This window comes from Enterobacter sp. EC_50, from assembly GCF_019584525.1.
Taxonomy (GTDB): domain Bacteria; phylum Pseudomonadota; class Gammaproteobacteria; order Enterobacterales; family Enterobacteriaceae; genus Enterobacter; species Enterobacter roggenkampii.
The window spans coordinates 1-115343 of record NZ_VDAF01000017.1; the positions used below are offsets into that span (position 1 = coordinate 1).

The window sequence follows — 115343 nt, forward strand, 5'->3', positions numbered from 1 at the left end:
CTGGCACGGCTGGGACGGAAGTCGCTGTCGTTCTCAAAATCGGTGGAGTTGCATGACAAAGTCATCGGGCATTATCTGAACATAAAACACTATCAATAAGTTGGAGTCATTACCTCCGATGAGTATGTGAATAACGGTACGGCGGCAAAAGCGTGTCAGAGCATGGGGTACGCCACGGCCTCAGCCTATGGTCAGCCCATTAAAACCTGCACCCTCATTAGCGGCTCGTTGTGTCTGAACGAGAGCGTGACTATCCAGTATAAATGTATGGGTTATGCCGTGAACCCTAAGTCAAACAATCCGTGGTATTAATCCAGACTGCCAGCGCAGGCTGGCAGTTTATTTCATTACGAACAAAAACAATTCTCATTAATAAATGATAAAATCGCCAATGCGTTTTATTCCCATTCGTATTTTAAATAAATAAAATAAATATTTTACTTTTTGCAAATAATTAAATAACAAATTATAGTGTCGCTCATTGTGAACCAGAAATAATAACCCGGAGCGCCACCATGCTGAAAACTGAAATGATCGACAAGCTCAACGCACAAATGAATCTTGAGCTGTATTCATCCCTTCTCTACCAGCAGATGAGCGCCTGGTGCAGCTATCACAGCTTCGAAGGCGCTGCCGCGTTTCTGCGTCGTCACGCGCAGGAAGAGATGACCCACATGCAGCGTCTGTTTGATTATCTGACGGATACCGGCAGCCTGCCGCGCATTGAAACCGTGGCATCCCCATTTGCTGAATATAATTCTCTCGATGAACTGTTCCGCGCCACCTACGAGCACGAGCAGCTGATCACCCAGAAAATTAACGAACTGGTTCATGCCGCGATGACCAGCCAGGATTATCCAACCTTCAATTTCCTGCAGTGGTATGTCGCCGAACAGCATGAAGAAGAGAAGCTGTTTAAATCCGTGCTGGATAAATTATCTCTGGTGGGGAAATCAGGCGAAGGTCTTTACTTTATTGATAAAGAACTTTCCACGCTGGATACGCAGAATTAATTTCAGCGCGGTGCGGGTTCCCTGCACCGCGTTAATTTACATACACCCAGCGCAGCTGGTGCAGCGCCAGTCGTGAGGATTCACGGCCCGGTAAAAATAGCGGTAGCTGGCCGTCTCCAGCGCAATACCCATCTCGAAAAACATATCCGTCAACCAGTCGACATTCGCTATGATCCACTCATCTTCCTGTAAGCCTTGTGCAAAGGTCTCATCCTCAGGATCAATAACCGAATAGATTCCCCAGGTGCCCATATCTTTTTCGCGGCGGGACTCCGGAAGTATCAGGGGCTGGTTCTGCCAGTGGATTATCCAGTGGCCATGGCACAACAGGTTGCCTCCACGGCTCCATGCCGCGGTAAAAGGATTCTCCCCCGCCATAAAATCCTCACTTTATTTGATAATTTATATTTATTGTTTACGTTACGCCGAAATGTTGCTCAGCAACATTGCCCTCATGTAGTAGGCGTAAGCCTATAAAGGGTCAGAGGAACAATAATGTGTAAAACATTCATTACACTTCTTGTAACGGTGATTTGACGAGTTACGGCTTTTCCCTTACTCTGCGCCGCAGATTTTGTCGCGGTTAAGAGGCGTTGTAGAGGAAAGCGTGAAAAACAGAACTCTGGGAAGTATTTTTATCGTCGCCGGAACGACGATTGGCGCAGGAATGCTGGCAATGCCTCTGGCAGCCGCGGGCGTTGGATTTAGCATGACCCTGCTGCTGCTGGGAACGCTCTGGGCGCTGATGTGCTACACCGCCCTGCTGTTGCTTGAGGTTTACCAGCATGTACCCGCCGATACCGGTCTGGGTTCCCTCGCGGCGCGCTACCTGGGACGCTACGGCCAGTGGATAACCGGCTTCAGCATGATGTTCCTGATGTACGCCCTGACCGCCGCCTACATCAGCGGGGCCGGGGAGCTGATCGCCTCAAGCGTTAACGACTGGTTTGGCTCTGACATTACCCCGGCGACGGGCGCCATCTTCTTTGCGCTCATCGGCGGCGGCGTGGTCTGCGTGGGAACGTCGCTGGTGGATCTGTTTAACCGTTTCCTGTTCAGCGCCAAAATTCTGTTCCTGATTGTCATGCTGGTCCTGCTGGCACCGCACGTGCACAAGGTCAACCTGCTGACGCTGCCGCTGGAAAAAGGGCTGGCGCTTTCCGCCATCCCGGTCATTTTCACCTCGTTTGGCTTCCACGGCAGCGTGCCGAGCATCGTCAGCTATATGAACGGCGATATTCGCAAGCTACGCCGCGTCTTTGTTATCGGCAGCGCGATCCCGCTGATTGCCTACATTTTCTGGCAGCTGGTGACCCTGGGCAGCATCGACTCTTCAACCTTTATTGGCCTGATGGCACAGCACGCAGGCCTGAACGGTTTTCTGCTGGCGCTGCGCGAGGTCGTCACCTCCCCGCACGTGGAGCTGGCGGTACACCTCTTTGCCGACCTGGCGCTGGCAACCTCGTTTCTGGGCGTGGCGCTCGGCCTGTTTGATTATCTGGCCGATCTGTTCCAGCGCCGCAATACCGCGGCCGGACGGTTACAGACGGGCGCAATCACCTTCCTGCCGCCGCTGGCGTTCGCGCTGTTTTATCCGCGCGGATTTGTGATGGCGCTGGGGTACGCAGGGGTGGCGCTGTCGATCCTTGCCCTCCTCCTCCCTTCCCTGCTGGCATGGAAAAGCCGCCAGCAGCATCCGCAGCAAGGGTATCGCGTGGCGGGCGGAAAACCGCTGCTGTGCATTGTGTTTGGCTGTGGGGTGGTGATTATTCTGGTGCAGGTACTGATTGCAGCCGGGATGCTGCCGGAAGTGGGTTAATAAAAAAAGGGGCTGTCATCAGCCCCTTTTTTATCAGTGCAAACAGCAGCTCTTGAACTTCTTCCCGCTGCCGCAAGGACACGGATCGTTACGCCCAACCTTCGTGCCGTTCACCATCGGCTTCTTCACCTCCGGCTGCTGCGGATTGTTCACCCAGTAGTTATACAAGCGCAGCGCCGCAGGCTGAATACGTTCAATGCTGGCGGTATATTCTTCTTCGGTCAATTCATCCAGCTGGTCGCCGATCTCTTCGCTACCGTGCAGCGCAATCACATCCAGATCGGCCTTCAGCTCGTCCGGCAAGGCTGACCAGTCCGTCAGCGCCACGCCGCGCATGTAGCCGTAGCACCACTCTTCCACCACGGTATAGCTCTCACAGTCAATGTCGTTATAGCCAAACATCGGTTCAAACTGGTCCGGATATTCGCTCAGGCGCTCGGCAATATCGTTCATATGCTTAAAGCAAAGATCGATAAAACGGTTCATCTCGCGATCGTTTTTCCAGCGCGGAATGTATTTCTCGCCACCCCACACCGCCACCAGCCAGGTATCTGGCTCAACGACAACAGGACCGGAAAGCACTGCGGTAAACATGCCGTCCAGTTCAGACACGTCAAGCACGGACGCATCGTCATGACCGTAAGAGATTAACGTCTCTTCAAGCCACGCCATTTCGCTTTCATTTAATGGGCCTTCAGTCATCGCTGACACTCCTGATAAAAAGGAAACGATCCTAACACATATCTCACGCCTCTCCGGGCTGAAGTTTAGGTCTTTATTGCTGCAAAAACGTGCAAATCGTGACCTTTGCACAACTTATGGGCTTTATTGTTAACGATATGTGATCTCCGCTGTAATTTCTTCTCCTCCCGCAAGGCGGCATAACGCGGCGCTCTATACTCAAACATGTCACAGGCCCGTCAATGGGTTAACCATTCTGGCAACGTTTTTGCTTAATGTTCTTCGCGCGACGCTGCGCAGGGAAACCTCGCCGTATATGCAGGATGCCGTCTGTATCTTGTTCGTTTAGTGCATTTTGTTCTTGTTCGTGTTTCGGATTGGCTGCGCCGTCGGGCGTTCGGGTTTACGCCGTGGTGCAAAAACCTCTTTGCTAAGGAACATAATAATGTCGCTGAAATTTATCAGAACTCCGCTTTCTCTCGTGTTGGCCGGTTGCCTGGTGACGGCGTTTTCCGCCAGGGCAGATATCGTGATTGGCGTGGCCGGGCCGTTCACGGGTCCTAATGCCACCTATGGCGATCAGTACTGGCACGGCGCAACGCAGGCCGCTGAAGACATTAACGCCGCCGGCGGCATTAACGGCGAGAAGATCAAACTGGTTCAGGGGGATGACGCCTGCGAGCCTAAGCAGGCGGTGGCGGTGGCCAACCGCTTAGTCGACCAGGATAAAGTCAACGCCGTGGTCGGTCATTTCTGCTCCTCTTCCACCATGCCCGCCTCCGAGGTTTACAGCGATGCGGGGATCATCGCTATTACCCCCGGTTCAACCAACCCGCTGATTACCGAACGCGGCATGAGCGACATGTTCCGCATGTGCGGCCGCGATGACCAGCAGGGCCAGGTGGCCAGCGACTTCATCATCGACAAGCTGAAAGCCAAACGGGTGGTGATTATTCACGATAAAGACACCTATGGTCAGGGCCTGGCTGACGCCACCAAAGCGGCGCTGGCGAAACGCGGGGTTCAGGATGTGATGTACGAGGGGTTATCCCGCGGTGAAAAAGACTTTAACGCGCTGGTCACTAAGATCGGCGCGCAAAAACCGGACGTCGTGTTCTTCGGTGGCTGTCATCCGGAAGCCGGCCCGCTGGTTCGCCAGATGCGTGAGCAGGGCGTGCAGGCGAAATTCTTCTCCGGGGACTGTATCGTCAACGAAGAGATGGTGACCGCGGCGGGCGGCCCGCAATATACCAATGGCATTTACATGACCTTCGGTAAAGATCCGCGCCTGATCCCGGACGGCAAAGCGGTAATCGAGAAATTCCGCGCCGGTAAATTCGAGCCGGAAGGTTACACCCTGTACTCCTACGCCTCGGTACAGGCGATTGCCGCCGCCTTCAAGGCCACCGGCGGCAAGGACTCTGCCAAAGCCAGCGAGTGGCTGAAGGCCAATTCCGTCGACACGGTGATGGGCAAAAAAGCCTGGGACAGCAAAGGCGATCTGAAAGTCTCTGACTACGTGGTTTACCAGTGGGACGACAAAGGAAAATATAAGGAAGTGGAATAACGGGACGGAGTCACGCTCAACGTCGATGGGCTCGCCCGTCGGCGCGTAATAAACATCAGGCTGCGCGGCTCGCGCAGCCTATAAAACGAGCGCGCTAAAATGAGTACATTCTTCCTGCAACAGTTAATCAATGGCTTAACGCTGGGTTCCGTCTACGGCCTGATCGCCATCGGCTACACCATGGTGTACGGCATTATCGGCATGATTAATTTCGCCCACGGCGAAGTGTATATGATTTCCGCCTATCTCTGCGCCATTGGCCTGGCGCTGCTCTCATTCTTCGGCCTGCAGTCCTTCCCGCTGCTGATCCTCGGCACGCTGGTGTTCACCATTGTGGTCACCGGGGTGTACGGCTGGACCATCGAGCGTATCGCCTATAAGCCGCTGCGCAACTCCACGCGCCTGGCACCGCTGATCTCCGCCATCGGGATATCGCTTATCCTGCAAAACTACGCGCAGCTGAGCCAGGGCCCGCGCCAGCAAGGGGTGCCAACCATGCTGGACGGCGTGATTCGCCTGCATCTGGGCGAAGGGTTCGTGCAGATAACCTACACCAAAGTGTTTATCCTGGTGGCCTCGTTTGCCGGCATGCTGGTGCTCACCTGGATAATCAACCGTACCCGGCTGGGGCGGATGTGCCGTGCGGTGCAGCAGGATCGCAAAATGGCCTCCATTCTGGGGATTAACACCGACCGGATTATTTCGCTGGTCTTCGTCATCGGCGCGGCGATGGCGGGCCTGGCGGGGGTACTGATCACCATGAATTACGGCACCTTTGATTTCTACGTCGGGTTCGTGATCGGCATTAAAGCCTTCACGGCGGCGGTACTGGGCGGCATCGGTTCCCTCCCCGGCGCCATGCTCGGTGGCCTTATCCTGGGCGTGGCGGAAGCGCAGTTCTCGGGCATGGTGAACTCGGACTATAAAGACGTCTTCTCGTTTGGCCTGCTGGTGATGATCCTGATTTTCCGCCCTCAGGGGCTGCTCGGGCGCCCGATTGTGGCCAAAGTGTGAGGGAGAGAACGATGACATCACACGGTTTTTCACTTAAACGCAGCATTCTGGATTCAATTTTTTCCGGGCTGATTGCGCTGATTATCTTCGGCCCTATCGCGGGCGTGGTGCTGGACGGGTATAGCTTTACCTTCGCCGGGCAGCGCCTGGCCTGGATGGTGGGCATTGTCATGGCGGGGCGTTTTCTGCTGAGCGCTTTTTTAGGTACCGCTGCCGGGGCCCGCTTCCAGGCGCGCTTCGAGGCCGACAGCGCGGGCGTTTATGTCCGGCCACCGGATTACAAAAGCCGCATGCGCTGGATCATTCCCCTGGTGATTACCCTTGCGATTTGCTTTCCGTTTGTCGCCACTAAATATGTGCTGACCGTCGCCATCCTCGGGCTGATCTACGTGCTTCTCGGTCTGGGGCTGAATATCGTCGTGGGCCTGGCCGGTCTGCTGGATCTGGGGTATGTCGCGTTCTATGCGATTGGTGCGTACGGCCTGGCGCTGGGATACCAGTATCTCGGCCTGGGCTTCTGGAGCATGCTGCCGCTCGCGGCAATCATGGCCGCTGCCGCAGGTGCCCTGCTCGGCTTCCCGGTACTGCGCATGCACGGTGACTATCTGGCCATCGTCACCCTCGGCTTCGGGGAGATCATTCGCCTGATACTGAACAACTGGCTGACCTTCACCGGCGGCCCCAACGGCGTGTCTGCCCCTCCCCCCACCTTTTTCGGTCTTGAGTTTGGGCGACGCGCAAAAGAAGGCGGCGTGCCCTTCCACGAGTTTTTCCACCTGACCTACAACCCGAACATGAAATTTATCTTTATCTACGCGGTGCTGTTTCTGGTGGTGATGCTGGTGCTTTATATCAAGCACCGCCTGACGCGCATGCCGATTGGTCGGGCGTGGGAAGCCCTGCGCGAAGACGAAATTGCCTGCCGCTCAATGGGGTTGAATCATGTTCTGGTTAAGCTTTCCGCCTTTACGCTGGGCGCGTCCACCGCAGGCATTGCCGGGGTATTCTTCGCCACCTATCAGGGGTTCGTGAATCCGACCTCCTTTACCTTCTTTGAATCGGCATTGATCCTCGCCATTGTGGTGCTGGGCGGGATGGGCTCGACGCTTGGCGTGGTGCTGGCCGCCTTTGTGCTCACGGTCACGCCGGAGCTGCTGCGCAGTTTTGCCGAGTACCGCGTCCTGCTGTTCGGCATGCTGATGGTGGTGATGATGATCTGGCGTCCACGCGGTTTGATCCGCATTAACCGCAGCGGGTTTGCCGTGCGTAAGGGCGTCGCACCATGAACGAAACGATATTACGCGTTGAGCATCTGATGATGCATTTTGGCGGGATTAAGGCGCTAAACGACGTCAACCTGGACGTGCAGCGCGGCTCCATTACCGCCCTGATTGGCCCCAACGGGGCGGGAAAAACAACCGTGTTTAACTGCCTGACGGGCTTCTACAGAGCATCCGGCGGCAACATTTTGTTTAATACCCGCCATAAAACGACCAACGTGATTCAGGTCCTCGGGCAAAAATTCCAGCCCGGCGACTGGATTAACCCCGCGCAGTTCGGGCAGCGTCTTTTCTACAAAATGTTCGGCGGAACCCACCTGGTCAACCGTGCCGGGCTGGCGCGCACGTTTCAAAATATCCGTCTTTTTCGCGAGATGTCGGTCGTGGAAAACCTGCTGGTCGCGCAGCATATGCGCGTTAACCGTAATCTGCTCGCCGGGATCTTAAATACGCCGGCATACCGGCGGGCGGAAAGCGACGCCCTGGACAGAGCCTTCTACTGGCTGGAAGTGGTGGATCTGGTGGAGTGCGCCAATCGCCTGGCGGGAGAGATGTCATATGGCCAGCAGCGGCGACTGGAAATCGCGCGGGCAATGTGTACCGGGCCGGAAATGATCTGTCTGGATGAACCCGCCGCTGGGCTTAACCCGGTTGAAACGCACAAGCTGAGCGGCATTATTCGCTTTCTGCGGGATCATCACGACATCACGGTATTGCTGATTGAGCATGATATGGGGATGGTGATGGAGATTTCGGACGACATTATCGTGCTCGACCACGGCGATGTGATTGCCAGGGGGAAACCCGAGCAGATCCAGCATGATGAAAAGGTCATTGCCGCCTATCTGGGCACGGATGAAAGCGAGGTCTCCCTATGAGCGAACCGCTGCTGGCTTTTCGCGAGGTGGATGTGTTTTACGGCGTCATTCAGGCGCTGAAGCAGGTCTCTCTTGAGGTGAATAAGGGGGAAACCGTGGCGCTGATTGGCGCAAACGGTGCGGGTAAATCGACATTGCTGATGTCCATCTTCGGCCAGCCCCGTATCCGCAGCGGGCAGATCCTGTTCTGTGGTGAAGACATCAGCCATCAATCCACCCACTATGTTGCGTCCGGCGGCATTGCGCAGGCACCGGAAGGCAGACGTATCTTCCCGGATATGACCGTTGAAGAGAACCTGCTGATGGGGACCATCCCCATCGGCAACCAGTTTGCCGCTGAGGATATGCAAACCATGTTCGACCTTTTCCCTCGCCTTAAAGAGCGACGTAAACAGCGCGCGATGACCATGTCCGGCGGGGAACAGCAGATGCTGGCGATCGCCCGGGCGCTGATGAGCCGTCCAAAGCTGCTGCTGCTGGATGAGCCCAGCCTGGGCTTAGCCCCGATTGTGGTGAAGCAGATCTTCCAGACGCTGCGCGAGCTGGCCCGCAGCGGTATGACCATTTTTCTGGTGGAGCAGAATGCGCACCATGCGTTGAAGCTGTCTGACCGCGGGTATGTGATGGTGAACGGACAGATCCGGCTGAGCGGCAGCGGTGAGGAATTGCTGGGGAATCAGGAGGTGAGGAAGGCGTATTTGGGCGGGGTGTGATGTGACACCTGTCGAATGGGCTTATGCCGTGATGGACCATTTCGGGACATACGGGATAGAAGAACTGGAGGATACGTTAGTCGATATCGCCTCTTTGTTTGGATTGCTTCCGGCAATTCTTACAGGTTTGTTAGTAAGAAAAGCAGTAAAAAGAATGTGATTTATGAGCCTTCAGGCTTAGCCTCGAAGGCTTTTTTGACCCGGAAAAGCAAAACCCCGAAAGTTGGATACCCAACTTTCAGGGTTAACTTCATTTCGATGGTGACACGATAACGTCGTTAAATAAAACTATCGTCGTCATTGCTGTAGTCGTCATCTACATCGTCGTTCTGCCAGACGTCGTTATTACTGCCGAACGGATCGTTCTGGTTGAGGAAACGGGTGTCAGAGACGTTATTAACATCGCCGTATTGATTACCGACAAACGGTTCACCACCGACGGGCATTGTCGGCTCTTCGATGATGTTCACGATCTCTTCCGGCCGCGACTGATGGAACATGCTGGTAAGCATCTCAGCAAGCGCGATGCCACCGGCCACGCCAGCCGCTGTCTGGAGCGCGCCAGCCATAAAACCGCCGCCGCGAGTAGCAGGCGCTGGCGCCCGAGAGTAATCCTGCGCAGGCGGCTGTTGCGGCTGGGCATTCCAGCTGTTGTCAGGCTGCGGGTTACTTTTCCCGCCACCAAACAGGCCGCCGAGGAAGCTGCCGCCCGTCGAGGGTTTGCTTTTTTGCGCGGCTAATTCGCTTTCAAGCTCCTGAACCCGGGCCTGCAGGCGTTTCAGCGCCGCTTCCTGAATCAAAATCGACTGCGCCATATAGTAGGGGGCCGCAGGCTGCTGTCTGACAAATTCAGCGATCTGACGCTCTGCATCTGCATCCCGTTGGCTGTTTTGTTGTTCGGCCTGTTTAAGACGCTCGAAAAGGCCGTTGATAAGCTGCTGTTCTTCATATTGCATGACAATAACCTTCCGCTCTCCAGGGTGGATACCAACCAGTTTATCAGCGGCGGCAACCTGTGTCTGGCGAGTGAAATGTTTGTTTAAGATTGGTTGCAGGTTAGCTGACAATCGCCCTGCTTTCCGGGCTTGATATTAGAGAGTCAGGCTTAACGTTCTGGTATGGCAGCAAATATCCGGGCACAGCACGATCGTGATGACGATGAGATACGCTCACTTCGCGCTAAACTGGAGGCACAAAAAAACCACCTTTCGGTGGTTTCACGACACTGCTTATTGCTTTGATTATTCTTTGTTTCCCATGGTAGCCGGAGTGGGACTTGAACCCACACAGCGCGAACGCCGAGGGATTTTAAATTCTACGCAGGATCAATGAGTTACATAGCAGTGCATTGTGAAACTTTGCTGACGTTGAATGGTCGTCTTTGCAACCACTGGCAGAAAATGGATAGCCGTAGATTGCGTTGAGCACAGAAACAGCACAGGGTAATCGTCTACCTGGTCCTGTAAAGGAGGTTGTTGCCACACAAGCTAAAGCGCTTGACCTGCCCCCAGTATTCGGTACAACTGTCAGTTAGTAATGGACTGACCCCACCCCGGTAGACGATCCTGCCCTATAGTTGGACTGACCCCACCCCGGTAGACGATCCTGCCCTATAGTTTGAGTATAGGGGGAGCATATGGGCACACCACGGTCAATCAACCAATGACTGAGCAAATCAGGCTCAACATTACGGTTGTTAGGACGCGTGTGCCAATCGCCTAGATAACGATAGCCCAATTCCTCAATAAAAAACCTGACTACGCGCTGTTGAGTTGCGCGTTCACGTTGTCCGACAGTTGTCACTGTTCTTATTACCTTTAACTAATTATGCCAATTCAGACTCAAACGCTGCATCATTCGCTTCAGCCTCTGCGCCATCAATTAATGCCAAGACTCGGTCAAGAAAGCGTTGCGCTTCGTATACATCTGTTGCTTGCCGCAGATAATGAGGTATTCGTTCAACAAACTCGGAACGTGATAAAGGCTGATGTTCCAGCAAAGCCTCAAGCATTGCGGGCCGCAACAAACGACGATCAGCATCAACATTAGGAAGCTCAACCTCAATGACATGTGTGGCAAAATACTTAAGTTGCTCCTTAAGCCCCAAATTGGGCATAAGAGAATCAATTGAGTCAGACGCCACTTCAGCGCTTGACTCAATCGTTTCGACATATTCATAGGAAGGTACAACAACGTCTGGAGCCAATGTTTTAAGCTCATGGAGTTTACGGATAATCGGAGATAGAACCTCATCAGGATTACTGAACCAATCAGTGGACCAAATGCGGCTAATTCTCCAACCCAAACGCTCCAGAACCTCTTGACGCAAACGGTCACGATCACGAGCAGATTTAGCTGAGTGATAAGCCGCACCATCACACTCTATGCCCATTAAGTAACGGCCAGGACAACCTGGATCTTTCACAGCTAGATCAATAAAGAATCCTGCAACCCCTACCTGAGGTTCACACTCAAACCCAGCGTGATTGAGTGCTTCCATTACAGCAACCTCAAAGTCACTATCTGGAGCCCTGCCGGTATGCGTTGTGAGGGAATCTAGTTTGCCACTTTCGGCAAACTGTAAAAAACCTTTCAACGAAATAACACCAAGTTTACTGGTTTCACTCGTCAATACATCTTCAGAACGCATTGAACTAAACACATGCATCCGTTTTTTTGATCGAGTGAAAAGCACATTCAAGCGACGCCAGCCAACATCGGAATTGATAGGTCCAAAGCGTTGATAAACCTTTCCACCATGCTCAGAAGGTCCATAGGTAAAGGAAATAAAGATTACATCACGCTCATCCCCTTGAACGTTCTCAAGGTTTTTCACAAAAAGTGGCTCTTCCATGGCATATAAGCCATCGATTGCATCGTTAAATTCAGGGCGATTTCGGCGCAATTCATCGATAGCGCGCTCAATTTGATCGCGTTGCTTGGAACTCATGGCCACTACCCCGAGTGACTCACCCGGCCGGTGTTGCGCATGATGAAGTACGGCCTCAGCAACTGCTTGGGCTTCTTCAATATTGTGTTGATTGGAGAACCGACCTTTTGACACATAGGTAAATTTAATCCCATACTCTGGAGACTCAGCATTTGGGGAAGGGAATATCACCAAATCACTGTTATAAAAATGGCGGTTAGAGTATGCAATCAACTTTTCATGTCGTGAACGATAGTGCCAACGCAAACGTCTCATAGGAAACAGTGGCAAAGCAGCATCCAAAATGCTGTCAGTATCACTTAAAGCCGCGGCATCATCGTCATCTTCTCCGTCGGCACTTCGATCAAAGAAACTGGTTGGTGGTAGCTGTTTCGGGTCACCAACGACCACTAGTTGCTTGCCCCTCGCGATGACACCCAATGCATCCTCTGGCTTCACCTGAGACGCTTCGTCCATCACCACCAGATCAAATTCCATTCGTCCAGGTTCTAGGTAATGAGCTGCTGACATTGGCCCCATCATGAAACAAGGTTTAATTGCAACCAGCGCATTACATGCACGGTTAACCAATTGCCTAATTGGAATATGTCTGGTTTTTTTACCCAACTCATTTTTGATCAAAGCTAGTTCTGTATATTCACTTTTCTTACCACCAGAATTCCCTTCTGGTATATTTCGGCAAGCAATTTTTGCTGCAATCCGCTGACGTTGTAATTCAATCAGTTTTTTGTCGTAATCTTTAAATGACTTCTGCAAAGCATTGCGCTGTGAGCCGGAAACTCTCATCAATTCAGGGTGGATGTGAATAACCTCCCGCGCCAGCTGGTCATGAATTGCTAATGCTAAACCCAATTCAACTTTTTCAATCGGGAGCGAGCCCGCAAGTACAGCACTCCAGATTCGCTGCAATCCATTTTCATGCATCTGCTCGTAACAACGAATAAAGTTAACCCACCCGTTCAACCAACGGGGTTGCTGTATTGCTCTTTCGTTGCGCTCGATTAATGTATTAAGAGAACCATCAGTCGACTTGAGCCACTGACTCCGCTCTAACTTTGTTTCTAGCGCATATAACTCAGCATTTTTAATCTGTTCATTCCATTTCGAAACTATTTCCCCACCATCACGACATAGTAAATCGTAATCACTACCACTAGCCAAATGTCTGATCTGGGTAGCCAAGGATACGCAATTTATCTTATCAACCAGTTGCTCGGCAAAATTCAGCGTGTCGTTAATAGTGTCTAACGTCAGTTGATTATTTTTATACGCACCGCAAGCCAATGGGGTTAATTGTAAAAACGCCCCTAACTGTAACGAGTCATTTTCAAGGGATATCTGAAGATCGTTTATGTTTTGCAAAATCTCGGAGGAATGAGTCATCTGCTCTAATGATATATCTGGATTGATAAACCATCCCTGCAAGGCAATGAGAGTATTCCGCACCTGTCGGTAAGATTGCATCAATACACCTTGCTCACCTAACCAAGATGCATGTTCTTCCAACAAGCTAGAAATACGCGGTAATAACTTAGCCTCGTGCTCGACCCGTTTAACCAAAGTCATTAATCTTGAGCTAATCTGCGATTTCTCGATTAAATGCACACCTTTGATAATCTCACCATCTAGGTTAAATAATCCAGAGCCTATCGCAACTCGCTTTCCAAAACCTATCCCGTAACAAGCTCGGACCTTCTTGTACCAATCACGCAATAACATGAGTTGTTCACAGTCGGTGTCCAACCCTCGGAATGCATTACCAAGTTGATTACCAAAGTCACTTTGTTCAAACCGTTGTAACAGCTCCGAATACTTGAGCAAATCAGCTGAGCAGCGTTTTAACTCAGCAAACTTAGTGTCAGGCTTACGAGATTGCGCCATGAGCAGTGCCTTGGCACTACGCCAATCACTCTTAAACCATGCAAATAATCCCCCTTGCTGGATAACAGCAACGGCATGCGCGAGCATCTCTTGGGAAGGCAACTGGTCCAATTGATACAAAGTAGATAGACCATCTCTTAAAGGACGCAATGTTTCGATTTGACACATTAAGTCGCGCAATACTGCATCGATATCATCATCATCAAAAAGAGGATCTCGAACTCTAATAAGCTCAGTCGGTAAAGCACCCAGAATCGACAACAACTCAGAGCAGAATAGCAATCCAGCTTGCGAATCATCGATATACGAAGCAATACCATCTGGCAAAGCATTTTTGAAATCGTTTAATTGCGCATAAATAGATGATAACTCATCATGAATTGATTGGATGGATTCAAGCCACCTGACCAAATCACGTAAAGTGAAATCCTCTGCTGCACCATATTTTTCCAGCTCTTCACGAGGAAAGTCACACGATTGTCCTTGTTCTAAAAGTCGTAGCTTTTGAGGCTCGATAACCTGGCTCAAGGCCACATAATGACCTTGTAGCAACTCGAACCTATCTAAATAGTGACGCACCCGTGCAATGGCATCGAGTGAATCTAGCTCACTAAGTGCTGGGAAATGCTCTGAACCACACAACACTGGAAGATTCGACTGATCTTCTACCAATTGCTCAATATATTGAAGCGTATTAAGGCTTTCGCCTTCTAACGCCCACTTATCTACATATTCTTGATAGCTATGTTGAAAGTCGATAATTGATGTCTGCCAAGTTTGTAGCAAATCGACTATACGAGCGCTGTCAAACAATTGAATTTGTGTGTTATTCACACCGCTCCAAGGGTGCTCATATATTTCTGCATTAGCCCCCACCTGCTCACGAACCTCTTTGTAGATGCGGCTAAACTCTACTATTTGGTCACGCAGCCGTAATTGGGTCACTTTATCCAACTGCTTCCCGGAAAGGTTTTCGATATGAAGTGCTGTTGCATCAATATCTAATTTGTGACGATAACGGGTTGCACCACTCAAAATCTGATGGATCGTTTTGCCTGTTTGCGCCCATTGGTTATTGATCAATGCGGCATATTCATTGAGCTGCTGCTTAAGATCTTCATAACGCAAAATCTGAGCATCAATCTCTTCCATAGTAAGCATGGTCGCCTGACTCACCAAGCGAGCATTAATATCATCCAGCACCTTGCGCTTATGAGTTTTATGACTGTGCAACTCTAAGCAAAATTGACCTAGCCCCGCACGATCCAAGCGACGTTTGACGACCTCCAGTGCAGCCATCTTCTCTGCCACAAACAGGACTTTCTTACCGTTGAGCAGAGCTGCTGCAATCAAGTTGGTGATCGTTTGTGATTTGCCACTACCAGGAGGGCCCTCAATGACTAAGTTTTGACCACGGATAGCATCGATCAACGCACTGTGCTGCGAGCTATCCGCATCATCGATTAGTGGAACCTTGTCATGAATATCAGGGTAACTATCGATGCAGTACTCATGCTGACCGAAGCCACCAGGTAAGCCGGAAATCTCTTGACCACAGCTCTGACTGGTGAAAAAGCGACGAATTACTTCATGAGACAATATATTGCGCTTGTCACAAGGCCAGCGGGCAGGATCGAGGTCAAGATACATCATCATCTTGCCAAAATTGAGCAAGCTAAGTGCACCATAACGTTTCACAGACCATTTAGGTTTGTGCTGCTCTACAACCTTCTTCACCGAAGCAAAATAAGACTCTGGAGTTTCCTCTTCATTGAACAAAGGAAGAGCGAGGCCAAAGTCAGCCTGAAGTTTTTCCTTCAAAGAGAGATTGGGCAAAATATCTTCACCCGTGTAATAAAGTTGAAACTTGTAAAGACCATCCTTCGGATCTAATTTTCCTCGTTCACATCTCACCGGAATTGTAAATAACGGTGCATAACGTGCCTTTTCAGAGGAATCGCTTTCATACCACTCAAGGAACCCTAACGCCAAATACAAGATGTTGGCGCCACTCTCCTCCAAAGCAGTTTGAGCCTTACCATAGATGGCGCGCAAACAAGCTTCCAGTTCATTTGGATAAAGCAGAGCCTGTATCCGATTATCGTCATGAGAGGGATTGGAAGAAGATATACTAATCTCATTCCCAGCCTTTGCCTGTCGTTCAAAATCCTCAAGCCCTTCATAGCCTGCTAAGCAGCACGCCTCCTTCAACGCTGACAAAGCTATACCTTGATTAACGTATTCAGAACGAATCCCTGTTAATTTTCCATTCTGGCCTTGGGCATATTGCAAGATAAACTGATGGGCTTTTTCCAGCAACTCTCTATCTGAATCAGAAACAACCGTTTTATGGCTATCTGGTAAATCAAAATCTGTACGGATTCCTAAGACGTGCGCCCAATCCTTAGCGCTAGGATGAGCTCTTAACTGTATATCTTTACCATCTGGCCCAACTTTGAGATAGCCATGCTCTAACAGCTGCGCTCTAGTTGGATCGGGCACAGGAGCAAATTCCATCGGGATTTCCGAGCAAAGGGTTTCATAAAGCTGTTCTGGTAATTCATCAACAATACGTAGTGAAGACCCTTTTTGAGTGATAGGGAAATTCAAAAGTCGATTTCGAGACGTAAGGTCCAATAACTTCTTACGCATAGCCTCGAGGGAAGTCAGAATAAAATCTGAGCCTCCTTGATTGAGTTCCTCTGCTGTAGAGGTATCTACAGTCGACATAATGTTCTCCATTTCTTAGGGTCCACAAGTAAAACGTTTTATGCTGATGCATCACAAAAAGACCGCAGTAAACTGCTGCAAAGAAGAGGAGATTTTTAGTCTCCCCTTCTTTATCAATCAGATCATACAATCAACTTAACGCCCATTAGTTGATAGCAGCCAAATTTCATAAACAGATTCAATCCGTTATTGCTGAATTTGATTGGATAGTAAGACCTGCAACATATCTTGTTGATGCTCAGCTATCTCATCTTCCAGCCAACGACCTTTATCTTTCATCAGCCGAATCATAGCAAGCAATTTAAGACTATCAGTCTGGTTATTGGCAAGGCTTGCTTCAAAGTGCTCCTGCTTCTGTTGCGGCTGGAAGTTACTCAAGCGCGAGTTCTTGCTGTGGCTGATAAGGCAAAGGTTGCCAAACGAATGGAGTGCACTCTGCTCAACCGGTTTATAGCCATCCATCGGATGCTGGGGTGAGAAGTGCTCCACCGAGCTGCGGAAAGTGAACTCAAAGGAGCCAGCAACTTTGTCGCTATTCCGATCTCGTACCCACAGCAGATAGTCGAGGAAGTTGAAGACAAAGTTGTTCTCGATATGACCGAAGCGAAGTTTGGATGTAATCACCTTGTGCCAACTCTCATCCACATTGATGGCAGGCAACAGGGCGTTATCAAGGTAGAGCATCTGGTAATAGGAAGCCCCTTCACCAGGCGCCAAAAAGCGCTGGAAGACAAAGCGGCGAGCCTGACTCTCCAGATAGGACAGATAAGCCCCGGCATCCACCGGTTGATCAGGGTGACAATTGTCGAACAGATATCTCAGTGCACCATTCAGCCAATGTTTGTAAACCAGGGTCGGGGTCGACACATGAAACGCCGACAGCAACATCAGGACCCGCCGGTTAACACCAGAGAAACCATTCTCATTTTCATCCTTGTCAAAGGTATTGATGTAACTGACGCTCTTTTCCGAATACCAGTGCAGCCGCTTCAGACTCCAACTATCCTTGCCATCGGCAAACTCGCGCTTGATGATGAACTGATCAAACAGATACTTGCTCTTTAACAGGCCATAGATAAAACGCTGAACTGCCGCTACTGGATCCGGTTGCCTTATCACTCGCAGCTCAAACTGATCGACCAGTTGTTTATCATCAAGCGGCACCCCCTCCGTATCACCCGGGTCGCGGCTCACGAGTCGCAGCACATGGAGCAAGAAGTTGGAGAAGTTGATGACGCTGTTAAAGCGCTCGGAGCCTGCGCTCTCCTCCTCCACCGTCTGCTCACCATCAAGCTTGTCATCCTGCAAAATGGCCAACAAGGTGCGCCCTTGGCTACCGGCAGCTGCACGGCTTTTATCGGCAGCGTCGGCCGTGTTTGGGGATCCTAGCAGATCAAGCAGATGGGCAAAATCACGGGGCACAAACTGACCCCAGTCGCTCTCACCAAACAGACGGTGGCGCTCTTGCGGGGTAAAGCCGTACTGGATATAGCGCTCCATATTGGCGCAGGCATCCCATACCCGGGTCAGGATATGAATACTTTGGCGACGATGCTCTTCCTCGGGTATCTGGTTCAGCGTCTCCATCAGCCGCGCCTTGATCACTTCATGCTTTTCCAACTGCTCGCCGCGATTGTTCATCGCCTCGAAGAAGTGATTGAGATCGGTATCCTTGGGTACTTCGATACGAGAGATCTGCACATGCTTGAAGAGGTAGTCGCAAAAGGCCGTCAGTTTAGCCCCTACCAAACCAAGATCCGCCATTGCCTTGTCAATCAGCTCAAAACCGTTCACCAAACCTTCATTGAAGGTACTCCCCCGCAAATCGTAGGGGGCAACACCCTGCCATAAGCGCTCGAAGGTATGGCTCGATATCGGGCGACTCTCAAAAGCGAGGTTGATGGTCTGATACCAGCTCATATCCACCGAATCTATCGCGTGATGTTTGAGCCAATTGGCCAGCAGAGAGAGGGTAGTAAAGCGCTGCTGGCCATCGATTACCTCGAAACTGCCATCGTCCCGGGCAAACACCACCAGGGTGCCGATATAGTAGGTTTGCGGCCCCTTACCACTGACCAATTTTTGCTGATAATCCAGCACATCCTGCAGCAGCTGGGTGATCTCTCCCTCACCCCAGGCATAGTTGCGCTGGTACATGGGCACCAGATAGCGGGCGCGATCTTCAAGCAGTGCACGAATGGAAAAGGGGCGAACGCCTGCATCATTCATAATATTTCATCTCCCGAAACAGCCCGACCAGCTCATCTTCGGCACCATTGCGATTGTTCTTGTTCTCTCGACTGCTCATGCTAGGCAAAGGGAAGCCGTGCAGATCTCCCGGCAGACGAGCATCACGCATGGCACGGATCAGATTGTGCTCCAGCACATAGTTATCCATGGTTGCCAACTGCACTACCTGCTGGCGGATGCGGCAGCGATAGGCCCAGATAAAGCACTTCTCGATGGCCAGTGACAACCCTTGGCTGCCGAACTTGTCGATATAGAAGATCAGGGCGCAGTCGAACATGGCCCGCACATAACGATCCCCGGTGCGGTGGCGACGCTCGTAGCTGCCCAGGGTCGATAGCACCTTGCTGGCCATCGGTGTCAGCGTTTCGCCGAGCAGGGTGGCAGATTGCGCCTTGCCGGAATCAGACTCCTCGGCCACGATGGCGGCCACCCGCGTCTGGTAGTACTCGGCCATCTCGAAAAAGCGCCGACCATTGATGATCATCTGGTCGAGATGAAAGGGAAACGTCATGTACTGGCCGTCAATCTTGCGCTGGTACTGGCTGTTGTACTCATCGACAAAGTGGTGGGCGATGCGCAGCGACTCCACGTAAGGATAATGCCCTACCCGATCTAGGTTGACCCCCTTGAAGAGATCCACCTCCCCCTTGCCAAAGTAGCGGGCCGACTTGCCCTCGGCCCACTGGCGTACCCGATAGAGATAGAGGGCGAACAGATTGGCCAGCTCGTCGCTTGGCAGGCGCTCCCAATGGGCGACCGCCTCGGCCTTGAGATTGGCCTCATGACCGGCAAACTCGCGCAGGTGAAATGCCTTGAGCAGATCGTGAGGAGCCAGATCGCGCCCCCGGGCATTTTGCGAATCGAAGAACTGGAACGCCTCCGAGATATCCTGCAGTACAAAGCAGACCACCTGACAGCGGTTGAGCAGAAAGTCAATTTGCTGCTCGTCAAACTCAGGGCGGGCCACCAGCCGACGCAACTCCAGATAGTTGCGTCTGAGGTTGAACTCCGAATCCCGGCTGGGGAAGCGCTGGCGCTGCATAAACGCATCGATAGGTCCACGCAAGACCTGCAATTGCTCACGCAGATCCTGACGTTGAAACCGGATACTCTTCTCTTTGCCACTGCGATTTTCGTTATCCAGCACCTCGATCAACGCCTTGACAGTCAACATCAGGGTCAGGGTGCGTTGCTGACCATCGACGATATCAAGCATCTCGCCCTGCTCACTATCGGTGTGCTGATGAAACACCACCGAGCCCAGCCGGTAGGCGCTCTTGTCCTGATGGGTTGCCAAATCGGTAAAGAGATCCGAGATATTCTTGGAGCCCCAGCGGTAAGGTCGCTGATAGCTTGGGATGGCCAGTTGGGGAATGGCCAGCAACTGGCGTACCGACTGCACTTGATTATTAATGCTCTCCATCATGCCTCCTGGGGTATGAAGTGGTCAACAAAAACTGACCACCGCGTTAGAGTTTTTCCAGTATCGGTTTTCTGATTCGTTTGGCGGTAACCCACCATTATATTCGTGCGGTCTTAGTGCGCTGTAATATCCAACGATATAGTCCGTTATTGCGTGAGCTGCATCGCTGAAGCTTACATAGCCCGTCGCCGGCACCCATTCGTTCTTCAGACTCCTGAAGAAGCGCTCCATTGGGCTGTTATCCCAGCAGTTTCCGCGCAGACGATGACGTCACTGCCCGGCTGTATGCGCGAGGTTACCGACTGCGGCCTGAGTTTTTTAAGTGACGTAAAATCGTGTTGAGGCCAACGCCCATAATGCGGGCTGTTGCCCGGCATCCAACGCCATTCATGGCCATATCAATGATTTTCTGGTGCGTACCGGGTTGAGAAGCGGTGTAAGTGAACTGCAGTTGCCATGTTTTACGGCAGTGAGAGCAGAGATAGCGCTGATGTCCGGCAGTGCTTTTGCCGTTACGCACCACCCCGTCAGTAGCTGAACGGGAGGGACAGCTGATAGAAACAGAAGCCACTGGAGCACCTCAAAAACACCATCATACACTAAATCAGTAAGTTGGCAGCATCACCGACAAATGAGCCCATTGGAATAAGTTAGAAACTACATATCTGCCAACAACATCCCAGCCATACCATCCAGTCGCTTCTTAACCTTTTCCCAGCCCGGCATAACCTGCCCCATCAGACGGTAAAACTCCTCGCTGTGGTTGTGCTCAGCCACATGGCATAACTCATGTAGCAAAACATAATCGATACATTCTGAGGATGCCTTAACCAGCCATGGATTCAGGGTCAGACAGCCTTTTGCTGAACAGTTGCCCCATTGCGTTTGCATCGCCCGCAGACGTATCGGAGGACGCTCACTGACCCAAAGGGTCTGCGGAATCAGTAAATCAAGCCTGCGCTGAAAAACATCTCTGGCACGTTCCCGATACCATTCAGCCAGCAAGGCTTTAATCTTTTCTGCCGATTTGTGTCTGACAGTCACTTCCAGACGCCCACGCAACATTTTCACTCGTTGCGGCACAGTAGCGTCTTCTGTCACTTTCAACTGATATTGCTTACCGAGATAATAATGGCTTTCTCCGCTGACATACTGACGCGGAACAATGTGTATCTGTTGCTCCCTGAAATCACGCAGTTGCTGGTATATCCAGCGCCCACGTTTTTTCAGCGCAGACAATACCTCGTGCTCCGGTGTTTCAGGCGGTACAGAGGCCACAACCCGGCAGTCCGGATAAACCTTAATGAGCACCCTGCCCTTTACGACCTGACGCGGAACACACTGTACGACGATGACCTCATCACCATAGACAATGCGTAACGCTTTCATTGATGGCGATTCTTTTTCACTCATGATTTCATCAAACCAACGCGCAGTATCTGGATGATGGTTTCAACAATACGGTTAACCTGATTCATTCCGGCACCAATTTCCCGGCAGGCCGTAAACAGCAGTGGTAGCAGACTTGTCTTAACGACTTTCTCAATGTCCTGGGGGTTCAGGGAGTTTTCTGCCACCGCTTTGACGATAATGTTGTCCACTTCAAAAGCCAGCTTCGTCCACTTATCCTGCACCTGAACGTCGTTTACCGCAAAAACCTCAGGTAGCTCTTTTTTAAATACACCGTAATACGCCTGAGCATGCTTGTTTACCGCCAGTGCATCCGGGATATCGCTGAGCTTACGGGCTTCAACCTGTTCTTCAAATTCACGGAACAAAAGGTACTGTTTCAGCGGATGGTCAAACAGTTTTTCAGCCTCTTCGATAGCCATACGCAGGAGTTTTGAAAATGCCTCCTGAGCATACGGGTCATCACGCAATTCCTGCTCAATCATCTTTGTCACACGGGTTTTAATGATGTCGGTTTCATTGCGGGTTTTATTGTTGTCCCACTCTTCGGGCTTTTCGCTCTTGCCCATTTTACCGACTTCATACACGCCATCCGGTTCACGAACTTCAACGCCGGTGACATGCTTATCCAGCAGTTTTTTCACCTGCTCAGCGTAGTCGTCATAATTGACCTGCTCTCCACTTACCTGCATCGCCCACTGGCGCAGGCTGGACATCTGTTTTACGGTTTCTTTATAGAGATTTCGGTCTTGTTCCGTAAAGCTCTTGTCGGTGAAGAAGGTAGCGGACTGCAGTGCCACTTTCAGGCATCCGGCAAAGGCCGTTAACGCCTCGAAGAAATCATCACGGGTTTTCTGATGGATATCGACCATCTCTCCGTCACGTTCTTCCATTTTAGGCACCAGTACCGCACGTAACTGCTCAGTATCATTTTTGTTTTTAACACCGGCAAATATGGCCCACAGCTGGTTATACAGATGCGGTAGACGCTTGTATTCAGAGCTCATGGCGCTGTACAGCCCGTCAATATCCTTGATGTCGTATCCTCCCTGCGTTCGGGAGGCGAGGTCCTGATATTTGCCGATAGTCGTGTCCAGCTCAGCCAGAATACCGCGATAATCAATCAGCAGACCGAACTTTTTTAGTGGATGCAGTCGGTTCACCCGCGCAATCGCCTGGATAAGGTTGTGGGACTTAAGCGGCTTGTCGATATACAGCACGGTATTCTTCGGCTCATCAAACCCGGTGAGCAGTTTATCGACGACTATCAGCAATTTGAGCTTCTCATCGGTATCGAAACGACTGATGACATTACGGGTATACACAGACTCATCCTGCGTGCCGACATTATCCTTCCACCATTTCGTCACTTCCGGCAGTTTGCTTTCATCCACCTCAGTATTCCCTTCCCGGGTATCCGGCGGGCTGATAACTACAGCTGACTCAAACAACCCGGCTTCATCAAGATACTTTTTATATTTGATGGCGGAAATCTTGCTGTCGCAGGCAAGCTGGCCTTTCAGTCCCTCATCAATATTCTTCGAGAAGTGCGTGGCGATATCGAGTGCGATCAGACGGATGCGATCATCTGCACTATAAACCTCACCTTTACGGGCATATTTACGCTTAAGGTCGGCTTTTTGCGCTTCGCTTAACCCATCGGTAATACGATCAAACCAGGCATCTATTGCCCGATCGTTAACCTCAAGGTCGGGAATACGTTCTTCATACAGCAAAGGTGTAACGGCTTTATCTTCTACCGCTCGCTGCATGGTATAAGCGTGGACAATCGGTCCGAATTTATTGGTGGTCTTATCTTCTTTTAGCAATGGCGTACCAGTAAATGCCACAAAGGCGGCGTTCGGCAGTGCCAGTTTCATTCGCACATGGTTCTCACCACCCTGGCTACGGTGTCCTTCATCAATCAGAACGATGATATCGGGGCTGGTATTGACGCATTCAGGAAGTTTTGTCGCTGAATTAAATTTCTGGATTAGGGTGAAAATGATGCGTTCTTTACCGGAGCCAATCTGTTTCGCCAGCATCTGCCCGGATGTCGCCATTGCATTGGCTTTGTCTTTTTTCCCGGCCAACTCGCCGCCGGATGCAAAGGTACTGCTGAGCTGCCCTTCAAGATCGACACGGTCCGTCACCACCACAATGCGACACCGCTTCAGGCTGTCATGAAGAATCAGCGCCTTACTGAGGAACACCATGGTGTACGATTTACCGGACCCCGTGGTATGCCAGATCACACCACCTTCTCTGCCCCCGTCCGGTCTGCGGGTGCTTATGCGTTCCAGCAGTCTTTTAATCCCGAACACCTGCTGATAGCGGGCGACAATTTTCCCGGTCTTTTTATCAAACAGGGTGAAAAAGCGGGTCATCTCCAGCAGACGTTCCGGTGAAAGCAGGCTGATGAGCAGCTTATCCTGCCCGCTGACGGCCAGTTCACCGGCGGCGATTAACTGCTGGTACCAGTCGAGATCGGCTGAAGGACGATGATCAAACAACGCATGAATTTGTTCAGTCGATAACTTATGGTTGCGCAGCGCATACATCTGCGCGTAAGTAATATCTTCTTCGCGCCATGCCGCCCAGAATTTCATTGGTGTATGACAGGTACCGTAGCGCCCGTCATGCCCGTTAATCGACAGTAATATCTGGCTGTAAGCAAACAGCTGCGGGATTTCGTCGTTGAGCTGATTGCGGATACTCTGGGATATCCCTTCGTCAATGGTTGGCCCTTTCTTGCCGTGACCCGCCGGGCTTTTCGCTTCAATGACGGCCAGCGGGATACCATTCACAAAACACACAATATCCGGTCTGCGGGTTTCGACACCGCCTGACCGCAATACCGTAAATTCTTCGGTAAAATGGAACTGGTTATTTTCCGGATATTCCCAGTCGATCAGCGCAATGGTGGGGTTCACCTTCTTGCCATCGACAAACTCCGTGACGGCGATACCGTAGAGCAGATGGTTATACATCCGCTCATTGGCTTTGAGCAGCCCTTCATTCAGCGCCGGAGAACAGACCTGTGATATCAGGTTATCCAGTGCTTTTTCCGATAACTGGCAGGTTTTGCCACCCGCTATAAAGGAACGCTTCGACAGCTCTTCACGCAGAACCGGACGCAGCACCACCTCATCCTGTTTATAGCCCCGGTAATCCATAATCTGTTTCGGAGATAAAAACGTCCAGCCGAGGCTGGTCAGTAACGTCAGTGCCGGAATTTTGGCGCTGTATTCTTCCTGGAATTTAGGCGTGTACGTCTGGTTCATCATTAATCCTTTTCTTTCTGGCGCTACTCGCTACTGGTCACATGAAGATTCATCAATGCAGACAGCACTTCTTAAATTTTTTACCGCTGCCACACGGACACGGGTCATTTCGCCCGGGCATGTTTTCTGCCCCCTTCACTGGAACAGGCCGGGATGATGCCTCTGACATTCTCACTGACAACCAGTACTGATAAAGTGCCAGTGCAGCAGGCTGAATAAGGGAAATACTTTTCTCAAACTGCTCTCCGGTCATTTTCTCAAGTACAGGAAAATTCTTCTCCACGCCATGAAGAGCGATCACTTCCAGAGAAGGCCGTAACTCACCGGGAAGACCAGACCAGTCATCCAGTGACTTTCCTTTCATATAACCAAAACACCACTCTTCCACAATGGTATATTTTTCCCCCTTTACCTCACGCTCATTGAAAATCGGCTCAAACAGTTCAGGGGCGTCATAAAGGCAACCAGCGATATCGTTCATATGCTGAAAACACAGACTGACAAAACGCTCCATCTCTCTCTCAGATGACCATTTCGGATGATAATCGCCTCTTCCCCAAATAGCACTCAGCCAGATACTGGGTGAAACCATATTTGGACCTGATAAAATCGCCGTCAGCAATCCATCCAGCTCAGAGAAACAGAGTACAGAATCATCCATTCCATACTTCATTAATATTTCTTCCAGCCAGTCGATTTCCCGGTCAGTCAGTGGACCGCTTTTCGTCAGTTTCATACGGCAACCGCCTCATCGACCTTAACACGACGTTTGCCAGTCAGTAGCTGTTGCATCAGGGCTTTTTTCTCATCTCTCAGGCAGGCGAGTTTTTTCTCCAGCGTGGAGATTTCAGCATCGGCTGCGGACAGGACTGTGGCGATTTTTTGTTGTTCTTGGACTGTAGAAGGAAGAACAATATCAATCGATTTTAAATCACCTCCATATAGATGAATAATTGTTATCCCTTGAGCTCTTGACGATATTTCATTTTTTTTCATGTGAGTCAAGAAATATGCTAGAAATGGTGAAGATAACCGTACTTTTGGCCTGAGTATATTGATGTCACCACCTAGTAAAATACCACCTTCAGATAAAGCAGTCGCATTAGCCAAGTCAATACCACTCGTAGTAGTAGATGCAGGAAGCAGTATATCCCCTGGTTCTGATAACTGTCCGTCACTGCTATTTGTTCTACTTATAACCTCATAAGCTATTTCCGCATATTTTGTATATAACTCGCCATACAGTATGCACTTATTGATGCCGCTTTCTGATAAATCACTTTTTGATAACCCCTTGCCTTTCTTAAAGTTAAAGAGATCACCAAGTTTTGAGCTGTTCCAATCTCCACTAAACCTCACCCCATTCTCATCCAGCAAGCGTTTTTTCCCGGTAAGCAATTGCTGCATCAGGGCTTTTTTCTGCTGCTGACTGTTGGTGAGAAGCTTTTCCGTCACCGAAATCGCCTTATCCCAGGTGGACAGGATTTGGGCGATTTTTTTCTGTTCCGCAATAGGGGGAAGTAATAACGAAAACTGCTTAATATCGTTGGGGCTGATATGAGGAACAGCTGTAGCTGTCTGAGTAAGCTTAACGTATCGCTCAAATTTGTATCCTGAGAAATACTGGCGGAGTAACCCTTGCGCCAAGGTTTTTTTTGCTCGAATTCGAGCAACTCGTTGCACAAGCAAGCAAGGCAGATCATCACAAGTTACTTCAGCAACTTTTAAGCCACCTGATATCCATGTACGATCAAGAGCTATAACAAAATCGCCTTCCAAAAGAAAATATTTATCCATATTTTCTTGTACGTTTCGAGGCCAACGTTTAGCATTTATCCATCGAAGCTTACCAGGTTCAATATTGTCTCCCCTTAGCAATCTGATATCGTGTTCTTCAGCCGAATATTCAGTACTAGAAAAAGCATAACCGGTTAAGCAATCAATGTGTTTCTCAAAAGTTGTGTGTGACCAACCCTTAGGCACCATAACCCAACTCCTTTAAATACCCTGCCATCTCTGTTTCCAGCTTCAGCAGTTCCGCTTTCAGTTGCTCGCGCTCTGCTCGCACGGCCAGCAAGTCAATCTCGTCCTCTTCTTCGAAGGTATCGACATAGCGAGGGATGTTGAGATTGTAATCGTTATCCTGAATCTCTTTCAGGCTGGCGAGATAGGCGTATTTCTCGACGTTATCGCCATCACGGTAGGTCTTGACGATTTTCTTAATGTTTTCTTCGCTAAGCTGGTTCTGGTTTTTACCTGCCTTGAATTCACGGCTGGCATCGATAAACAGCACCTTGTCATCAACTTTCTGCTTTTTGAAAATCAGAATCGCTGCCGGAATCCCCGTACCGTAGAACAGTTTTTCCGGCAGACCAATTACCGCATCCAGCAAATTTTCGTCGATCAGTTTCTGGCGAATTTTACCTTCGCTGGAGCCACGGAAAAGCACACCGTGTGGCACAACTACGCCCATACGGCCAGTTCCCGGTTTCAGGGTTTCGATCATATGCGAGATAAAAGCGTAATCTCCTTTAGTCTTCGGCGGTACACCGCGACGAAAACGGCCAAACTTATCGTTCTCGGCCTCGTCATGGCCCCACTTATCGAGGCTGAACGGTGGGTTAGCGGTCACGATATCAAACAGCATCAGGTCGCCATTTTTATCGAGCAGCTTCGGGTTACGAATGGTATCGCCCCACTCGATTTTATGGTTGTCTTCCCCGTGCAGGAACATATTCATTTTCGCCAGCGACCACGTAGAACCGATCGCTTCCTGACCGAACAATGCATAGTTACGACTATCATGCCCGGAGACAATTTTACGCCCACACTTCATCAATAATGAACCGGAACCACAGGCTGGATCGCAGATGGTATCACCCGGTTGCGGATCGAGCAGTTCTGCAATCAGGTCCGAAACTTCCGGCGGGGTATAGAATTCCCCGGCTTTCTGCCCACCGCTGGCAGCAAAGTTTTTGATCAGATATTCGTAGGCATTACCGATAACGTCCAGCGTACCGACACGGCTCGGCTTCAGGTTAAGATCTTGACCGGCAAAGTCTTCCAGCAGCTGACGCAGGATGGTGTTCTTCTGTTTTTCTTCACCTAGGCGATCGGTGTTAAACGAAATATCCTGGAACACGCTTTTCCCGGCGTCTTTCAGTTTGGTGCCATTAGCTTCTTCAATCGCATGCAGAGCCTGGTCGATGCGCTCACCATTGCCCGGTTCATGACGACGTTCATACAGCGCATAGAAACTGGCGCTTTTCGGCAATACGAAACGTTCATTCGCCATCATGGCTTCAATGAGTTCTGGTGCATCACCATACTGTTTTTTATATTCATCGTAATGATCCTGCCAGACATCCGAAATGTACTTAAGGAACAGCATGGTAAGGATAAAGTCTTTATAGGTATCAGCACTGATGGTGCCACGGAACGTATCACACGCGGCCCACAGGGCTTTGTTGATCGTGTCCTGACTGATTTTGTCGTTCATGAATCATCCTGGTCTGAAGAAAAGCCTGCGATGCAGGGCATTGCATCTTAAAAATTGCGGTAAATGATACCGTAAGATGCCTCCCCTGACACGCCAATATCGCAGCATTCAGGTTTGCATCATCCCCGTAATATCGACATGAGACAGACTGACACAACCTGGCTCGTCACTCGCTAAAAACCAATTATCTTAGTAATATAGCATCCATATTAGCCATGGTGTAAAACTGCCGTTGGGGTAATGATGATCCATATATCACCCGTTCTGGTGTGTGAAGCTGACATCATCCATAATCGGCAACGTTGATGCCCTTTGATAGTAATGATGACCGTCAATGTGATTCCCCTGCTGACTGGAGGTCTCCGGATAGAATGAGTATTGCCAACTGCGCTATCGGCCCACTTTATGATGAGCAAATAAAAAAAACACTTATGTATGCTGACCATAAATTCAAGCGGCTAATGAATACACGAATGTCGTTACTCGAACATTTATCACCCCACTATGACTTATCTTCCATGTTCAGCTATGAGTTGGAGGGAAGAGTTTTTCGGATTAAATTGATCAAGCCTGAGATTAAATTATCTCGCCAGCAGTTGATCTTCTCCTCACTCTTTTTAGAGCAAGATTTTCTAAAAGAATATAAAAAACACATCTCAAACACCCTACAAAAAACAATCAAACAGTGCATTAAAAAATACAAACAAAAAATCAAAATCGAGCCTTCTATTTTAGATTACATATCAGCGTCACCCCGCAATACGTCGAGTTATGTATTACATGAGATAGTTTTTGAATCTAAACGTTGCGATGTAATTCGCAATATTAAAAATGATATATTGCTTGATGAACTAACGTTGAATGGGCGAATCACTAACATTTCCAAATACATTAAAAATAGTCGAGATAAAATCGTCGAACATATAGAGTTCTGCACTCATAAATTTGTCAATATAAGTCGTAAGAATCGCCACATTTTCAACACCACCACAATCTCTGGTAGAAAACCTAACATCACTGGTGTTTTACTTTGCCTTTCAGAATTGATAAGCAACCTGCATATTTACCCAACTGAAATTAATAATATAAGCAATGCCATAATATTAAGCATTGCATACTCTGTACTTCAACATCTTCAATCCGGAAGAGAAACAGAAAAAACCAAAACCTCTCCAGCACTGGATTTTATCCCCACCATCATCGCACCTCATGTTTTCTACCTGGCGAAACGCGAAAAATCCTCTCAATATAAATACATTGAAAAAGAATACCTTCTCGGCCAGTTACTTATATTTTTGATGTATAAAACAGTTTACTACTCGATTCATAACATCAGGGTAAGCCATAAGCACTTCTATAACGATATAAAACCAAAATTAATGGCATTAAAAAAAGAAAGCTTATTAAGCACCAATTTCATGAAAAATCGAAGTGAGATTAGAGGTGAAGTCTTTGGTGATGTTGGTAGTATTGAGGCTGATTTGAGGGAAATCAGCACATTGATTCATCGGCGAAAGGCATTATTTATTTCCTTTTAACTTCAAAACGATAAAAACAAATGAGAGACTGAATAAATATCAGCCTCTCACATAGTTAATAAGTTTCAACTTTAATATCTGAGAAATCATTCTATCTGGGCCTTGTGGACATTAATCCTCCTGGCAACATACGACTCAAAGTTTCAGCCTTGTATAGTCATCATCAATAGTACAGGATTGGGTGCTGCTCGCATGTATCATTCTGGTATTAATACTGATCATCAGGGGTAACTTGTATGTAATTTAAAAACCATCATATCTCAAACCTCACAGCGCTCATATTTTAACCATAAAAACTAACCGATTTACACCCGCCACACACCGTCATAACTTATTGTATTTAAATAGCTATAAGCCTCTAACTCACTGATCACACCATTAAATTCAAGCCATATCCTTACGCAGATTCAAGCTTGCCCCTGCTGCCATTCACGTTTTAGGATTACCTCGCTAACACGACATGCTACTTTTTAAATCAGTGTAATAATTCAAACGAGGATAAAATTATGTTCGAGAAAATGAAAAACAATGTAACCCGTATACCGGGGAATTTAACAAAACTTAATCAATACCAAAAAGACATTGATCACCTGTCTAAACTATTTTCTGAACAGCAATTACTGGAACTAATGACGACTACCGAATCCGATCAAATATTGCAAATGAAGCCTGCTGTAGATATTCTTCATGTACTGTCTCCATCAGCATCTACTGCTAAGCATATCAATTTTTTTCAGCACGTCCCAGTGCTCGAACAATGGTTAAAAAAGGAGTGCACTGCCTTTAATTTACTGGCAGTACATTTCTATTCACAGCAATCCCGTAAAAATGTCATTCCGAAAGAAATCTGTATGCTACTGGATGCATTTATTAAAACTGAACTTTCATCTGCGGTTAATGGTAATAATAATGCCGAACTCCTTTCTTGTTTTCAAAACACGCTGGATAAAATGTGCAATACACTAACATTTATAGACCACACAGTTACGGAACAATCAGGTCAAGTAGCAATGCTTGATTTCAGCGCAAAAATGCATGAATATACTGTTGAAATCAGGACCTTTTTGAAGTCTGAATACTGGCTAAACAAACTACCTAAGGATATTAACATTCCAGCCATTGACCTATCCTGGCTTGTGTTTTGTTACTTTTGCTCTGAATATCTTTTTGTATTTATTCAAACAACGCTCAATACAATGAAGGCAGGAAAAATCATTCGTGATAACTACCTTTATCATCCTAAAATGATTGCATTGATCATTTTATCTATGCTGCCTTATGAAGTCATTCATAACGATGGATCACTGAATAAGTTTAAAACGCCTTTAACCAGCCCTGATGAGTTCATAATCAAATCTATTTGCATTAAAGGTAAGCAAAACACTACAGGGCATAAAAAAGATATCGAACAATTGCTTCGTAAGACATATATCTATATTGCATTACTCTTAAACCCTGAGTGGGCACCATCTTCCAAGGAGTTGATTTCCTTTTTATCAGGAAAGTCCACAGTGATAAGTGGTTCAATGAATTTCCAGTCAACGTCCAGTGGTCTGGGTGTTCAAACTAACAATATCACTCTTCTTAAGAATGAGGTTTACTTCGAAAAAATAGCGAACAAGATCATGAAACTGTAGTTTCTTAATATAATGGCGACATGGAATTGTGTTGCCATTATATCCGAATCAGCATTTTTCACCTGATGAACTGTGAAAGCTGTAACTGGCAGACTATAACCTCACATCGTATTTTTCCAGTGTCATTTACAGGAGAAATACGATGCCTATTCTGGATCTGCGTTTCAGCAACAAATCACTTCACCAACTTCCCCATCCCCTCACGGGCTGTCAGGAATACCGTGATATTCACTGCCAAAACCTGCGTGCTCTGGTGTATCCCAATCGGATCACGCTGGCCTTTCGTGCCACTATAAACAATCAGCGTATATATGAAACCCTGGGTCAGTTCCCTCAGCTCTGCGTTGAGGATGCCCGTCAGCATGTGATGAAACTGCTTGCTGATAAAAATCGTCTTGCGGTTCAGTCCCGTCGATTCACTGTGGAACAGGCCATCAATGACCTGTGGCTACCGGATTTGCAGTTGTATAAAAAGAGTCCTCAGTCAGAGTTGTCAAAACTCAACCTCTACGTTCGCCCGTTCTGGGGCAAGCGGCAACTTCGCGACATCACGGCAGGAGAACTAGAACAATATGCTGCTGGCTTACGGGAAAAATTACGTCCGTCAACAGTAAACCGTATCCTCGCAATATTGTCCAAAATATGCTCTCTGGCAGTACGTGCTGGATGGATCACGCATTCCCCGATGACACATGTCCGCTATCTGAAAGAAAATAACATTCGCTATCGCACACTATCAGCGACAGAAATCCCGCGCTTTATTGACGCGGCAACAGCGCTGCAAACACCGGCAGCTGATTCTATATTGCTTGCTCTTTATACGGGGATGCGTATTGGTGAGGTATGTACCCTGAAATGGGAGTACTGGCACCCGGATATGCATCAACTCATACTGCCTGATACAAAGTCCGGACACCCTTTCACCTGCCCACTTGCACCTCCAGCCATTGCAGTTGTCCAGTGCCAGCAGGACCTGATGCTCAGCAAAACTTACATTTTTCCGCGACTAACCGACAATGCCCGCCCTCTGGCATATCCGCGTGCAACCTTTGCCCGTATTTGCCGGGATGCCGACATTGATAACCTGCGGATGCATGACCTGCGCCGTACCTTTGCCACCCGGGTACTACAGGCGACCGGGGATATTGCAATCGCTTCCCATCTGCTCAATCATCACTCACTTACGGCAACCCGTCGCTACGCTTTTCACAATGCAGCGACATCGCACGCAGTGGTTTCTCAGGTCATTGAAAGTTATGACACGAAAAAATGAACCAATGATCTGTGATTCGTGATTGATGCAACACTCGTTTAAGGACGGTATTGTCATTGCGTGCTTCTGCAGGGCCCTGCATTAAGTCATCACAGAATGTGGATTGATATTAAATCCGCGTGGCTTCTTATTCTCTGAAACCGGAGGTTTATGTATTTAACCATTAAGCAGTTCGCCGAAAGATTTAATCTTTCTGCATCCACGGTTGCGTCAGATATATCTCGCAATCCCGGAAAACTCCCGCCCTTCATCAGAATTGGGCGGGCTATACGATTCTCTCTTGACGATATTGTTGAGTGGGAAAATGCACATCGTCAAAACAAACTTAAAGGTGATATAAATGGTTACTAAGAACACGGAAAATAACGCTAATAATGCACTGAACATTCTTCCCGAATCAGCAAGCACAGCTGTAGACAACGATGAAAAATATCTGTCCTTTGCATTAGTTCTCGCTATCACGATTATGGACAACTTAGTAAAGCTCATCGGCACAGATGGCTTCGTTCTTTATACCTACACCCTGCAGGACACGGCTACTGCTCGTGCTGTTTTTAATGAATTAGCCAGGCGTCTCAAAAATTTCAATCGTCAGGAGGAGGTCTACACCACCGATTACCTCACCTTTCGAATGAAATACATTTACGGTGTTACCCTGTTCGAACATGATAGTAAATCTATCCTTAACCTTTTTGATAAGAAGGGTTATTCGGTATTGAGTGAATCAGGAGAACCCGGTTCTCTTGATGATATGTATCTTGACATTCAAGCACGATTACATGGCGGCTACGCCTCAAAAAAGTTTCTTCATTTACATGAACATTGTCTGTTATCTGCACACGTTACCCCGTCTGTGGAAAAGACGCAACGTGGCATCCTGATTAAAGCAGGCAGGAAACTCGTTTCCTTTATCTATGTAGATAATGAATCTCGCAAAAATGATATTTTCAAAGCTGTAGTAGACGTCATTAAATCCTGATTCATTATGCCGGGGGGGGACAAACTCCCGGCGTTTTTTCGGAGTTAACTATGAGCAATAATTTGCAGGACATCCTCGCTGCCGCATCGGGGTATCAGTCCGTGACTTCAGAGCCAGCGCTCAATCGTAAAAGACCTAAAACGCTTGATGATTATCCTGTGATACCACCTGCATCAAAAAAAGTGTCTGTGATTTCAAGTGACCTGACACTCTATATCGGTTTTGATACCGAATATGTTTTCAATCCTGAAACACAACAGAATGATATTCTGTCATATCAGAGTTATGTTGTCTTACCCGATAATACAGGTATATCGAACATTATCTATCCACCTGACTCACAGAAAAAATCCCGGCTGTCTTTTAAGGACTTTCTCTGTCAAACGATTACACCGCTTCTTGAAACGGGTGTGATTACAAAATGGCCCGGTATTATTAATATATATGCGCATTTCATTCGTGCGGATATCGCCTCCTTTGCCAATTTCTGGTCAGACTACAAAATTCTTCTGAAAGGAATACGCGGTACTGTCAGCAGCTTCAAAAATCGTTACGGTATCGATTTTGATGAACAGCAGGAACGTCGCGTAAAGACTGAACAGATAATGTTTGACAAACGAACTTCCCCTCCGCGTTGCAGTAACGTAGCTTTCATCGATACACTGCTTATCACTCCCGGGGGTATGGGTCTGGCTGAATGTGGTGAATTACTGGGTCTTCCCAAACTCACCATTCCTGCCCCTTATTCCATAACCAATATGCGTGAATATCTTCTGGGCGACAGAGCAGGGTTTGAAGCCTATGCTCTGCGGGATGCCGAGATTGCGGTTCGTTATGCTTTACAGGTTCGCAATTTTTGCGCCCGGGAGCTGATGATTGATCGTGTCCCCGCCACCATCGGGGCGATGGCAGTTTCACGGTTCACCAAAACACTTAAAGAAAACAATATGTCTCCTGAAGTCTGCCTTGGGACACACATTAAAACCCGTGAACTCTGGCTCACGGAGAAACAGGCATTCCGGACGATTAAAAACCCCGCCAGTGTTCCTTCAAGAGAGTTGTTTGAAACGTTCCCGATCAACTGTTACCACGGCGGACGCAATGAGTGTTTTATGATGGGGGTTACACCGTCTGATCACTGGTATGACTACGATCTGGCTGGAGCGTATACCACCGGGCTATTAGATATCCTCACACCCGATTACGGGAACATCCGCCTCAGTAAAAATCCGGACGATTACTGTGGGCATGTAATGGGATTTGCGCTTGTCACATTTCGGTTCCCGGAATCAGTTCCCTATCCCAGCCTGCCGGTTCGGACCGATCAATATGGGTTATTCTTTCCATTAAGTGGCGAATCATGGGCAACGGCACCTGAAATCGAACTTGCTCTGTCGCTCGGGGCAGAGATGACGATCCATAATGGGATCATCGTCCCCTGGATCTGTGACACCTCCCCACATAACAGCGAATCAACATCGGTGTTTCTTCCCTTTGTTCAACAGGTCCGTGAGAACCGTAATCGCCATATTAAAGGTTCTCTGGAGGAGAAATTCTGGAAAGAAATTGGCAACTCGCTTTATGGTAAACTTGCTCAGGGCCTTCGCGCCAAAACCGCCTTTGATACAGCCCGTGGATTAAACAGATCCCTCCCACCATCATCGGTTACTCAGCCATTCTTTGCTGCGCATGTGACGGGATTTATCCGCGCCGTTGTCGGGGAACTCATGAATGCTTTGCCTTCTGATTCATCGGTTGTCAGCGTCACAACCGATGGCTTTTTGACAAATTGCCCACTTGACAAGATAAACATGAGCGGTCCACTGTCTTCCCGCTTCCAGTCGCTGTGCGATATTGTTGATCCGGGTTCATCAATGTTGACATGTAAGCATGAGGTCAGCCAGCTTATCGCCATGAAAACCCGGGGGCAGTTAACCTATAGAGCTATTCAGGGAAAACCTGTTGTTCATGCCAGGGCTGGCGTCAAACCTCCTGCCGATATTCCACGCAGTGACTATAACGACTATATGGTAGATCTTTACCTTAATCGTTTACCCGGTCAGACGTTATCCCGAAGTACGTTGATATCAACGCGTGAGATGTGGCTGTCGGAAAGCGATCTGGTATCCCGGGAACAGGATATCCGTCTTAATCTGGAATTCGATTTCAAACGCCAGCCCGTACAGCCCGCCATGAATGAAGGGCATTTACTGATGTTTTCCCGCCCGTGGGATAATATGGAAGAGGCTCTGCAGCAACGCTCTCTTTTCGACGACTGGCGGCAAACGCATACACTGAAGACCCTGGCTGACTGGGATGACTGGTGTGATTTTCTCTATTGCCGGACGGTGTTTTCTGATATGAAACTAAAAGTCGGAAGCAAACGTAGTGATGATATTTTAGTCAGACTATTTCTCCGGGCGCTGACTCAGTGCCAATGGGGGCTGATGCTGAAAGATAAAAAAAGTTATTCCTGTAAAGAGGTTGCTGAATGGCTGACGTCAGAAGGCTATTCAGTAACGGTGACTGATGTAAAAAATGCGGTAAGAGCAAAAATACCCCAAATGAAATTTAGTTCTGTAACACCGCGAATGAAGTCACTGATGGATATCATAGCCCGTAAATATCCGACATTCTGTCTTCCAGTCTGATAACCGTTAAATCTCCCCCAACTCCTTTAACAGAAGTTGGGGGCTTAATCACAGGCAATCGGCATCAAAACAGTGAAATAACTGCCGCGCGTCAGGATGGCCATTTACATGATAGATCCGCATGGCATGACAGGTGATACTCTGGAGATTAGCCGCCAGCCTTTTCCCCATATTCACCAGTATGCCGTGTGGTATTTTACTGCTTGTACTGTTTACTGTCAGAGTAAAACAATTTGTTTCAACTCTGACCTCAATAAAATCATTTCCAAATAATGTACTCACAACCTGCTTGATTGTTTCTTCATAATCCGTCAAATCAATGATATCACGCCATCTCGCATTTACGAGTTGATACTTTCTGATATGTAAATACATAGAACCGCCTTTATGTTATTTCAACTAAAATGATGTTCTCCGACATTATGTAAATATTAGTGACCATTGTAATTGCTGATAACCTCTCATCACAGGCAGCAACCTTCGTCTCTTACGGTGCCCCTGTCTCTCTGACTTGATGGCAAAAGTGCATGGCCAAATATGCAGCAAAAACAGGTAATGACTCCAACTTACTGATAGTGTTTTATGTTCAGATAATGCCCGATGACCTTGTCATGCAGCTCCACCGATTTTGAGAACGACAGTGACTTCCGTCCCAGCCTTGCCAGATGTTGTCTCAGATTCAGATTATGTCGCTCAATGCGCTGAGTGTAACGCTTGCTGATAACGTGCAGCTTTCCCTTCAGGCGGGATTCATACAGCGGCCAGCCATCCGTCATCCATACCACGACCTCAAAGGCCGACAGCAGGCTCAGAAGACGCTCCAGTGTGGCCAGAGTGCGTTCACCAAAGACGTGCGCCACAACCGTCCTCCGTATCCTGTCATAAGCGTAAAACAGCCAGCGCTGACGTGATTTAGCACCGACGTAGCCCCACTGTTCGTCCATTTCAGCGCAGACAATCACATCACTGCCCGGTTGTATGCGCGAGGTTACCGACTGCGGCCTGAGTTTTTTAAGTGACGTAAAACCGTGTTGAGGCCAACGCCCATAATGCGTGCACTGGCGCGACATCCGACGCCATTCATGGCCATATCAATGATTTTCTGGTGCGTACCGGGCTGAGAGGCGGTGTAAGTGAACTGTAGTTGCCATGTTTTACGGCAATGAGAGCAGAGATAGCGCTGATGTCCGGCAGTGCTTTTGCCGTTACGCACCACGCCTTCAGTAGCGGAGCAGGAAGGACATCTGATGGAAATGGAAGCCACGCAAGCACCTTAAAATCACCATCATACACTAAATCAGTAAGTTGGCAGCATTACCCGGAGCCACCCCAATAACAAGTTATACAGAGAATATAATGAAAATGGCTTACGGTTCAAAAATGGGGCATTTAAATATCTACAGTGAACATGATAAAGTACTTAACACGATATACCCTCTCGTTGAGTCAGTAACACCAATTGGGGTTCGGGAGGTGAGATTCAGACCTGCTCGGGTGATCAACTGGAAGTGGGATATTGGTCACACTGAATATATTACTTCAAACAGGATTGATTCATTAACACACTGGTTAAATGTTACCTGTGCCGATTTAGCTGATCCAGACGTAAAGCTCACTGACGACGACATAAAATTGTTTCATGATATTATTGATCTTGCGAATTTAACATGTCATAAAAACACTGTCGCACCTAAATTAATATCATTTGAGTAGTTAAAAAAAGGTTGCATTATAACGGGAGTGTATATTTACTCCCGTTAAGTTTCATATTTTATAGAATTGATATGGATTCGATTAAAAATTTCGTCTAACTCGTTCCCTTATCAAATTTGCCAGCCTTACCCTTCCAGGTGAAATAGTTTCCGTTACAGTTTCAACTCTCAACAAATCACGCTGTCCGGTTCGGCGACTGACCGCGAAACGCTGACATATATCATTAACCGATACCGTATTACCGGTATACAGTTGAAGTAATATCCAGCACAGCCTTTCTGCGATCCTTTCACCGCGAGTTTTATACATCTGTAAAACCTTCAGTTATCGTCAACGATGACATAGCCCACCTCAAAACCCACATAACTAACTGTATTCATGAACATTTATTACCGGTGTAATACTGTCGTTGGGGTAATGGATTAACCGTTATCACCCTGCTACTGGAGAATGCACCATAGGGGGCAAAAATCACGAGGGATCTGAGATCCCCCGTGTCTGCACTTGTATATGCGAACAGCCAGGAAAAAGAGACATCATCTCCATGCTGTTATGCACGCCACATGCAGTAGATTACAAAGCCGCCCGCTTTCTTCCTGTTCATAACGGGTCAACAACTTTCCACAGTTACCGTTACCCGGTAAATCCCCATAGAGAGATACTCCATAAAATTACGCTCCCACAGGGACCAGAGTTCATTCCTCTCTGCTGCCAGTGAAATATCCCCAATCAGATAATGGAAGACATAATTCCCCGACCAGCAAAAATCAATTTCTTTTTCCAGCTCAGGGTAGACACGCCCCATATAACTAAAATCTGTGACATAATCAAAATACCATTCATTATTCTTACGGATAAACCGTATTTCAACGGGATGAAAGCCCCCGGATTCTGCACTGTAGTCCGGATCACGGAAATTAATAACCACTGCCTCAGTTATTTTTTGTAAAACCTGATTTGCCAGAAGAGTAGTAATATGCTGCTGAAATTCTTTAGTAACAGGCAGAGTTAATCCTGCCTGTTTTAAGGCATATTGGGTTTGCATAATAAATTTTCCTTTAGAAAGTAAATAGCGGTGTGTGGTGATTTCTGGTTGTATAACAGTGCAGGAAATAAATTAATCCTCTGTAATCTTTTCCTGGCTACTGATCGTATTAAGTTTATTCAACCGCTCCCTCCAGTCCGGGTATAATACATGAGTAAATAACTTCTCTGGATGTGCCTCCAGCAGACATATATCCGGGGAGCGTAAAACAGCAGCCAGAAAACCTGCATTGTTGGCGCTTGCCCCTTTGAATAACGGCCTGAATACTCCGGATGAGAAGCCGGTAGCAGGTTGTGTTTCCAGAACGGTTGCAATCTTTGAAAGTGAGATCCAGTCCTTAGAGAACAACCCTCCACAGCCATTTGCCACCAGACGAAGATAAAGTTCATTGTCCACCTCTGATATCGCCAGTTGCCATGTCAGCATACCACTTGCCTTAGGACTGATTTTTTCTGCCTGGCCTGTTTCAATGAGCAACTGATAGTCTTTTACATCAGATAATGTTTGTTCATCTGCACTGAGATTTTCATGAATAACCTCTGCCTCATTTTTAATCTCCTTCGAAACTGACTCAACATTATTTTTAACTAATTTTGATTTACTCATTTTGCGTTCCTGGTTTTGCTTGTGTTTAATAGCGTGATTCGGCCATAGAAATTAATAAATCAATACCCTTCAGAGGGCAATCGGGGTGAAATAACAGATAAATACCGTTCCCGTTATCTTCCGTAACAGAAAGCATCAGGTAATAGTCATCTGTCAGACGGACTACAAATTCTGGATTTGCAATTAACTGATGAATCACATTTAACACCTGAGCTTTAATATCTTCAGGTACATCATCGGGCTCGACATATATTAATGTCACCCCGACTTCATCCCAGAAACTCATTGCAGAGTATTCATCTTCAAATGGGAGTACCAGCTCTGTTTTCAACAGACTCATTACTGACTCCGGAAGAAGGAGCGACGGCAGGTCTTGCCAGTTCGAGACAAATTTCATTGAATAATCCTCATAAACAAAAAACCCGATACGATTAACGTATCGGGGTTTTTATACATCCGCATAACTATTATTTACAGTTATTGGTTTTCTATTTAAATTCTTTCATGATACCCACAGTCCATACAGATAAGCACTGGCGCATTATTCCTTTCACACTGTTCAAGGAATCCAAATAGTTTTTTAATAGCCTTAATAATTTCTTTCAGTATTTCAGGTAAAAACTCCAGGCTAATATACCCAGAGCGTTTATTATCGGTTATTGATGGCAGTTTTCCTGCTGAACTTATCAATGTATTACAACTGCCACACTGTGGGCATTTTAAATGCATCCTCATTCTCCATATTTATAGTTTGCTAAAAAGTAGTCACATCTGCTTCGTAGCCGCAGTATTCAGAAGCAGGTCAGTCACTCCCTGCCCTGTCTGACGCATACGTTCCGGTGTTAATTTCGCGTAACGTTCTGTACTCTGAATACTGGCATGCGCCAGTTGGGCTTTAACGTCATACAGGCTGAATTGACCACTCGAAACCAGTAAAGAGGCAACAGAATGACGTGTGGTGTGGAAACAGACTTCATTCTTGTCTATACCGCACTGTGCCAGTATTTTTTCATATGCCCATCGGGGTTCCGATATCGGTTTTCCATTATCCTTAATGGCGAACAGATACGGATTACTGCCAACTCGTGGGATAGCATCAATAATCGATAATGCGGCATCGCTTAGATATACCGTCCGACTGCGACCATTTTTTGTATAAGGAATGAACAGAGTACGATTGGCCCGGTCGATATGTTCATGCCTGACATTAAGCATTTCTGATTTGCGTGTACCGGTTAACAACAACATGGCTATCAATCCCCCGGCAGCTTTGTTGGGATATTGGGTAGCAGCGTCAAGAATGCGCCTGATCTCATCAGCGTCAAAAAAGCGCGTCCGCTGATTATTCTCCTTCAGCAAAGGGATCTTATCGGCTTCATTCTTCTCCAGGACATCCTGTCGTAGCGCATAACGCCCCATAGTTTTCAGAATAGCCAGTGCCCTGTTACAGGTAGACGGTGCATACTGCTGGCCGTGAATACGACCCTCAAGCATGTCGAAAAGCACCTGCTGGATTTCCCGGGCCCGAAGGTCGCAGTAACGTATCTTCCCCAGACGAGGTTCAATGTATTGCGTGAAACGCTGAACATCCTTATCCCAGGACTTTTTATGGCGCTTGATGAACGGAACATAGGTCAGGTGAAAAAACTCACTAAGCGTTGGCATCGCACGATAATTATCGCGCTCTGCCTTGGGGTCATTTCCCAGTGCAATCGCCTCCTTATGACGGCGAGCTATCTGGCGAGCTGTCCCCACATCAATTTCAGGGAATCTGCCAATACTGATACTTTTTTTGGTACCGTGGAATGTGTAGCGCAGGAGGAAACGTTTGTTACCTGTTCGGCCTGAGAGACACTTAAGGCCGATGACTTCGGTATCAGATACCTCAAGCTCTGTAGATCGGGTATCTGTGTTTGCCGGAAGGGCTTTGATGGATGAATTGGTGAATCGGAAGGATTTCTGCATGATTATCCTCATGTATCTTACTGATATCATGAAAATAATATATATCTGAAGGTGTATTTATTACGGGGCGTGATTGGAGAATGGAAAAGCTATTAGACGCGTACAAACGGATATTACAGGAGGTTGACGCCCGGTAATTTAACCTGAGTGAGGATAAATACTCAGGCGTCTTTTTACCTGTACCCTTTGAAGAATACTTGCATTCACCGGTAAAAATCATGCTGGTTGGACGTGAAACCGCTGGCTGGAATACGCTGAATGGTAAGAATACGATGTCACGGGTGCTGGGACTTATACCTGACGTCACCATCGGGCAAGTGGTTGAAGAGGCTGTAGATCGTTACAGGAAACATCTTCCGGTACAAAATTATGGCACCACCAACCTCAAATCACGTAGCCGCTTCACGCAATATCATTTCAGGCTGGCCCGGGAGCTTAATATTCCTCCCCAGGCAATCGTGTATGCCAATCTACTGGCGTGGGATTACGACGGACTGACCCCTCTCAATCGCCCTCAAAATGAAGTGCAGGAAGTCATATTAGCCTCGCTGAAGCTGCTGGCGGTACAAATTAAACACCTTGAGCCTGATTTCATCATCTTTGCATCCGGAGCCCGGAGAACAGACTACATCATAAAACAGGTGCTTACTGAGCCAGGCGGCTATGAGACTTCTTCAGTTATTCCGGGGAAGCTGTGGGAGTTCAAAACAGGTAATACAATCTGTTTCAGAATTGCCCATCCAAGGGCTATGCGCGGACACCAGAAGTACAGAGATGAGGTGATTGCACGAATTAAGCAACTCTGTACCAAGGGCGGCTAGAGCATTACAGCTTGCTCAGCAGGCCCCCCTTCCCGGAAGAGTACCGGAAAACAGGCAAAGCGGCCTGGTTCTCTATGCTGTAGGCGACACGTTCGATTCGGCATTGCCAGGCTGGAGATTGCAGCTCATTGCACTCCGTGAGCACAGGATATGCACAGGGCGTGAATTTCAGGCACAAAAAAACCACCCGTAGGTGGTTTCACGACACTGCTTATTGCTTTGATTATTCTGCTTTTTCCCATGGTAGCCGGAGTGGGACTTGAACCCACACAGCGCGAACGCCGAGGGATTTTAAATCCCTTGTGTCTACCGATTCCACCATCCGGCCAGGGAAGAAAGTGGAGGCGCGTTCCGGAGTCGAACCGGACTAGACGGATTTGCAATCCGCTACATAACCGCTTTGCTAACGCGCCGTAAAACTTTTCAAACTGACACCCGCTACTGCGCATGTCTTTAATCTGGAGCGGGAAACGAGACTCGAACTCGCGACCCCGACCTTGGCAAGGTCGTGCTCTACCAACTGAGCTATTCCCGCATGTCATCAAGTAAATGTCTAACCGCTTGATTTCATTATCGTCCGGCTTGCTGTGCCGCCGTTCGATGCGTTGCATTCTACTGATATGACGTTATGAGTCAACGTTATTTTTTGCATCCCCGGATCGTTTGCTGAAAATTACGGCGAAACGATCACTGATCAAGCAAATCCCCGCGCGCAGCGTTCAAATATTGCAGCATTGACCACAGCGTCAGCACTGCCGCCACCCACAGGAGACCAATCCCCGCCCACTCAACCCAGGCGTTCGGACGCCACAGCATCCAGACCAGCGCCGCCATCTGCGCCGTCGTTTTCACTTTTCCAATCCAGGAGACCGCCACGCTGCTGCGTTTCCCCAGTTCCGCCATCCATTCGCGCAGCGCAGAGATAATAATCTCACGGCCGATCATGGTTGCCGCAGGCAGCGTCACCCACCAGGTATGATAGTGCTCAGCCACCAGCACCATCGCAATCGCGACCATCACTTTATCCGCCACCGGATCGAGGAAGGCACCGAAACGGGTGCTTTGATTCCAGCGGCGCGCCAGATAGCCATCAAACCAGTCTGTTACCGCTGCAATAAGGAAGATCAATGCGCAGGCAAAGGGTGCCCAGACAACCGGCAGGTAAAACGCCAGCACAAAGAACGGGATGAGCACGACACGAAAAAGAGTGAGCAACGTAGGGATGTTATATTGCATAGTGACGGTAACTATTTGTTGTCAGTAAAATTTAGCTCTATGTTGCTACAGAGCCCTCAATGTTTCAACGAGTAGTAGATCTTTTCTGCCAGCCCTTGCGAAATACCCGGCACTTTTGCAATTTCCTCCATGCTGGCGTTGAGTAATCCTTGCAATCCGCCCATATACTTCAGCAGCATCTGGCGACGTTTTGGCCCCACGCCTTCGATCGTCTCGAGTGAGCTGGTGTTTTTCACCTTCGCCCGTTTTTTGCGGTGACCGCTGATGGCGTGATCGTGCGATTCATCGCGAATATGCTGGATGACGTGCAGCGCCGGAGAGTCCGGCGGCAGGCTGAAGCCCTCACCTTCCGGCTCGAAGAACAGTGTCTCCAGACCGGCCTTACGATCGGCCCCTTTTGCGACGCCCAGCAGCAGCGGATGGTTTTTATCCCAGCTGACATCAAGCGATTCAAATACCGCTTTCGCCTGGCCGAGCTGCCCTTTCCCGCCGTCAATCAGGATCACATCGGGGATCTTGCTCTCTTCTATGGCTTTACCATAGCGACGACGCAGCACCTGATTCATCGCCGCATAGTCATCGCCCGGCGTGATGCCGGTGATGTTATAGCGGCGATACTCGGCGCGCAGCGGACCGTTAGCATCAAACACCACGCAGGACGCGACCGTCTGTTCACCCATCGTATGGCTGATGTCGAAACACTCCATCCGTTTCACTTCCGGCAGCTTCAGCAGCGCTGCCAGGGCCGTTAAACGCTGGTTCACCGTCGACTGCTGCGACAGCTTCGTGCTCAGCGCCGTTGCCGCGTTGGTTCGCGCCAGCTTCAGATAGCGCGCGCGATCGCCGCGCGGTTTGGTTTGAACATTGACCCGGCGCCCCGCCAGTTCAGAGAGCGAATCGGCCAGCAGGGTTTTATCGTCAAGATTAAAATCGAGCAGGATCTCAGAAGGCAGCGTGCGCATCTGGCTCCCCTGCAGATAGAACTGGCCGACAAAGGTTTCCACCACTTCACCCAGTTCGGTACCGCCAGGGACCTTCGGAAAATAGCTGCGGCTGCCGAGCACTTTGCCCTGGCGAATAAACAGCACGTGCACGCAGGCCATTCCGGCGTCAAAGGCCACGCCGATGACGTCGAGATCGTCACCGGTATTTGAGACAAACTGTTTCTCCGTGACTCTGCGCACCGCCTGGATTTGGTCGCGGATACGCGCGGCCTCTTCGAACTCGAGTGCGGCGCTGGCTTTTTCCATCCGCGCAATCAGCTGGGTTAAGACCTGATCGTCCTTGCCGGCTAAGAACAGGCGCACATAATCTACCTGCTGGGCATACTCTTCTTCACTCACCAGCCCGGCCACGCACGGTCCCAGGCAGCGGCCAATCTGGTACTGCAGGCACGGGCGCGAACGGTTACGGTAAACGCTGTTTTCACACTGGCGGATCGGGAAGATTTTTTGCAGCAGCGCCAGCGTTTCTCGCACGGCATAGCCGTTGGGGAACGGCCCGAAATATTCACCCTTCGCATGTTTTGCACCACGGTGCATGGCGAGGCGCGGATGGGTGTCGCCGCTCAGAAAGATAAACGGGTAGGATTTATCATCCCGCAGCAGGACGTTATAGCGCGGCTGGTAGAGCTTAATATAGTTGTGCTCAAGCAGCAGCGCTTCTGTCTCCGTGTGCGTGACGGTAACATCAATATTCTGAATGAGTGAGACCAGCGCTTCGGTCTTACGGGAGGCCAGGTTACTGCGAAAATAGCTGGAGAGACGTTTTTTAAGATCTTTAGCCTTCCCCACATAGATAACCGTACCGCCAGCGTCATACATGCGATAGACGCCAGGCTGGCTGGTTACGGTTTTCAGAAATGCTTTTGAATCGAACACATCACTCACTGACTTAACAACGTCTCCGCATTACACAAACCATGTCGGATGGCCAGATGCGTCAGTTCGACGTCACCATGAATGTTCAGTTTACTGAACATCCGATAACGATAGCTGTTTACCGTTTTCGGGCTGAGATTCAGCTGTTCCGAGATCTCATTCACCTTCTGACCTTTGGTGATCATCAGCATAATCTGCAATTCACGCTCGGACAAACTGGCAAAGGGTGATTCGGTTTTCTCGGGCTCGATCTGACTCAGCGCCATCTGCTGAGCGATGTCGGACGCAATATAACGCTGTCCGGCAAACACGGAACGGATAGCATTGACGACTTCCTGCGGTGCAGCACCTTTACTCAGGTAACCCGCGGCCCCCGCCTGCATCACTTTCGCGGGCAGTGGATTTTCGGTATGCACCGTCAGCATGATGACTTTGGTGTCTACAAAGGTACGCGCGATTTTGCGTGTTGCTTCAAGACCACCGATACCGGGCATGTTCATATCCATCAGCACCACATCGGCGGAGTGGGTACGGCACCATTTTACCGCATCTTCGCCACAGCATGCCTCACCGGCAACTTTAATACCTTTAATATCTTCAAGAATGCGTCGTATCCCTGCGCGCACCAGTTCGTGGTCATCAACAAGAAGGACGTTGATCAAAGGAAATGTCTCCAGAATAGGGATAACGCTACTGTGTGATAATTTGGTTTATATTAACGGTTTTCCTGACAAGATTAAAACGTTAAAAAACCGGCTATTCGATTTTGCTCTCGTTTTTGGAAATTAGGCTGTACAGGCGGTGGAAAGAGAGCCCGTGCATTCTGGGCTCTTGCAGCTTTTTTTAACCATCTGTATTCAAAAAGTTACAAAAAACGGGCTGGCTTAACCTGCGCAAAAACAGGGTTCAACTTTTTGTAACAATAATTAACGGCAAGCGAACCCGACCTAAACAATTAATAATCATTAAGCGGGTTGAGTTTACCGGTACGATCTGTTTACGCAATTAAACATCAGCGTAAAAGTACGAAAAACAACCGCTGCATTTTTTGCTTCAGCTTGTGGTATACTCCGCCGCCTTGACTTTCGTCGTCGCGCTTTAGCGCCGTTTAATAATGAGGAAAATAAATGAGCACACCTGAATTTGCCACTGCGGAGAATAACCAGGAACTGGCACAGGAAGTAAACTGCCTGAAAGCGCTGCTAACGCTGATGCTGCAGGCGATGGGCCAGGCTGATGCCGGTCGTGTGATCATTAAAATGGAAAAACAAATCGCGGAGATGGAAGACCAGGCTGAATCAGCGGTATTTGCTAACACCGTTAAGCAAATCAAGCAAGCGTACCGTCAGTAACAAAAAACGGCTGGATGCAGTGCATTCAGCCGTTCGCTCGTCTGTCACGCAGAACGTTTTACTGCGTCAAATCAGTCCCGTTGCCGCCGCATAGCACGCGATCTGCGTCTTGTTGGGCGCGTTGAATTTCTTCTGCATATTCTTCTGATGGAAGTTAACGGTATTCTCTGAGATCGAGAGAATGATCGCTATTTCCGCTGACGTCTTCCCTTCCGCAGTCCATTTCAGAATTTCACGCTCGCGCTTGCTGAATTTCATTTCCGGCGGCATGACCATCTCATCGTCAAAACGCATCAGCGAGGTTAAGGCCATTTGCACCAGCATTTGCAACCGCAGCTCTATTTCTTCATGGGCTAATGGCCCTTCCTGTACACGCGTACGAGACACTGACAGGAAACCAAGCGCATGATTTGGCAGCATCAGGCACTGCGTTATTCCCGAGCGTAAACCGTGATCCTGGGCGCTGTGCCATAATTCCTGCGCCTCGGCGAATAATGCATCTGTCCAGGGGAGATGGCCCTGAATGAAATTCTCCGGTTTTAAAACCGGATCAATCGCGAAATAGTTCGCGGATTGATATTGCGCCATCCACAACTTTGGGTAAGTGGTTTGCAGGGAGATTTTAGGGCGGGTAAATGGCACGGGATGGCGCACGCAGAGCGCGTAATAATCGAATTCCAGCGCCTGAGTTTGTCGCTCCAGCTCCTGATATACCTCGGCGGCACAGGTCAATTCCTGAAACCGGAGGGAGCAATCCCGTCGCCAGGTGAAAAAGTCTAAATCCTTCATACTTACTAAATGAAGCCTCTGAACAGATAATCATTATTATGGTGAATATAAGCTAACACATAAAACTTTTTTCTAGCCACAAAATATCGGCAATAGCACAATTAACTTTACTATCGATAAGGTTTATCCGATCTGGATGGAATAAAAAAACAGAAGCCCTCGCGCAGAGGGAGAATAATTTGCTCCAGAGTCAATTTCTGGAGCAAAAGCGTGCAAAAATGCTACTGCATAAGGAATTTTTCAAGGAATTGACGGGTTCGCGGCTGTTGAGGGTTAGCGAACAGGCTTTTCGCTGGCCCCTGCTCCACAATCCGTCCCTGATCCATAAAGATGGCTCTGTCAGCGACATCGCGCGCAAAGCTCATTTCATGGGTCACGATCACCATCGTACGCTTCTCCTGTGCCAGCTGGCGAATGGTGTTCAGCACTTCGCCCACCAGTTCCGGATCGAGCGCAGAGGTCGGTTCATCAAACAGGATCACATCCGGGCGCATCGCCAGCGCGCGCGCAATCGCCACGCGCTGCTGCTGCCCGCCCGACAGGCGACGCGGATAGCTGGTCTCTTTCCCCGCCAGCCCGACTTTGGCGAGCAGTTCGCGAGCCCGCGCGGTCGCTTCCTCTTTAGGCTCACCTTTGACGATCACCGGCCCTTCGATGATGTTCTCCAGCACCGTACGATGCGGGAAAAGGTTGAAGTTCTGGAAAACAAAGCCGACATGCTGGCGCAGGCGGCGAATCAACCCTTTCTGTTGGCTGATGGATTTCCCGGTATCAATCGTGATCTCCCCGACGCGGATGGTACCGCCTTCCGGCTGTTCAAGCAGGTTAATGCTGCGCAGCAGCGTCGTCTTTCCCGAACCGCTCGGTCCAATAATCGCCACCACTTCGCCCTGCTCGACCTCCAGATCGATCCCGTGGAGCACCGTTTGACCGTGGAATTTCTTCACCAGGTTTTTGACGTCAATTGCACTCATTTTGGATCACGCTCCTGGCGGTTAAGCTGGTTTTCGAAGTAGTTTTGCAGAGCAGACAGCACCGTCGCCATCACCCAGTAAATCAGCGAGGCGGCCAGATACATGGTAAAGACCTCAAGCGTACGGGAGGTAATGAGCTGTGCCTGACGGAAAAGCTCCGGAACCTGAATCGTTGCCGCCAGCGAGGTATCTTTCACCAGGCTGATAAAGCTGTTGCTGAGCGGCGGAAGCGCCACGCGTGCCGCCTGCGGCAGGATGGCCCGGCGCAGCGTCTGCCAGTGCGTCATACCGATACTGGCCGCCGCTTCCCACTGCCCTTTGTCAATGGAGGAGATGGCCGCACGCAGGGTTTCGGAGGTGTACGCCGCGGTATTGAGCGACAGGCCAATCATCGCCGCCGGAATCGGATCCAGCTCGATTCCGAACTGCGGTAAGCCGTAGTAGATCATAAAGAGCTGGGCGATAAGCGGCGTACCGCGAAACACGGAGATATAAAAGCGCGCCAGCCAGCGCACCGGCAGGACAGGCGACAAGCGCATTAAGGCCAGTATAAATCCCAGTACCAGCCCAAAGAACATCCCGCCGATACTGAGCTGCAACGTAAATACCGCACCTTTCAGCAGATACGGCAGAGAATCAATAACCAGTTGAATACTTTCTTGCATTATTATTTTTCGACCTGATTTTTAAACGTGAGGATGGTAGGCAAACAGCGCAGGCGCTCCGCCGGTATGGACAAATAAAATCGGCCCTTCATCCTTAAAGCGTTTTTGCGCAATGCCGTCGATCAGTCCGGCCATCGCTTTGCCGGTATAGACCGGATCGAGCAGTATGCCCTCGAGGCGCGCCAGCAGTTTCACCGCTTCCATTCCCTCTTCGTTCGGCGTGCCGTAACCCGGCGCAAAATAGTCATCCCAGAGCAGAATATCGGCCGTGGCTTTCAGCTCCAGCTGCTCTGCGACCGCCTGCTGTAGCGTAACCACTTTCGGCTTCTGATCCGCCACGCTGCGGGACACCGTCACGCCAATCAGTTCGACCTCCGGAAGCAGTTGCTCCAGCCCCACCGCCAGCCCGGCATGGGTGCCCGCACTGCCGGACGCGACCACGACGGAGGAGAGACTCACCGCCCCCTCGCACTGCTGCGCGATTTCCAGCGCGCTTTCCACATACCCCAGCGCGCCCAGCGCATTCGACCCGCCGACGGGAATAACGTAGGGGCGAAAACCCTGCGCTTCCAGACGCGTCGCCAGCTCATCGAGCTGGGCGGTCGGGTCGGTCAGCGCGTCAACCATCTCAACCTGCACGTTAAACAGGTCTAACAGCAGGCGGTTACCGTTGGTGAGATAGTTTTCAGCCCGCGTGCCAATCGGGTTTTCCAGCAATGCCACGCAGTGAAGCCCAAGTTTTGCCGCCACGGCCGCCGTCTGGCGAACGTGGTTGGACTGGATGGCCCCGGCAGTGATGAGCGTATCCGCGCCTTCGCGCAGGGCGTCCGCCGCCAGAAACTCCAGCTTGCGCAGCTTGTTGCCCCCCATCGCCATGGGCGTCACGTCATCACGCTTAATAAAAATATCGCGCCCTAAATAATCAGAAAATCGCGGGAGATACTCCAGCGGCGTCGGCGCGCCGATGAACTCCAGGCGGGGAAAGCGCGTTAAATTCTGTAGTGACATGGATGCTCCGGTAACTCAGACAAAATGTGATATTTTTCATTATGCACGCAGACGCGTAAGAAATAAAAAAGGCGCTTTTAAAAGCGCCTTTTTTTACGTCAGAAACTTATTTCGTGACGTCTGCCCCGAACCACTTCTCGGAAAGCGCCTTCAGGCTACCGTCTTTTTGCATGTCAGCAATCGCGGAATCAATCGCTTTCACCAGGTCTTCGTTACCTTTACGAACGGCCACGCCGGATTCCTGACGAGAGAACGCATCACCCGCTACCGCCAGGGTGTTGTTGGTTTTCTTCACCAGATCCAGTGCTGCCAGGCGGTCAACCAGAATGGCGTCGGTGCGGCCCACGCGCAGATCCTGGTATTTCGTCGGGTCATCATCATAGGTGCGGATATCCACGCCCTGAACGTTCTGGCGCAGCCACTCTTCGTAGTTGGTTCCCAGACCGACACCGACTTTCTTCCCTTTCAGGTCCGCAGCCGTTTTGATGGTGCCTTCGTTGCCTTTCTTCACCAGCGCCTGAATACCGGACACGGTATACGGGGTGGAGAAGTCATACTTTTTCTTACGCTCGTCAGAGATGGTGACCTGGTTGATGACCACGTCAATGCGTTTCGAATCCAGCGACGCCAGCATACCGTCCCATTTGGTCGGTTTCAGGGACGCTTTCACGCCGAGGTGTTTCGCCAGCTCTTCAGCAAACTCCACTTCAAAACCAGTCAGCTTGCCGTCATCGCCCTGGAAGCTGAACGGAGGATAGGTTCCTTCCAGCCCGACCAGCAGCGTACCGCGCTCTTTTACTTTATTCAGCAGGTTTTCTGCGGCGAACGTTTTCACGCTCATGCCCGCAACCAGCGCAACAGCCATAACACCCATCAGCGCCTGACGACCCAGAAGTGCAAATTTCATAAATACCCCGATATAGTGGAATTTTTACGTAGTGTAGAGAAATCGCCTGCAACGTCAAAGGCGACTGCGCTACATCTTATTCTTTTTTAATATATATCAGAAGTTGTTCCGGCGTGGGCTTTCTGCTTTATGGCACCCGGCATTTGTACCTTATATTGTGCGTACTTGCGCAGCGCAATCCGATAGTTGTTGGTGCTGGTCGCAGGCAGCCACGGCTCCAGGTTCTCGTCGAGATAACCGGTTTTGAGCAGATCGCGGGAAATGTTGTTCACGGTCAGATGCTGCCCGAGGCGGCGCAGGCGAACCACGTATTCGCGAACGGTGCCGTGGCTCATCTCCGTTTGTTCAAACAGGAACTGCTTGAAGCCGATAATATCGAAGAAGTCGCTTTGCTCTTTGCAATGGAGATCGCCACAGAAACGGCAAAGCGCCACCCACTCTTTTTGCTCTTCGAGCCATGCTGCTTCGTCCATCAACGTGTCGAGGCGAGAAATCGCGATCTTATTGACGATTTCGCCGCGGCGAACCAGCGTGATACGATCGAGTAACTTGTTACAGTGGGCGCAATGCGTCTGGCTGTGTTTAAAGTCTTTCAGGTAGCGGCTTAAAGGCCGTCTTTTAGATTGCTGCACCGTCATGATAACTCCTGGTTGTCAATACGTTGTGCGGCATTTTTAAGGTGAATCAATCACCTATAACTTACCCAGCTTGGTTCGTAAGCGTTTAATGGCCTGGCTGTGCAGCTGGCTCACCCGCGACTCTCCCACCTCCAGAACAGCGCCAATCTCTTTGAGGTTAAGCTCTTCCTGGTAATAAAGGGTCAATACCAGCTGTTCGCGTTCAGGCAGAGCTTCAATAGCTTCCATGACGCGCTGGCGTAAATTCCCTTCCATTAAATGGTGTAACGGGTTTTCTTGCTGGTGCTCATCCGTCACCAGCTCGATGCTATCGCCATGCTCTTCTCGCCACTCGTCATAAGAGAAGAGTTGGCTATTATTGGTATCGAGCAACATCTGACGATACTCTTCAACAGCAATGCCAAGACGATCCGCCACTTCGGTTTCCGTTGCGTTGCGTCCCAGTTCCTGTTCCAGCTGCCCCATCGCATGCGCCACTTCGCGTGCGTTGCGGCGAACACTGCGCGGTACCCAGTCACGGCTGCGCAGCTCGTCCAGCATCGCACCACGAATACGCTGAACTGCGTAAGTCGTAAATGCCGTTCCTTGCAGAGCGTCGTATCGGTCAACTGCATTCAATAACCCGATACCGCCCGCCTGTAGCAGATCGTCGAGTTCCACGCTCGCCGGCAAGCGCACCTGGAGGCGCAATGCTTCGTGACGCACCAGCGGGACATAACGCTGCCACAGCGAGTGTTTATCCATTACACCTTCAGCGGTATAGAGTGAATTCACGATAAACAGCCCTGCGTTAGTTGAGTTATCGGCATGATTATCCGATTCTGGAGGGGTTTTAATCGGGAGAATAGTGGGTGAAATGGGGGGTTATTTCTGCCTTACTCTTTCCCTGGACCAAATTAAAGGGGTTGGGACGGACCTGACATTCTACTTTTTCGCATCATCATGAGCGTATCCTGTTCTGCAGAAAAAATGATAAAGCCATGTTTTGAATACAATCTAATAGCCTTTTCTCTGATGCTAAGCACTTCAAGGTTGATGTGTTCAACACCCGCCTCTTCAAGATAGCGAATACTGTTTCGCAACAATTGATTCCCGATGCCACATGATTGCCAACCGGGTAGTACAGAGACGTTAGTAATAAATCCGGTCCGATTTTCCTTATTCAGATATGCCGCGACAAGACCAATCAACTGGTTATCGCTCCACGCTTCAAAGGTGCAGCCATATTTTTTAATTTTAGACGCATAGTTTTCAATATTAACCTGCTTCATGAGATGATCGACAAAATCAGATTCGCCAACGCGAAGATGCCCTGCAATTTGTATGGCAGTGGCGGTGTTAACGCGTAATATCATCGCATACTCCTTAACCACTCATAGCCCAGCGATGCTGACAAAAATTGATTACCTCATTTTTACTATTAAACATCAGGACATCAATAATTGAGAGCCAGGGGACAAACTCAGCGCCAAACTGCCGATAACAAACGTATTCTGGTTGGATAAACTGTAAATTGATATCCTGCCGCTGGAAGCTTTCACTATCATAAAGTTCGCGACCGCCAGGCAAGTTGATATAAGTATGCGCCCCCAGAGTAGAGCAAATGGACAATATTTTGTCCTGAGCACGCAATTTATGATCAATGGCAACATCAGACGAGAGCATAATTTCACACTCCAGAGATAGCATCTGACGCAATATCATCAGAGAGTGACATATATAGGCTGACAAATTCTCATGAGAACAATTGATGATCTCTTCAACAACCGGAAATATCGAATGAAAGTAAGGCGCATTACGGTAGGCATCAATAAATTGATTGAGCAAATTCTCACGAATAAAATTATCTGACAAGTGACGATCGTTGATAGCGAGAAAGCGGGAATCCTTCGCTAATGGAAGAGTAATAACGCCAGGTTGGTTGTGTTGCAAAATACGATTGCGATTGATCCAGCCTTGCCTGACGTACTGCACATTGTCAAACAGAACAAAGCGGTCAACCGCTGACATCAGTTGAAAGTAACCAATATAGGGCAGAAAGTAAGGTTGCATTACTGCGATTTTCACAACTGCTAATCCTTATTTATGACTCACTATGTGCGACGCATTGTGGATTTTTATAAAGCGAAAACGTGTTTCTAATAATTTCCACAATCTGGATCTGTTTTTCATATGTCAGGCCGGGATAGATAGGCAGACAGAGAATGCCTCGCGAAATCAACCACGCTACAGGAAGATGTCGGGCATCAGCTGTAGCAAACTGACGATACATCTGAAACTCACTGATCAGAGGATAGAAATAACGTCGTGCAAAAATATTCTGCTGTCGTAAGGTGCTATAAATTTCATCGCGCGCGCTTATAATGCTAGCATCAAAGAGGACCGGGAAATAGGCGAAATTCCATTCAATCGAGTTAGCTGGGGTTATATAGCGAAGTTCCGGCAGCCATTCATCAAGCAGCTGTACATACTTCAGATAGATCGCTTTGCGTTCTGCAAGAGCCGCGTCAATATGCTGCAACTGGAGCAAGCCCATTGCCGCCTGGATCTCATTCATTTTGCCATTGATACCTGGGGCCATGATGGTGACCTCATCGGCAAAACCAAAGTTTTTCAGATAGTCAATTCTCTGTTTGGTTTTACTGTCATGACAAATAATCGCACCACCTTCGAAGGTATTAAATACTTTGGTGGCATGGAAACTCACGACCGAAAGATCGCCATAGTTCAGGACACTGGTATTATTCTCTTTTACGCCAAAACAATGGGCAGCATCGTAAATAACCTTGAGTCCATACGTATCGACAATCTGTTGAATACGTACGGTATCACAAGGAATACCATAACAATGTACCGGTAATATTGCTGACGTTTGCGGCGTGATAAGTGATTCAATTTTCTCAGGGTCAATATTGAACGTATCGGGATCAATATCCGCAAAAACCGGAGTTAGTCCATTCCAGAGCAAACTATGAGAAGTTGCAACAAAGGAATACGGGGTGGTGATCACCTCGCCACGGATCCGCAAAGTCTGCATAGCCGTCAGCAGAGCAAGCGTACCATTCGAGAATAAACTCACGTACTTTACGCCAAGATAACGCGCTAGCGCCTGTTCAAGCTGTTGGTGAAACTCGCCGCCGTTTGTCAGGATCCGGTTTTGCCAAATTTTTTCCAGATAAGGAATAAACTCCTCGAGGGGAGGCAAAAGCGGGCTGGTAACATAGACGTTATCACTCATATGAAAACCTGTGGACTAAGGGGTGGTGTCCTATCATAGCGATGAGCACACAGTTGCTATCGGTAAAACAAGACACCTTTCAGGACTCAATTACCCAAACGGCTCAGCTTTCCGGGTAAAAAACGCCCCGGAAAGCACCCTTTGTTACATAAACAGCCCGCGGATAACCTCAGGGATGGACTCCCGATCGTAAATGAAGGTGCTAATCTCCCGCTGACTAACCACGTATCTGTCGGCATTAACGATTTCGTTCTGCCAGACCTGAGGGTCAGCTTTAAGGCGCCGGAAGGGGAGATTGTTGTGCAATGAAGGGACATCGCTAGCCAAGATCGCTATCCCACAGGCTGCGAGCTGAACCGCCTGATAGTCATCTTTAAAACGGTTGTGGTCGCAGTTCAGCCTGAAAATAATTGCTATGTCGGCTCGCAACTGATGCAGCTGTTCAGGTGACATCCGTTCCTCTTGCCAGCGAACCGTTTCTGCGACCATCGGTAGCCACGCCGCGGGCCAGGCCCCCAAAATGATCCAATCCACCCTGGCGTGCGTGGCGGCGATAACCCGGCTAATAAATTCTCGCTCTTTTACGGATAATGCTTCCGGTATACACAAAACGCGTCTGCGTTCGGCCGACGTCGGCCTCGACTGTGCCACCCATTCACACCCTAGCAACACCGGCAGACACGACACCGGCCTTTTTCGTTTGCTTAACTGGGCTGCACGCTTTGCAGACCATGTAAGCCACCGCGTCACCACGTTTACCTGATCCCGATCGTTATTGTCTGACCCGGCTGAATCCGCCAGCGCATAAATTCGCAAAGGGATAATCCGGCTCACGGCCGCAAGACGTGCTGAAAGAGCCTTATCCGGGGCATGGGTTAGAACCACAATTTTCGGTACGAGACGCAATATTTCTGGCACGGTAAGGTCGGAAGAATCACGTATCAGGCAGATCGCGTTATCTGTCGACAGATTCTGCAGCAAGTCGGCTATACGTTTCGAGTATTCGCAGTCCTCACCATTTTTCAGCAACAGAACCTTCGCGAGCGTCAAGGAGAGATTGTCAGACACGTTGGTCGTAAGAGGTCCATGGCGGAACAATGGACGTTGTAGACTGAGATAGCGGTTATAGGCCGGATCGTCAGTGAAAACCTCCAGCATCTCAGCGAGTAATGTCTGGCGCTGCGAATTCTCACTGACGCACACCGTTTCAAGAAGCTGTGTATTGTCCGATACCACAACACTGAACGGCGACCAGACGGCAAGATAACCAGCCCGTTTCAACTTTAGAGGCAGAATAATATCATTGACGTGCTGGTCGTCATATTCAACCGACAGCCCACCGACCCGTTGCCATGCTTCGCGCTTGACCAGCAGACAGTTGCTGCTCAGGATGGAATAGTTTTGCTCGCACTGGTAGCGTGACAGCTCGCCTTCTGTTTGCCAGGGTTCCCCTTGACCAACATGCCCAACCCAACCATCGGCCCCAGCGATCATTCCCGCACTCAGCAACCGTTGGTCGGCGGTGATAAATTTTGGTCCTGCGCTTCCTATTTCAGGGCGAATTACATGACTAAGCAATGTCGTCAGCCAGTTTTTCAGTACAAAAAGCGTTTGGAGATCCAGAAGTAAAATAAAATCACCAGCCACATTTTGCGCCAGGAGGTTCATACGACTTGCGTAATTTTGCTCAGCGCCACAGACGATCGCCGTTAGTGGCATCACCTCCTGCATCTGCTTGATGAGATCAATCATTTCTGCACTGGTATTTTCGACAACCGCCAGCAGAATCTCTTTGTTCTGCCACTCGGTATTACTTATGAGACTCTCAACGCAGCGGATCAGTCGCGTCGGATCGTCACCCGCATCAAGCAGAATGCTGACTTTTTCACGTTCTGGCTGTGGATAGCTAATACGCCATGTCAGATTTTTTTTCTGTACGGCGCGGGCCTGAGAAAATCCACGATGCTGCAGATAACGCTGGAGAATCTGTGCTTCTTCGAGCGTAGACGGGAAATCAAATACTGAGGCAGGCACCAGGGTAATAATATCCGTAATATGCCCAATACAGCCCGTTCCCCATTGCAGCAAGTAATCGATCAACGCGTCAAATTCGAAAGACTGATTGAATTCAGGGTTAAATTTTCCCGTGGCCAGCCAGCTCTCGCGCCGGAACCAGACGCGTCGTAAATAGCGGTGAGGCGCAGCGAGGAATAGATCGAGATTGAAATCCGGTTTCCGTACCGGAGTGATTTCACCATCATCAGCGCGCACTGCCTCATCCGTATAAATGGCCTGACATTCCCCGGCCTTCGTGAGCATATTACGCATCAACCCAATACTTGCCGCAGTATATTCAACACCCGCGTCGATGCAATGCAGCCAGTCGAAGTCCTCAGTTTCAGCCAGTTGCCTGACAGCACTAACCCAGCTATCTACCGTAACCGCGCGAATATCCATAGTCGTAGCGTGATACCCAGGTTCTGGCGCAACAAGAAGAATCGTGCGTGAATCAACACCCTGACGGGTAAGTGAGGCGACGGATGCTTCGATAGCGCTCACCTGCGCATTCAGGCAAAGAATAACGTGTAGCAGACGAGTTTCTGCTGTAACCGTAGTCGGCAGAGTACGGTGAGAAATCCAGTGGCTGAATGAGTTGCGCTCCTTTACCTCATCGTGCTGCTGCGCTTTTGCTTGGGTTAGAAACAGGAAGTGCTCAAACTGGGTTTCCAGAAGTCGCCTTTTGGCCAGAACAACGTCGCGGACAATCGGTAGACCTTCCCGAATGACGTCCAGTGCTTCCGGAGAATCGGAGTAACCGAAACCGGCACCACCAATATCCTGTAACGATTGCTCGTTCAACGCATAATGCTCATAGCCTGGAACAGACAGCGAAACGACCGGGCAGCCACATAGCATGGCTAGCAGGCAGGTGCCAGACGACTCATAGGTGTAAAGCACCCGCCCGCGTTTCAGAAGCATCGCCAGTTCGCGTAATGACAAAGGGTTGCGCATTGACAAAATAGTGATGTTTTCTGGTAACCCAGATAAATCAAGCGCAGATTCAGGGATCCTGTTCAGGTAGAGAAAGTCTTTATCTTTAATTGGCTGGTCATCCTGAAAGAGTGAGAGGTCATAACATTCAATCCCCAGAATATTCGGATCGGGTTCTTTATCTGCAAACTCAGGGCGATACCAGAAAAAGAGATCGTCGGCACCGGCATCAATGGCATTTTGCATGATGACCCCTTCCCTGTTTAGCATGTAGCGGACGGTTACCGGCGCAGAAAAAGGATTTCCCGTAGTGACCTCCGGGTAAACAGCAATCCATGACCTGCCGCTGGAGATGACCTGTTCATAGGCTTCTTCCGTGAGCGCTGGCGCATTCCATTCGGGGTTGACGGTACAGCCAACCATCCAGGCGCGACCACCACGCTCATTGATCATATGGCATAAGCGGTGAAGCACCTGAATGCCCAACGACGATTCACGGTAGTCCGGTGCGGCAATCAGGTAGGGAGAATGAAGATCTATATGCATAGTCATTGTGCCAACCAACCTTGTTGCCAGTCATTGAGTCCATTTTCGCGCAGATACCAGTTGCGCTGTACGGCATTTCGTAATTCATCCCCCTGGCGGCTCCGGTAATCCGCGTCATTGAGGTAGGACTGAATGGCTTTCATCCAGTCTTTAAAACGGTTTTCAACTAGGGTCACCGGTAGTCCACAACGGTACGGAGCAATATCCGTGGCAACGATCGGTACTCCACAGGTACCAATTTCCAGCAGCCGTAAATTACTCTTGCATTCATTGAACTGATTGATTTCTAGAGGAACCAGTGCCAGATCGAGATTCAGATTGGCCAGCTTTTCAGGGTACATTTCGAAAGGAACGCCAGGGTGAAACTCACAATGGACATTACGCGGCTTCATTCCCATAAACACCCATTCAACGTCATTCTCCAGCGCCTTAATCAGAGGTAGCAGTATTTGGAGATCCCCTGCATGGGTACTCCCCCCCGCCCAACCAACGCGTAATTTTTTACCTACCCCCCGCTGACTCAGCAAATGCCCCCACTGGTCGGGAGCAAGGCGGTTCTGCGCAATGCGGATATCATGATGGAAACGGCTATAGGCTTCAGCAAGCGGCGCCGTTGAGACTACAATTCTGTCTGCGCTTTCGAGTATTTTGCGGAAGCTCTTGACCATGTGTTGCGGGTAGTTTTCACGATTACCATTTTTCAACGGCACGTTAAGTAAGAAATCATCGTACTCAATGATAACTTTGGCATTACAGACCTCACGCAGTTGCTGAATAATGTTCGGGAAACGGCTCCCGGTGAGTGACTCAAGTAAAATCACATCTGGCTGAAGTTGCGCGGCTTCCATGACTGAAGGAATGCTGTTCACCATACCGCCCTCCAGCATATGATGACGCTCCAATGCTTTAAACGGCTGCATAACCCGGTGATGCCCGCAGCCATTCCAGTCAACATGATGCGCCAGCACAACTGGTACAGGACGTCCCGGAAGAGGGGCATGCAGACGCGCACTGTTTTCACTCAGGGTGAAAAGCGCGCCGGATTTTTGCATGAGCGGATGATATGAAGGATCTATGAGCAGCTCGGCCTTCCACTCGTTACGCAACTGTGCGTAGTGTTCCAGCATCGGTCGTTCGGGAACCTGGTATTTATTGGCCAGAAGGCGTGTCGCTCCGCCCATATGTTGAACGCGCGAATAGGGTGTCCAGACGTTTAAATAGCCCTGCTTTTGCAGCCTTATTCCAAGATCAACATCGGCAAAATAGACGGGATAACGTTCTTGCGTAAATCCATTAAGCGCGAAAAACACATCTTTTCGTAGCATCATACAAGAACCACTCACTGCCGTTACGTTATGCGGGGCGTAAAGATAGTCGTGAAAACCTGAGTCAGCCCCTCCCGCTCCGGCAAAAGCAACCTCCACACCGTTTTGAACGCCAGTCAGGTAGCCACCATGCTGGATCCGGCCATCCTTAAACTCTAGGCGAGCCCCTACCACGCCCACCTCTGGGCGTAATGCGTGTTCCAGTAACGCTTCCAGCCACGCGCCATCAATGATTTCACAATCATTATCAAGGAAAACGAGAACATCTCCCCTCGCCTGCTGCGCGGCGGCGTTGCCCATTTCAGCAAAATTGAATGGCTCGTCATAACGCAATATCCGTACCTGCTCCAGCCCAAGACTCGCTAAATCGCTCAGGAACTGACAGGCATCGCCCTCTACTGACTGGTTATCAACAATCATCAGTTCATAGCGAACGTAGCGGGTCTTTTCCATCAGACTTTCAATGCAGTTCTTTAGTAAAGCAAATCGATCGCGCGTGGGGATAATAATAGAGACCATCGGCTGGGCATCCCAGTGATAGCGAAGGCGCGGTAGAGCTTTAACGGCTCCCGGCTCATAGGAGGCAGAAATACCAAGTCGCGTAAGGTGGGCCAGTACGCCGTTCCGATGCTGCTCCATAAGACCTGGCTGCTCAGTCCAGCGTTGCGCAGGTTCAGAATTGCAGAGCAGCACTTCAGGCACATGCGTTAAGACACTGGTACCCTGCAGCTCGACCAGACGCCAGAGCAAATCGATAAAAGGCGTATAAGCAAAGAGAGGGTTCAGCCCACCAGCGGCCTTTGCCGCATGGCAATCAATTAGCAGCGCCTGTCCAATATAAGGCTTACTGCGCAGGAGATCGATATTAACTCCGGGGCGCAAGGTAACAATCGGTTCATCGTTTTCGGCAACCGTCATTTCATCACAATAGGCGACACTTGCCTCCGGGTAATGAATTCGGTGCTCAGCGAATCGCAGCAGCGCGTCATCTAAAAGGGTGTAGCCCGCAGGGAGCATTAGGAACGCCTGAGCAGGGCTGTTTTCCAGTAACGCATTAATATCGGAAATAGAATACGCCACCTCTATAGAGATAGGCACTAGCGATTGAGCGAGCGCCGATGCATGGGTAATCTGGTACTCTTCAGTCGTTTTATTCTGCGCGAGGATAACAACACCAAGTCTGGCTCTGTCCGGAAAGGCATCAGCACAGGCACGTAAAGCCTCGCGACGCGCGCTCGTGATATTTCGATCCTTTATCCAGCGAGTAATAGAGTAGTTTTCGCTCTGCTGGAGCAACAGCGCTTTGCTGTGAAATGCCAGCGCATAGCGATCTTTTTCAGAAAGCGTATAAGGCCTTTGCGACACAGGAAAATCTAGCACAGTGAGAATATTCTGCTCAAGGCTCCAGCGTGATACGAACGTCTGATGATTTTTATGCACCCATTTTATGGCATCTTCATAGCCGTCGGTCAGCAGTTGAATCCACTCGTCTGCCCCCGGGCAAAAACGCAAATTTACCCCGGAGAAATAGTTAGCTTCATAGTACGCAAGATTTGTATCGCTCAAATACCCTTCAACGTAGTTCCCGTGCGCTAAAAAGACCGGTACACCGAGAACAAGTGCTTTTGGAACATACTGTTCATCCGTGATAATAACGTCATAACCCGCGAGCCACTCTGGTTCAATACGCCCGGATTGAGCACTTAAATCGAGCCATTCAATGTATAGCTGCGACTGGGCTGCGCGCTGCTGAACTTCATACATTTCAGCGGACATTTTATCCGCGATATAGAGAATTCGGCGCAACTCTTGCGCCTCACGATCAGCATAATCTTCGCAGTAAGCGTCCGGCACGAGCCACGGCATCAGGTGTAGCTTGTCTTCCTCGATCCCCGTCTGTAGCAGGATAGTCTGCGTAAACGCCGACAGGCCAAGCACTCGTGTTGCCAGAGCATTCTCCAGCTCGGCGCCCCATGGAATATAAAGATCATTGTAATCACTATAATGACGGAAGATAAAAGAGCCCGCCGTTTTCTGCTCATACAGAGCAGTAAGCAGTTTCTCGCAAAAAAAGCCTTTAACGACCCATATAACGTCATAGCGTGCGGCCAGTTCTCCCGCATTCTCTGTAACAATCGTCAGGTCTCCAGTTGCCTGCAGTCTGGCCATTTCTGGCTGAAGACGCTTCCCAATAAAGGAGGTACATAGAATCACATGCCATTCCCGTCTTAGCAGGGCATCAGCTATGTCGAGCACTTCCGTGCACGAAGCAGACCATGCGTCCAGTTTGTCTACACTTATCAGAATTTCAGGCATTTTTTATCCTCAACGCCGCCACAAGGACGCCTACAGTTCTATTTTCAGTAATGCAATATTGTGAGGGAAAGAAGAAGGTTTAAGAGAAAAAATAGCTTGGATAATTGGGCTTAAATCTGGCGATTGGGAAATAAAAAAGGCATCCGAAGATGCCTTTTTGGCGTTATCAGAATTAACGCAACAGGGACAGCATGGTCTGTGGAACCTGGTTGGCCTGCGCCAGTACAGAAGAGCCAGCCTGCTGCAGGATCTGTGCGCGGGACATGTTGGACACTTCAGTCGCGTAGTCGGAATCCTGAATACGGCTGCGGGCAGCGGACAGGTTGTTCACGGTGTTGTTCAGGTTGGTGATGGTGGACTCGAAACGGTTCTGAGAGGCACCCAGCAGGCTGCGCTGGTTGTCTACAGATTTGATTGCCGCATCGATGTCTGCCAGCGGGTTACCATCGGTAGTACCACCGGAAGTCACGGTACCGCTCAGAACGTCGAAACCTTCTGCAGCAGTAGAACGTGCATTACCATTGATAGTCTGACCAGTGGTAACAGAGGTTGCGCCGGAGGCGTTGAACAGGTTATAGGAGTTAGAGCTGCTCAGGCTAATAGAAATGGTTTCTTGATCCTTAGAACCTACCTGGAAGCTGTAGCTGCTGGAGCCAGTGCCAGTGTTCAGCACTTTAATACCATTGAAGTCAGTCTGAGTCGTCACGCGGTTTACTTCTTCCATACGCTGGTTAACTTCAGCCTGGATGGAATCGATGTCGGAAGCAGAGTTAGAGCTGTTCTGCGCCTGAACGGTCAGATCACGGATACGCTGCAAGTTGTTGTTGATTTCGCTCAGTGCGCCTTCTGCCGTCTGCGCCAGAGAGATACCGTCGTTGGCGTTACGTGCAGCAACGGTCAGACCGTTGATGTTAGAAGTGAAACGGTTAGCGATCGCCTGACCAGCAGCATCGTCTTTTGCGCTGTTGATGCGCAGACCGGAGGACAGACGCTCAATCGCGGTGCCCAGAGAAGACTGAGATTTGCTCAGGTTGTTCTGAGTCATCAGCGACAGAGTGTTAGTATTAATCACTGCCATGATAAGTATCCTTTAATTGATTATGAGTTCCGGCTAGCTGCCAGGGGCTTCATCGCCTTCATAAAGGTTATCGACAGGGCATTTACAAACTTTAGATCTTTTGATCTTTTTTTCTTTTCTTATTTCATCTTGATTTTAAAAGAAAAAAAGCGCCGACATGCGGCGCTTTTTGTCTGTCATAACGGCGATTAACGCAGCAGGGACAGCATGGTCTGTGGAACCTGGTTGGCCTGCGCCAGTACGGAAGATCCAGCCTGCTGCAGGATCTGTGCGCGGGACATGTTGGACACTTCAGTCGCGTAGTCGGAATCCTGAATACGGCTGCGGGCAGCGGACAGGTTGTTCACGGTGTTATTTAGGTTGGTGATGGTGGACTCGAAACGGTTCTGAGAGGCACCCAGCAGGCTGCGCTGGTTGTCTACAGATTTGATTGCCTTATCGATGTCTGCCAGTGGGGTAGAACCTGCTGCGGTACCACCTGTACCACCGGTTACCGCACCGTGCAGAACGTCAAAACCTTCTGCTGCAGTCGTACGTTGGTTGCCGTTAACAACATCACCAGAAGTCATCGCTTTGGTGTTCAGCGTCGCGCCGGTGTTGCCAGCAGCTGCCAGGTTGAAGCTATCGCTAGAACTCAGAGTGATACCGATAGTTTCATTATCTTTAGAGCCAACCTGGAAGTTGTAGGTGCTTGAACCTGTACCGGTATCCAGAACTTTGATACCGTTGAAATCGGTCTGCTTGGTCACACGGTTCACTTCTTCCATACGCTGGTTAACTTCAGCCTGGATGGAGTCGATGTCGGAAGCAGAGTTAGAGCTGTTCTGTGCCTGAACGGTCAGATCACGGATACGCTGCAGGTTGTTGTTGATTTCGCTCAGTGCGCCTTCTGCCGTCTGCGCCAGAGAGATACCGTCGTTGGCGTTACGTGCAGCAACGGTCAGACCGTTGATGTTAGAGGTGAAACGGTTAGCAATCGCCTGACCAGCAGCGTCGTCTTTCGCGCTGTTGATGCGCAGACCGGAGGACAGACGCTCGATCGCGGTGCCCAGAGAAGACTGAGATTTGCTCAGGTTGTTCTGAGTCATCAGAGACAGGGTGTTAGTATTAATAACAGCCATGATGTATTCCTTTGAAAAAGTTATCAGATTTAGGCATCTGCCTACGGCTTTCTCACCGTCAATGAGGTTATCGACCGCCCTTTCTCAAGCTTTAGGAAAAAAAATCATTTTTTTAAACCTGTAAACTGCCCGAATTTCTCCCTCTTTATTTACGCATTGTTTTTTTTAAATAACGCTAATCTTTTTCTCGTTTCTGCCGATAGACCATCCAGCGATTGTCTCAATAAAGGATGAAAAAATGGCAAGTATTAGTTCACTCGGCGCAGGTACTTCACTGGACCTCAATACGTTGTATGACAATTTACAGACAGCTGAGCAAACCAAGCTAAAGCCTATCACTACCCAGCAAACGTCATATAAAGCCAAGCTGACAGCATGGGGGGTGGTGCAGACAGCACTCACTAAATTACAGACTGCTTCAGATGCATTAAAAAATACCTCTGCTATTGCACAATCAAAGGTTTCCAGCACTAACACAGCGTTTAGTGCGACGCTTGCCAGCAGCGCAGCTGCAGGATCTTATTCCGTTGAAGTAACGCAACTGGCGGCAGCGCAGTCTCTGTTGAGCCCTAAAGTCGGCAGCAAGGATACAGAACTCGGCGACAGCAGCATGAGCACGCGCACCCTCACAATCACTCAGCCGGGGCAGAAAGATCCGTTAACAATCACCCTGGCGAGCGATAAGACAAGCCTTGCCGATGTGCGTGACGCTATTAACGCCAAGCAGGGAAGCGTAAGCGCCAGCATCATCAAAGCGGATGACAACAGTTATTACTTAGCGCTGACTTCCCGTGATACCGGTACAGCAAACGAGATGACCATTACGACGGATGATAGTCAACTGGCACAATACGTCAGCTACAATCCATCCAGCGCCACCAATGTGATGAGTGAACAGGTTCCAGCTGCCGACGCTAAAGTCAATATCAACGGTATCGAGATCGTTCGTAGCAGTAATGCCATCACGGATGCACCAGAGGGCGTTACCCTAAACCTGACGAAGACCAATAAAGGCAGCCCGGAGACATTGTCAATTGTCAAAGACAACCAGCCAATGACCGATGCCATTCAGGCTTTTGTGGATGCGTATAACTCTCTGCAGACCACCATTGCCAATCAGACGAAATATACGGCGGTCGATCAGGGAAGCACCAACCAGGACAGCAGCAATGGCGATCTGTTGGGCGACGGAACGCTACGTAATATTCAGACCCGCCTGCGCTCGATGATTTCGGCTAGTCAGGGCTCAGGCGATCTGGCCACCTTATCGCAGATTGGGATTACGCAGGATATCACCGGTAAGCTGACGGTGGACAGTACCAAGCTCAACAAGGCACTGAACGAAAAATCGGCCGACGTCGTCGCATTCCTGTCCGGCGATGGAAAAACCACCGGTTTTGCCACCCAGACCAGCAGTCTGCTGAAAGACATGCTCGGAACTGATGGTTCCGTACAGAATGCCACCGCGGGCATCAACAAGACGCTGAAAAAACTGTCGGACGAATACGATCGCGTAAACGCGCAGATCACTGCCACCATGGCACGTTATAAAACGCAATTTACCAGTCTGAGCCAGCTTGTCTCAAAGATGGATCAGACCGGAAGCTATCTGACCCAACAGTTCAACGCCATGAACCGTTAATAAATGATGAATTGAGGTTTTACCATGTATACAAAATCGGGAATTCAGGCATATGCTCAGGTCGGCGTTGAATCGGCCGTTCTGAGTGCCAGCCCACATCAACTGGTTGTGCTTCTTTTTGATGGCGCATTAAGCGCCATGAAGAAAGCCATCATTTTGATTGAACAAGGTGATATTCCCGGTAAAGGGCAGGCCATAAGTAAAGCAATCAATATCATCAGCAACGGTTTGCAGTCAGGTCTAAACCATGAGGTCGGTGGCGACCTGGCGGCAAATCTCGATAGTCTTTATGACTATATGACCAGGCGTCTTTTACAGGCTAATCTTCATAACGACATCAATGCCATTAATGAAGTAGTGGAGTTACTCAATAACATTGCTGATGCCTGGAAAGAGATAGGCCCTCATTCTCAAAACATGCGGGACAATTACTAATGGACGTCCATCTCAGCTTGCTCCAACATTATCAGCAGTTATTAACAACCAGTAACATTATGCTTGTTCTCACCCAGGCGGGGCGCTGGGATGAGCTTATCGCTTACGAAGTTGACTACCTGACATCAGTTGAAAAACTGACTATGTTCCAGGATGCCAGCGAAATTCCGCCTCATATTCAGGCTCAAATACGCCCTATTCTGAAAAAAATACTCGATAATGAAATCGAGTTGAAAACCTTGCTGCACCAGCGTATGGAAGAGCTGAAAGCATTAGTTGGACAGACGTCGAGACAACATAATCTGAACTCAACATATGGACGTTTATCAGGAAATGTTCTCTTTCCATCAGATCTCTAGTCTGAATATGGTATTTTGCGGATGAATAAAATTTTGTTATTTCATCCGCGTTTTATTCTCATTTCACCCATACTCACTGTGTTCTCAATATGGAGCACGGACGATGAAAAACCCCACCCTGTTACAATGTTTTCACTGGTACTACCCTGCTGGCGGTGAATTGTGGCGAGAGGTCACGGCGCTAGCCCCCAATCTTAACGAAATCGGCATTAACATGATCTGGCTCCCGCCCGCCTATAAAGGTGCATCCGGCGGGTATTCTGTCGGCTATGACTCCTATGACCTGTTCGATCTGGGCGAGTTTAACCAGAAAGGCAGTATCGCCACGAAATACGGTGACAAAGCGCAGCTGCTGGAAGCCATCGACGCCCTCAAGCGCAACGACATTGCCGTGCTGCTGGACGTAGTGGTCAACCACAAAATGGGCGCCGATGAGAAAGAGCCTGTGCGCGTTCAGCGCGTGAACGAGCAGGATCGCACGCAAATTGATGACGAGGTCATCGAGTGCGAAGCCTGGACCCGCTATACCTTCCCTGCCCGCGCCGGGCAATATTCGCAGTTTATCTGGGACTACAAATGCTTCAGCGGCGTCGACCACATTGAAAACCCCGATGAAGACGGCATTTTTAAAATCGTCAACGACTACACCGGCGAAGGCTGGAACGATCAGGTTGATGATGAGATGGGTAACTTCGACTATCTGATGGGCGAAAATATCGACTTTCGCAATCACGCCGTCACCGAGGAGATCAAATACTGGGCCCGCTGGGTCATGGAACAGACGCGCTGCGACGGTTTTCGTCTGGACGCCGTCAAGCATATTCCCGCCTGGTTTTACAAAGAGTGGATTGAGCACGTCCAGGAGGTCGCCGACCAGCCGCTGTTTATCGTGGCGGAATACTGGTCTCACGAGGTGGATAAACTTCAGGCCTATATCGACCAGGTCGAAGGCAAAACCATGCTGTTTGATGCCCCCCTGCAGATGAAATTCCACAAGGCGTCACGTCAGGGCCGGGATTACGACATGAGCCAAATCTTTACCGGCACGCTGGTGGAAGCCGATCCGTTTCATGCGGTGACCCTCGTCGCGAACCATGACACCCAGCCTTTGCAGGCGCTGGAAGCCCCGGTCGAAGCCTGGTTTAAACCGCTGGCGTATGCGCTGATCCTGCTGCGGGAAAATGGCGTGCCGAGCGTCTTTTATCCTGACCTCTTTGGCGCCAGCTATGACGATACGGGTGGAGACGGTGAAACGTACCATATTGATATGCCTGTGATTGAGCAGCTCCACGAGCTGATCCTCGCGCGCCAGCGTTTTGCCCACGGCGTGCAGACGCTCTTTTTTGACCATCCTAACTGCATCGCCTTCAGCCGCAGCGGCACGGAAGACGATCCTGGCTGCGTGGTGGTCATGTCAAACGGGGACGACGGCGAGAAGGTAATTTGCCTGGGGGAAAACTACGGCAACAAAACGTGGCGTGATTTTCTCGGCAATCGCGAAGAAACGGTCACCACGGCGGCGGATGGCGAAGGGACGTTTACCTGCAAAGGCGGAAGCGTGAGCGTGTGGGTAATTGAGGATGCGTTGTAGAAACAATGCCGGGTGGCGGCTTCGCCTTACCCGGCCTACAGGAAGGCACTTTTGTAGGCCGGGTAAGCGTCAGCGCCACCCGGCAACAAACGGCTACGGTAGTTTACTCTCCAGCGGATGCTTGCTCAGGTAATCGGCACACTCAACCGTTGGGCGATCGACCTTCTGCAGCTCCAGCCCGTCGTACTCAAGCGTCGAGCCATCGCGCTCCAGCGGATAGATATCCAGCTTGCGCGTCACGTTGTAATAACTGTCTGAACGCAGCATGATTTTACCCGGCACGGCAATCACGCGCTGCCACTGACGGCAGTCCAGCGTATCGCCCTCTTCCGTCACCACCAGCGTGGCAATCGCTTCAGGGCTGACCATTTTGCTCTGCGGCCCTTTTGACTGCCAGTATCCCGCCAGATGCGCCGGGACAGGATGCTTGATCACCTCTTTATAATTATCGACCTGAACGCACCCGGTCAGTGCCAGCAGCGCGCCAGCAATTGCTATTTTTTTCATCATCTTTCCTGCATTCGAAGAAAAAAATATTGTGGCATTAAAGCGCTGTGGCTGCCAGCGAAGATCGACAGGTCTTAGACCTGCATCCCCATCACTTCCTGATAAGCCGACACCAGCTTGTTACGCACCTGGATCCCCATCTGCAGGGAAACCGAGGCTTTTTGCAAATCGGTCATCACATCATTCAGCGCCACGCCCGGCTCGCCGAGGGTGAATTTCTCTGCCTGCGTGCGCGCTGCGGTCTGGGTATCACTGATACGGTCAAGAGCGGCATGCAGTTGCCCTGCAAAGCTGATGCTCGGCTGCTGATCTGCCACATTCTGATTACGGGCCGTCATCGCCGTTGCCTGCAGCTGACTGATTACCCCTTCAATGCCCTGTATAGCCATGACTCTCCCCTGGATGGTTTTTTACGCGGTCAAGACTAACAGCTTGTCAATAAGATAATGGCGGTAAATAGCATGAAAAAACCAGGTTATTTGACGCATAGAAAATCACGAATCATCAAATAATGGCAGGGCCATCAATATGGAACATTTGTCGTGTTTGCCGACCCGGGAGTCAGTTTTGTTTCTCTACACGAATAACGTAAACCACCAGGATTTAAGAGGTGCGCAATGAGTGCAACAGCATCGACAGCGCCGCAGAATAAATCACTCGAGTGGATGAACCGCCTTCGCGCGAATCCTAAAATCCCGTTGATCGTGGCAGGCGCTGCCGCAATTGCGATCCTTGTAGCGATGGTCCTGTGGGCGAAAAGCCCTGATTACCGGACGCTCTACAGTAACCTTTCCGATCAGGATGGCGGCGCCATCGTCACCCAGCTGACCCAGATGAACATCCCTTATCGCTTTGCCGATAATGGCGGTGCGCTGGAGGTCCCGGCAGATAAGGTGCACGAACTGCGTCTGCGCCTGGCCCAGCAGGGGCTGCCGAAGGGCGGCGCGGTAGGCTTTGAGCTGCTGGATCAGGAAAAATTCGGTATCAGCCAGTTCAGCGAGCAGGTGAACTACCAGCGTGCGCTGGAAGGTGAGCTGGCCCGCACCATTGAAACATTAGGCCCGGTGAAGAGTGCCCGCGTGCACCTGGCGATGCCAAAACCTTCCTTATTTGTCCGCGAACAGAAATCGCCTTCGGCTTCCGTGACCGTGAACCTTGAGCCAGGCCGCGCGCTGGACGAAGGGCAAATCAGCGCGGTGACGCATCTCGTCTCCAGCGCCGTGGCCGGTCTGCCGCCGGGTAACGTGACGCTGGTTGACCAGAGCGGTCACCTGCTGACGCAATCCAATACCGCCGGTCGCGATCTGAATGACGCGCAGCTGAAATATGCCGCCGATGTGGAAAGCCGTCTCCAGCGCCGTATCGAAGCGATCCTGGGTCCGGTGGTGGGCAACAGCAACGTGCACGCGCAGGTCACCGCGCAGATCGACTTCTCGAATAAAGAACAAACCGAAGAGCAGTACAGCCCGAACGGCGATGCGGCGCAGGCGGTTATGCGTTCGCGCCAGATCAACACCAGCGAGCAGATTGGCGGCGCAAACCCGGGCGGCGTGCCGGGCGCGCTGTCTAACCAGCCTGCCCCGGCTAACGCGGCGCCGATCTCTACGCCGCCGGCCAATCAGCAGAACGGCCAGCAGAATAACCAGCAGACCACCTCAACGGCGACGAACAGCGGTCCACGAAACAGCAGCCGTAACGAAACCACGAACTACGAAGTGGATAGAACGATTCGCCACACTAAACTGAACGTGGGCGATATTCAGCGTCTCTCCGTTGCGGTAGTGGTGAACTACAAAACGCTGGCGGATGGCAAACCGTTGCCGTTGACCGCCGAACAGATGAAGCAGATTGAAAACCTGACCCGTGAAGCGATGGGTTACTCCGAGAAGCGCGGCGATACCCTCAACGTGGTGAACTCACCGTTCAACTCGGTGGAAGAGACCGGCGGTGAACTGCCGTTCTGGCAACAGCAGGCGTTTATCGACCAGCTGATGTCCGCAGGACGCTGGCTGCTGGTGCTGATTGTCGCGTGGCTGCTGTGGCGCAAGGGCGTTCGTCCTCAGCTCCAGCGCCGTGCTGAAGCCGAAAAAGCGGCTCGCGAGCAGATGAATGCGCGTCAGGAAACGGAAGAAGCGGTTGAAGTGCGCCTCAGCAAAGATGAACAGATGCAGCAGCGCCGCGCTAACCAGCGCATGGGTGCCGAGGTGATGAGCCAGCGCATTCGCGAAATGTCAGATAACGATCCGCGCGTCGTGGCGCTGGTCATCCGTCAGTGGATGGGTAACGAACATGAGTAATACGCTTACGGGCACCGATAAAAGCGTCATCCTGCTGATGACCATTGGCGAAGATCGCGCGGCGGAGGTGTTTAAACATCTCTCCCAACGGGAAGTGCAAATTCTCAGTGCGGCGATGGCCAACGTGCGTCAAATCTCCAACAAGCAGCTGACCGAAGTGCTGTCGGAGTTTGAGCAGGAAGCCGAACAGTTTGCCGCGCTGAACGTCAACGCCAACGACTACCTGCGTTCCGTGCTGGTCAAGGCGCTGGGCGAAGAGCGTGCCGCCAGCCTGCTGGAAGACATTCTGGAAACGCGCGATACCGCCAGCGGTATCGAAACGCTTAACTTTATGGAACCGCAGAGTGCCGCGGACCTTATTCGCGACGAGCACCCGCAGATTATCGCCACCATCCTTGTCCACCTCAAACGTGGTCAGGCGGCCGATATTCTGGCGCTGTTCGAAGAGCGTCTGCGTCACGATGTGATGCTGCGTATCGCCACCTTCGGCGGCGTTCAGCCTGCCGCGCTGGCGGAGCTGACCGAGGTGCTGAACAACCTGCTCGACGGCCAGAACCTCAAGCGCAGCAAAATGGGCGGCGTGAGAACGGCGGCGGAAATCATCAACCTGATGAAAACGCAGCAGGAAGAGGCCGTCATTACGGCGGTTCGCGAATTCGACGGCGAGCTGGCACAGAAAATCATCGACGAGATGTTCCTGTTCGAAAACCTCGTCGAAGTGGACGACCGCAGCATCCAGCGCCTGCTCCAGGAAGTGGATTCCGAGTCGCTGCTTATCGCCCTCAAAGGCGCCGAGCAGCCGCTGCGCGAGAAGTTCCTGCGCAACATGTCTCAACGTGCGGCCGATATCCTGCGCGACGACCTTGCCAACCGTGGCCCGGTTCGTCTGTCTCAGGTGGAAAACGAACAGAAAGCCATCCTGCTTATCGTTCGTCGTCTGGCGGAAACCGGCGAGATGGTGATTGGCAGCGGAGACGACACCTATGTCTAATGAGCTGCCGTGGAAGCGCTGGACGCCGGACGATCTGGCCCCTCCCCTCTCCGAGTTCACGCCAGCCGTGATCCCGACCGAGGCGCTTGACCCGGACGTCGAGCAGCCCGAGCTGAGCGAAGAGGAGCAGCAGGCGCAAATGCTGGCTCAGCTGCAAATGCAGGCGCACGAGCAGGGCTACAATGCCGGTCTGAACGAAGGCCGGCAGAAAGGCCACGAGCTGGGGTATCAGGAAGGCCTGGCGAAAGGGTTAGAGCACGGTATCGATCAGGCGCGCCAGCAGCAGGCGCCGATCCATGCCCGCATGCAGCAGCTGGTCAGCGAGTTTCAGCACACGCTGGACGCCCTGGACAGCGTGATTGCCTCGCGACTGATGCAGATGGCGCTGGAAGCCGCGCGTCAGGTGATCGGCCAGACGCCGGTGGTGGATAACACTGCGCTGATCAAACAAATTCAGGGTCTGCTGCAGCAGGAGCCGCTGTTCAGCGGGAAGCCGCAGCTGCGCGTCCACCCGGACGACCTGCAGCGCGTGGAAGAGAGCCTGGGCGCGACGCTAAACCTGCACGGCTGGCGTCTTCGCGGCGATCCGTCGTTACATCACGGCGGCTGCAAAGTCTCAGCCGATGAAGGCGATCTGGATGCCAGCGTCGCCACCCGCTGGCAGGAACTGTGTCGCCTGGCGGCACCGGGAGTCGTCTGATGACCGCACGCCTCACCCGCTGGCTCACCACGCTCGACAACTTTGAGACGAAGATGGCGCAACTGCCCTCTGTTCGTCGTTATGGGCGGCTGACGCGCGCCACCGGTCTGGTCCTGGAGGCCACCGGCCTGCAGCTTCCGCTGGGCGCGACCTGCGTGATTGAGCGTCAGGACGGTCTTGAAACGCGTGAAGTAGAAAGCGAAGTGGTCGGGTTCAACGGCCAGCGCCTGTTCCTGATGCCGCTTGAAGAGGTGGAAGGTATTCTGCCCGGCGCGCGCGTGTATGCCAAAAACACGTCCGGCGATGGGCTGCAAAGCGGGAAACAGCTGCCGCTTGGTCCTGCCCTGCTGGGTCGCGTGCTGGACGGCAGCGGGAAGCCGCTCGACGGGCTGCCCTCCCCGGACACCACCGAAACCGGCGCATTAATTACCCAGCCGTTTAACCCCCTGCAGCGTACCCCTATCGAGCATGTGCTCGACACCGGCGTGCGACCGATTAACGCCCTGCTGACCGTGGGACGCGGGCAACGTATGGGCCTCTTCGCCGGGTCAGGCGTGGGTAAATCCGTCCTGCTCGGCATGATGGCGCGCTACACCCAGGCGGACGTTATCGTCGTGGGCCTGATCGGCGAGCGCGGTCGTGAAGTAAAAGACTTTATTGAAAACATTCTGGGTGCGGAAGGCCGTGCCCGCTCGGTGGTCATTGCCGCACCGGCGGACGTGTCGCCGTTACTGCGTATGCAGGGGGCAGCCTATGCCACCCGCATCGCCGAAGATTTTCGTGACCGCGGCAAGCACGTGCTGCTGATTATGGATTCGCTGACCCGCTACGCGATGGCGCAGCGTGAAATCGCGCTGGCTATCGGTGAGCCACCGGCGACCAAAGGCTACCCGCCTTCGGTCTTCGCCAAACTCCCTGCCCTGGTGGAACGCGCGGGGAACGGCATCAGCGGCGGCGGCTCCATCACTGCGTTCTATACGGTGCTGACCGAAGGCGATGACCAGCAGGATCCGATTGCCGACTCCGCGCGCGCGATCCTTGACGGCCATATTGTGCTGTCGCGTCGTCTGGCCGAAGCCGGACACTATCCGGCGATAGATATTGAAGCCTCTATCAGCCGCGCGATGACGGCGCTGATAACCGAGAAGCACTACGCCCGCGTGCGTAACTTTAAACAACTCCTCTCCAGCTTCCAGCGCAACCGCGATCTGGTGAGCGTGGGGGCGTATGCCAAAGGCAGCGACCCGATGCTCGACAAAGCGATTACCCTGTGGCCGCAGCTGGAGGCATTTTTGCAACAAGGCATTTTTGAACGTGCCGACTGGGAAGATTCAATTCAGGCTCTGGAGCTGATTTTCCCGCAGGTGTAACACAGGTGGAGGGCGAAGGTCATGGCGCAAAACAGCGCGTTATCAACGCTGAAAGATCTGGCTGAAAAAGAAGTTGATGATGCCGCATTGCAGCTTGGCGCAATGCGACGCGGGTGCCAGCAGGCTGAAGAACAGTTGAAGATGTTAATCGACTATCAGCATGAATATCGCACCAACCTCAATACCGATATGACACAGGGCATTGGAAGCCAGCGCTGGATTAACTATCAGCAGTTTATCCAGACGCTGGAGAAGGCGATAGATCAGCATCGCCAGCAGCTTCACCAGTGGACCCAGAAAGTCGATACCGCGCTGAATTTCTGGCGCGAGAAGAAGCAGCGACTGCAGGCCTGGCAGACCTTACAGGACCGACAGATTGCGGCAACGACCCTGGCGGAAAACCGCCTGGATCAGAAAAAAATGGATGAGTTTGCCCAGCGCGCATCAATGAGGAAACCGGAATGATCACACTGCAACAACTGCTGATGAGCGACAGCGACCTGTCAGGCGGTACGCAGACAGGAAAAGGCACCGACGGTGCACAGGACTTTCTCGCGCTGCTCGCGGGCGCCCTGTCGGACGCGACGGGCAAGGGCAACGATGCGCCCCTGACGCTGGCTGACCTGAAAGCCGCCGGCAGCAAGCTGTCCCACGTTGCTCAGGACGCCAAAGGGGATACCACCCTGCAGGCCAAAATTGCCGACCTGCTCTCGCGTCAAACTGCGCTGAATGGCGATGAAACGTCGTCCGTCACGTCGCTTGATACGCTGGTATCCGGGCTGGTGCCGCTGTCAAAGGGTGATGCCCTGAAAACGCTTAATGCGGTCAACAGCAAAGATGACGGCAAAAGCGAGCTGAGCGAAGAGGAGCTGGCCGGGTTAAGCGCGCTGATGGCCATGCTGCCGCACCAGCAGACCAGCACCTCACGTGCGGCAGGCAGTGACGGTGTGTCCGCCACCGCAACGCTGAGTTCAGCGGCGCTGACGCAAAACGGCGCGGGCCAGCCGTCCCTGAACGCGCTTCCGGGAAGCCATGATAAAGCCCAGAGTGCTGCGCCTTATCAGAGCCAGGCGAAAAACAGCGACCCGGCCCTGTCGGGTAACGCGCCGGCCACGCCGGCCGTGGCCGCAACGGCAGAGAAGCAGGAGCTTGCCAGTTCCTCCTCCTCAGCCTCACCGACGGCAACCCTGGCACCGATTATGTCCAGCCATGCGACCAGTCAGACGGCCGCCACCGTCGCCACCGCGCCGGTGTTAAGCCAGCCTCTGGGTACGCATGAATGGCAGCAGTCCCTGAGCCAGCACATCACCCTGTTCACTAAACAGGGCCAGCAGACAGCCGAGCTGCGTCTGCACCCGGAAGATCTGGGTCAGGTGCAAATTTCGCTTAAGCTGGATGATAACCAGGCACAGCTGCAGATGGTTTCTGCGCACAGCCATGTCCGTGCGGCGCTGGAAGCCGCGCTGCCGGTCCTGCGAACCTCACTGGCGGAGAACGGCATTCAGCTTGCGCAAAGCAGCGTCAGCAGCGAGAGCTTTGCCGGGCAGCAGCAGTCCTCATCCCAGCAGCACCAGGCTTCGCGTTCCGGCAACACCGGCGGCTTTAATGACGAGAGCGATGAGTTACTGCCTGTCCCTGCCGCTCTGCAATCCGCCGCGCGCGGTAACAGTGCCGTAGACATCTTCGCCTAAACGCCAGAGGTAGCGTGATTATCCCCGTCTTTTCCACGCTTTGACGACAGCAGGACACGGGATAATCACCTTATTAAGCTGTACCGAAACAGGAAGCTCGTATCAGATGACTGACTCCGCTATCACCAAAAAAAGTAAGCGTTCCATCTGGATCCCGCTGCTGGTGTTGATCACGCTCGCCGCCTGCGCTACCGCGGGCTATAGTTACTGGCGTATGCAGCAGGAACCTTCGACCGCTGCGGCCAAAGCCGAACCTGCACCACCGCCGGCGCCGGTATTTTTCCCTCTGGACACCTTCACCGTGAACCTCGGTGACGCGGATCGTGTGCTGTATGTCGGTATTACGCTGCGCCTGAAGGATGAAGCCACGCGCGCGCGTCTGAATGATTATCTTCCGGAGGTGCGTAGCCGCCTTCTGCTGCTGTTCTCTCGTCAGGACGCTTCGGCGCTGGCCACCGATGTGGGTAAGCAAAAGCTGGTCGACGCCATTAAACAAACGCTGGCGACCCCGCTGGTAAACGGCCAACCTAAGCAGGAAGTCACTGACGTTCTGTATACAGCCTTCATTCTGCGGTAACGACATGGGCGACAGTATTCTTTCTCAGGCAGAAATCGATGCGCTGCTCAACGGCGACAGCGATAAAAGTGATGATCCGCAACCGGGTATTGGCGGCGATAGCGATATTCGTCCCTATGACCCGAATACCCAGCGTCGCGTGGTACGTGAACGTCTGCAGGCGCTGGAGATCATTAACGAACGTTTTGCACGTCAGTTCCGTATGGGGCTGTTTAACCTGCTGCGTCGTAGCCCGGATATTACGGTCGGTGCGATCCGCATTCAGCCGTATCACGAGTTTGCCCGCAACCTGCCGGTGCCAACCAACCTCAACCTGATTCATCTGAAGCCGCTGCGCGGCACCGGTCTGGTGGTGTTTTCGCCAAGCCTGGTGTTCATCGCGGTGGATAACCTGTTCGGCGGCGACGGGCGTTTCCCGACCAAAGTAGAAGGTCGCGAATTCACCCACACCGAACAGCGCGTCATTAACCGCATGCTGAAGCTGGCGCTGGAGTCCTACAGCGACGCGTGGAAAGCGATTAACCCGCTGGAAGTGGAGTACGTCCGTTCTGAGATGCAGGTGAAATTTACCAATATCACCACCTCCCCGAACGATATCGTCGTGAATACGCCGTTCCACGTGGAGATCGGTAACCTGACCGGCGAGTTCAACATCTGCCTGCCGTTCAGCATGATCGAACCGCTGCGCGAGCTGCTGGTTAACCCGCCGCTGGAGAACTCGCGCAACGAAGACCAGAACTGGCGTGAAAACCTGGTCCGCCAGGTCCAGCATTCGCAGCTTGAGCTGGTGGCGAGCTTCGCCGATATCCCGCTGCGGTTATCTCAGATCCTGAAATTACAACCCGGTGATGTTTTGCCGATAGAAAAACCCGACCGCATTATTGCCCATGTGGATGGTGTCCCCGTGCTGACAAGCCAGTACGGCACGATTAACGGTCAGTATGCGTTACGCGTTGAGCACTTGATCAACCCGATTTTGAATTCGCTGAATGAGGAACAGCCCAAATGAGTGACATGAACAATCCGTCCGATGAAAACAGCGGAGCACTGGACGATCTGTGGGCTGACGCGTTAAACGAGCAAAAAGCGACCCCGGCCAAAAGCGCAGCGGATGCCGTATTCCAGCAGCTTGGCGGCGGTGACGTCAGCGGCACGCTGCAGGATATCGACCTGATTATGGATATCCCGGTTAAGCTGACCGTTGAGCTGGGACGCACCCGCATGACCATTAAAGAGCTGCTGCGCCTGACGCAGGGCTCCGTAGTCGCCCTTGACGGTCTGGCCGGCGAGCCGCTGGATATTCTGATCAACGGCTATCTGATTGCTCAGGGTGAAGTGGTGGTGGTGGCCGATAAATACGGCGTACGCATCACCGACATCATTACCCCGTCTGAACGTATGCGTCGTCTGAGCCGTTAAGCATGAAAACCCAGGCAACAGTATCGCAACCTTCTGCCGTTCCCGGCTCGCCTCTGCTCCAGGTGAGCGGGGCGTTGTTCGGTATTATTGCCTTTATTCTTATCGCCGCCTGGCTGGCGAAGCGCTTTGGCCTGGCGGGGAAAACCGCCGGTGCCCGCGGGCTGAAGGTCAGCGCCAGCACCACGCTGGGGCCGCGTGAACGCGTGGTCATCGTCGAGGTGGACGATGCGCGCCTGGTCCTGGGCGTCACGGCGTCAAACATCAGCGTGTTACATAAACTGCCGCCCGCCCCTGTTGTGGTGGACGAGCGTGCAGAGGCCCCTGCGGATTTCCAGTCCGTGATGAAGAGTTTGCTTAAGCGTTCCGGGAGATCCTGATGCGCCGTTTGTTATCCCTGACGCTTGCGGGCGTTGGCCTGTTTGCTCCCGCGGTCTATGCGCAACTGCCCGGTCTGGTTTCTACCCCGCTCGCGGGCGGCGGCCAAAGCTGGTCGCTTCCGGTTCAGACGCTGGTGTTCATCACCTCGCTGACGTTTATTCCGGCTATCCTGCTGATGATGACCAGCTTTACCCGCATCATCATCGTTTTTGGTCTGCTGCGAAACGCGCTCGGCACCCCTTCCGCTCCGCCAAACCAGGTTCTGCTCGGGCTGGCGCTGTTTTTGACCTTTTTCATTATGTCGCCGGTGATCGATAAGATTTACACCGACGCCTACCAGCCGTTCAGCGAAGATAAAATCTCTATGCAGGAGGCGCTGGATAAAGGCGCGCAGCCGCTGCGGGAATTTATGCTGCGTCAGACGCGAGAAGCCGACCTGGCCCTCTTTGCCCGCCTGTCCAACACCGGCGAGCTGCAGGGACCGGAAGCGGTACCCATGCGTATTCTGCTGCCCGCCTATGTGACCAGCGAGCTGAAAACCGCATTCCAGATTGGCTTTACCATCTTTATTCCGTTCCTGATTATCGACCTGGTGATCGCCAGCGTCCTGATGGCGCTCGGGATGATGATGGTGCCGCCCGCGACCATCGCCCTGCCCTTTAAGATCATGCTCTTTGTGCTGGTCGACGGCTGGCAGCTGCTGGTCAGCTCGCTGGCGCAGAGTTTCTACAGTTAAGGAACGGCAATGACACCCGAATCGGTCATGATGATGGGCACGGAGGCGATGAAAATCGCGATTGCCGTTGCCGCGCCGCTGCTGCTTGTCGCGCTGGTTACCGGTCTGATTATCAGTATTCTCCAGGCCGCCACGCAGATTAACGAAATGACGCTGTCATTCATCCCGAAAATCATCGCCGTGTTCGTGGCGATTATCGTGGCCGGGCCGTGGATGCTGAACCTGCTGCTGGACTATATGCGCAACCTGTTTACCAACCTGCCGTACATCATCGGCTGACCTGACGATGCTGCACTTCACCAGCGACCAGTGGGTTCAGTGGCTCGGCGTCTATTTCTGGCCGATGCTGCGCATCATGGCGCTGATCTCCACCGCCCCCATTCTCAGCGAGAAATCGATCCCTAAGCGTGTCAAAGTGGGGCTGGGCATCATCATCTCCATTATCGTCGCCCCGTCTCTTCCGCCGGTGGATATTCCGATCTTCTCGGCGAATGCGGTATGGGTGGCCCTGCAGCAGGTGATGATTGGCGTCGCCGTTGGCTTTACCATGCAGCTCGCCTTTGCCGCGGTGCGTACCGCGGGGGAACTGATTGGCCTGCAGATGGGGCTATCGTTCGCCACGTTTGTTGACCCTGGCAGTCATCTCAACATGCCCGTGCTGGCGCGCATTATCGATCTGCTCGCCATGCTGCTGTTCCTGTCGTTCAACGGCCATCTGTGGCTTATCTCCATGCTGGTGGACACGTTCCATACGCTGCCGATTGGCGAAAATCCGGTGAACAGCAATGCGTTTCTGGCGCTCACCCGCGCGGCGGGGCTGATCTTCCTGAACGGGCTGATGCTGGCGCTGCCGATCATCACCCTGCTGCTGACCGTCAACCTGGCGTTAGGTTTACTCAACCGAATGGCACCGCAGCTTTCGGTGTTTGTCATTGGTTTTCCGCTGACGCTGACGGTCGGAATTTTATTAATGTCATTACTGATGCCACTTATCGCTCCCTTCTGTGAACATTTATTCGGCGAGATATTCAACCTGTTAGCGGATATTGTCAGCGAACTGCCACGTAAATAATAGCCCGCACTGTTGTTACTGTCTTTCTGAGGATATTCCTAAAATAAAACGCGAAAAACATCTTCCAGGATATATCTGACGCGGTTTAATTGTTTCTAACCACCTCACAATACTTAATATTTACTTTACTTTAAGAAGATTCCTGGCAAATTATACGTAACTTTACGGGATAGTGAGTCCGCCTGAAAGTCTTTGTCATGCTCACAGGTTTATTATTTTTTTCCATCCCGTATGGCTGTTTTGAGCTCTCAGGCAGATGGTGAATTATCGTTACGCATTGAGTGAGGGTATGCCATGTCAACGATCATTATGGATTTATGCAGCTACACCCGGCTAGGGTTAACCGGGTACCTGGCAAGCAGAGGGGTAAGAAAGAGAGACATCAACGATGCACACACCGTTGACGAACTCGCAGCCGCTTGTGACGAACTAAAACCAGGCGTGGTGTTTATTAATGAGGACTGTTTCATTCACGATCCAGCCAACAGTCAGCACATTAAGCAAATCATTAATCAGCATCCAAAAACCCTGTTTATTGTTTTTATGGCGATCGCGAATATCCATTTCGATGAGTATTTGTTGGTCCGTAAAAATTTATTGATCAGTTCTAAATCGATTAAACCCGAGTCGCTGGATGACATTTTGGGTGATTATTTGAATAAAGAAGTTAAAAATGTAGGAGCGGTTAACTTACCCACCCTATCATTAAGCAGGACTGAATCAAGTATGCTGCGAATGTGGATGGCGGGACAAGGAACTATTCAGATCTCCGACCAGATGAATATTAAAGCGAAAACCGTTTCATCACACAAAGGAAATATTAAACGGAAAATTAAAACGCATAATAAGCAAGTGATCTACCACGTGGTACGCCTGACCGATAATGTGACGAACGGGATTTTCGTCAACATGCGTTAGTCGCTTAAGAAAAGACCCTGTGCACCCTACCTTTGATCTCTGGCCTGGCCAGAGATTTTTGCTTTTACAGCGGGTGTCGGGCACGCAATGTGCTACCCGACGCCGTGCTAGTCTGCTTTCTCTACAAAAATCCCGTCCGGATGCCCCAGTTCGTTAAAAAACCAAATGCCGAGCGGGTAGTCTTCCAGTGATACCAGGTACATTGTACCTTCGCTAAACTCTTCAATTGCCAGCACCACACCCGGGCGGCGCGGCCCACCGTCCGTTTTAACGGTTACCCGATCGTTGACCTTCATACATTCCTCCTCTGGTTTTGAGCCAGTGTAGAACAAAACGCAAAAACGCACATCGCCGCCCGGCGTGAATGGCGTTTTTATGCACAGGCTATACTTAACCCTGGACACGTTTGCAGGTTGAAAGAGGAGTCCCGCAATGAAGACCGATAAAGAGTACAGCGATACCATCAAGCGCGAAGTCGAGGTGGATGTCGATGCCCTGCTGGCCGCCATCAATGAGATCAGCGAGTCAGAAGTCCGCCGCTCGGACGACAATTCGGACCGCGTCATTGTCAACGGAAGGGATTATCACACCTATCGCGAGCTGGCCGAGGCCTTCGAGCTCGATATTCACGACTTTAGCGTGTCGGAAGCCAATCGTTAGGGCGAAAAAAATCCCGGTCATGGGGATGACCGGGATCAAAACTTGCTTATGCAAGAAGCACTTGAAAATTCGTTACACCAGGAAATCTGATGTACATGCCACACTATCCCCAACGAATTTGTCTGACAAGCATATATTCTTAGGATGAATATAATATTTTTAACATAATGCTTTTGGTTATGAGCAATAACATACGCCGAATGCGGGTTTGCCAGGGAATACTCTCATTTTTCCGGTTAACAATTCGGATATTTTTTAGGAATTTTCTTAGAGAGAAACGCATCCGTCACCAGGAGTCACTATGCCTTCACTGCGGGATACCTTGCTGATTTTTTCCGACCTGGATGGCTCGTTGCTGGATATTCATACCTATGACTGGCAACCCGCCATGCCCTGGCTGGACAGGCTGCAGGATAACCAGATTCCGATCATTCTCTGCAGCAGCAAAACCGCGGCAGAGATGCTGGATATTCAGCAGGATCTGGGGCTGGAAGGCCTGCCGTTTATTGCCGAGAACGGCGCGGTGATTCAGCCTGACGTGCGCTGGGACAATATCCAGCGTCAGATTAGAGGGATGACGCACCGGGATATTCGTCCGCGGATCGAGCAGATTCGCCTGCAGACGGGCTTTAAATTCACCACCTTTGACGATGTGGATGAGCACGTTATTAGCGAGTGGACCGGACTGACGCGCTACCGTTCGACGCTTGCCCGCAAGCACGAAGCCTCCGTCACGCTGATCTGGCGCGATACCGACGAGAACTTGCTTCAGTTTGAAGAGGAACTGGCGCACAGCGGCCTGCAATGCCTGCAGGGGGCGCGCTTCTGGCATATTCTGGACGCCCGCTGCGGTAAAGACGTGGCGGTTAACTGGCTGATTGAACGGTATCGCGAGCAGGAAGACATTGAACCCACCACGCTAGGGCTCGGCGACGGTCCCAACGATGCGCCGCTGCTCGACAGCATGGACTTCGCGGTGGTGATCAAGGGGATTAACCGCCAGGGCATCACGCTACGGGACGATAACCCCGCGCGGGTCTATCACACCCAACAGCCCGGGCCTGCGGGCTGGCAGGAGGGGCTGGATCATTTCCTGTCCTGATCCCGCCACACGACCCGGTTACGCCCGCTCTGCTTGGCCTGATACAGCCGGGCGTCCGCCACGGACTGCAGCTGTTCAAAATCGTAATTGCCCGTTTCATCCGCGCTGCTGACGCCCAGTGACGCGCTGATGCGCAGGGTTGTGCTCTTCTTCACCAGGATCTCCTTACTGTTGATTCGGCAACGAATGCGTTCGGCGACGCCTCTCGCCTCCTCCAGACCAAGACCGGGAAGGACCACACAAAACTCTTCGCCACCGACGCGTCCGGCTACGTCATTCTTGCGTAACGCGCTGGCAATCACGCCTGCCGTATGGGAAAGCACCTTATCACCGGCCTGATGGCCAAAACGGTCGTTGATGTTTTTAAAATAGTCGAGATCGATCTGAATCACCGAGAACGGCAGCGACTGCTGACGACAGGTTTCCGCCAGCAATTTTGCGCGGTCGAACAGCGCGCCGCGATTATTCAATCGGGTCAGCGGATCGTGCCAGGCCTGCCACTGGAGCGAGTGCTGAAGCGTATACATGTTACTCACCATCCGACGGATCACCAGCCACGAGATCAACAGCATGGCGGTAAAGAGCGCCCACAGCAGCGCCAGCACAATGCTGATACTGCCGAAGTCGTCCTGCACCCCTTCGTGCAGGGTGTGGATCCGCAGGACGACGCCATCGAAATGATCGAGCCGCTCCCAGGTGATAAACCGGCTCCCGAGGCGGATACCGCCGCCGGTATCATGCTCAATCGCCTGGGCAATCTGCGCCGTTTCGCGTTCGTCAAACTGGTTAACCGGACTCCCCGCGTGGGCTGAGGTGGCAATCATATTAAGCCTAGTATCGTACAGCTGATACTCCCCCTCCGTCCGGTCTTCCGTCGCGTCGGTCAGCAAACGCTGCATCGTGTCTAATGTTAAATCCATCGCCACGACGCCGTACCAGTAATGATCGAAATAGATGGGAACGCTGGCGGTGATCGTGCGTTCATCCCCGGTCCAGGATGAAGGCGTGGAGATAAACCAGCGCACGGCGCGGGCGCGGTTGTTACGCTCTGACTGCTGGGTAAACCAGGACTGTGTGACCAGATTATAATAGCGGGCGGTAATATCACCCGCCCGATCCGGCGTATCCGTGGAAAGGAAAAATCCGGCGCGGGAGACGTAGATCACCCGCGCTTCCGTTTGCGCTCTCGATGACGCCAGCCTGAGCAGATACCCCACTTCGAGCGCGGCAGAAATTTCATGACTGATGCGTTCAGCGTCCCGATTCAGAAGCGTGGTTTTATCCACGAACGCATCCGAGACCCCGTTGATGGGAAGGGTGCGCTTTTTATCAACGGCGAGCTGCCAGGTGGGGAGCATGCGGACGGTGTTAAAGCGTGACACCGCGTCCTGTAGGACATCAAAGGCCAGCGGCGTCTCGATTGCATCATGCATGCCCTGGCGGAATAACAGCATCCTGTCAACGCTGTTCTGTAACTGCCTGTCCAGCGAACTGGCCACCGTATCCAGATGGTTGCGCTGGCTGGAGATGTACGCTTCTTCCAGTACCACCACCTCACGCCAGGTCAGGAGCGTGGAAAACACCAGAACGATCAGAAAACAGAGATTAACAATCCGCCCCGGATTGCTACGCTTATGCAGCCATTGCAAAAAAGTTTGTCTTACAACAAAGGTATCGCGCTGCACACACACTCCCTGATTACTGCTCTATACCCGAAACCTGAGATAAAAACGCCCGGCAAAGCCGGGCGTTATGTGATTAAGCCTTGTCCCGTTTGTGCTGCCCGTCCCCCGGCTGAAGCTCATCTTCACGGAATGCTTCCCGCTTGATGCTATAGCCATCGTGCCACCGGCATTCCACCATTCCGCTGGAATACCCGGTGACGATCATACGTGGGCCGCCCTTTTTAGGCTTAACTTCATCACTGACCAAAAAGACCATACCTGCCTCCTGTATCAGGGTGAAACTGTTTCAATTTAGACGAGGAATGGTCTTTTTGCATCCTGCCGACGGTAACAATTAGTGCGACGTGCCGCGAATTTTCTCAACCAGCTTCACCGCCGCAACGACGATAGCGCCAATGATAAAGCCCAGCACCAGGTTCAGCAGCGTAGGCAGAATCGCCGCGATAACGGCCCCCTGCGTGGAGGAGAAATGTTCGATGGCATGGTGCAGCGGCGCAATGCCGTGAACCACAATTCCGCCGCCTACGAGGAACATCGCCAGCGTGCCCACCACCGATAAGCTCTTCATCAGCCAGGGCGCCAGCACCAGCAGGCTTTTGCCGATGCCTCTTGCCACCGCGCTCGACTTTTCTTCCAGCCAGTAGCCAATATCGTCCAGCTTGACGATCAGTCCCACCAGACCGTACACGCCCACGGTGACCAGAATCGCGATGCCGGAGAGAATCAGGACCTGATTCAGGAGCGGCGCGTCAGAGACAATCCCCAGCGTAATCGCGACGATTTCTGCAGACAGAATAAAGTCGGTACGAATGGCGCCTTTGACCTTATCGCGCTCGAAGGTTTTCGGATCCTGCGCGGCCAGCGCTTCAAGACGCTGCTGGCGCACCTCCGGCGTATCGCTCTGCTTGCGCGCGCTAAAGGAGTGCAGCACCTTCTCCACGCCCTCGAAGCAGAGAAATGCCCCACCGATCATCAGTAACGGCGTGATGGCCCAGGGGATAAAGGCGCTGATCAGCAGCGCCAGCGGCACCAGAATCACCTTGTTCAGGAAGGAGCCTTTCGCCACGCCCCACACCACCGGCAGTTCACGGTTTGCCCTCACCCCACTCACCTGCTGCGCGTTAAGCGATAAATCATCGCCCAGCACGCCTGCGGTTTTCTTCGCCGCCAGTTTCCCCATCACTGAAATGTCGTCCAGTAGTGTGGCTATATCATCCAGCAATGTTAATAAGCTACTTCCTGCCAAAATCTTAATCCTTCATTTTTTGGTAATTAAGTGAATAGTATGGAGCAAAAGCGCAAACCCGGAAACAGGCACCTTACGTCAACAAAAAATTCACATCAGCTACACAATTAAAGGGCTCGCCAGCGCGATAGTTTTCGCGTTTACTATCAGCGACCTTTTTATTTCGTCGTGAGGGATTATGCGTTTTCGGCAATTGCTACCGCTCATCGGGGCACTCTTTTCGCTGTACATCATCTGGGGCTCAACCTACTTTGTCATTCGCATCGGCGTGGAAAGCTGGCCGCCGCTGATGATGGCGGGCATCCGCTTCCTTTCGGCGGGTATCCTGCTGCTGGCCTTCCTGATGCTGCGCGGGCATAAGCTTCCCCCGCTGCGCCCGATGCTGAATGCCGCCCTGATCGGCCTGCTGCTGCTGGCAGTGGGGAACGGGTTTGTGACGATTGCCGAGCACCAGAACGTCCCGTCCGGGATCGCCGCCGTGGTCGTTGCCACCGTACCGCTGTTTACCCTCTGCTTCAGCCGTCTTTTCGGCATCCGCACCCGCAAGCTGGAATGGCTGGGGATTGGGATTGGGCTGGCCGGCATTGTTCTGCTCAACAGCGGCGGCAACCTGAGCGGGAATCCGTGGGGCGCGGTCATTATCCTGATCGGCTCGATGAGCTGGGCGTTCGGCTCCGTCTACGGGTCGCGTATCGAACTGCCGACCGGCATGATGGCCGGTGCGATTGAGATGCTCGCCGCGGGGATTGTCCTGCTTCTGGCCTCCACCCTGACGGGAGAAAAGCTGACCGCGCTGCCGGACCTGTCGGGCTTTCTCGCGGTAGGCTACCTGGCGCTGTTTGGCTCTATCATCGCCATTAACGCCTATATGTTCCTGATCCGCAACGTCTCCCCGGCGGTCGCCACCAGCTACGCCTACGTTAACCCGGTCGTAGCCGTGCTGCTCGGGACAGGACTGGGAGGAGAAACGCTCTCGCCTGTGGAATGGATTGCTTTAGGGATCATCGTGTTTGCTGTCGTGCTGGTCACGCTGGGCAAATATCTGCTGCCGGCAAAACCGGTGGCCACGCCTTGTGAGGTGGAGAAACCGTAAGCAGGTGAATACCCTGCGTGTCGATCTGCGCGGTCTGACCGCCGCCGCAGATCCACTCTTCCAGCCGTTCGCGCAGATCGGTATCGTTCAGCTTTAGTCTGCCTCTCAGCGCACACTCCCAGACGATCAGCACCCGCCAGCCCTGCGCAATCAGCGCGGTGAGATCCCGTTTGTCGCGCGCGACGTTCTTGCCAATCTTATCCAGCCAGAAATCGGTGCGCGTCGCGGGGACTTTGAAGAGGTAGCAGTCGTGGTGGTGCCAGAAACAGCCGTGGGTAAAGATGATGCACTGCCAGGCGTCGAGGACGAAATCGGGACGCCCCGCCAGGGCGGGATCCTGCACGCGAAAGTCAAACCCTGCCTGCGTCAGCAGCGCGGCCAGGCGCTTTTCAATGGCGGTGTCACGCGTGCCGATGGCACGCATGTTTTTACTGCGCGTGGCCTTATCGTGAACGTCCGTCATTGACGGCCTCACTCTGGCGTAGCGCCACCGCCTGTCTGATGCGCGGAGCCAGCAGTTTTGCGACAGCCGCAAACGCGGGAACGACGACCGAGTTACCAAACTGGCGGTACGCCTGGGTGTCTGAAACCGGAATGCGGAAACCATAGCCTTGCGGCGTTTCAAAGCCCATCAACCGGGCGCATTCCCGCGGCGTTAAGCGCCGTGGGCGATGACGCTGGTTGTGCGGATCGTCGAAATCTTTTTCACCCAGCGCTTTATCCCAGCCTCTGTCGATCAGGATTTCCGCGCCGTCTTTATAGTAGCGAGCAGACAGCGTACGGGTGACGCTGTGCGGATCGTTCGGGTTGACCATCCCAAAACCGAAGCCGTTGCCTTTCGCCTGATGCTTCTTGGCATAGCGGTAAAGGTATTTCCACAGCACCGGGGTCAGGATAAATTTCGCGTCGACGACCGGTTCCAGCAGGTCGGCCACGGTAGGACGGCGCTCGGGATACAGAGAAGGAATATCCCGCAGGGTGAAATCCCCTTTCAGATTGAGATCGCGGCGGAAGCCCACCAGCACGATACGTTCGCGATGCTGGGGCAGGAAATGTTTCCCATCAATGATTTTAGGATCGTCCGCGCCCATGTCCTCTGAATCGGCCACGTCATAACCCAGCTCATCCAGCGTTTGCATGATAATGCGGAAGGTTTTCCCGCCGTCGTGGCTTTTTAAGTTTTTGACGTTTTCCAGTACAAAAATGGCCGGACGACGGGCGTCAATAATGCGCGCCACGTCAAAAAACAGCGTTCCCTGCGTATCGCAGGCGAAACCGTGGGCGCGTCCGAGGGCATTCTTCTTGGAGACGCCGGCCAGCGAAAAAGGCTGGCACGGGAAGCCGGCCAGCAGCACGTCATGCGCGGGGATCGTCTGACGAATATGCTCGTCGGCCTGCTCATCGCTCACGCCGCTTTTATGGCTCAGGGTGACATCGCGAATATCGGCGTTGAAATGATGCTCGTGCGGGTCGCAGTACCAGTTGGCCTTATAGGTCCGCACGGCGTGCTTGTTCCACTCGCTGGTAAATACGCACTGTCCGCCGATAGCTTCAAAACCGTGCCGAATACCGCCGATACCGGCAAACAGATCGATAAACCGGAAGGCATAGTTCGGGTGCGCGGCAGAAGGTCGCGGAAGCAGGTTTTGCAGATAACGAAACTCGCCTTCACTCAGGCGACGCCCTGCTCGCTCGCTGGTCAGCAGACGTTTAAGGATCGCCGGGCTCCAGTGGCTTTCGCCGTGCGCCACCAGCAGACTGGCCAGCGTTTTAGCATCATAGATATCCAACAGCTGGCGCAGTAAGGCCTGCACCGTTGCCGTTGATTTCTCAGCCTGCGCGGGCGCGGGCTCTTTCACTGCTCGATTTTCCTGCATTCTTTTAACCGGAGAGTAAAGACTGGGAACAGATTACCACAGTTCAGTTGCGCAAACTGCGACGGAAGCGGCTCAGCACCTGGCTATCCAGCCCGAGGCAGTCGCCGTGTAATTCGGCGCTGAGTTTCGCCATAAACTGGATCAGGAAATCGGCATTGTGACGTGCCAGTTCGCGGCCCATTTCCGTCTGCATTGTATCAGGCAAACGCAGCAGCTTGGTCTGAAAATGGTCGAGGGCAAATGCCCTATCGTCGAGGGGGCGCGCATCGGCAAAGGGATCGTCCGCGTCAAATAGCGGCACGCCCAGCGCGCCCGAGACGGCAAAAACGCGCGCCAGGCCGATAGCACCTAACGCTTCCAGCCGGTCAGCGTCCTGCACTATTTTGGCTTCCATACTCTGCGGCGCGATTTCGGCGCTAAAGCTGTGCGCCTCAATCGCGTGCGCGACGGCGGCAATATGCTCTGGCGGAAAGTCCGGAAAGTCGCGGCGCAGAATGTCGCTCGTCTTACGCGCGGCGAGCCTTGACGACTGACTGCGTTCGGGATGATTTTTCGGCAGGCTGACAATATCGTGAAAATAGCATGCGGCCAGAATCACCCGCGGCTCGACCGTGTGGTGAACCATGATTTTTTGCGCCGTCATCCAGACCCGTCGAAAATGCGAAATATCATGTGCGGTATCGTCGTTCTGATGATTTTCCTTGAGCCAGCGCTCAAAGCCATGCTGCCACCGGGCCAGTTCCATCGTCATGTCCTGTTGTTAAAAAGAGGATGAATTATAACATAGCCATATTAAATAAATTAAAAAATAGAAATGCGAAATATTTAATAATAATTACACCTTATAAATTCAATTAATTAATTCACAGGAAAAATAAAGAGATTTATAGAAATAATTTGAAATATTTCATCGAATTTTATTACATTTATTTTTGAAACTAAATCACATCTCCTGGAATAGTATCAACCCTGTAATTACGGAGGGTAATTACATATATTCATATAAATTATCTTTAAAGGGAATATATAATGAAAAGAAAAGTTCTGGCAATTCTTGTACCCGCATTATTAATGGCAGGCGCAGCAAATGCGGCTGAAATGTACAACAAAGACGGCAACAAAGTTGACCTGTACGGCAAGGTCGACGCGCGTCATACCTTCTCTGACAACCCTGGCGACGATGGCGATGAAACCTATGTACAGATTGGTTTCAAAGGCGAAACCCAGATCACTAACGACCTGACCGGTTACGGCCAGTGGGAATATAAAACCTACGCTAACGATACCGAAGGCGCGGGTGATAAATCCTTTAACCGTCTGGCATACGCTGGCCTGAAATTTGGCGAATACGGTTCATTTGATTATGGTCGTAATTACGGCGTCGTGTACGACGTTGAAGCGTGGACCGATATGCTGCCTGTATTTGGCGGTGATTCCTACACCTGGACTGATAACTTTATGGTTGGCCGTACCAACGGTGTTGCGACCTATCGTAATAATGATTTCTTTGGTCTGGTTGATGGCCTGAACTTTGCGCTGCAGTATCAGGGTGCTAACGAAGGTGCTAACGCTAACGAAGATCAGGAAGGCACTAAAAACGGTCATAAAGACGTACGCTTCCAGAACGGCGACGGCTTCGGTATGTCTACCTCCTATGACTTCTCTGGCGATCTGTCCGGCCTGAGCCTGGGTGCGGCGTACTCTTCTTCTGACCGTACCAACGATCAGGTTGCCTACGGCAAAGCCGCAGAAAGCATCGGTTTTGCGGGTGGCGAAAAAGCTGAAGCCTGGACCGTTGGCGCGAAATACGACGCAAACAGCGTTTACCTGGCGATGATGTATGCGGAAACCCGCAACATGACGCCAATCGGCAACGTTGGTATCGCCAACCAGACTCAGAACTTTGAAGCGGTTGCACAGTACCAGTTCGACTTCGGTCTGCGTCCTTCCCTGGCATGGGTTTACTCAAAAGGTAAAGACCTGGACGGTAAAGGATTCAATCAGGATCTGGTTAACTACATCGACCTGGGCATGACCTACAGCTTCAACAAAAACTTCTCCACTTATGTTGATTATAAAATCAACATGCTGGACAACGATGAAGCGCTGTATGACGCATACGGTATTTCCACCGACGACATCGTTGGTGTGGGTATGACCTACCAGTTCTAACCTCTAAAAATACCAAAGGCCGCATCTGCGGCCTTTTTTATTTCTTAACGGTACATATTACGGCGCTTCCTGCAGCGCCACGCGGATAAACCCGTTATTCTGCGCCAGCAGCTCATGAGCTTTCCACGCATCCAGCCCTGTCAGCACCATCAATACCGCTGTTTTACAGTGATGGTTACAGCTCTCCAGCGCCGCTTTTGCCTCCGCCCGGGAGCATCCCCCCGCTTCCATTACAATGGCGATTTGACGTTCGGCCCATTTGGTGTTGCTTGCCTCAAGATCCACCCGCAGGTTGCTGTATACGCGCCCGGTTCGAACGGCCAGCCCGGTAGCGATCATCGAGAGGATCATTTTTTGCGCGATCCCCGCTTTGGTGTTGAGGTAGCCGGCCACCACATCGGCACCCAGTTCGGGGGCTATAACCATACTCGCCAGCTGCGCGGCTTCACTTTGCGCATCACCGGTAATCACGGCGACCGGCGAACCCAGCGACCATGCATGCCGCATCGCTCCCCAGACCCACGGCGTTTTTCCGCTGACGGTCACGGCCAGCATCATATCGTGTTCACCAAATTTAATGGCCTGCAGGTCGGAAACGCCGCGCTCGTAGCTCCCTTCCCCCTCTTGTGCCGTTACGGCCATCACAGGGGTTTTGCCCGGCGCATAGTCATCGGCAACCTGTTGCGCGACACGGCCAGACGGCCCCGCCCCGACAATGACCAGGCGACCACCGTGATTGAGGGTCGCGGCAGCGTTATCCACCGCACGGGCAATCGTCTGTAAACAAGGGGTGATAGCAGCAGAAATGAGTGCATCATCCTGGTGAATGACTTTCAGCATGTCCAGCGTGGACAATCTATCGATATTCATCGTGCTGGCGTGCCGTCTTTCCTTGACCGAACCGGTAAGCATAATGCTCATAAACAGCCTCCTTATTATGAGTACCCACACACTATAAAGTGTTTTATATAGATGACCTGCGAGGAGGGTCACGAAAAGAGGACCAAATCCACGCTTTTACATGGCTTTAAGAAAAGTGCGTCATCGGCGATAATTACCCTCTTACTTAATCATCGCGGAGTGTTGATGAGCGATTTGCAGCCTTTCCTTCCGACGCGCAAGCGCCCCATGAAACTCAATACGCTGGTCACGCTGATGGTGTGCGCGATTATCGGTTCAGTTCTGCTGGTGGTTTTTGCGCTCTATTCGGTGCAGATCACCCGCGCAACGCGCGATGATGTCAAAGACACCGCGCTCGGCATTGCCCGCACCCTCGCCGACAGCCCCGAGATCCAGCGCGGCCTGATGCAGGCACCGCAGGAGAACATTATTCAGCCCATCGCCCAGGCGGTGACGAAGCGAAACGATCTGCTGTTCACCGTGGTCACTGATATGCGCGGGATCCGCTACTCTCACCCGAATGAGGCGCTGCTGGGGCTACATTTTATCGGTGACGATTTAACGCCCGCGCTGGAAGGCAAAGAGAACGTATCGGTTAACCGGGGCGCGCTCGCCGAAGCGCTGCGCGTTTTTACGCCCGTCTACGACGCGCAGCACGAGCAGATTGGCGTGGTGGTCGTCGGAATCTCCCTCAATAAGGTTGAAGAGCAGATCGCTCGCGGGCGGCTAAACGCCGTCTGGACCATTTTGTTCAGTATTTTTATGAGTTCTATGGCGATTTGGGGTCTGGTGCGGGTTCTGAAGCGCATTCTGTTCGGGCTCGAACCCTACGAAATCTCCGCCCTGTTCGAACAGCGCCAGGCGATGCTGCAGTCGCTCCGCGAGGGTGTTCTGGCCGTTGATATACACGGACGCGTGACGATGATTAATCAGACCGCCAGAGAAATATTGCTTCTCCCCTCCGGCAAGCAGACCGAAAACACCAGCGCGCCCCTGCTGGCTAGCCTGCGTGACGTCTCGAAGACGGGCGTCGCACGCCAGGATCAGGAGATCAGCTGCAACGGTCGGCTATTGCTGTGCAACATGGTCCCCGTGAAAAGTCAGGATCGGGTGATCGGCGCCATCACCACCTTCCGTGATAAAACGGAAGTCAGCCAGCTGATGCAGCGTCTGGACGGCATGGTTAACTACGTTGATGCCCTGCGCGCCCACACCCACGAGTTTATGAATAAACTGCATGTGATACTCGGCCTGCTGAATATTAAGCGCTACGACAAGCTGGAAGAGTACATTCTCCAGACGGCACATCATTACCAGACGGATATCGGTACGATACAGAGCAAGGTAAAATCCCCGGTGGTTGCCGGGTTCCTGCTGGGTAAAATCAACCGGGCGAAAGAAGCGGGCGTCACCCTGACGCTGGCGGATGAAAGCCAGATACCGGATACCGCAAGTGAAGAGCAGGTCGCGGTGCTGATCACCGCGCTGGGCAACCTCATTGAAAACGCGCTCGACGCGATGGAAGGACAGCAGGAGGGCGAGATCGGCCTGCTGCTGCATTATCAGAATGGCTGGCTCAGCTGTGAAGTCAGCGACGATGGCCCCGGCATTGATCCCACTCAGCTGGAGTCTATTTTTACAAAGGGCTTCTCAACAAAAGGTGAAAACCGCGGCGTTGGGCTGTTCCTTGCTCGCCAGCAGATTCAGAACCTTGGCGGCGATATCTCCGTCGAGTCTGAGCCCGGCGTATTTACCCAATTTTTTGTTCACATCCCCTGGGATAGCGAGAGGAAAATCGCGTGATAAATGTGTTAATTGTCGATGATGACGCCATGGTAGCCGACCTCAACCGTCTGTATGTCAACCGTGTTGAAGGCTTTAGCTGCTGCGGCGTCGCCTCCACGCTAAGCCAGGCCGAGGCCATCATTAATAACCCCAGCCAGCCCGTCGATCTGGTTCTGCTGGATGTCTATATGCAGCAGGATAACGGGCTGGATCTGCTGCCCGTGATTCGCGCATCCGGCCGCCCAATCGACGTGATCATGATCTCCTCGGCCGCCGACGCCGCGACGATCCAGACCTCCATCCATTACGGCGTGGTGGATTATCTGATAAAGCCGTTCCAGTTCCCGCGCTTTGAAGAGGCGCTGAACGGCTGGAAGGCCAAGCACAGCCTGATGGGGTCGCACCAGTATTACGAGCAGGCGGACGTCGACCGGCTGATCCACGGCGGGGCGCCGGAACTGGCGGACAGCAAAAAGCTGCCGAAAGGGTTAACGCCGCAAACGCTGCGCACGATTTGCCAGTGGATTGACGCTCACCCGGAGACGGAGTTTTCCACCGACGATCTGGCAAACGCGGTCAATATTTCCCGCGTGTCCTGCCGCAAATACCTGATCTGGCTGGCGCAAATCAATATTCTGTTCACCAGCATTCACTACGGCGCCACCGGGCGTCCGGTGTATCGCTACCGTCTCCAGCCGGAGCAAACGGGCCTGCTCAAGCAATACTGTCAGTAACGCGGTAGGTATCATCCAGCAGGGTAAAGCGGAAGTGGTGTGCTGAAGAGAACACCACTTCTTTTGTTTTGGTCACAAAGATGGCCTCAATGTCGGGGCGCGCACGCAGCGCGGCACAGCCCTTCTCCACGCCCATGCCGTACATCAGCGTGGTCCAGATATCGCCGTCGATGGAATCTTTCGAAATGATGGTCACGCTGTCCAGTTCGTTGTCCAGCGGATATCCGGTGCGCGGATCAAGAATGTGGTGATAGCGTTTGCCGTCTTGTTCAAAATAGCGCTCGTACGTTCCCGACGTGACGACGGAGACGTTCTCAACGATCATCGTGCCGATCAGCGCATCTCCGGCGAACGGTTTTTTCAGCCCGACGCTCCAGCCCCCTTCCGGCGAGCCTAACGTCTGAATGTTGCCGCCGAGGTTAATCAGCCCCAGCTCCGCGCCCTCTTTATGCAGGTAATCCCGCACCCGGTCGGCGATATAGCCTTTGGCAATCGCCCCCAGATCGATCTCCATCCCCGCTCTGGTCAGAAACACGCTGCTGCTGGCCTCATCAAGGAGAACATCCTCGGGCCGGGTTATCGCCAGCAGCGACGCGATTTCATCGGCAGGCGGAACGCTGTCCCCCTGAAAGCCAATCTTCCAGCGCTTCACCAGCGGACCGATCGCCAGATTAAAGGCGCTGTCCTTGAGCAAGCTTGCCGCTTTTGCACAGCGGATCAGATCAAACACCGGCCGACTGACGGTGACCGGATGCTGGCCCGCCGCATGGTTAATGTCCATCACCTGCGAGTGCGCGCGGTTAACGGTGAGCAGATCTTCGTACTGTTTGATCAGACGAAACACGCGGGACGCGAGGGCTTCGTCATGGGAGAAGAGTTTCAGGAGGATGGGCGAGCCCATCAGAACGGCGGAGTAGCTGTAAACGCGATGGCTATCAGGCATGGCAGGAGTCCTCAGAAGTAGCCCCGGCAAGCTCCGCGCCGCCGGGGAAAATGCCGGATAGCGCTGCGCGTATCCGGCCTGGGAAGCAGGTGCCTTACATCTTTTTCGAACGCAGAGCCGCCTGATGTCCTGCAAGGGTACCAAAAATGATGATATCTGCCACTGCGTTACCGCCGATACGGTTGCCGCCGTGGATCCCGCCGACCACTTCACCGGCCGCAAACGCACCTGGCAGCACGTTGTGGTTGCTGTCCAGCACGCAGGTTTCGGTGTTGATGGTCACGCCGCCCATGGTGTGGTGCACGCCCGGTGCAATCTGAATGGCGTAGAATGGCCCTTCATTGATTGGCGCACGCAGCGCGGTGGTACGTCCAAAGTCGTCATCGTGCTGTTTTTCAACGAAACCGTTGTAACGTTCCAGGGTCGCCAGGAAAGCGTGGTAATCCATGCCGAGCGCTTCCGCCAGCGCTTTTGGCGAGCTGGCGCTGGTCACGAAGCCTTTAGCGATGTACTCATCCGCGGCTTTGTTTTTGGCGCGAACATGCTCGTCAAAGACGATGTACGCGTATTTCTCCGGCAGGGCGATGATTGACGCCGAGACTTTATCGCGGGTCGACATTTCGTTGTAGAAGCGTTCCCCTTTCTGATTGACCAGAATCGCCCCGCCGCCGCGGATGGATTCGGAAATCAGGTACGAGGTTTTCTGCTCAACGGTTGGGTGGATCTGGATCTCGCCCATATCAACCGTACCTGCCCCGATACGCTCCAGCAGCGCGATGCCGCCGCCGGTCGCCCCTTTATGGTTGGTGGTAACGAACCCTTCCAGGTCAGGGCGGTATTTCACCACCATCTGGCTGTTAGCGCTGAAGCCGCCGGTAGCGACAATCACGCTTTTCGCTGCCACGGTGAGGGTTTCGTTCTCTTCGGTGGTCAGGCGCACGCCGGTCACTTCGCCGTTTTCGAAGAGGATGTCGCTGACGGAGGTATCCAGCATCACCTCGATGTTGCGTTTGTTGACGTTACGCACCAGGCCGCTGATCAGGTAGCCGCCGACCGCTGAGCCGTCTTTTGGACGGTGGGTACGGTCAATGCTCATCCCGCCGGTGGTGGTGATGTCGTTCAGCATGATGCCGCGGGTTGCCAGCCATTCAATCGCCTGCGGCGCGTTCTCAACGAAGCGGTGCAGCAGTTCCGGGTTGTTCTTGTTGCCGCCACCTTTCAGGCTTTCCTGGTAGAACAGCTCTTTGCTGTCCTGAATGCCCTTCACGCGCTGGAAGCGGGTTTCTGCGGCGTTCATCCCGGCAGAGGCTTTAATGGTGTTCCCACCGATGGTTGGCATTTTCTCAACAATCAGCACGCTCGCGCCTTCGTCGTGCGCCTGAATCGCCGCCGCCAGACCGGCGCCGCCGCTGCCGACAACCACCACGTCCACGCTGCGGGTTTCGTTCGGGTCAACGCCCTCTTCCGCGGCCAGCGCTTTGCTGGATTTCAGCATCGCTTTAGAGACCGCTTTCTTCACCGCCTCGCTCTGGCTGGTTGCGCCGGTGATGGCATCCACGTGCGGGGTGTTGGCATCCAGAATGCGGGTACGGATCTCTTCAAAGCTGGTGACAAACTCAACGTCTTCGCTCGGGCCAGAGGCCAGCTCGATGTCTGCAATGCGGTCAGTTTCCAGACTGACGTTAATCACCAGCTCGTTCGCGTCGTCCTGCACCTTCTCAGTAAACATGCCCGGTTTGAATTTCGATTCGCCCATGCTCATGTCACGGATCATCGCTTCCACCAGCGAGAAGCGCCACAGCGGCTCAGGAATGTTCAGCGCCTCGCGCTGGGTGCTGTCCATAAACAGCTCCAGGTTTTCCCCGGCCGCGATGCGGTCGGGCCAGTCCGGGTAAGCGATGGTGGCACGGCCAACGGCAATCAGGTCGTAACCGTGGTCCAGCGCTTCATTGGCATCGGCGGCATTCACCACGCCGCCCACGCCCATCACCGGTACCTGAGCCAGCGTTTCAGAACGCATCGCGCAGTATTTTTCGATCAGCGGCGTCGGGTCCTGGGTGTCAACAATGGAAGGACGCAGGGTCGCGCCGACGGAGAAGTGGAGGTAGTCCACGCCGCGAGCCGCCAGTTTTTCCAGCAGGTACATGGTGTCTTCAAAGCGGATGCCCGGCACTTCAAGCTCTTCAGGAGAGAAGCGGTAGCCAATAATAAAGGCGTCGTCCGCGTACTGGCGCACCATTTTGTGGGTGATATCCAGTACTGCCAGCGGGAACTTCGCGCGGTTGTCGCGGCTGCCGCCCCACTCGTCATCGCGCTGGTTAGAGTTTGGCGAATAGAACTGCTGAATCAGATAGGTGTTTGCCCCGTGGATTTCCACGCCGTCGAAGCCGGCCTGGATGGCGCGGCGCACCGCTTCACCAAACTTGCCGATCATGCCTTCGACTTCTTCGCCAGTCAGTGCCACTGGCGTTGCTGCGCCCTCACGCGGCGCGGCAACAGCGCTTGGGCCAACCGGCGTACGGCCACCGATCAGTTTCGGGTCGACCATGCGGCCGCCGTGGTAGATCTGCAGCAGGGCTTTAGATCCTTTGGATTTGATCGCCTCCGCGATTTTCGCCAGCCCGGCAATTTTCTCGTCATTATCAATCCCGATCGCGCCCGGGAAGGCGAGACCGAGATCGTCGACGAAGCAGCACTCCACAATGATGGTGCCGATGCTTCCGGAACGGGCACGATAGTACTCCACCAGTTCGCTGGTGACGGTGCCGTCGTAATAGCCGGTGCAGGTGGTCATAGGGGCCATTAACAAACGGTTTTTCAGTTCAGTGCCATTCGGTAATGTGAAGGGGCTAAGAATACGTTCGTTAGTGCTCATAATTGAAACTCCAAACTTTTTAAAATTAAGAATTCGTTATCGGATTGATTTTTTAGTTCGTCGTTATTTGCCGATGTCATGATATTAATATAATGATTTTTTTAGTTTCTAAAGTTATTACGTTAGTTAAAAAACTATTTAATCCCTGCAATAACACAATTAACACATTGGTGTTAGCGAATGTCATTTAGCCATTCACAATAATTTAAAATTCGTTAAATAATGATTGGTAAAACCACTTCTCCAAATAACTAAAAACACCCAACAAAACAAACATATATAAAATCACAGAAAATAAAAATGTTACAAAAATGATAAAATAAACCAATAAAAAAGGGAATACCCACATACGCCAGAGTGGTTATTAATAAAAGCATAAAAATAACGCTGCAATTCTATTTTTTTGATCGCGATCAATAGTTATGGCATCCAAAAGCGCAATATAAAAACATCATCAATTTTTAATTTAGCGCCTCCATAAAAGCGTTAAATTGCTATTACTGAAAATACAAAATCGCACCTTTAATAACTAAAAAAAGCAAAGAAACTTAAGAAAGTGATTTTGTTTTTCAGTACGACCGAATCTTTGACAACTTAAGACGTGAAACTATGAATACAAAAACTGCTGTAACGCCCCCTGTGGCGAACCAGGCATCAAATGGAAACGCAAAACGTCTGCTGATGATGGCACTGCCCGTCATCGTCGCCGTACTGCTGCTGTTTGTTCCGGTACCGGAAGGCCTGCCTCCTTACGCGTGGCACTATTTCGCTATCTTCGTTGGCGTGATCGTCGGTTTGATCTTCGAACCGCTGCCGGGCGCGGTGATCGGTCTCACCGGCGTGGTCGCCATTGCGCTGTGCAGCCAGTGGGTGCTGTTCAGCCCTGAACAGCTGGCTGATCCGAAATTCAAGCTGGCGGGCGCCTCCTTTAAATGGGCGGTGAGCGGGTTTGGTAACTCTACCGTCTGGCTGATTTTCGGTGCCTTTATGTTCGCCGCAGGCTATGACAAAACCCGCTTCGGCCGCCGTCTGGCGCTGATTCTGGTGAAATACCTCGGCCGTCGCAGCCTGACGCTCGGTTACGCGATTACGTTTGCTGACCTGCTGCTGGCACCGTTCACCCCGTCCAACACCGCGCGCAGCGGCGGGACCATCTACCCGATCATCGCTAACCTGCCGCCGCTGTACGGTTCAAAACCGAACGACCCAAGCGCGCGTAAGATTGGTTCGTATCTGATGTGGGTGGCGATCACTGCGGCCTGTATCACCAGCTCAATGTTCCTCTCCGCACTTGCGCCGAACCTGCTGGCCCTGGCGCTGGTGAAAAGTACGGTTGGAATCGATATCTCCTGGGGGACCTGGTTCCTCGCCTTCCTGCCGCTGGGTATCCTGCTGATTCTGGCCATGCCGCTGCTGGCCTACTGGTTCTACCCGCCTGAAGTGAAGGTAAACAACGAAGTGCCGCTGTGGGCGACCCGTGAGCTGGAAAAACTGGGCAAACTGTCCCGCAATGAAATCCTGCTGCTGGTGTTCGTGTGCTGTGCGCTGCTGATGTGGATCTTTGCCGCCGCGTGGATTGAACCGGCTATGGCTGCCCTGCTCATCGTCGGCCTGATGCTGTGGACCGGCGTGCTGGAGTGGAACGACATCACCGGTAATAAAGCCGCGTGGAACACCTTCGTCTGGTTCGCCACCCTGGTGGCGCTGGCGGATGGCCTCTCCTCTACCGGCTTTATCAGCTGGTTAGGTAAAGAAGGCGGTCTGCTGATGAGCGGTATCTCTCCGGGCGTAGCGACCATCGTCCTGCTGCTGGCGTTCTACCTGCTGCACTACCTGTTTGCCAGCACCACCGCGCACACCACGGCGCTGCTGCCAGCGATGCTGACCATCGCCTCCACCATCCCGGGCATGAATATGGAAGTGTTTGTTCTGCTGATGGTGACCTCGCTGGGCGTGATGGGGATCATCACCCCGTACGGCACTGGCCCAAGCCCGATCTACTACGGTAGCGGCTACCTGCCAACCAAAGACTACTGGCGCCTCGGCACCATCTTCGGTGCCATCTTCCTGGCGGCCCTGCTGCTGATTGGCTATCCGTGGATGTCCATGATGTTCTGATTCCTGACCGCCGGACTTCTCCTCCGGCGGTTTTATTTTTTTGGAGCAAGCTATGTCAAACAAACCGTTTTTTTATCAAAACCCCTTCCCACTGGCGCACGACGACACCGAATACTATCTGCTGACCAAAGAGCACGTCTCCGTTGCTGAGTTCGACGGTCAGGAAGTCCTGAAAGTCGAGCCGGAAGCGCTGACCCTGCTGGCGCAGCAGGCGTTCCACGATGCTGCGTTTATGCTGCGTCCTTCCCACCAGAAGCAGGTCGCCGCCATTCTTAACGACCCGGAAGCGAGCCAGAACGATAAGTACGTTGCCCTGCAGTTCCTGCGTAACTCTGAAATCGCCGCTAAAGGCGTGCTGCCAACCTGCCAGGATACCGGCACGGCGATCATCATGGGTAAAAAAGGCCAGCGCGTCTGGACCGGCGGCGGTGACGAAGCGGCCCTGAGTCAGGGGGTGTACAACACCTACATCGAAGACAACCTGCGCTACTCCCAGAATGCGGCGCTGGATATGTATAAAGAGGTGAACACCGGCACCAACCTGCCGGCGCAGATTGACCTCTACAGCGTTGACGGCGATGAGTACAAATTCCTGTGCATGGCAAAAGGCGGCGGTTCTGCCAACAAAACCTATCTCTACCAGGAAACCAAAGCGCTGATCACCCCGGCGAAGCTGAAAAACTATCTGGTTGAGAAGATGCGCACTCTCGGTACCGCGGCCTGCCCGCCGTACCATATCGCGTTCGTGATCGGCGGCACCTCGGCGGAAGCCACGCTGAAAACCGTGAAGCTGGCTTCCACGCGCTACTACGACGCCCTGCCGACGGAAGGCAACGAACACGGCCAGGCGTTCCGCGACGTTCAGCTCGAACAGGAGCTGCTCCAGGAAGCCCAGAACCTCGGCCTCGGCGCGCAGTTCGGCGGGAAATACTTCGCCCACGACATCCGCGTGATCCGCCTGCCGCGCCACGGCGCCTCCTGCCCTATCGGCATGGGGGTCTCCTGCTCTGCGGACCGCAACATCAAAGCGAAAATCAACCGCGACGGGATCTGGATTGAGAAGCTGGAGCACAACCCGGGCCAGTACATTCCTGAATCACTGCGCCAGCAGGGTGAAGGCGACGTGGTCAGCATCGATCTGAACAAGCCGATGAATGAGATCCTGGCGCAGCTTTCCGCGCACCCGGTCTCTACCCGCCTGTCTCTGAACGGGACCATCATCGTGGCGCGCGACATCGCCCACGCGAAGCTGAAAGAGCTAATCGACAACGGTGAGGAACTGCCGCAGTACGTCAAAGATCACCCGATCTACTACGCGGGCCCGGCCAAAACGCCGGAAGGCTACGCGTCTGGCTCACTCGGCCCAACCACGGCAGGGCGCATGGATTCGTATGTGGACTTACTGCAGTCCCACGGCGCGAGCATGATCATGCTGGCGAAAGGCAACCGCAGCCAGCAGGTGACGGACGCCTGCCATAAGCACGGCGGCTTCTACCTGGGCAGCATCGGCGGCCCGGCGGCGGTGCTGGCGCAAAACAGCATCAAGAGCCTGGAGTGCGTGGCGTATCCTGAGCTGGGCATGGAAGCTATCTGGAAGATCGAGGTCGAGAACTTCCCGGCGTTTATCCTGGTGGATGACAAAGGCAACGATTTCTTCCAGCAGATCCAGAACCCGCAGTGTAAAGGCTGTTCACAGCGCTGAGTGCTTCCATACGTCCGGCAAGAGCGACAGCGTTTCAGCGATTGTGCTGCGCTTGTCGCTCCCCGGCTTCCAGATGGTGACCATCGTCTGACCAATCCCCTGGCTGCCCACTTCGGTGTGCAGCCTTTTTACGTTTTGCCACTGCCCGGCGTGAAAATGCGTCGGTAAGAATCCCCAGCCGCAGCCGCGCTCCAGCAGACCGCGCAGCATCTCCGGCTCATTGGTAAAGAGGGTATGCCCCGAAATCTGCAGGCGGCGCGCCACCGGCTCGTCCGAGGCGGGGTGCATGACGACCTGAGGTACCAGGGAGAGATCGAGCAGCGACAGAGGGGAAGCACTGTCCGCAAACAGCCCGCTGGCGGCATAAAAATCCATCTCGATGGCACCCAGGGCACGCCACTCCATGTCGTTGCCCACGCTGCGGTTGCGCGCCTGGCAGATGGCCAGATCCGCGTCGTTATTCGCCAGCAGCCGTTCCGATTCATCCCGCGAGGCGCAGATAAGGCTCAGGCGGATTTTTCGCACCGCCATTTCAGCAATCACCCCGTGCAGAAAGACTCTGGGCGTAAAAGGATCGTAGACCAGCGTCAGGTCCTGCGTGGCACCGTGCGGCACCTCTCTGGCAAACGCCTCAAAGGCTTTTACCTGCCGCATCAGGAGGTGCGCCTGGCGCTGAAGCTGTTCCCCTTCGGGCGTGAGCCGCAGGGTGCGGCCGTCGCGAATAAACAGCGCGTAGCCCAACCCATCCTCAAGAAAATCAACCAGATCGCGAAGCGTCGTGCGGTCCTTCTTCAGCGCCACCGCGGCTTTACTGAGGCTCCCATTCTCGGCCACGGCGGTAAATGCCTCGAGCTGTGCAAAAGAGTAAATCAGTCCCGCCACGCTACGCTCCCTCTGTTTTTTTGGGGGATTTTCCCCCATTACGAGTTTTTTATTATAGCCCCGGGGTTTTTAAACTGAAGCCGTTCTTAACCTGTAAGAGACGGATATGAAAAAACAGTAAAGTAAACCATGCCCTGCTGGCGGGCCTTGTCTTCAGCACCCTGATCTCCCCTGCGGCAATGGCGGCCTGTAAAGGCACCGACCTCAGCGCCTGCCCTGCCCCCTTCGACACCACGCTGCCTGACACCCATAAGATGCTTACCTGGAGTCAGGCCGATCGCGTGGTGGGCTTTCGCAATGACTACCGCAACTACACCGGGGATGTTTTCCACCACGGTAACGCTGTGCCGCTGGAAATGTCGGACAAGCCGCTCACAGACGCACACTATCAGGTCAACGGCAGGCGCTACGGCCTTAAGGACTACCTCCAGCGGCAGAACGTCAGCGGCATGCTGGTGCTGAAGGATGGCAAAATCGCCTGGAAGTATCTTGGAGAGGGCAATACCGACTCGACGCTCTGGACCTCGCGCTCGGTTGGGAAATCGGTGGTATCGGCGCTGGTGGGCGTGGCCCTCAAAGAGGGAAAAATTCACTCGCTCGACGATCGGATCACGCGGTATGAACCCGACCTGAAAGGCACCGCGTGGGACGGCGTGACGCTTAAGCAGCTGATCACCCATACCTCCGGCGTGGCCTGGAACGAGGATTACACCAACCCTAAATCCGACTTCGCGCAGCTCACCGAGTGCGAGGCGAAGCCGGGTACCTATGACTGCGTGCGCAAGCTGGTGAAGGGGTTACGCTGGGCGCACCCGGCCGGAGAGAACTGGTCTTACTCTTCGGGCGGCGCCTGGCTGCTGGGTGACGTGCTGGAGCGGGCCACCGGCATGACGCTCGCAGCCTATCTGGAGAAAAGCATCTGGCAGCCTTACGGCATGGCGAGCGACGGCGTGTGGCATGCCTACAGCAAAGGCCAGCACGACGTCGGCGCGCACGGCTTTAACGCCACGCTGGAGGACTGGGGACGCTTCGGGCAATTTATCCTGAACAACGGTACGTTACCGAACGGTAAGACCATCCTGCCGGAAAACTGGATCCGGCAGTCGTCAGACTGGACGAAGGCCAAAGGCTCGGTCTCAGACGCCCATCCCGAGGGGCTTTACGGCTATCAGTGGTGGAACAATGAAGTGCCCGCCAACGCCGCGGGCGTAGAGCCGACGGCACAGGATTCGCTGAAAGGTTCGCTCTGGGCGCTGGGCATTTTCGGACAGATGATCGTGGTGAACCCGAAGGAAAATCTGGTCATCGTCCAGTGGTCTACCTGGCCGCAGGCGGAACCGTCCTTCAGCGCCCAGCCGCTGGAAGCCTCTCTGATGTTTAGCGCGATTGCCATGGCGCTGCGCTAAATGGCCTCCGCCGGGTAATGACGCGGTTACCCGGCTCATTCTGAAACGCGCCTCTGCGCCACATCACAAAATCGTAATATCAGAGACTTACATAATATTGGTGAATAAAAAGCCAACATTTTGTTAAGTTATTGTTGCCATTAATGGTATTTATTCGCCGGATTATATTCATGCAAGAAATGCATCAGTCGATGCGGCATTTGCGCTTATCCTTTTCCTCGTCCTGATCCAGTTTTCAGAAACAGACGCGTAAAACGTCAACAATAAACTGGAGATAACCATGTTTTCCTCAACCTCACCTGCAACCGTACGTTCGAAGGCGGGCGCGATACTTCGCGTCACGTCCGGCAACTTTCTTGAGCAATTCGATTTCTTTCTGTTCGGCTTCTATGCCACCTACATCGCCCACACGTTCTTCCCGGCGAGCAGTGAATTTGCGTCGCTGATGATGACCTTCGCCGTCTTCGGCGCGGGCTTTTTGATGCGTCCAATCGGCGCCATCGTGCTTGGCGCCTATATCGACAAGGTGGGGCGCAGAAAGGGGCTGATTGTCACGCTCTCCATCATGGCGGCGGGGACCTTCCTGATCGTGCTGATTCCGTCTTATCAAAGCATCGGTCTGTGGGCGCCGCTGCTGGTGCTGACGGGCCGTCTGCTGCAGGGCTTTTCCGCCGGCGCGGAGCTTGGGGGCGTGTCGGTCTATCTGGCTGAAATCGCCACGCCGGGCCGCAAGGGCTTTTACACCAGCTGGCAGTCCGGTAGCCAGCAGGTCGCCATTATGGTCGCCGCCGCAATGGGCTTTGCGCTGAACGCGGTGCTGGAAGAGAGCGCCATCCGCGAATGGGGCTGGCGCATCCCGTTCCTGTTCGGCTGTTTAATCGTGCCGTTTATCTTTTTCCTGCGCCGCAAGCTGGAGGAGACGGAAGAGTTCAGCGCGCGCCGCCATCACCTGGAGATGCGCCAGGTCTTTAAAACGCTGCTCGCGAACTGGCAGGTGGTGGTCGCGGGCATGCTGATGGTGGCGATGACCACCACGGCCTTTTATCTGATCACCGTTTATGCGCCCACCTTTGGCAAAAAGGTGCTGATGCTGAGCGCGTCAGACAGCCTGCTGGTCACGCTGCTGGTGGCGATCTCTAACTTCATCTGGCTGCCGGTGGGCGGTGCCCTGTCGGACCGTTTTGGCCGCAAGCCGGTGCTGATTGCCATGACCCTGCTGGCGCTGGCGACCAGCTACCCGGCCCTGACGCTGCTGGCGAACGCGCCCAGCTTCTCGATGATGCTGAGCGTGCTGCTGTGGCTCTCCTTCCTCTACGGCCTCTATAACGGCGCGATGATCCCGGCGCTGACGGAAATTATGCCTGCTGAAGTCCGCGTAGCAGGGTTCTCTCTGGCTTACAGCCTGGCAACGGCGGTGTTCGGTGGCTTTACCCCGGTGATGTCCACCGCGCTGATTGAATACACCGGTGACAAAGCCTCGCCGGGCTACTGGATGAGCTTCGCTGCGGTATGTGCCCTGCTGGCAACGCTCTACCTCTACCGCCGTCGTGCGATGTCGCTGCAAAATATCGTCAAGTCACAGGGGGCCGCATGAAACGCACGTCTCGCTATACCGCCAGCGCGCTGGTGCTGATGTTCCTGAGCGTGAGTGCCTGCGCGCAGGACGTGAAGGTCATGATTTCCGGCGGTTTCAAAGCCGCCCTGGAAAAGCTGGCGCCCGAGTATGAACGCCAGACCGGGGATAAAATTGTGGTCATCCCCGGCCCCTCAATGGGCAATACGCCGCAGGCGATCCCAAACCGGCTCGCGCGCGGCGAGAAGGCCGACGTGGTGATTATGGTGGGTGATGCGCTGGAGAAGCTCGAAAAGGCCAGCCAGACCCGGCCGGGTTCGCGAACGGAACTTGCGGACTCTCCCGTTGGCATGGTGGTAAAAAAAGGAGCGGATATACCGGACATCAGCAGCGACGCGAAACTGCGTGAAACGCTGCTGCAGGCCAGCTCCATCGCCTACTCTGATAGCGCCAGCGGCAGGTACGTCAGCCAGGGGCTGTTCAAAAAGCTGGGCATTGAAAAGGAGGTCGCCGATAAAGCGACAATGGTCGAGCGCATTCCGGTCGCGTCGGAAGTGGCTAAAGGAAAATACGCCGTCGGTTTCCAGCAGGTTAGCGAGCTTCTGCCGGTTCAGGGCGTGACCTTTGTCGGGAAAATCCCTGACAATGTGCAATACATCACGCGCTTCGCGGGTGCGGTCACTCGTCACGCTGAACACCCTGACGAGGGGAAAGCGCTGTTGACCTATCTCGCCTCACCGCCCTCACGCGCCGTCATCGAGAAGACGGGGATGATCCCCGTTACGTCCGGCGATACTGCTCGGTGATCTGCTTTTCCAGTTCAGCCGCAATGTAAGACTGGATGCGCCCCCGGCGCCGGATAAGCCCAACGGTGCGTTTCACTTCCGGCGCCACCAGCGGCAGATGCGTCAACAGCGTGTGCTCAGAGGTCGGCATTGACATGGCGGGAACGGCAGCGATGCCAATCCCCGCCTCTACCATACCGAGCATCGTGGTGACGTGACGCGTTTCGCAGACGCTGGGGCGCCCGGGAACTATATCCCCCAGCATCCGATCGAGCAGGTTACGGTTACCTGACGTTTTATCGAGGGAGATATAATCCTGCTGGTAAAACGCCTGCCACGTCAGGTGACTCTTCTGCGCCACGGGGTGATCCTTTCGGCACGCCGCGACGTAGACATCCTCCACCAGCGGGAAAAACTCGATTTCAGACGGCAGGTTTCCTGCGAAGCAGATGCCGAAATCCGCCTGGCTGCGGGCCACGGCGTCAATCACATTCCCCGCGCTGCTGTCGATGAGCTTGATGCGAACGCGCGGATACCGAGACTGAAAACGCCGGATCACGTCGGGCATAAAGTAACAGGCTGCGGAAGGGACCGCGGCAACCGCGATCAGCCCCGTCCGCTCTTCGCTGGCCTTATCGACATCCGCCAGCATTGACTCCACGCTGTCGAGCAGTTGCGCAGAGCGCTCGGCAAAGTTTTGCCCGTAGAGCGTCAGCGCCACGCGGCGGGTGGTGCGATCGAACAGCCTGTTTCCCAGCGCGGCTTCCAGCTTTTCAATCCTGCGGCTCAGCGCCGACTGGGATAAGCAGATAGATTCAGCGGCGACACGGAAGTTACCGTATTCCACTAACGCTCTGAAAGCATAAAGATCGTTAAGGTCAAAATTCACGGGCATAGCGTCTGGATGTCCTGTCAGGGAATACGCAACAAAGTCAAAAATAATAGCGTCTTATTGACCTGCCGCAACCGGCCAGGCGTTGAAATACCGATCAGAGGTCGTTGAGATGCAGGCGGACGTACCCGGCGCGGTCAGCAATGGCCTGCCGATCCTCTTCCGTCATGTCCGCAAGCTGTTTAAAGACAATGCCCAGGCGGGGATTGTTACCGAGACGCGCCTGATTGCGCGCAAAGAAGTCCCAGTAAAGGGCATTGAAGGGGCAGGCCTGCTCTCCGGTACGCTGGTTGTGCTGATACCGGCACCCCTGACAGTAATTACTCATCTTATGAATATATGACGCGCTTGAGACGTAGGGTTTACTGGCCAGCAACCCGCCATCGCCAAACTGGCTCATGCCGAGGGTATTGGGCAGTTCCACCCACTCAAAGGCGTCAATATAGACGCCCAGATACCATTCATGAACCGCCTGCGGCGACAGGCCGCTGAGCAGGCTAAAGTTTCCAATGACCATCAGGCGCTGGATATGGTGGGCGTAAGCCTCGGTGAGCGACTGCCCAACGGCATGCGCCAGGCAGCGCATCTGCGTCTTGCCCGTCCAGAACCAGTCCGGCAGCGGGGCGTGCTGGTCTAAGGCATTCAGTTCCCGATAGCCGGGCATCTGCGACCAGTAGATCCCGCGCACATACTCCCGCCAGCCGAGAATTTGCCGGATAAACCCTTCGACGGCAGGCAGCGGCGCGTGGCCTAAACGCCACGCCTGCTGGGCGGCGGCAACCACTTCCCGCGGATTAAGCATCTTTGTGTTCAGCGCAAACGAAATTAACGAATGGAAAAGAAAAGGTTCCTCCGTGTGCATCGCGTCCTGCCAGTTTCCAAACTGCGGGAGCACGTGCGTGATAAATTCATCCAGCCTGGCTTTGGCTTCAGAACGGTTGAGCGGCCAGCGAAAATTGTCGGCCTGCGGTTCGCCGAAGGTCTTTACGCCGCAGCGTTGGATCTCCGCCCATAAGGCGGAACGATCGTGGCAGGGACGCGCGTCCCCAGGCGCGGGAGGCTCGCCGGACCAGCGCTTGCGGTTTTCAGCATCGAAATTCCATTTCCCCCCTTCCGGCTCGCCTGCTGACGTCAACAGGACGCCGTGCTGACGACGCATTTCCCGGTAAAAGTACTCCATTCGCCAGCTTTTGCGTGACGCAAAGAACGCGCTGACCTGTTCCCGAGTGGTGAAGAAATGCTCGCTGCTGACGCAGGCCGTTTCAACGGAGACCGTCTTCGCCCATGCCTGCAGCTGCGTATCAAGACGCCATTCGTCGGGCTCCTGCCATATCACCCTGCCCGCGCCGTAATGCGCGACAAGCGCGTTGAGATTGTCTTCCAGCGCGCCGCGGTTTGAGTCATCAGAGAGCCGGACATACCTCACCCGATGCCCCTTCTCCTTTAATGCAGAGGCAAACGCGCGCATGGCGGCGAAGATAGCGATAACTTTCTGGGCGTGATGAAGCACATAGGCGGTTTCTGCCCGGAGTTCCAGCATCACGTAAATGATGTTCGGACTGCAGGTATCAAACCAGCTGTGATGAGGATTAAGCTGATCGCCCAGGATCAGACGTAGCTCCGTCAACGGTGGCTCCTGCGACAGCGCTCAGAACAGTATTTAACCTCATTCCAGCATTTCGCCCATTTCTTGCGCCACGTCATGGGCCGCTGGCAGTGCACACACAGTCGACTGGGCAGGTCCTGCTTGTTACCTTTGAAATCGCTCATCTTTTCAATACCGTACTGATTTATTCACCCCACCTGCGGATAAAGGCTACGACAGACTTCACAAAATGAAGGTGATGCCCGCAAACCGCTACCCACCGCTACGTACGAAATGATAGTTTATTCAGGCTGGATTTGTCGCAGCAGGCGATATTCTGGCATCTTAACCGAATCTGACTTTCCCATTTTTGTTCAAGTGACGAGTTTGCGAGCAAAGCGATGATAAAGTGGCCCTGGAAAACGAATGAGGCTGGCCGGGATGTGGCGCTGCCATGGGATGACGCGCTGACGATCCCTGTTCTGGCTAATCTAAACCCGGATGAACAATCGAAACTGGTTCAGCTGGCGGATCGTTTTTTACAGCAAAAGCGCCTGGTGCCGCTGCAGGGGTTTGAACTCGATCCCCTGAAAAACGCCCGCATCGCGCTGCTTTTCTGTCTGCCGGTGCTTGAACTCGGCATTGAGTGGCTGGACGGTTTCCACGAAGTGCTTATCTATCCCGCGCCGTTCGTGGTGGATGATGAATGGCAGGACGATATTGGGCTGGTGCATAACCAGCGCGTGGTGCAGTCCGGACAAAGCTGGCAGCAAGGGCCGATAATCCTCAACTGGCTCGATATTCAGGACTCGTTCGACGCCTCCGGTTTTAATCTGATTATCCATGAAGTGGCGCACAAGCTGGATACCCGCAACGGCGATCGCGCCAGCGGCGTCCCGCGGATCCCGCTTCGCGAGGTCGCGGGCTGGGAGCACGACCTGCACGCGGCGATGGATAACATCCAGGATGAAATAGACCTGGTGGGCGAAAGCGCGGCCAGCATTGACGCCTATGCGGCAACCGACCCGGCTGAGTGCTTTGCGGTGCTCTCCGAATACTTCTTCAGCGCGCCCGAGCTCTTCGCGCCCCGTTTCCCGGCCCTCTGGCAACGTTTCTGCCAGTTTTATCAGCAGGATCCGCTACAGCGCCTGCGGCAGAATGAAGCGTCCGGCGGGCATTCGTCCCGCCAGTTTCATTAAGCTTTTTCAGCAGGGGTACGCTCGGTTGACCATACCCCTATGCTCAGGGCTAAAAACAGCAATGCCATTCCCCACGCGGCCACCGTTAAAGACTGCTCCCCGTAAAAGCGCGTCACGACCGGCACCATCAGCGCGCTGACGCCGTAGCCTAACGTGTGGCTGGTGGCGATGACGCCCGCCCCTTTCCCCGTGGTTAGCCGATCGTTCAGCAGCAGCTGGTAGCCCGGCGTGGCCATCGCCGCCCCGAGTGACGTGATAACAATCCCCACGTAGAACAGCGCTAAACCGGCGACAGCCATCAGCCCAAGCCCGGCCACCATCAGCACCGCCGCGATGCAAAGCAATGTCACCGGGCTGAAATGCTGCGGGCGGACCACCAGAAACTGTGCCGCGAGCGTGGCCAGCGCGGCCAGGCTCAGCAGGAGCGCGACATGATGGCTGATCTCCCGGGCGTTACCGTCCAGCAACGGGCTAAGATGCGGTGACAGGCCAATCTGCATCAGGCTCACCAGCGCCGCCAGCAGCAGCGCCAGCAGCAGGAACGGCAGCATGGAGGCCTGCAGGCGGGTTGCCTGGTGGGCTACCGGCGGCAGCGGCGGGTCAGCGACTTCGCGAAGCACCAGCAGCAGAGCGAGAAGCGGCGCAACCGCCATCAGCCAGAGCGGCGCCACCGGATTAACGCTGAGCATCAGCGCCGCCAGCGGCGGGCCGAGCAAACGCCCGCAGCTGAGGCCGGAGCTTATCGTCGCCAGCGCCGCCATTCTTTTCTCCAGCCCCGCACGCTGAATCGCCCACGTCTGGGCCGCAGGCACCAGCCCCGAGACCGTCAGTCCGTAGAGCAGGCGCGAGAATATAAGCCCCGCCAGCCCCCAGACCGTATCCAGCCTTCCGGCCGCCATCGCCCAGACCACCAGCGCCATCACGACGAAACTGGCCAGATAGCCGCTTAGCGAGGCCAGCATGACGGACTTACACCCCTTCCGCTCGCTCTGACGCCCCCACCAGGGCGAGGCCGGTAAAAAGAGCATGGATCCAAACATCAACAGCCCGGCCCAGACCGAGAGTGACAGCCCGGTCAGGGTGACCAGCTGCGGGAGCATCACCAGCAAACCGTTTTGCCCGATGCCCAGTAACCCCGCAGATAGCGCCAGGGGCCAGTTAGCTTTTGAAGTGACGTTTTCCGTCAAGGTTTCAGAGTCAGCGCGCATGAGAATGTGAACATAGTGTCAATAAATGTGTGGAAATTATGAAGTTTATGAAAACAAATATTGCAAAAATGGTTGCGAGTGTAAACAGAATGAATATCATAACGAGAATTATTATCAATCATGGAATGAGGTACATCTATGCGTGCTCTGCTCCGCGCCGCCGGTACAGACGTTGCAGCCCAGTGCTTTTTAAACGCCCTGTTGCGTGAAACGAAGGACTGGCGCTATCTCCCCGCTACCGATGCGGATGCACTATCTGAGATCCATATCCCGCTTTCCCAAACCCAGGCGCTTCGGGTGCCGGTACGCTATTTCTCACCCACCCAGCATCATCAGTACCGTTTCCCGGCAACGCGGATTCAGAGCAACAGCGACAGGGGTGACGCCGTCACTTTCCCTCAACTGCTTGATTTAATTCTTGAAAAACCGTCCATAAAAGGCTCGCTGGATGCCGATACGCTGGTGCGTTTTAAGCAGCGCGTTCTCGAAAGCCATGCCCACACCTGGCAGGCGATTGATTTACGCCACAATTGGGCAACCCTGCGCGATAAGCCGCTGACGTTTGCTAAAGCGGAACAGGCGCTGCTGGTCGGCCATGCGTTTCACCCGGCACCGAAGTCCCACGAGCCGTTCAACGAAGCCGAGGCGCGCCGCTATTTGCCCGATTTCGCCTCCCGCTTCCCGCTGCGCTGGTTTGCCGTTGAGAGCACGCTCGTTGCCGGCGACAGCCTGAACGTTTCCCTGCGTGAGCGTCTGCTGCGCTTTGCGGCCCAGAGCGCGCCCGAGCTGCTCGGCCACTTTACCGACACCCGCTGGCTGCTGCCGATGCACCCGTGGCAGGCCGACTTTCTGCTGGAGCAGGACTGGTGCCAGCGTCTGGCGGAAAACGGTTCGTTGCAGGACCTGGGTGAAGCGGGCGCACAGTGGCTGCCCACCAGCTCCTCCCGCTCGCTGTACAGCGAGACCAACAGCGACATGATTAAGTTCTCCCTCAGCGTGCGCCTGACCAACTCCGTGCGCACGCTGTCGGTGAAAGAGGTGAAGCGCGGCATGCGCCTGGCGCGTCTGGCAAAAACGGAACGCTGGCAGGATTTACAGGCACGCTACCCGACCATGCGCGTGATGCAGGAAGACGGCTGGGCGGGACTGCGCGATGACAGCGGTGTCGTTCAGGAAGAGAGCCTGATGGCCCTGCGCGTCAATCTGTTGTTCGATACGCCAGACACCCAGACCAACGTGCTGGTGAGCCTGACGCAGGCCGCGCCGGACGGCGGTGACAGCCTGCTCGCCGCGGCGGTGCGCCGTCTGAGCCAGCGTCTTGATCTCCCGCTCGCCCAGGCCGCCCGCTGCTGGCTGGACGCCTACTGCGACCGCGTATTGCTTCCGCTGTTCAGCGCCGAGGCGGACTACGGTCTGGTCCTGCTGGCGCACCAGCAAAATATCCTCGTTGAGATGCAGCAGGATTTCCCGGTCGGGCTGATCTACCGCGACTGCCAGGGCAGCGCGTGGACCGAAGGCGCCGACGCGTGGCTGAAAGAGGCGGGCGAAACTGAGGTGGAAAACCGCTTTGGCGAGAGCCAGCTGCTGCGCTACTTCCCTTACTACCTGCTGCTGAACTCTACCCTTGCCGTCACCGCCGCCCTTGCTGCCGCCGGTTTTGACAGCGAGGAGAGTCTGATGTCCCGGGTGCGCGACGCGCTGGCAGAACTGCGCCGCACGGCGAAGCAGACCCGCTGCCTCGACTACGTGCTCGACAGCCCGACCTGGAACTGCAAAGGCAACTTCCTCTGCTACCTGCACGATCGCAATGAAAACACCATCGCCGATCCGGCGGTGATCTATTTCGACTTTAGCAACCCGTTCTACAAGGAGAAGACGTGATGGCTATCGCGAATATCGTCCATTCCGGCTACGGCTTTCACTGCACCGCAACGGATCGCGCCCTGCCGCTGGCGTTGGGTCTCGACGGCAGCGCGGTGCTGGAGCGTCTGAAGGGGATCCCGGACGGCTGGCTGGTGGAAGCCCTGGATCAGCTGTTTGTGGCCGCCCCCGCGCTGACCGGCATTACGTTGCCGTGGGCGGACTGGCAGGATGAACCCCAGGCGCAGGCGCTGTTTGGCCTGGCCCACGGTGATTATCTGGCGCGCGACGCCTTCTGGCAGCTGCCGCTGTGGCTGAAGGGCGAACGCCCGCAGGCGAGCGGCGGAATGCAGTTTGACGAGAGCCGTCAACTGTACTTCCCGCTGCGCCCTCGCCGCCCGCAGGGTGAGGTGTATCGCCGTTACGATCCGCAAATTAAGCGTACCCTCAGCTTCCGCGTGGCCGACGTGGCGCTGGACGGCGAGCGTTTTACCCGCTGGATGAATAACCCGCGCGTGAACGCCTTCTGGGAGATGGCGGGCCCGCAGGCCGAGCAGGAAAACTACCTGCGCCGTCAGCTCGACTCGACCTACTGCTACCCGGTTATCGGCTGCTTCGACGATCAACCGTTTGGCTATTTTGAACTCTACTGGGCACCGGAAGACCGCATTGGCCGCCACTACCGCTGGCAGCCGTTTGACCGCGGGCTGCACATGCTGGTGGGCGAAGAGAACTGGCGCGGCGCGCAGTACATCCGCAGCTGGCTGCGCGGTCTGAGCCACTACCTGTATCTCGATGAACCGCGCACCACGCGCATCGTGGCCGAGCCGCGCTTCGACAACCAGCGCCTGTTCCGTCACCTTTCCTCTGCCGGTTTTGACACGGTGAAAGAGTTCGACTTCCCGCATAAACGCTCGCGCCTCATTATGAGCCAGCGTCACCGCTTCTTCAGCGAGGTGGGCCTGTGAACGCGCTCTGGGAAAAAGTGAACCGCGAGATGGTGGCGAAGATCCTCGCCGAGCTGGAATACGAGCGCACCCTGCTCGCCGAGCCGGTTTCGTCGGACGGCTGGCGCATCGCCATGGGCAACGCGTCCTGGCAGTTTCGCGCCACGCGCGGGATCTGGGGCTGGCTGCATATCGACCCGGACAGCCTGACCACCGCCAGCGGCGATGCCGTCGAAGCGGAAAGCGCGCTGCTGCAGCTGGCGACGGTGCTGGAGATGAGCGACGCGCAAACGGCAGAGCACATGGAGGACCTCTACGCCACGCTGCGCGGCGACATGCAGCTGCTGCAGGCGCGTGACGCGCTGGATGCGGACGCGCTGATCCACCTCGATCCGGACGAATTACAGTGCCTGATGCGCGGTCACCCGAAGTTTATTTTCAACAAAGGTCGCCGCGGCTGGGGGCTGGACGCGCTGCGCCAGTACGCACCGGAGTACCGCGGACGTTTTCGTCTGCACTGGGTTGCCGTTCAGCGAGAGCATCTGGTCTGGAGCAGCGACGCCGATTGCGATATCAGCGCCCTGCTGGCGAGCGCCATGGACAACGCCGAGCGCGCCCGCTTTGACGCCCGCTGGCAGGCGCTGGGCCTCGACGAGAGCTGGCTGCCGGTGCCGCTGCACCCGTGGCAGTGGCAGCAGAAGATCGCCATTCATTTCCTGCCGCAGCTGGCGCGCGGTGAGATGGTTG

Annotated in this window: 100 protein-coding genes, 3 tRNA genes and 6 pseudogenes (1 of these 109 running past the window's edge); 53 read left to right on the plus strand and 56 right to left on the minus strand. The window is 52.6% G+C overall.

The features are described 5' to 3' along the window. The 3 genes and pseudogenes from FHC48_RS14975 to ftnA all read left to right on the plus strand — a co-directional run. Positions 1–99, plus strand: a 99-nt coding sequence (locus FHC48_RS14975) for an IS1 family transposase (protein ID WP_000641146.1), incomplete at its 5' end; no start/stop codon positions are given. Between the two features lie 15 nt (positions 100–114). Continuing rightward, positions 115–312, plus strand: a pseudogene (gene yecR / locus FHC48_RS14980) (YecR family lipoprotein); the annotation flags it as partial. 203 nt (positions 313–515) lie between these two features. Continuing rightward, positions 516–1013: a non-heme ferritin gene (gene ftnA, locus FHC48_RS14985; RefSeq protein ID WP_008500403.1), complete on the plus strand. Its 498-nt coding sequence runs from the start codon at positions 516–518 to the stop codon at positions 1011–1013. A 36-nt stretch (positions 1014–1049) separates the two neighbouring features. Here the strand turns inward: ftnA and FHC48_RS14990 are convergent, their stop codons facing one another. Then, positions 1050–1391 carry a hypothetical protein gene (locus FHC48_RS14990; protein WP_059362278.1) on the minus strand — a complete coding sequence of 114 codons (342 nt, stop codon included), beginning with the start codon at positions 1389–1391 and terminating at the stop codon, positions 1050–1052. A 229-nt stretch (positions 1392–1620) separates the two neighbouring features. Here FHC48_RS14990 and tyrP point away from each other — a divergent pair, with 229 nt between their 5' ends. Next, complete coding sequence (gene tyrP, locus FHC48_RS14995; protein WP_059362281.1) at positions 1621–2832, plus strand: tyrosine transporter TyrP; 1212 nt, start codon at positions 1621–1623, stop codon at positions 2830–2832. Positions 2833–2865: 33 nt separating this feature from the next. On the opposite strand, the gene FHC48_RS15000 is transcribed toward tyrP, so the two are convergent. Then, complete coding sequence (locus FHC48_RS15000) at positions 2866–3534, minus strand: YecA family protein (RefSeq protein ID WP_059362284.1); 669 nt, start codon at positions 3532–3534, stop codon at positions 2866–2868. Positions 3535–3958: 424 nt separating this feature from the next. Between FHC48_RS15000 and FHC48_RS15005 the strand changes: the two genes are divergently transcribed. The 6 genes from FHC48_RS15005 (at position 3959) to FHC48_RS15030 (ending at position 9125) form a co-directional block, all read left to right on the plus strand. Further along, complete coding sequence (locus tag FHC48_RS15005) at positions 3959–5080, plus strand: branched-chain amino acid ABC transporter substrate-binding protein (protein ID WP_008500398.1); 1122 nt, start codon at positions 3959–3961, stop codon at positions 5078–5080. Positions 5081–5179: 99 nt separating this feature from the next. Then, positions 5180–6094 carry an ABC transporter permease subunit gene (locus tag FHC48_RS15010; protein WP_008500397.1) on the plus strand — a complete coding sequence of 305 codons (915 nt, stop codon included), beginning with the start codon at positions 5180–5182 and terminating at the stop codon, positions 6092–6094. Between the two features lie 11 nt (positions 6095–6105). Continuing rightward, the gene (gene livM / locus FHC48_RS15015) at positions 6106–7380 is read left to right on the plus strand and encodes a high-affinity branched-chain amino acid ABC transporter permease LivM (RefSeq protein WP_059362287.1); all 1275 of its coding nucleotides are present in this window, start codon (positions 6106–6108) and stop codon (positions 7378–7380) included. Then, on the plus strand, positions 7377–8252 hold the full coding sequence (locus tag FHC48_RS15020; protein ID WP_046092823.1) for an ATP-binding cassette domain-containing protein: 876 nt from the start codon (positions 7377–7379) through the stop codon (positions 8250–8252). The genes livM and FHC48_RS15020 overlap by 4 nt, the downstream gene beginning before the upstream one ends. After that, complete coding sequence (locus tag FHC48_RS15025; protein WP_008500393.1) at positions 8249–8965, plus strand: ABC transporter ATP-binding protein; 717 nt, start codon at positions 8249–8251, stop codon at positions 8963–8965. The genes FHC48_RS15020 and FHC48_RS15025 overlap by 4 nt, the downstream gene beginning before the upstream one ends. Before the next feature lies 1 nt (position 8966). Next, positions 8967–9125, plus strand: a complete 159-nt coding sequence (locus FHC48_RS15030; protein ID WP_167824572.1) for a hypothetical protein — start codon at positions 8967–8969, stop codon at positions 9123–9125. 118 nt (positions 9126–9243) lie between these two features. Here FHC48_RS15030 and FHC48_RS15035 read toward each other — a convergent pair whose 3' ends face one another. Next, on the minus strand, positions 9244–9921 hold the full coding sequence (locus FHC48_RS15035; RefSeq protein ID WP_059362290.1) for a DUF2076 domain-containing protein: 678 nt from the start codon (positions 9919–9921) through the stop codon (positions 9244–9246). A gap of 151 nt (positions 9922–10072) precedes the next feature. Here FHC48_RS15035 and FHC48_RS23490 point away from each other — a divergent pair. Continuing rightward, positions 10073–10297 (plus strand): annotated as a pseudogene (locus tag FHC48_RS23490) (hypothetical protein); the annotation flags it as partial. Positions 10298–10790: 493 nt separating this feature from the next. Here FHC48_RS23490 and hhe read toward each other — a convergent pair. From hhe to FHC48_RS15085, 10 genes and pseudogenes are all read right to left on the minus strand, one after another. Then, positions 10791–16526, minus strand: a complete 5736-nt coding sequence (gene hhe, locus FHC48_RS15040; RefSeq protein WP_220420540.1) for a DUF4011 domain-containing anti-phage protein Hhe — start codon at positions 16524–16526, stop codon at positions 10791–10793. A 186-nt stretch (positions 16527–16712) separates the two neighbouring features. After that, complete coding sequence (locus FHC48_RS15045; RefSeq protein ID WP_032172693.1) at positions 16713–18755, minus strand: DUF262 domain-containing protein; 2043 nt, start codon at positions 18753–18755, stop codon at positions 16713–16715. Continuing rightward, positions 18748–20199: a DUF262 domain-containing protein gene (locus FHC48_RS15050; RefSeq protein ID WP_220420546.1), complete on the minus strand. Its 1452-nt coding sequence runs from the start codon at positions 20197–20199 to the stop codon at positions 18748–18750. Before FHC48_RS15050 ends, FHC48_RS15045 begins: the two co-directional genes overlap by 8 nt. A gap of 24 nt (positions 20200–20223) precedes the next feature. Continuing rightward, positions 20224–20457: pseudogene (locus tag FHC48_RS15055) on the minus strand (integrase core domain-containing protein); the annotation flags it as partial. Further along, a pseudogene (locus FHC48_RS15060) lies at positions 20427–20770 on the minus strand (IS1-like element transposase); the annotation flags it as partial. The pseudogenes FHC48_RS15060 and FHC48_RS15055, both read right to left, overlap by 31 nt. A gap of 86 nt (positions 20771–20856) precedes the next feature. Beyond that, complete coding sequence (locus FHC48_RS15065) at positions 20857–21612, minus strand: M48 family metallopeptidase (protein ID WP_001290573.1); 756 nt, start codon at positions 21610–21612, stop codon at positions 20857–20859. Beyond that, positions 21609–24893 (minus strand): type I restriction endonuclease subunit R, encoded by a 3285-nt coding sequence (locus FHC48_RS15070; protein WP_220420547.1) that lies wholly within the window; start codon positions 24891–24893, stop codon positions 21609–21611. Before FHC48_RS15070 ends, FHC48_RS15065 begins: the two co-directional genes overlap by 4 nt. Positions 24894–24945: 52 nt before the next feature. After that, the gene (locus tag FHC48_RS15075; RefSeq protein ID WP_007868835.1) at positions 24946–25629 is read right to left on the minus strand and encodes a YecA family protein; all 684 of its coding nucleotides are present in this window, start codon (positions 25627–25629) and stop codon (positions 24946–24948) included. After that, the gene (locus FHC48_RS15080; protein ID WP_220420541.1) at positions 25626–26879 is read right to left on the minus strand and encodes a restriction endonuclease subunit S; all 1254 of its coding nucleotides are present in this window, start codon (positions 26877–26879) and stop codon (positions 25626–25628) included. The genes FHC48_RS15075 and FHC48_RS15080 overlap by 4 nt, the downstream gene beginning before the upstream one ends. Beyond that, positions 26869–28392, minus strand: a complete 1524-nt coding sequence (locus tag FHC48_RS15085; RefSeq protein ID WP_096194596.1) for a type I restriction-modification system subunit M — start codon at positions 28390–28392, stop codon at positions 26869–26871. Before FHC48_RS15085 ends, FHC48_RS15080 begins: the two co-directional genes overlap by 11 nt. 305 nt (positions 28393–28697) lie before the next feature. Between FHC48_RS15085 and FHC48_RS15090 the strand changes: the two genes are divergently transcribed. From FHC48_RS15090 to FHC48_RS15115, 6 genes are all read left to right on the plus strand, one after another. Next, positions 28698–29930, plus strand: coding sequence for a hypothetical protein (locus FHC48_RS15090; protein ID WP_096194598.1), 1233 nt, complete (start codon positions 28698–28700; stop codon positions 29928–29930). Positions 29931–30436: 506 nt separating this feature from the next. After that, positions 30437–31567 (plus strand): hypothetical protein, encoded by a 1131-nt coding sequence (locus FHC48_RS15095; RefSeq protein ID WP_032170412.1) that lies wholly within the window; start codon positions 30437–30439, stop codon positions 31565–31567. A gap of 142 nt (positions 31568–31709) precedes the next feature. Further along, positions 31710–32840, plus strand: a complete 1131-nt coding sequence (locus FHC48_RS15100) for a site-specific integrase (RefSeq protein ID WP_032255348.1) — start codon at positions 31710–31712, stop codon at positions 32838–32840. Between the two features lie 150 nt (positions 32841–32990). Next, positions 32991–33191, plus strand: a complete 201-nt coding sequence (locus tag FHC48_RS15105) for an AlpA family transcriptional regulator (RefSeq protein WP_000281555.1) — start codon at positions 32991–32993, stop codon at positions 33189–33191. Next, entirely contained in the window at positions 33181–33819 is a 639-nt protein-coding gene (locus FHC48_RS15110; protein ID WP_000256735.1) for a hypothetical protein, read from the plus strand. The genes FHC48_RS15105 and FHC48_RS15110 overlap by 11 nt, the downstream gene beginning before the upstream one ends. Before the next feature lie 50 nt (positions 33820–33869). Beyond that, positions 33870–36470: a hypothetical protein gene (locus FHC48_RS15115; protein WP_110843871.1), complete on the plus strand. Its 2601-nt coding sequence runs from the start codon at positions 33870–33872 to the stop codon at positions 36468–36470. A 48-nt stretch (positions 36471–36518) separates the two neighbouring features. On the opposite strand, the gene FHC48_RS15120 is transcribed toward FHC48_RS15115, so the two are convergent. Further along, positions 36519–36845, minus strand: a complete 327-nt coding sequence (locus tag FHC48_RS15120) for a hypothetical protein (protein ID WP_220420542.1) — start codon at positions 36843–36845, stop codon at positions 36519–36521. A 191-nt stretch (positions 36846–37036) separates the two neighbouring features. Then, positions 37037–37734, minus strand: a protein-coding gene (locus FHC48_RS15125; RefSeq protein WP_094106546.1) for an IS1 family transposase whose coding sequence is annotated in 2 segments (ribosomal slippage) — positions 37037–37485 and positions 37485–37734 — 699 coding nt in all. Because the reading frame shifts where the segments join, the coding sequence is not laid out codon by codon here. A gap of 92 nt (positions 37735–37826) precedes the next feature. On the opposite strand from FHC48_RS15125, the gene FHC48_RS15130 reads away from it, so the two are divergent. Next, positions 37827–38183, plus strand: a complete 357-nt coding sequence (locus FHC48_RS15130; RefSeq protein ID WP_064754959.1) for a hypothetical protein — start codon at positions 37827–37829, stop codon at positions 38181–38183. A 610-nt stretch (positions 38184–38793) separates the two neighbouring features. Here FHC48_RS15130 and FHC48_RS15135 read toward each other — a convergent pair. The 4 genes from FHC48_RS15135 to FHC48_RS15150 form a co-directional block, all read right to left on the minus strand. Then, on the minus strand, positions 38794–39228 hold the full coding sequence (locus FHC48_RS15135) for a DUF2787 family protein (protein WP_001194747.1): 435 nt from the start codon (positions 39226–39228) through the stop codon (positions 38794–38796). 72 nt (positions 39229–39300) lie between these two features. Continuing rightward, positions 39301–39834, minus strand: coding sequence for a hypothetical protein (locus tag FHC48_RS15140; RefSeq protein ID WP_000045627.1), 534 nt, complete (start codon positions 39832–39834; stop codon positions 39301–39303). Positions 39835–39859: 25 nt separating this feature from the next. After that, positions 39860–40231: a hypothetical protein gene (locus FHC48_RS15145; RefSeq protein ID WP_000673980.1), complete on the minus strand. Its 372-nt coding sequence runs from the start codon at positions 40229–40231 to the stop codon at positions 39860–39862. A 368-nt stretch (positions 40232–40599) separates the two neighbouring features. Further along, on the minus strand, positions 40600–41799 hold the full coding sequence (locus FHC48_RS15150) for a site-specific integrase (protein WP_219371507.1): 1200 nt from the start codon (positions 41797–41799) through the stop codon (positions 40600–40602). 80 nt (positions 41800–41879) lie between these two features. On the opposite strand from FHC48_RS15150, the pseudogene FHC48_RS15155 reads away from it, so the two are divergent. Further along, positions 41880–42620, plus strand: a pseudogene (locus FHC48_RS15155) (hypothetical protein). Between the two features lie 241 nt (positions 42621–42861). Here FHC48_RS15155 and FHC48_RS15160 read toward each other — a convergent pair. The 6 genes from FHC48_RS15160 to uvrY all read right to left on the minus strand — a co-directional run bounded on the left by FHC48_RS15160 (position 42862) and on the right by uvrY (position 46398). After that, positions 42862–42948, minus strand: a tRNA-Leu gene (locus tag FHC48_RS15160). Positions 42949–42959: 11 nt separating this feature from the next. Beyond that, a tRNA-Cys gene (locus FHC48_RS15165) sits at positions 42960–43033 on the minus strand. Between the two features lie 46 nt (positions 43034–43079). After that, positions 43080–43155 (minus strand) — tRNA-Gly (locus tag FHC48_RS15170). A gap of 152 nt (positions 43156–43307) precedes the next feature. Continuing rightward, positions 43308–43856 carry a CDP-diacylglycerol--glycerol-3-phosphate 3-phosphatidyltransferase gene (gene pgsA / locus FHC48_RS15175; RefSeq protein ID WP_008500348.1) on the minus strand — a complete coding sequence of 183 codons (549 nt, stop codon included), beginning with the start codon at positions 43854–43856 and terminating at the stop codon, positions 43308–43310. A gap of 56 nt (positions 43857–43912) precedes the next feature. After that, on the minus strand, positions 43913–45745 hold the full coding sequence (gene uvrC, locus FHC48_RS15180) for an excinuclease ABC subunit UvrC (protein ID WP_059362310.1): 1833 nt from the start codon (positions 45743–45745) through the stop codon (positions 43913–43915). Beyond that, the gene (gene uvrY, locus FHC48_RS15185) at positions 45742–46398 is read right to left on the minus strand and encodes a UvrY/SirA/GacA family response regulator transcription factor (RefSeq protein WP_008500346.1); all 657 of its coding nucleotides are present in this window, start codon (positions 46396–46398) and stop codon (positions 45742–45744) included. The genes uvrC and uvrY overlap by 4 nt, the downstream gene beginning before the upstream one ends. A 465-nt stretch (positions 46399–46863) precedes the next feature. Here uvrY and FHC48_RS15190 point away from each other — a divergent pair, with 465 nt between their 5' ends. Continuing rightward, positions 46864–47088, plus strand: a complete 225-nt coding sequence (locus tag FHC48_RS15190) for a DUF2594 family protein (protein WP_008500345.1) — start codon at positions 46864–46866, stop codon at positions 47086–47088. A gap of 66 nt (positions 47089–47154) precedes the next feature. Here the strand turns inward: FHC48_RS15190 and sdiA are convergent, their stop codons facing one another. The 14 genes from sdiA to FHC48_RS15260 all read right to left on the minus strand — a co-directional run bounded on the left by sdiA (position 47155) and on the right by FHC48_RS15260 (position 64684). Then, the gene (gene sdiA / locus FHC48_RS15195; protein WP_008500344.1) at positions 47155–47877 is read right to left on the minus strand and encodes a transcriptional regulator SdiA; all 723 of its coding nucleotides are present in this window, start codon (positions 47875–47877) and stop codon (positions 47155–47157) included. A gap of 221 nt (positions 47878–48098) precedes the next feature. Continuing rightward, a complete protein-coding gene (gene tcyN / locus FHC48_RS15200) occupies positions 48099–48851 on the minus strand; it encodes an L-cystine ABC transporter ATP-binding protein TcyN (RefSeq protein ID WP_008500343.1) in 753 nt (250 codons plus the stop codon). After that, the gene (gene tcyL, locus FHC48_RS15205) at positions 48848–49516 is read right to left on the minus strand and encodes a cystine ABC transporter permease (RefSeq protein ID WP_059365006.1); all 669 of its coding nucleotides are present in this window, start codon (positions 49514–49516) and stop codon (positions 48848–48850) included. The genes tcyN and tcyL overlap by 4 nt, the downstream gene beginning before the upstream one ends. 21 nt (positions 49517–49537) lie before the next feature. Beyond that, positions 49538–50524 (minus strand): D-cysteine desulfhydrase, encoded by a 987-nt coding sequence (gene dcyD, locus FHC48_RS15210; protein WP_021240469.1) that lies wholly within the window; start codon positions 50522–50524, stop codon positions 49538–49540. A gap of 106 nt (positions 50525–50630) precedes the next feature. Then, entirely contained in the window at positions 50631–51431 is an 801-nt protein-coding gene (tcyJ, locus tag FHC48_RS15215) for a cystine ABC transporter substrate-binding protein (RefSeq protein WP_021240470.1), read from the minus strand. An 86-nt stretch (positions 51432–51517) separates the two neighbouring features. Further along, positions 51518–52069, minus strand: coding sequence for a flagella biosynthesis regulatory protein FliZ (fliZ, locus tag FHC48_RS15220; protein WP_008500339.1), 552 nt, complete (start codon positions 52067–52069; stop codon positions 51518–51520). A gap of 54 nt (positions 52070–52123) precedes the next feature. Beyond that, entirely contained in the window at positions 52124–52843 is a 720-nt protein-coding gene (locus tag FHC48_RS15225) for an RNA polymerase sigma factor FliA (protein WP_008500338.1), read from the minus strand. A 122-nt stretch (positions 52844–52965) separates the two neighbouring features. Beyond that, entirely contained in the window at positions 52966–53424 is a 459-nt protein-coding gene (locus FHC48_RS15230) for an N-acetyltransferase (protein ID WP_059365007.1), read from the minus strand. 10 nt (positions 53425–53434) lie between these two features. After that, positions 53435–54136 carry a WbqC family protein gene (locus tag FHC48_RS15235; RefSeq protein WP_023293884.1) on the minus strand — a complete coding sequence of 234 codons (702 nt, stop codon included), beginning with the start codon at positions 54134–54136 and terminating at the stop codon, positions 53435–53437. Between the two features lie 16 nt (positions 54137–54152). Further along, positions 54153–55307 (minus strand): DegT/DnrJ/EryC1/StrS aminotransferase family protein, encoded by a 1155-nt coding sequence (locus FHC48_RS15240; RefSeq protein WP_059365009.1) that lies wholly within the window; start codon positions 55305–55307, stop codon positions 54153–54155. Between the two features lie 144 nt (positions 55308–55451). Further along, positions 55452–58850 carry a hypothetical protein gene (locus FHC48_RS15245; protein ID WP_059365012.1) on the minus strand — a complete coding sequence of 1133 codons (3399 nt, stop codon included), beginning with the start codon at positions 58848–58850 and terminating at the stop codon, positions 55452–55454. After that, positions 58847–62485, minus strand: coding sequence for a glycosyltransferase (locus FHC48_RS15250; RefSeq protein WP_059365014.1), 3639 nt, complete (start codon positions 62483–62485; stop codon positions 58847–58849). The genes FHC48_RS15245 and FHC48_RS15250 overlap by 4 nt, the downstream gene beginning before the upstream one ends. A gap of 172 nt (positions 62486–62657) precedes the next feature. Next, on the minus strand, positions 62658–63563 hold the full coding sequence (locus FHC48_RS15255) for a flagellin (RefSeq protein ID WP_044596654.1): 906 nt from the start codon (positions 63561–63563) through the stop codon (positions 62658–62660). A gap of 188 nt (positions 63564–63751) precedes the next feature. Beyond that, positions 63752–64684 (minus strand): flagellin, encoded by a 933-nt coding sequence (locus FHC48_RS15260; RefSeq protein ID WP_023293880.1) that lies wholly within the window; start codon positions 64682–64684, stop codon positions 63752–63754. 238 nt (positions 64685–64922) lie between these two features. Here FHC48_RS15260 and fliD point away from each other — a divergent pair, with 238 nt between their 5' ends. The 4 genes from fliD (at position 64923) to amyA (ending at position 68711) form a co-directional block, all read left to right on the plus strand. After that, positions 64923–66326 (plus strand): flagellar filament capping protein FliD, encoded by a 1404-nt coding sequence (gene fliD / locus FHC48_RS15265; protein ID WP_023293879.1) that lies wholly within the window; start codon positions 64923–64925, stop codon positions 66324–66326. A 24-nt stretch (positions 66327–66350) separates the two neighbouring features. Beyond that, positions 66351–66761 (plus strand): flagellar export chaperone FliS, encoded by a 411-nt coding sequence (fliS, locus tag FHC48_RS15270; RefSeq protein WP_023293878.1) that lies wholly within the window; start codon positions 66351–66353, stop codon positions 66759–66761. Further along, entirely contained in the window at positions 66761–67120 is a 360-nt protein-coding gene (gene fliT / locus FHC48_RS15275) for a flagella biosynthesis regulatory protein FliT (RefSeq protein WP_023293877.1), read from the plus strand. The genes fliS and fliT overlap by 1 nt, the downstream gene beginning before the upstream one ends. A 103-nt stretch (positions 67121–67223) precedes the next feature. Beyond that, on the plus strand, positions 67224–68711 hold the full coding sequence (gene amyA / locus FHC48_RS15280; RefSeq protein ID WP_059365016.1) for an alpha-amylase: 1488 nt from the start codon (positions 67224–67226) through the stop codon (positions 68709–68711). Positions 68712–68804: 93 nt separating this feature from the next. On the opposite strand, the gene yedD is transcribed toward amyA, so the two are convergent. Both yedD and fliE read right to left on the minus strand, forming a co-directional pair. After that, positions 68805–69218 (minus strand): lipoprotein YedD, encoded by a 414-nt coding sequence (yedD, locus tag FHC48_RS15285; protein WP_023293875.1) that lies wholly within the window; start codon positions 69216–69218, stop codon positions 68805–68807. Positions 69219–69292: 74 nt separating this feature from the next. Next, a complete protein-coding gene (gene fliE, locus FHC48_RS15290; protein WP_008500329.1) occupies positions 69293–69607 on the minus strand; it encodes a flagellar hook-basal body complex protein FliE in 315 nt (104 codons plus the stop codon). A gap of 228 nt (positions 69608–69835) precedes the next feature. Here fliE and fliF point away from each other — a divergent pair, with 228 nt between their 5' ends. The 14 genes and pseudogenes from fliF (at position 69836) to rcsA (ending at position 81367) form a co-directional block, all read left to right on the plus strand. After that, the gene (gene fliF, locus FHC48_RS15295; protein WP_021241384.1) at positions 69836–71515 is read left to right on the plus strand and encodes a flagellar basal-body MS-ring/collar protein FliF; all 1680 of its coding nucleotides are present in this window, start codon (positions 69836–69838) and stop codon (positions 71513–71515) included. Beyond that, on the plus strand, positions 71508–72506 hold the full coding sequence (gene fliG, locus FHC48_RS15300) for a flagellar motor switch protein FliG (protein ID WP_008500327.1): 999 nt from the start codon (positions 71508–71510) through the stop codon (positions 72504–72506). The genes fliF and fliG overlap by 8 nt, the downstream gene beginning before the upstream one ends. Further along, on the plus strand, positions 72499–73206 hold the full coding sequence (gene fliH / locus FHC48_RS15305) for a flagellar assembly protein FliH (protein WP_059365018.1): 708 nt from the start codon (positions 72499–72501) through the stop codon (positions 73204–73206). The genes fliG and fliH overlap by 8 nt, the downstream gene beginning before the upstream one ends. Then, positions 73206–74576, plus strand: coding sequence for a flagellar protein export ATPase FliI (gene fliI / locus FHC48_RS15310; protein ID WP_008500325.1), 1371 nt, complete (start codon positions 73206–73208; stop codon positions 74574–74576). The genes fliH and fliI overlap by 1 nt, the downstream gene beginning before the upstream one ends. Positions 74577–74597: 21 nt before the next feature. Next, on the plus strand, positions 74598–75041 hold the full coding sequence (gene fliJ / locus FHC48_RS15315) for a flagellar export protein FliJ (RefSeq protein ID WP_021241386.1): 444 nt from the start codon (positions 74598–74600) through the stop codon (positions 75039–75041). Then, on the plus strand, positions 75038–76267 hold the full coding sequence (fliK, locus tag FHC48_RS15320; RefSeq protein ID WP_059363043.1) for a flagellar hook length control protein FliK: 1230 nt from the start codon (positions 75038–75040) through the stop codon (positions 76265–76267). The genes fliJ and fliK overlap by 4 nt, the downstream gene beginning before the upstream one ends. A gap of 106 nt (positions 76268–76373) precedes the next feature. Next, positions 76374–76844: a flagellar basal body-associated protein FliL gene (gene fliL, locus FHC48_RS15325; RefSeq protein WP_021241388.1), complete on the plus strand. Its 471-nt coding sequence runs from the start codon at positions 76374–76376 to the stop codon at positions 76842–76844. 4 nt (positions 76845–76848) lie between these two features. Continuing rightward, the gene (gene fliM / locus FHC48_RS15330) at positions 76849–77853 is read left to right on the plus strand and encodes a flagellar motor switch protein FliM (RefSeq protein WP_008500320.1); all 1005 of its coding nucleotides are present in this window, start codon (positions 76849–76851) and stop codon (positions 77851–77853) included. Beyond that, positions 77850–78263 carry a flagellar motor switch protein FliN gene (gene fliN / locus FHC48_RS15335; RefSeq protein ID WP_008500318.1) on the plus strand — a complete coding sequence of 138 codons (414 nt, stop codon included), beginning with the start codon at positions 77850–77852 and terminating at the stop codon, positions 78261–78263. The genes fliM and fliN overlap by 4 nt, the downstream gene beginning before the upstream one ends. A gap of 2 nt (positions 78264–78265) precedes the next feature. Beyond that, entirely contained in the window at positions 78266–78640 is a 375-nt protein-coding gene (fliO, locus tag FHC48_RS15340; protein ID WP_032663259.1) for a flagellar biosynthetic protein FliO, read from the plus strand. Further along, positions 78640–79377 (plus strand): flagellar type III secretion system pore protein FliP, encoded by a 738-nt coding sequence (gene fliP, locus FHC48_RS15345; protein WP_008500316.1) that lies wholly within the window; start codon positions 78640–78642, stop codon positions 79375–79377. Before fliO ends, fliP begins: the two co-directional genes overlap by 1 nt. Before the next feature lie 9 nt (positions 79378–79386). Then, positions 79387–79656 (plus strand): flagellar biosynthesis protein FliQ, encoded by a 270-nt coding sequence (gene fliQ, locus FHC48_RS15350; RefSeq protein ID WP_008500315.1) that lies wholly within the window; start codon positions 79387–79389, stop codon positions 79654–79656. A gap of 7 nt (positions 79657–79663) precedes the next feature. Beyond that, positions 79664–80456 (plus strand): annotated as a pseudogene (fliR, locus tag FHC48_RS15355) (flagellar biosynthetic protein FliR); the annotation flags it as partial. A gap of 287 nt (positions 80457–80743) precedes the next feature. Continuing rightward, entirely contained in the window at positions 80744–81367 is a 624-nt protein-coding gene (rcsA, locus tag FHC48_RS15360; RefSeq protein ID WP_008500313.1) for a transcriptional regulator RcsA, read from the plus strand. Positions 81368–81474: 107 nt separating this feature from the next. Here the strand turns inward: rcsA and dsrB are convergent, their stop codons facing one another. Then, positions 81475–81663, minus strand: coding sequence for a protein DsrB (gene dsrB / locus FHC48_RS15365; RefSeq protein WP_008500312.1), 189 nt, complete (start codon positions 81661–81663; stop codon positions 81475–81477). Positions 81664–81799: 136 nt separating this feature from the next. On the opposite strand from dsrB, the gene yodD reads away from it, so the two are divergent. Next, entirely contained in the window at positions 81800–82027 is a 228-nt protein-coding gene (yodD, locus tag FHC48_RS15370; RefSeq protein WP_008500310.1) for a YodD family peroxide/acid resistance protein, read from the plus strand. Positions 82028–82328: 301 nt separating this feature from the next. Beyond that, positions 82329–83129, plus strand: a complete 801-nt coding sequence (locus FHC48_RS15375; protein ID WP_032652560.1) for a mannosyl-3-phosphoglycerate phosphatase-related protein — start codon at positions 82329–82331, stop codon at positions 83127–83129. Here FHC48_RS15375 and dgcQ read toward each other — a convergent pair. From dgcQ to FHC48_RS15390, 3 genes are all read right to left on the minus strand, one after another. Further along, positions 83114–84814 (minus strand): cellulose biosynthesis regulator diguanylate cyclase DgcQ, encoded by a 1701-nt coding sequence (dgcQ, locus tag FHC48_RS15380; RefSeq protein WP_059365135.1) that lies wholly within the window; start codon positions 84812–84814, stop codon positions 83114–83116. The two genes, FHC48_RS15375 and dgcQ, sit on opposite strands and share 16 nt — an antisense overlap. Before the next feature lie 73 nt (positions 84815–84887). Next, positions 84888–85070, minus strand: a complete 183-nt coding sequence (locus FHC48_RS15385) for a YodC family protein (protein ID WP_008500307.1) — start codon at positions 85068–85070, stop codon at positions 84888–84890. Positions 85071–85148: 78 nt separating this feature from the next. After that, positions 85149–86060 (minus strand): DUF808 domain-containing protein, encoded by a 912-nt coding sequence (locus tag FHC48_RS15390; protein ID WP_008500306.1) that lies wholly within the window; start codon positions 86058–86060, stop codon positions 85149–85151. Between the two features lie 178 nt (positions 86061–86238). Between FHC48_RS15390 and yedA the strand changes: the two genes are divergently transcribed. Beyond that, a complete protein-coding gene (gene yedA, locus FHC48_RS15395) occupies positions 86239–87153 on the plus strand; it encodes a drug/metabolite exporter YedA (protein WP_220420544.1) in 915 nt (304 codons plus the stop codon). Here the strand turns inward: yedA and FHC48_RS15400 are convergent. From FHC48_RS15400 to FHC48_RS15410, 3 genes are all read right to left on the minus strand, one after another. Next, the gene (locus FHC48_RS15400; RefSeq protein ID WP_220420545.1) at positions 87086–87616 is read right to left on the minus strand and encodes a very short patch repair endonuclease; all 531 of its coding nucleotides are present in this window, start codon (positions 87614–87616) and stop codon (positions 87086–87088) included. The genes yedA and FHC48_RS15400 overlap by 68 nt on opposite strands. Further along, entirely contained in the window at positions 87597–89012 is a 1416-nt protein-coding gene (locus FHC48_RS15405; protein ID WP_119312137.1) for a DNA cytosine methyltransferase, read from the minus strand. The genes FHC48_RS15400 and FHC48_RS15405 overlap by 20 nt, the downstream gene beginning before the upstream one ends. Before the next feature lie 61 nt (positions 89013–89073). Further along, on the minus strand, positions 89074–89775 hold the full coding sequence (locus tag FHC48_RS15410) for a phosphohydrolase (protein ID WP_045353627.1): 702 nt from the start codon (positions 89773–89775) through the stop codon (positions 89074–89076). 284 nt (positions 89776–90059) lie between these two features. On the opposite strand from FHC48_RS15410, the gene ompC reads away from it, so the two are divergent. Next, complete coding sequence (gene ompC, locus FHC48_RS15415) at positions 90060–91202, plus strand: porin OmpC (RefSeq protein WP_023325575.1); 1143 nt, start codon at positions 90060–90062, stop codon at positions 91200–91202. Positions 91203–91259: 57 nt separating this feature from the next. Here ompC and FHC48_RS15420 read toward each other — a convergent pair whose 3' ends face one another. Further along, entirely contained in the window at positions 91260–92123 is an 864-nt protein-coding gene (locus tag FHC48_RS15420; protein WP_008500299.1) for an N-acetylmuramic acid 6-phosphate etherase, read from the minus strand. 165 nt (positions 92124–92288) lie between these two features. Here FHC48_RS15420 and FHC48_RS15425 point away from each other — a divergent pair, with 165 nt between their 5' ends. Next, positions 92289–93905, plus strand: a complete 1617-nt coding sequence (locus FHC48_RS15425) for a sensor histidine kinase (protein ID WP_023293867.1) — start codon at positions 92289–92291, stop codon at positions 93903–93905. Continuing rightward, the gene (gene dcuR / locus FHC48_RS15430; protein ID WP_008500296.1) at positions 93902–94621 is read left to right on the plus strand and encodes a two-component system response regulator DcuR; all 720 of its coding nucleotides are present in this window, start codon (positions 93902–93904) and stop codon (positions 94619–94621) included. The genes FHC48_RS15425 and dcuR overlap by 4 nt, the downstream gene beginning before the upstream one ends. On the opposite strand, the gene FHC48_RS15435 is transcribed toward dcuR, so the two are convergent. Beyond that, on the minus strand, positions 94602–95564 hold the full coding sequence (locus FHC48_RS15435) for an FAD:protein FMN transferase (protein ID WP_008500295.1): 963 nt from the start codon (positions 95562–95564) through the stop codon (positions 94602–94604). The genes dcuR and FHC48_RS15435 overlap by 20 nt on opposite strands. Before the next feature lie 94 nt (positions 95565–95658). Further along, a complete protein-coding gene (locus FHC48_RS15440) occupies positions 95659–98439 on the minus strand; it encodes a flavocytochrome c (protein WP_059365138.1) in 2781 nt (926 codons plus the stop codon). Between the two features lie 609 nt (positions 98440–99048). Between FHC48_RS15440 and FHC48_RS15445 the strand changes: the two genes are divergently transcribed. Together FHC48_RS15445 and fumA are read left to right on the plus strand one after the other, a co-directional pair. Further along, the gene (locus tag FHC48_RS15445) at positions 99049–100557 is read left to right on the plus strand and encodes an anion permease (RefSeq protein ID WP_008500292.1); all 1509 of its coding nucleotides are present in this window, start codon (positions 99049–99051) and stop codon (positions 100555–100557) included. Positions 100558–100609: 52 nt separating this feature from the next. After that, on the plus strand, positions 100610–102259 hold the full coding sequence (gene fumA / locus FHC48_RS15450) for a class I fumarate hydratase FumA (protein ID WP_039266686.1): 1650 nt from the start codon (positions 100610–100612) through the stop codon (positions 102257–102259). Here the strand turns inward: fumA and FHC48_RS15455 are convergent. Further along, positions 102248–103180: a LysR family transcriptional regulator gene (locus FHC48_RS15455; RefSeq protein ID WP_119312138.1), complete on the minus strand. Its 933-nt coding sequence runs from the start codon at positions 103178–103180 to the stop codon at positions 102248–102250. The genes fumA and FHC48_RS15455 overlap by 12 nt on opposite strands. 95 nt (positions 103181–103275) lie before the next feature. Between FHC48_RS15455 and FHC48_RS15460 the strand changes: the two genes are divergently transcribed. The 3 genes from FHC48_RS15460 to FHC48_RS15470 all read left to right on the plus strand — a co-directional run bounded on the left by FHC48_RS15460 (position 103276) and on the right by FHC48_RS15470 (position 106926). Next, positions 103276–104547, plus strand: a complete 1272-nt coding sequence (locus FHC48_RS15460) for a serine hydrolase (RefSeq protein ID WP_220420548.1) — start codon at positions 103276–103278, stop codon at positions 104545–104547. 280 nt (positions 104548–104827) lie between these two features. Continuing rightward, positions 104828–106141 (plus strand): MFS transporter, encoded by a 1314-nt coding sequence (locus FHC48_RS15465; RefSeq protein WP_119312139.1) that lies wholly within the window; start codon positions 104828–104830, stop codon positions 106139–106141. Beyond that, positions 106138–106926 (plus strand): substrate-binding domain-containing protein, encoded by a 789-nt coding sequence (locus FHC48_RS15470; RefSeq protein WP_039024963.1) that lies wholly within the window; start codon positions 106138–106140, stop codon positions 106924–106926. Before FHC48_RS15465 ends, FHC48_RS15470 begins: the two co-directional genes overlap by 4 nt. Here the strand turns inward: FHC48_RS15470 and FHC48_RS15475 are convergent. The 3 genes from FHC48_RS15475 to FHC48_RS15485 all read right to left on the minus strand — a co-directional run bounded on the left by FHC48_RS15475 (position 106901) and on the right by FHC48_RS15485 (position 109567). Then, positions 106901–107800 (minus strand): LysR family transcriptional regulator, encoded by a 900-nt coding sequence (locus FHC48_RS15475; protein WP_025913330.1) that lies wholly within the window; start codon positions 107798–107800, stop codon positions 106901–106903. The genes FHC48_RS15470 and FHC48_RS15475 overlap by 26 nt on opposite strands. 94 nt (positions 107801–107894) lie before the next feature. Further along, positions 107895–109424, minus strand: coding sequence for a cryptochrome/photolyase family protein (locus FHC48_RS15480; RefSeq protein WP_119312140.1), 1530 nt, complete (start codon positions 109422–109424; stop codon positions 107895–107897). Continuing rightward, positions 109421–109567: a DUF2256 domain-containing protein gene (locus FHC48_RS15485; RefSeq protein ID WP_071530926.1), complete on the minus strand. Its 147-nt coding sequence runs from the start codon at positions 109565–109567 to the stop codon at positions 109421–109423. Before FHC48_RS15485 ends, FHC48_RS15480 begins: the two co-directional genes overlap by 4 nt. Positions 109568–109783: 216 nt before the next feature. Between FHC48_RS15485 and mtfA the strand changes: the two genes are divergently transcribed. Continuing rightward, positions 109784–110581, plus strand: a complete 798-nt coding sequence (mtfA, locus tag FHC48_RS15490; RefSeq protein WP_008499488.1) for a DgsA anti-repressor MtfA — start codon at positions 109784–109786, stop codon at positions 110579–110581. On the opposite strand, the gene FHC48_RS15495 is transcribed toward mtfA, so the two are convergent. Next, positions 110578–111789 (minus strand): MFS transporter, encoded by a 1212-nt coding sequence (locus tag FHC48_RS15495; protein ID WP_045353649.1) that lies wholly within the window; start codon positions 111787–111789, stop codon positions 110578–110580. The genes mtfA and FHC48_RS15495 overlap by 4 nt on opposite strands. A 138-nt stretch (positions 111790–111927) precedes the next feature. Between FHC48_RS15495 and FHC48_RS15500 the strand changes: the two genes are divergently transcribed. The 3 genes in view from FHC48_RS15500 to iucC are tightly spaced (each overlapping or abutting the next) and all read left to right on the plus strand, a layout consistent with a single transcriptional unit that may run on beyond the window. After that, positions 111928–113670, plus strand: a complete 1743-nt coding sequence (locus tag FHC48_RS15500) for an IucA/IucC family siderophore biosynthesis protein (protein ID WP_119312141.1) — start codon at positions 111928–111930, stop codon at positions 113668–113670. After that, on the plus strand, positions 113670–114617 hold the full coding sequence (locus FHC48_RS15505; RefSeq protein ID WP_044596671.1) for a GNAT family N-acetyltransferase: 948 nt from the start codon (positions 113670–113672) through the stop codon (positions 114615–114617). Before FHC48_RS15500 ends, FHC48_RS15505 begins: the two co-directional genes overlap by 1 nt. After that, on the plus strand, positions 114614–115343 hold the 5' portion of the coding sequence (gene iucC, locus FHC48_RS15510) for an IucA/IucC family siderophore biosynthesis protein (RefSeq protein ID WP_119312142.1). It continues 1013 nt past the right edge of the window; the window shows 730 of its 1743 coding nt (coding positions 1–730); the start codon lies at positions 114614–114616; the stop codon falls past the right edge of the window. Before FHC48_RS15505 ends, iucC begins: the two co-directional genes overlap by 4 nt.

Bases quoted from the DNA above. Each gene is read 5' to 3' on its own strand.
- hhe (WP_220420540.1), bottom strand. From the start codon at position 16,526: ATGTCGACTGTAGATACCTCTACAGCAGAGGAACTCAATCAAGGAGGC.
- FHC48_RS15385 (WP_008500307.1), bottom strand. From the start codon at position 85,070: ATGGTCTTTTTGGTCAGTGATGAAGTTAAGCCTAAAAAGGGCGGCCCA.
- FHC48_RS15090 (WP_096194598.1), top strand. From the start codon at position 28,698: ATGCCCTTTGATAGTAATGATGACCGTCAATGTGATTCCCCTGCTGAC.
- fliM (WP_008500320.1), top strand. From the start codon at position 76,849: ATGGGCGACAGTATTCTTTCTCAGGCAGAAATCGATGCGCTGCTCAAC.
- yodD (WP_008500310.1), top strand. From the start codon at position 81,800: ATGAAGACCGATAAAGAGTACAGCGATACCATCAAGCGCGAAGTCGAG.
- FHC48_RS15465 (WP_119312139.1), top strand. From the start codon at position 104,828: ATGTTTTCCTCAACCTCACCTGCAACCGTACGTTCGAAGGCGGGCGCG.
- FHC48_RS15435 (WP_008500295.1), bottom strand. From the start codon at position 95,564: ATGCCTGATAGCCATCGCGTTTACAGCTACTCCGCCGTTCTGATGGGC.
- rcsA (WP_008500313.1), top strand. From the start codon at position 80,744: ATGTCAACGATCATTATGGATTTATGCAGCTACACCCGGCTAGGGTTA.
- fliJ (WP_021241386.1), top strand. From the start codon at position 74,598: ATGGCGCAAAACAGCGCGTTATCAACGCTGAAAGATCTGGCTGAAAAA.
- fliG (WP_008500327.1), top strand. From the start codon at position 71,508: ATGAGTAATACGCTTACGGGCACCGATAAAAGCGTCATCCTGCTGATG.
- FHC48_RS15145 (WP_000673980.1), bottom strand. From the start codon at position 40,231: ATGAAATTTGTCTCGAACTGGCAAGACCTGCCGTCGCTCCTTCTTCCG.
- tcyN (WP_008500343.1), bottom strand. From the start codon at position 48,851: ATGAGTGCAATTGACGTCAAAAACCTGGTGAAGAAATTCCACGGTCAA.
- FHC48_RS15420 (WP_008500299.1), bottom strand. From the start codon at position 92,123: ATGAGCATTATGCTTACCGGTTCGGTCAAGGAAAGACGGCACGCCAGC.
- FHC48_RS15025 (WP_008500393.1), top strand. From the start codon at position 8,249: ATGAGCGAACCGCTGCTGGCTTTTCGCGAGGTGGATGTGTTTTACGGC.
- FHC48_RS15140 (WP_000045627.1), bottom strand. From the start codon at position 39,834: ATGAGTAAATCAAAATTAGTTAAAAATAATGTTGAGTCAGTTTCGAAG.
- tcyJ (WP_021240470.1), bottom strand. From the start codon at position 51,431: ATGAAATTTGCACTTCTGGGTCGTCAGGCGCTGATGGGTGTTATGGCT.
- FHC48_RS15245 (WP_059365012.1), bottom strand. From the start codon at position 58,850: ATGACTATGCATATAGATCTTCATTCTCCCTACCTGATTGCCGCACCG.
- fliD (WP_023293879.1), top strand. From the start codon at position 64,923: ATGGCAAGTATTAGTTCACTCGGCGCAGGTACTTCACTGGACCTCAAT.
- yedD (WP_023293875.1), bottom strand. From the start codon at position 69,218: ATGAAAAAAATAGCAATTGCTGGCGCGCTGCTGGCACTGACCGGGTGC.
- FHC48_RS15255 (WP_044596654.1), bottom strand. From the start codon at position 63,563: ATGGCAGTGATTAATACTAACACTCTGTCGCTGATGACTCAGAACAAC.
- fliZ (WP_008500339.1), bottom strand. From the start codon at position 52,069: ATGACGGTGCAGCAATCTAAAAGACGGCCTTTAAGCCGCTACCTGAAA.
- fliT (WP_023293877.1), top strand. From the start codon at position 66,761: ATGGACGTCCATCTCAGCTTGCTCCAACATTATCAGCAGTTATTAACA.
- FHC48_RS15070 (WP_220420547.1), bottom strand. From the start codon at position 24,893: ATGAACCAGACGTACACGCCTAAATTCCAGGAAGAATACAGCGCCAAA.
- FHC48_RS15410 (WP_045353627.1), bottom strand. From the start codon at position 89,775: ATGGAACTGGCCCGGTGGCAGCATGGCTTTGAGCGCTGGCTCAAGGAA.
- FHC48_RS15095 (WP_032170412.1), top strand. From the start codon at position 30,437: ATGTTCGAGAAAATGAAAAACAATGTAACCCGTATACCGGGGAATTTA.
- fliE (WP_008500329.1), bottom strand. From the start codon at position 69,607: ATGGCTATACAGGGCATTGAAGGGGTAATCAGTCAGCTGCAGGCAACG.
- FHC48_RS15500 (WP_119312141.1), top strand. From the start codon at position 111,928: ATGCGTGCTCTGCTCCGCGCCGCCGGTACAGACGTTGCAGCCCAGTGC.
- FHC48_RS15230 (WP_059365007.1), bottom strand. From the start codon at position 53,424: ATGATATTACGCGTTAACACCGCCACTGCCATACAAATTGCAGGGCAT.
- FHC48_RS15000 (WP_059362284.1), bottom strand. From the start codon at position 3,534: ATGACTGAAGGCCCATTAAATGAAAGCGAAATGGCGTGGCTTGAAGAG.
- fliK (WP_059363043.1), top strand. From the start codon at position 75,038: ATGATCACACTGCAACAACTGCTGATGAGCGACAGCGACCTGTCAGGC.
- FHC48_RS15105 (WP_000281555.1), top strand. From the start codon at position 32,991: ATGTATTTAACCATTAAGCAGTTCGCCGAAAGATTTAATCTTTCTGCA.
- FHC48_RS15035 (WP_059362290.1), bottom strand. From the start codon at position 9,921: ATGCAATATGAAGAACAGCAGCTTATCAACGGCCTTTTCGAGCGTCTT.
- fliP (WP_008500316.1), top strand. From the start codon at position 78,640: ATGCGCCGTTTGTTATCCCTGACGCTTGCGGGCGTTGGCCTGTTTGCT.
- pgsA (WP_008500348.1), bottom strand. From the start codon at position 43,856: ATGCAATATAACATCCCTACGTTGCTCACTCTTTTTCGTGTCGTGCTC.
- ftnA (WP_008500403.1), top strand. From the start codon at position 516: ATGCTGAAAACTGAAATGATCGACAAGCTCAACGCACAAATGAATCTT.
- FHC48_RS15375 (WP_032652560.1), top strand. From the start codon at position 82,329: ATGCCTTCACTGCGGGATACCTTGCTGATTTTTTCCGACCTGGATGGC.
- FHC48_RS15075 (WP_007868835.1), bottom strand. From the start codon at position 25,629: ATGAAACTGACGAAAAGCGGTCCACTGACTGACCGGGAAATCGACTGG.
- fliO (WP_032663259.1), top strand. From the start codon at position 78,266: ATGAAAACCCAGGCAACAGTATCGCAACCTTCTGCCGTTCCCGGCTCG.
- fliH (WP_059365018.1), top strand. From the start codon at position 72,499: ATGTCTAATGAGCTGCCGTGGAAGCGCTGGACGCCGGACGATCTGGCC.
- FHC48_RS15005 (WP_008500398.1), top strand. From the start codon at position 3,959: ATGTCGCTGAAATTTATCAGAACTCCGCTTTCTCTCGTGTTGGCCGGT.
- ompC (WP_023325575.1), top strand. From the start codon at position 90,060: ATGAAAAGAAAAGTTCTGGCAATTCTTGTACCCGCATTATTAATGGCA.
- fliQ (WP_008500315.1), top strand. From the start codon at position 79,387: ATGACACCCGAATCGGTCATGATGATGGGCACGGAGGCGATGAAAATC.
- FHC48_RS15010 (WP_008500397.1), top strand. From the start codon at position 5,180: ATGAGTACATTCTTCCTGCAACAGTTAATCAATGGCTTAACGCTGGGT.
- dcyD (WP_021240469.1), bottom strand. From the start codon at position 50,524: ATGTCACTACAGAATTTAACGCGCTTTCCCCGCCTGGAGTTCATCGGC.
- FHC48_RS15495 (WP_045353649.1), bottom strand. From the start codon at position 111,789: ATGCGCGCTGACTCTGAAACCTTGACGGAAAACGTCACTTCAAAAGCT.
- FHC48_RS15240 (WP_059365009.1), bottom strand. From the start codon at position 55,307: ATGAGTGATAACGTCTATGTTACCAGCCCGCTTTTGCCTCCCCTCGAG.
- FHC48_RS15445 (WP_008500292.1), top strand. From the start codon at position 99,049: ATGAATACAAAAACTGCTGTAACGCCCCCTGTGGCGAACCAGGCATCA.
- FHC48_RS15065 (WP_001290573.1), bottom strand. From the start codon at position 21,612: ATGAGTGAAAAAGAATCGCCATCAATGAAAGCGTTACGCATTGTCTAT.
- FHC48_RS15080 (WP_220420541.1), bottom strand. From the start codon at position 26,879: ATGGTGCCTAAGGGTTGGTCACACACAACTTTTGAGAAACACATTGAT.
- FHC48_RS15440 (WP_059365138.1), bottom strand. From the start codon at position 98,439: ATGAGCACTAACGAACGTATTCTTAGCCCCTTCACATTACCGAATGGC.
- yedA (WP_220420544.1), top strand. From the start codon at position 86,239: ATGCGTTTTCGGCAATTGCTACCGCTCATCGGGGCACTCTTTTCGCTG.
- FHC48_RS15050 (WP_220420546.1), bottom strand. From the start codon at position 20,199: ATGGAGAGCATTAATAATCAAGTGCAGTCGGTACGCCAGTTGCTGGCC.
- FHC48_RS15130 (WP_064754959.1), top strand. From the start codon at position 37,827: ATGAAAATGGCTTACGGTTCAAAAATGGGGCATTTAAATATCTACAGT.
- fliN (WP_008500318.1), top strand. From the start codon at position 77,850: ATGAGTGACATGAACAATCCGTCCGATGAAAACAGCGGAGCACTGGAC.
- FHC48_RS15110 (WP_000256735.1), top strand. From the start codon at position 33,181: ATGGTTACTAAGAACACGGAAAATAACGCTAATAATGCACTGAACATT.
- FHC48_RS15475 (WP_025913330.1), bottom strand. From the start codon at position 107,800: ATGCCCGTGAATTTTGACCTTAACGATCTTTATGCTTTCAGAGCGTTA.
- dsrB (WP_008500312.1), bottom strand. From the start codon at position 81,663: ATGAAGGTCAACGATCGGGTAACCGTTAAAACGGACGGTGGGCCGCGC.
- FHC48_RS15485 (WP_071530926.1), bottom strand. From the start codon at position 109,567: ATGAGCGATTTCAAAGGTAACAAGCAGGACCTGCCCAGTCGACTGTGT.
- fumA (WP_039266686.1), top strand. From the start codon at position 100,610: ATGTCAAACAAACCGTTTTTTTATCAAAACCCCTTCCCACTGGCGCAC.
- FHC48_RS15250 (WP_059365014.1), bottom strand. From the start codon at position 62,485: ATGCCTGAAATTCTGATAAGTGTAGACAAACTGGACGCATGGTCTGCT.
- FHC48_RS14990 (WP_059362278.1), bottom strand. From the start codon at position 1,391: ATGGCGGGGGAGAATCCTTTTACCGCGGCATGGAGCCGTGGAGGCAAC.
- FHC48_RS15455 (WP_119312138.1), bottom strand. From the start codon at position 103,180: ATGGGGGAAAATCCCCCAAAAAAACAGAGGGAGCGTAGCGTGGCGGGA.
- FHC48_RS15150 (WP_219371507.1), bottom strand. From the start codon at position 41,799: ATGCAGAAATCCTTCCGATTCACCAATTCATCCATCAAAGCCCTTCCG.
- FHC48_RS15425 (WP_023293867.1), top strand. From the start codon at position 92,289: ATGAGCGATTTGCAGCCTTTCCTTCCGACGCGCAAGCGCCCCATGAAA.
- FHC48_RS15190 (WP_008500345.1), top strand. From the start codon at position 46,864: ATGAGCACACCTGAATTTGCCACTGCGGAGAATAACCAGGAACTGGCA.
- fliF (WP_021241384.1), top strand. From the start codon at position 69,836: ATGAGTGCAACAGCATCGACAGCGCCGCAGAATAAATCACTCGAGTGG.
- fliS (WP_023293878.1), top strand. From the start codon at position 66,351: ATGTATACAAAATCGGGAATTCAGGCATATGCTCAGGTCGGCGTTGAA.
- FHC48_RS15135 (WP_001194747.1), bottom strand. From the start codon at position 39,228: ATGCAAACCCAATATGCCTTAAAACAGGCAGGATTAACTCTGCCTGTT.
- tcyL (WP_059365006.1), bottom strand. From the start codon at position 49,516: ATGCAAGAAAGTATTCAACTGGTTATTGATTCTCTGCCGTATCTGCTG.
- FHC48_RS15260 (WP_023293880.1), bottom strand. From the start codon at position 64,684: ATGGCTGTTATTAATACTAACACCCTGTCTCTGATGACTCAGAACAAC.
- FHC48_RS15085 (WP_096194596.1), bottom strand. From the start codon at position 28,392: ATGAACGACAAAATCAGTCAGGACACGATCAACAAAGCCCTGTGGGCC.
- FHC48_RS15470 (WP_039024963.1), top strand. From the start codon at position 106,138: ATGAAACGCACGTCTCGCTATACCGCCAGCGCGCTGGTGCTGATGTTC.
- FHC48_RS15100 (WP_032255348.1), top strand. From the start codon at position 31,710: ATGCCTATTCTGGATCTGCGTTTCAGCAACAAATCACTTCACCAACTT.
- sdiA (WP_008500344.1), bottom strand. From the start codon at position 47,877: ATGAAGGATTTAGACTTTTTCACCTGGCGACGGGATTGCTCCCTCCGG.
- fliL (WP_021241388.1), top strand. From the start codon at position 76,374: ATGACTGACTCCGCTATCACCAAAAAAAGTAAGCGTTCCATCTGGATC.
- FHC48_RS15020 (WP_046092823.1), top strand. From the start codon at position 7,377: ATGAACGAAACGATATTACGCGTTGAGCATCTGATGATGCATTTTGGC.
- FHC48_RS15115 (WP_110843871.1), top strand. From the start codon at position 33,870: ATGAGCAATAATTTGCAGGACATCCTCGCTGCCGCATCGGGGTATCAG.
- livM (WP_059362287.1), top strand. From the start codon at position 6,106: ATGACATCACACGGTTTTTCACTTAAACGCAGCATTCTGGATTCAATT.
- amyA (WP_059365016.1), top strand. From the start codon at position 67,224: ATGAAAAACCCCACCCTGTTACAATGTTTTCACTGGTACTACCCTGCT.
- fliI (WP_008500325.1), top strand. From the start codon at position 73,206: ATGACCGCACGCCTCACCCGCTGGCTCACCACGCTCGACAACTTTGAG.
- FHC48_RS15505 (WP_044596671.1), top strand. From the start codon at position 113,670: ATGGCTATCGCGAATATCGTCCATTCCGGCTACGGCTTTCACTGCACC.
- mtfA (WP_008499488.1), top strand. From the start codon at position 109,784: ATGATAAAGTGGCCCTGGAAAACGAATGAGGCTGGCCGGGATGTGGCG.
- FHC48_RS15120 (WP_220420542.1), bottom strand. From the start codon at position 36,845: ATGTATTTACATATCAGAAAGTATCAACTCGTAAATGCGAGATGGCGT.
- FHC48_RS15400 (WP_220420545.1), bottom strand. From the start codon at position 87,616: ATGACGGACGTTCACGATAAGGCCACGCGCAGTAAAAACATGCGTGCC.
- FHC48_RS15045 (WP_032172693.1), bottom strand. From the start codon at position 18,755: ATGAATGATGCAGGCGTTCGCCCCTTTTCCATTCGTGCACTGCTTGAA.